At 64.9% G+C, this 115,343-nt stretch carries 75 protein-coding genes (1 of these 75 running past the window's edge); 34 read left to right on the top strand and 41 right to left on the bottom strand.

Annotated elements, in window-relative coordinates; translation table 11 throughout:
* The 10 genes from GEV01_RS27315 to tssF all read right to left on the bottom strand — a co-directional run.
* Positions 1-798, bottom strand: the 5' portion of a protein-coding gene (locus tag GEV01_RS27315) for a PD-(D/E)XK motif protein (RefSeq protein WP_217428512.1). Its footprint begins 162 nt before the window's first position; 798 of the gene's 960 nt are visible here — the first part of the coding sequence; its start codon is at positions 796-798; the stop codon falls past the left edge of the window.
* Positions 791-3,103 carry a Z1 domain-containing protein gene (locus tag GEV01_RS27310; protein ID WP_152809046.1) on the bottom strand — a complete coding sequence of 771 codons (2,313 nt, stop codon included), beginning with the start codon at positions 3,101-3,103 and terminating at the stop codon, positions 791-793. The genes GEV01_RS27315 and GEV01_RS27310 overlap by 8 nt, the downstream gene beginning before the upstream one ends.
* Entirely contained in the window at positions 3,096-5,018 is a 1,923-nt protein-coding gene (locus GEV01_RS27305; protein ID WP_152809044.1) for an ATP-binding protein, read from the bottom strand. Before GEV01_RS27305 ends, GEV01_RS27310 begins: the two co-directional genes overlap by 8 nt.
* Positions 5,019-5,059: 41 nt before the next feature.
* Positions 5,060-6,607 (bottom strand): DNA cytosine methyltransferase, encoded by a 1,548-nt coding sequence (locus GEV01_RS27300; protein ID WP_217428511.1) that lies wholly within the window; start codon positions 6,605-6,607, stop codon positions 5,060-5,062.
* A 623-nt stretch (positions 6,608-7,230) separates the two neighbouring features.
* A complete protein-coding gene (locus GEV01_RS27295; protein WP_152809042.1) occupies positions 7,231-7,497 on the bottom strand; it encodes a PAAR domain-containing protein in 267 nt (88 codons plus the stop codon).
* A gap of 10 nt (positions 7,498-7,507) precedes the next feature.
* Positions 7,508-8,575, bottom strand: coding sequence for a T6SS immunity protein Tli4 family protein (locus tag GEV01_RS27290; protein ID WP_152809040.1), 1,068 nt, complete (start codon positions 8,573-8,575; stop codon positions 7,508-7,510).
* Positions 8,572-10,269 carry an esterase/lipase family protein gene (locus tag GEV01_RS27285; protein WP_152809038.1) on the bottom strand — a complete coding sequence of 566 codons (1,698 nt, stop codon included), beginning with the start codon at positions 10,267-10,269 and terminating at the stop codon, positions 8,572-8,574. Before GEV01_RS27285 ends, GEV01_RS27290 begins: the two co-directional genes overlap by 4 nt.
* Entirely contained in the window at positions 10,232-12,991 is a 2,760-nt protein-coding gene (locus GEV01_RS27280) for a type VI secretion system Vgr family protein (protein ID WP_328595637.1), read from the bottom strand. Before GEV01_RS27280 ends, GEV01_RS27285 begins: the two co-directional genes overlap by 38 nt.
* Before the next feature lie 9 nt (positions 12,992-13,000).
* Positions 13,001-13,957, bottom strand: a complete 957-nt coding sequence (gene tssG, locus GEV01_RS27275; protein ID WP_152809036.1) for a type VI secretion system baseplate subunit TssG — start codon at positions 13,955-13,957, stop codon at positions 13,001-13,003.
* Complete coding sequence (gene tssF, locus GEV01_RS27270) at positions 13,921-15,759, bottom strand: type VI secretion system baseplate subunit TssF (RefSeq protein ID WP_152809034.1); 1,839 nt, start codon at positions 15,757-15,759, stop codon at positions 13,921-13,923. The genes tssG and tssF overlap by 37 nt, the downstream gene beginning before the upstream one ends.
* A gap of 151 nt (positions 15,760-15,910) precedes the next feature.
* On the opposite strand from tssF, the gene GEV01_RS27265 reads away from it, so the two are divergent.
* Positions 15,911-16,300, top strand: coding sequence for an HI0074 family nucleotidyltransferase substrate-binding subunit (locus GEV01_RS27265; RefSeq protein ID WP_152809032.1), 390 nt, complete (start codon positions 15,911-15,913; stop codon positions 16,298-16,300).
* Entirely contained in the window at positions 16,288-16,632 is a 345-nt protein-coding gene (locus tag GEV01_RS27260; protein ID WP_152809030.1) for a nucleotidyltransferase domain-containing protein, read from the top strand. Before GEV01_RS27265 ends, GEV01_RS27260 begins: the two co-directional genes overlap by 13 nt.
* 6 nt (positions 16,633-16,638) lie before the next feature.
* Here GEV01_RS27260 and GEV01_RS27255 read toward each other — a convergent pair whose 3' ends face one another.
* The gene (locus GEV01_RS27255; RefSeq protein WP_152809028.1) at positions 16,639-17,538 is read right to left on the bottom strand and encodes a hypothetical protein; all 900 of its coding nucleotides are present in this window, start codon (positions 17,536-17,538) and stop codon (positions 16,639-16,641) included.
* A 132-nt stretch (positions 17,539-17,670) separates the two neighbouring features.
* Here GEV01_RS27255 and GEV01_RS27250 point away from each other — a divergent pair, with 132 nt between their 5' ends.
* Positions 17,671-18,096 (top strand): hypothetical protein, encoded by a 426-nt coding sequence (locus tag GEV01_RS27250; RefSeq protein WP_152809026.1) that lies wholly within the window; start codon positions 17,671-17,673, stop codon positions 18,094-18,096.
* A gap of 21 nt (positions 18,097-18,117) precedes the next feature.
* On the opposite strand, the gene GEV01_RS27245 is transcribed toward GEV01_RS27250, so the two are convergent.
* Together GEV01_RS27245 and GEV01_RS27240 are read right to left on the bottom strand one after the other, a co-directional pair.
* Entirely contained in the window at positions 18,118-20,046 is a 1,929-nt protein-coding gene (locus GEV01_RS27245) for an SPFH domain-containing protein (protein WP_152809024.1), read from the bottom strand.
* Positions 20,047-20,311: 265 nt separating this feature from the next.
* The gene (locus tag GEV01_RS27240) at positions 20,312-23,710 is read right to left on the bottom strand and encodes a DUF4214 domain-containing protein (RefSeq protein WP_152809022.1); all 3,399 of its coding nucleotides are present in this window, start codon (positions 23,708-23,710) and stop codon (positions 20,312-20,314) included.
* A 135-nt stretch (positions 23,711-23,845) separates the two neighbouring features.
* Between GEV01_RS27240 and GEV01_RS27235 the strand changes: the two genes are divergently transcribed.
* Entirely contained in the window at positions 23,846-24,583 is a 738-nt protein-coding gene (locus tag GEV01_RS27235; RefSeq protein ID WP_152809019.1) for a substrate-binding periplasmic protein, read from the top strand.
* Between the two features lie 9 nt (positions 24,584-24,592).
* Positions 24,593-25,798, top strand: coding sequence for a DUF2252 domain-containing protein (locus tag GEV01_RS27230; RefSeq protein ID WP_152809017.1), 1,206 nt, complete (start codon positions 24,593-24,595; stop codon positions 25,796-25,798).
* Here the strand turns inward: GEV01_RS27230 and GEV01_RS27225 are convergent.
* Genes GEV01_RS27225 through bufA2 form a run of 3 tightly spaced genes read right to left on the bottom strand, consistent with a single transcriptional unit; the run spans position 25,792 to position 27,684 of the window.
* The gene (locus GEV01_RS27225) at positions 25,792-26,550 is read right to left on the bottom strand and encodes an HvfC/BufC N-terminal domain-containing protein (RefSeq protein ID WP_152809015.1); all 759 of its coding nucleotides are present in this window, start codon (positions 26,548-26,550) and stop codon (positions 25,792-25,794) included. The two genes, GEV01_RS27230 and GEV01_RS27225, sit on opposite strands and share 7 nt — an antisense overlap.
* Positions 26,547-27,398: an MNIO family bufferin maturase gene (gene bufB / locus GEV01_RS27220; protein ID WP_152809013.1), complete on the bottom strand. Its 852-nt coding sequence runs from the start codon at positions 27,396-27,398 to the stop codon at positions 26,547-26,549. Before bufB ends, GEV01_RS27225 begins: the two co-directional genes overlap by 4 nt.
* A gap of 19 nt (positions 27,399-27,417) precedes the next feature.
* Positions 27,418-27,684 (bottom strand): BufA2 family periplasmic bufferin-type metallophore, encoded by a 267-nt coding sequence (gene bufA2 / locus GEV01_RS27215; RefSeq protein WP_008453189.1) that lies wholly within the window; start codon positions 27,682-27,684, stop codon positions 27,418-27,420.
* Between the two features lie 176 nt (positions 27,685-27,860).
* Here bufA2 and GEV01_RS27210 point away from each other — a divergent pair, with 176 nt between their 5' ends.
* The gene (locus GEV01_RS27210; RefSeq protein WP_152809011.1) at positions 27,861-28,475 is read left to right on the top strand and encodes an OmpW/AlkL family protein; all 615 of its coding nucleotides are present in this window, start codon (positions 27,861-27,863) and stop codon (positions 28,473-28,475) included.
* Position 28,476: 1 nt separating this feature from the next.
* On the opposite strand, the gene GEV01_RS27205 is transcribed toward GEV01_RS27210, so the two are convergent.
* Complete coding sequence (locus GEV01_RS27205; RefSeq protein WP_152809009.1) at positions 28,477-29,400, bottom strand: LysR family transcriptional regulator; 924 nt, start codon at positions 29,398-29,400, stop codon at positions 28,477-28,479.
* 114 nt (positions 29,401-29,514) lie between these two features.
* On the opposite strand from GEV01_RS27205, the gene GEV01_RS27200 reads away from it, so the two are divergent.
* The 3 genes from GEV01_RS27200 (at position 29,515) to GEV01_RS27190 (ending at position 32,283) form a co-directional block, all read left to right on the top strand.
* Positions 29,515-30,114, top strand: coding sequence for an NADPH-dependent F420 reductase (locus GEV01_RS27200; RefSeq protein ID WP_152809007.1), 600 nt, complete (start codon positions 29,515-29,517; stop codon positions 30,112-30,114).
* A 121-nt stretch (positions 30,115-30,235) separates the two neighbouring features.
* Positions 30,236-31,816 carry a methyl-accepting chemotaxis protein gene (locus GEV01_RS27195; RefSeq protein WP_152809005.1) on the top strand — a complete coding sequence of 527 codons (1,581 nt, stop codon included), beginning with the start codon at positions 30,236-30,238 and terminating at the stop codon, positions 31,814-31,816.
* 29 nt (positions 31,817-31,845) lie between these two features.
* The gene (locus tag GEV01_RS27190; protein ID WP_152809003.1) at positions 31,846-32,283 is read left to right on the top strand and encodes a hypothetical protein; all 438 of its coding nucleotides are present in this window, start codon (positions 31,846-31,848) and stop codon (positions 32,281-32,283) included.
* 3 nt (positions 32,284-32,286) lie between these two features.
* On the opposite strand, the gene GEV01_RS27185 is transcribed toward GEV01_RS27190, so the two are convergent.
* The 3 genes from GEV01_RS27185 to GEV01_RS27175 form a co-directional block, all read right to left on the bottom strand.
* Positions 32,287-33,882 (bottom strand): methyl-accepting chemotaxis protein, encoded by a 1,596-nt coding sequence (locus GEV01_RS27185; protein WP_152809001.1) that lies wholly within the window; start codon positions 33,880-33,882, stop codon positions 32,287-32,289.
* Positions 33,883-34,028: 146 nt separating this feature from the next.
* Positions 34,029-34,325: a DUF4148 domain-containing protein gene (locus GEV01_RS27180; protein WP_152808999.1), complete on the bottom strand. Its 297-nt coding sequence runs from the start codon at positions 34,323-34,325 to the stop codon at positions 34,029-34,031.
* 142 nt (positions 34,326-34,467) lie between these two features.
* Positions 34,468-35,466, bottom strand: a complete 999-nt coding sequence (locus GEV01_RS27175; protein ID WP_152809137.1) for an aldo/keto reductase — start codon at positions 35,464-35,466, stop codon at positions 34,468-34,470.
* Between the two features lie 104 nt (positions 35,467-35,570).
* Here GEV01_RS27175 and GEV01_RS27170 point away from each other — a divergent pair, with 104 nt between their 5' ends.
* Both GEV01_RS27170 and GEV01_RS27165 read left to right on the top strand, forming a co-directional pair.
* Positions 35,571-36,479 carry a LysR family transcriptional regulator gene (locus GEV01_RS27170; RefSeq protein ID WP_152808997.1) on the top strand — a complete coding sequence of 303 codons (909 nt, stop codon included), beginning with the start codon at positions 35,571-35,573 and terminating at the stop codon, positions 36,477-36,479.
* 28 nt (positions 36,480-36,507) lie between these two features.
* Entirely contained in the window at positions 36,508-38,172 is a 1,665-nt protein-coding gene (locus GEV01_RS27165; protein ID WP_152808995.1) for a M20/M25/M40 family metallo-hydrolase, read from the top strand.
* Here the strand turns inward: GEV01_RS27165 and GEV01_RS27160 are convergent.
* The 3 genes from GEV01_RS27160 to nudC all read right to left on the bottom strand — a co-directional run bounded on the left by GEV01_RS27160 (position 38,162) and on the right by nudC (position 40,909).
* Positions 38,162-39,457 (bottom strand): thioredoxin family protein, encoded by a 1,296-nt coding sequence (locus GEV01_RS27160; protein WP_152808993.1) that lies wholly within the window; start codon positions 39,455-39,457, stop codon positions 38,162-38,164. The genes GEV01_RS27165 and GEV01_RS27160 overlap by 11 nt on opposite strands.
* Positions 39,458-39,462: 5 nt before the next feature.
* Positions 39,463-40,029, bottom strand: a complete 567-nt coding sequence (gene folE, locus GEV01_RS27155) for a GTP cyclohydrolase I FolE (RefSeq protein ID WP_008453206.1) — start codon at positions 40,027-40,029, stop codon at positions 39,463-39,465.
* A 61-nt stretch (positions 40,030-40,090) separates the two neighbouring features.
* On the bottom strand, positions 40,091-40,909 hold the full coding sequence (gene nudC, locus GEV01_RS27150) for an NAD(+) diphosphatase (protein ID WP_152808991.1): 819 nt from the start codon (positions 40,907-40,909) through the stop codon (positions 40,091-40,093).
* A 209-nt stretch (positions 40,910-41,118) separates the two neighbouring features.
* Here nudC and GEV01_RS27145 point away from each other — a divergent pair, with 209 nt between their 5' ends.
* The 19 genes from GEV01_RS27145 to GEV01_RS27055 all read left to right on the top strand — a co-directional run bounded on the left by GEV01_RS27145 (position 41,119) and on the right by GEV01_RS27055 (position 76,563).
* The gene (locus GEV01_RS27145) at positions 41,119-51,021 is read left to right on the top strand and encodes a beta strand repeat-containing protein (protein WP_152808988.1); all 9,903 of its coding nucleotides are present in this window, start codon (positions 41,119-41,121) and stop codon (positions 51,019-51,021) included.
* Positions 51,022-51,211: 190 nt separating this feature from the next.
* Positions 51,212-54,421 (top strand): O-linked N-acetylglucosamine transferase family protein, encoded by a 3,210-nt coding sequence (locus GEV01_RS27140; RefSeq protein WP_152808986.1) that lies wholly within the window; start codon positions 51,212-51,214, stop codon positions 54,419-54,421.
* Between the two features lie 19 nt (positions 54,422-54,440).
* On the top strand, positions 54,441-55,331 hold the full coding sequence (locus GEV01_RS27135) for a glycosyltransferase (protein WP_152808985.1): 891 nt from the start codon (positions 54,441-54,443) through the stop codon (positions 55,329-55,331).
* Positions 55,328-55,738 (top strand): sugar 3,4-ketoisomerase, encoded by a 411-nt coding sequence (locus GEV01_RS27130; protein ID WP_008453214.1) that lies wholly within the window; start codon positions 55,328-55,330, stop codon positions 55,736-55,738. Before GEV01_RS27135 ends, GEV01_RS27130 begins: the two co-directional genes overlap by 4 nt.
* A gap of 8 nt (positions 55,739-55,746) precedes the next feature.
* Positions 55,747-56,853: a DegT/DnrJ/EryC1/StrS family aminotransferase gene (locus tag GEV01_RS27125; protein ID WP_152808984.1), complete on the top strand. Its 1,107-nt coding sequence runs from the start codon at positions 55,747-55,749 to the stop codon at positions 56,851-56,853.
* Positions 56,854-56,869: 16 nt separating this feature from the next.
* Positions 56,870-57,610, top strand: coding sequence for an N-acetyltransferase (locus GEV01_RS27120; RefSeq protein WP_152808982.1), 741 nt, complete (start codon positions 56,870-56,872; stop codon positions 57,608-57,610).
* Complete coding sequence (locus GEV01_RS27115) at positions 57,607-60,795, top strand: O-linked N-acetylglucosamine transferase family protein (protein WP_152808980.1); 3,189 nt, start codon at positions 57,607-57,609, stop codon at positions 60,793-60,795. Before GEV01_RS27120 ends, GEV01_RS27115 begins: the two co-directional genes overlap by 4 nt.
* Positions 60,796-60,800: 5 nt before the next feature.
* Positions 60,801-61,898, top strand: a complete 1,098-nt coding sequence (locus GEV01_RS27110) for an SGNH/GDSL hydrolase family protein (protein WP_152808979.1) — start codon at positions 60,801-60,803, stop codon at positions 61,896-61,898.
* A gap of 31 nt (positions 61,899-61,929) precedes the next feature.
* The gene (locus tag GEV01_RS27105; protein ID WP_152808977.1) at positions 61,930-64,797 is read left to right on the top strand and encodes an O-linked N-acetylglucosamine transferase family protein; all 2,868 of its coding nucleotides are present in this window, start codon (positions 61,930-61,932) and stop codon (positions 64,795-64,797) included.
* Between the two features lie 118 nt (positions 64,798-64,915).
* Positions 64,916-65,689 (top strand): glucose-1-phosphate cytidylyltransferase, encoded by a 774-nt coding sequence (gene rfbF / locus GEV01_RS27100; protein WP_152808976.1) that lies wholly within the window; start codon positions 64,916-64,918, stop codon positions 65,687-65,689.
* Complete coding sequence (rfbG, locus tag GEV01_RS27095) at positions 65,686-66,768, top strand: CDP-glucose 4,6-dehydratase (RefSeq protein WP_175023250.1); 1,083 nt, start codon at positions 65,686-65,688, stop codon at positions 66,766-66,768. Before rfbF ends, rfbG begins: the two co-directional genes overlap by 4 nt.
* A 24-nt stretch (positions 66,769-66,792) precedes the next feature.
* A complete protein-coding gene (rfbH, locus tag GEV01_RS27090) occupies positions 66,793-68,118 on the top strand; it encodes a lipopolysaccharide biosynthesis protein RfbH (protein ID WP_152808972.1) in 1,326 nt (441 codons plus the stop codon).
* Positions 68,118-69,950, top strand: a complete 1,833-nt coding sequence (locus tag GEV01_RS27085) for a thiamine pyrophosphate-binding protein (RefSeq protein WP_152808971.1) — start codon at positions 68,118-68,120, stop codon at positions 69,948-69,950. Before rfbH ends, GEV01_RS27085 begins: the two co-directional genes overlap by 1 nt.
* 17 nt (positions 69,951-69,967) lie before the next feature.
* Positions 69,968-70,888 carry an acetaldehyde dehydrogenase (acetylating) gene (locus tag GEV01_RS27080; RefSeq protein WP_152808969.1) on the top strand — a complete coding sequence of 307 codons (921 nt, stop codon included), beginning with the start codon at positions 69,968-69,970 and terminating at the stop codon, positions 70,886-70,888.
* Positions 70,881-71,906: a 4-hydroxy-2-oxovalerate aldolase gene (gene dmpG, locus GEV01_RS27075; protein WP_152808967.1), complete on the top strand. Its 1,026-nt coding sequence runs from the start codon at positions 70,881-70,883 to the stop codon at positions 71,904-71,906. The genes GEV01_RS27080 and dmpG overlap by 8 nt, the downstream gene beginning before the upstream one ends.
* 3 nt (positions 71,907-71,909) lie before the next feature.
* Positions 71,910-72,965: an NAD-dependent epimerase/dehydratase family protein gene (locus GEV01_RS27070; protein WP_152808966.1), complete on the top strand. Its 1,056-nt coding sequence runs from the start codon at positions 71,910-71,912 to the stop codon at positions 72,963-72,965.
* Positions 72,965-74,026, top strand: coding sequence for an NAD-dependent epimerase/dehydratase family protein (locus GEV01_RS27065; protein ID WP_152808964.1), 1,062 nt, complete (start codon positions 72,965-72,967; stop codon positions 74,024-74,026). The genes GEV01_RS27070 and GEV01_RS27065 overlap by 1 nt, the downstream gene beginning before the upstream one ends.
* A 16-nt stretch (positions 74,027-74,042) precedes the next feature.
* A complete protein-coding gene (locus tag GEV01_RS27060) occupies positions 74,043-74,978 on the top strand; it encodes an FkbM family methyltransferase (RefSeq protein ID WP_152808962.1) in 936 nt (311 codons plus the stop codon).
* Positions 74,979-74,991: 13 nt separating this feature from the next.
* On the top strand, positions 74,992-76,563 hold the full coding sequence (locus GEV01_RS27055; protein WP_152808960.1) for a glycosyltransferase: 1,572 nt from the start codon (positions 74,992-74,994) through the stop codon (positions 76,561-76,563).
* Between the two features lies 1 nt (position 76,564).
* Here GEV01_RS27055 and GEV01_RS27050 read toward each other — a convergent pair whose 3' ends face one another.
* The 6 genes from GEV01_RS27050 to GEV01_RS27020 all read right to left on the bottom strand — a co-directional run bounded on the left by GEV01_RS27050 (position 76,565) and on the right by GEV01_RS27020 (position 96,680).
* Positions 76,565-77,347: a glycosyltransferase family 2 protein gene (locus GEV01_RS27050; protein ID WP_152808958.1), complete on the bottom strand. Its 783-nt coding sequence runs from the start codon at positions 77,345-77,347 to the stop codon at positions 76,565-76,567.
* A gap of 3 nt (positions 77,348-77,350) precedes the next feature.
* Entirely contained in the window at positions 77,351-78,025 is a 675-nt protein-coding gene (locus GEV01_RS27045) for an SGNH/GDSL hydrolase family protein (RefSeq protein WP_152808956.1), read from the bottom strand.
* A complete protein-coding gene (locus GEV01_RS27040; RefSeq protein ID WP_152808954.1) occupies positions 78,022-79,389 on the bottom strand; it encodes an HlyD family type I secretion periplasmic adaptor subunit in 1,368 nt (455 codons plus the stop codon). The genes GEV01_RS27045 and GEV01_RS27040 overlap by 4 nt, the downstream gene beginning before the upstream one ends.
* Positions 79,362-81,512, bottom strand: coding sequence for a peptidase domain-containing ABC transporter (locus GEV01_RS27035; RefSeq protein WP_152808952.1), 2,151 nt, complete (start codon positions 81,510-81,512; stop codon positions 79,362-79,364). The genes GEV01_RS27040 and GEV01_RS27035 overlap by 28 nt, the downstream gene beginning before the upstream one ends.
* 202 nt (positions 81,513-81,714) lie before the next feature.
* Positions 81,715-88,992, bottom strand: coding sequence for a beta strand repeat-containing protein (locus GEV01_RS30875; protein WP_175023248.1), 7,278 nt, complete (start codon positions 88,990-88,992; stop codon positions 81,715-81,717).
* A 443-nt stretch (positions 88,993-89,435) separates the two neighbouring features.
* Positions 89,436-96,680 carry a heme utilization protein gene (locus tag GEV01_RS27020; RefSeq protein ID WP_235914603.1) on the bottom strand — a complete coding sequence of 2,415 codons (7,245 nt, stop codon included), beginning with the start codon at positions 96,678-96,680 and terminating at the stop codon, positions 89,436-89,438.
* A 488-nt stretch (positions 96,681-97,168) separates the two neighbouring features.
* Here GEV01_RS27020 and GEV01_RS27015 point away from each other — a divergent pair, with 488 nt between their 5' ends.
* On the top strand, positions 97,169-97,900 hold the full coding sequence (locus GEV01_RS27015; RefSeq protein WP_152808951.1) for a class I SAM-dependent methyltransferase: 732 nt from the start codon (positions 97,169-97,171) through the stop codon (positions 97,898-97,900).
* Positions 97,897-98,793, top strand: a complete 897-nt coding sequence (locus GEV01_RS27010) for a retroviral-like aspartic protease family protein (RefSeq protein ID WP_152808949.1) — start codon at positions 97,897-97,899, stop codon at positions 98,791-98,793. Before GEV01_RS27015 ends, GEV01_RS27010 begins: the two co-directional genes overlap by 4 nt.
* Here GEV01_RS27010 and GEV01_RS27005 read toward each other — a convergent pair.
* Both GEV01_RS27005 and GEV01_RS27000 read right to left on the bottom strand, forming a co-directional pair.
* On the bottom strand, positions 98,760-99,164 hold the full coding sequence (locus GEV01_RS27005; RefSeq protein ID WP_152808947.1) for a hypothetical protein: 405 nt from the start codon (positions 99,162-99,164) through the stop codon (positions 98,760-98,762). The two genes, GEV01_RS27010 and GEV01_RS27005, sit on opposite strands and share 34 nt — an antisense overlap.
* Positions 99,165-99,187: 23 nt before the next feature.
* Positions 99,188-100,171, bottom strand: a complete 984-nt coding sequence (locus GEV01_RS27000; RefSeq protein ID WP_152808945.1) for a GlxA family transcriptional regulator — start codon at positions 100,169-100,171, stop codon at positions 99,188-99,190.
* Positions 100,172-100,252: 81 nt separating this feature from the next.
* Between GEV01_RS27000 and GEV01_RS26995 the strand changes: the two genes are divergently transcribed.
* Positions 100,253-100,855 carry a DJ-1/PfpI family protein gene (locus GEV01_RS26995; protein WP_152808942.1) on the top strand — a complete coding sequence of 201 codons (603 nt, stop codon included), beginning with the start codon at positions 100,253-100,255 and terminating at the stop codon, positions 100,853-100,855.
* Between the two features lie 21 nt (positions 100,856-100,876).
* On the opposite strand, the gene GEV01_RS26990 is transcribed toward GEV01_RS26995, so the two are convergent.
* From GEV01_RS26990 to GEV01_RS26980, 3 genes are read right to left on the bottom strand one after another with little or no spacing between them, the layout of a single operon-like run.
* Positions 100,877-101,191 (bottom strand): hypothetical protein, encoded by a 315-nt coding sequence (locus GEV01_RS26990; protein ID WP_152808940.1) that lies wholly within the window; start codon positions 101,189-101,191, stop codon positions 100,877-100,879.
* On the bottom strand, positions 101,188-103,848 hold the full coding sequence (locus GEV01_RS26985; protein ID WP_152808938.1) for a polysaccharide deacetylase family protein: 2,661 nt from the start codon (positions 103,846-103,848) through the stop codon (positions 101,188-101,190). The genes GEV01_RS26990 and GEV01_RS26985 overlap by 4 nt, the downstream gene beginning before the upstream one ends.
* 47 nt (positions 103,849-103,895) lie before the next feature.
* Entirely contained in the window at positions 103,896-105,131 is a 1,236-nt protein-coding gene (locus GEV01_RS26980; protein WP_152808936.1) for a cytochrome-c peroxidase, read from the bottom strand.
* 147 nt (positions 105,132-105,278) lie between these two features.
* Between GEV01_RS26980 and acpA the strand changes: the two genes are divergently transcribed.
* The gene (gene acpA / locus GEV01_RS26975) at positions 105,279-107,408 is read left to right on the top strand and encodes an acid phosphatase (RefSeq protein WP_152809131.1); all 2,130 of its coding nucleotides are present in this window, start codon (positions 105,279-105,281) and stop codon (positions 107,406-107,408) included.
* Between the two features lie 7 nt (positions 107,409-107,415).
* Here acpA and GEV01_RS26970 read toward each other — a convergent pair whose 3' ends face one another.
* From GEV01_RS26970 to GEV01_RS26945, 7 genes are all read right to left on the bottom strand, one after another.
* Positions 107,416-107,814, bottom strand: a complete 399-nt coding sequence (locus GEV01_RS26970; protein WP_152808934.1) for a VOC family protein — start codon at positions 107,812-107,814, stop codon at positions 107,416-107,418.
* A gap of 85 nt (positions 107,815-107,899) precedes the next feature.
* The gene (locus tag GEV01_RS26965; RefSeq protein ID WP_152808932.1) at positions 107,900-108,205 is read right to left on the bottom strand and encodes a hypothetical protein; all 306 of its coding nucleotides are present in this window, start codon (positions 108,203-108,205) and stop codon (positions 107,900-107,902) included.
* 393 nt (positions 108,206-108,598) lie between these two features.
* Positions 108,599-109,480: a helix-turn-helix domain-containing protein gene (locus tag GEV01_RS30870; RefSeq protein WP_175023246.1), complete on the bottom strand. Its 882-nt coding sequence runs from the start codon at positions 109,478-109,480 to the stop codon at positions 108,599-108,601.
* A gap of 41 nt (positions 109,481-109,521) precedes the next feature.
* Complete coding sequence (locus GEV01_RS30865; RefSeq protein ID WP_175023245.1) at positions 109,522-110,085, bottom strand: hypothetical protein; 564 nt, start codon at positions 110,083-110,085, stop codon at positions 109,522-109,524.
* 86 nt (positions 110,086-110,171) lie between these two features.
* On the bottom strand, positions 110,172-113,312 hold the full coding sequence (locus tag GEV01_RS26955; protein WP_152808927.1) for a CusA/CzcA family heavy metal efflux RND transporter: 3,141 nt from the start codon (positions 113,310-113,312) through the stop codon (positions 110,172-110,174).
* Positions 113,313-113,325: 13 nt separating this feature from the next.
* A complete protein-coding gene (locus tag GEV01_RS26950; protein WP_152808925.1) occupies positions 113,326-114,519 on the bottom strand; it encodes an efflux RND transporter periplasmic adaptor subunit in 1,194 nt (397 codons plus the stop codon).
* The coding region (locus GEV01_RS26945; RefSeq protein WP_152808923.1) for a TolC family protein at positions 114,512-115,343 on the bottom strand (832 nt) is incomplete at its 5' end. The genes GEV01_RS26950 and GEV01_RS26945, both read right to left, overlap by 8 nt.

Below are 115,343 nucleotides of genomic sequence, written 5' to 3'. Positions count from 1 at the left end.
ATTGAATCGCCGTAGCGCACCGGACTGACGCAAACCGTCATGCCAGCCCATTTTCGCCAAGCGCATCTCAAAAGCATCAACAGCTTTACCGTCCAAGCCAAGAGAAGCGGTTATTTCGTCGATAAGGTTTACCAGGGTCTTCTCCCCCCCTTCCGATCGCTCTAGCTGGATCGATGCCAACAGCAATTTTTTTCCCGCGGGCGCTCGCAACTGATCTATCCGCGAAATCTCATGTCGATCTTCGGACCTTGTAGTCGACTTTACTTCTATATGCACTGCCGCGCCCATGAAATCATGTCGTTCCGAGTCTGGACCACTCCACAGATAGCAAGCCCGTGGACCTATGCTAGGAATTAGGACATTTTGTAAAACCCAAAGCTCTCCAAATAAACCAATTTGCTCAGCAAGGCTAAGATCCGGTTTCAATGGCCTTAGTGCACCTCTGAATTCTTCAATGGTCTGAACTACTGCATCGATCGGCTTCCTCCCTTGCACGGCGACTCCAGCAAAAATCTGGTTTACGATTGGAGTGAATATCATTTCGTAGTGCGCCTTGGCGTACACGTCAAGATAATTGCCATTGGCGTCGATTACCTGAACGACTACGGCCTCTAGCTCCGGTGGTAGCTTGACCGCATCGTCACCGATAGCAATCATCAAATGAAGATGTCCATCTTCATCAACGCCGATTAGACACTGAGGAATCAAAGGATCTACCGGCTCAGCAAGCATGCCAATCCCTTGAGACTGTTTTCTCAAACTTTGCCAACGTGAAGATGTGATAGTCAGACTACTCACGATTGACTCCACGATTTACGACAAAGGACTGTGACTCATCTGATGTCTTAGGAAAGGATAACGCGATACCAATCACAGTACGCACTTGTGCCTGTAACGGTTGGGGATCCAGGGGGTAAATCATCAAAAGTCCATGAGAAGACGGACGGGTCTGACGCATCGCCCTCGCATTGTAATTTTGTCCTGTGCGATAAAAGTCAGGTCCACCATGAAGGTCAACGCCTTCATGTCGAGGGTCAATCAATATGCCAATGGATTCCGCACCGGTTAGCGAGCGATGAACCAAACCGAAAGAGCGAGTACCGAGTAATACTTGACGGTCTCGACTAGGGTTTGCCACGAAAATCGTCCAACTGGTGAGCTCTCCAACAGTCGTCCGCTCAGATATCCAATCTGCAATCAGGTCCCCACGAAATGCGAGTGTGTCATCATGCACAATAAAGGATCTTAGAAACTCCTCAATTCGCACGGCAGGGACGTCATGCACCAAGCTGCCACCGTATGCCTCCTGGGTAGGTGTGTGGGCCGTCAGCAGCGCAGCCGTCAGACCTGTATTGTGTTCGAGAATATCCGGCCGTCGCAGCGGGAAAAGAATGGTCTGAGGGTTTTCACCGGACCAGGAGCGACTGCTGACTTCAAGCATCTTGCTCTTATTTTTACTTGTCAATAGCAGATCCGAGTGGGAGCGCATCTTGATTGCCATTTCATCGGGGCGGCGCCCAGCCCGGTTCATCGCAGTTATGGAATCTCTCAGAGACTCTTCGACAAGTGCCAGCTCAACAAACCATTGGGCAATTCCTTCGGTCGTCCAGATACGAATCAAATCATCGTATCCAGCTCTGAAACCATACCAGCGTGCCATTTGTAGCAGAGAGTCCGCCATGGTCGTTGTGCGCAGGAAGTAAGCTACGGTCAGTCCTTCCAGAGTTAATCCACGAGACAAGCGATTTCCGCCCACGGCGATCAATTGGCAACCCGGCTTCTCATCGTAGCCTAGCTCCTCGCCAGTAAGACTATTCAATACGACAACCTGAACGCGAGAGAGATTTATCATTGCCTCATCCAACACGATATCGCGCACGGCCGGCAAATCGACCATGCCGAGATCGGTCAGCGCCGAACTCAGCATTTGACGTAAACTGCCTGGAACGACACGTTCATGGTCACGCCATCCCTTTATGTGCTGCTGTATCGCCGAGCCGATACGGATCTGATCGACTTGCTTGTGCGAGACGTGAACCAGCATCGTGTGAGGCATCTTTGTTTGGTTGCGAAGTAAGCGAATCGCGCCGATAACAACAAACATAAGCACAGCGTCACATAGCGATTGGGGTAGTCCCTCTTCGCTATCTATTACCAGCGGCGCACCTTTTTTCTTTCGCTTAGTCTTCAGACTTCGTACGTCATTTTCTGCAACGGCGCGCATAACATCTCGCCCCACTGCAGCCACACCAAACAGTTCTTCAGTTCCTATATAGCCTTCTGGGCGAGGCAACTGAACTACAAAATCCTTGGGAAATAGGTCCGCGCCAACAGCCCGGTCAACCGCGTCTGGATCGATCAGAATATTTGCAAATGGTGTAGCCGTGTAGGCGATGTAGGTTGCCCTAGGAATCCTCTGCAGCGTATCCCTGATCAGTGAATTCGTAATCGACGGATCACGGCTGTCGACCTCAGGCTCATCATCGACGCTCGGATCTTTGCGATTACCTTTAGTATTTATGGAAGCCTGATCAGCTTCGTCATCGATCAAAAGAACCGGAATATTTTCGAGCTGCCCTTCCAGATCAATAATCCACTGATTGATTCGACGGAGGATTGGTACGGTCTTCTTTGCGACGACCAAGACTGTTCCAGCACCGTCGAAGCCATTGGCAATCGCCGGAGTCTGGAAGTCTTCGCTCTCGCTTGTTAAAGTCGTCCAATTAACCCCGACGCTCACAAGTTCTCTGTTCAATCGCTTTTGCGTCTGGTTTCTCAACGAATCATGGATGCCTGAAAGGACAACAATAAGTCGATAGCCAACATCAGCAGCGCGGGCTGCTACAGCAGTAAAGTTGGCCGTCTTTCCACTTTGCACGTATCCGACGACTAAGCCTCTACACTGAAATTCGAGGCGCTGAATTGGCTTTGTTTTACAAATTATTCGTAAGGACTCTTCGGCTACAGAGTCCACCTGATGAGGTTTCCATTTCGACTGCGCGCGCAAAAATTCCTCATGCCGCTTCCAATTGATCCACTGTGCGCCATCGGTCCAATTTGGAATTTTAGGCTTTATACTGAACCTTGGAATCTGCTCAGTCATGGGTCAGCATCTTCAAGATGTCTGCTTGCTCCAGCGCTAGCAGAAACTGGGACAATGCAATCTTAGCTTTCGGGTCCCCATCGACCGCAAGCACAAGATTAACGAGTGCAGGCATCTGTGGCGTAACTTCAATATGCTCGCCGGTGAAATTCTTTTTTCGTACCCATGGTGCAGCACCTGAGTCCACAAGTCTGATTGCTCCACCTACGACCTTCGCTGACTTCGGTTTACCACTAGAAGTCGGTGCCCCTATTGGCTCGCCCGTAACCGGTGAGCTAGAACTGCCACCATTAGTGCTCGACGCTGAGCCTGAAGACTCGCCCTTCCCAGTTTTTCTATAACGGCTGCGAGCTTCGGTACGGGGCTCTTTCAAGATATCCTTCATATTGCTGCTCATGTTCACCGGCAGCTTGATCTCCTGCTTGGAAATGTTAACTTTCAACGGATCATCAGCTTGGCGGTCAAAATCCACTGCGACGCGAAGCAATTTGGTCTTTTCATCAACCGCAAACATTTGCTCCCAACCGCCCCATTTTATGAGGCGATTCAGGCGATAGAAATAAAGACCTTGTGTTTCATTCCAACGACCACTCAGCGAAATACGCTCACGAGCTCTACGTACCGCTTCAGGTCCTTGAGCGCAGTGGTATTTTTCTAATTCATCTTCATTCGGAGTGATGAAAGCACGTACAGCAACGATCGCCTTTTTTTCGGGATCCGACTCGTTGAGCATTAACGTTCGAGGATCATACGACTTAGTCAGCGGGTGTCCCATCGGATTATTGCCCTCCAACGGTTCGCCGTTAATGTAAATATCTACCTTGCTTCGCCCCGGTACTGCGCCCTCCAGGTAGCGATGGAACACTAGTTCCAAATGCTCTCTGACGGACGTCACTTCGACCGTATAAGGATCAACATTCTTTACCGTGGCCATTTCCGCTGGGGGCCGCATCCTCGTCAATAAAACTACGGTCCCAGTAGCAGCGATTTCAGACTCCGCCTCATATTTTTCTTCGACCGACTGCTCCAGGACATCCCACGCTCCTGTCTTCGCAAGGTGATCTTTGTCCCAGGTCATCGTGGATTTTATTCCATTCTGCGCCTTAGTAACCACCGTCAAACAATCCGACTGAGACCATGATGCACCTTTTAATCCGTAGCCAAATTTGCCAAGATCACCGCCGTCATAAAGACGACGATTACCAACACGCATCGCTTTTCGTAAATCGTCGTAAGTCATGCCACGACCGTTATCGCGGATGGACATCCAACGACCGCCATCATTTGGATTGGGGAATGTGATTTCTATTTTTGACGCCCCGGCAGAGATGCTGTTATCCACTAAATCAGCAACGGCGCTTGGAAGCCGATGTCCTGCACTGGCTAAAATCTCAAACAAGCCGACTGGATCGGGGGCCATGCTGTCCTGCTCAATGGAATTAGGCATCGAAAGCTCCGTCTTCTGAAAAAGAGTATGGAAGTGTTCACCAAGAACATGTGTCGAGTATGCGCCATCGTTTCCGAATAATGCGATCATTCCAGATCGATCCAGCCGTGCGCTCTCACCATGGTTAACAATGGCCTCATGCGCTGGATGGGTTTTCGGAATCACTACCCACGTCGCGGTTGCAGGAGATGTTGAAGCATCCACAACCATGGCAAATAGCACACCGGGTTCTACGAACTTAAAAAAGGAACTCTTCGGGCAGTTTCCTTCAAATCGCCAATTTTTCCCTTGCCTTTTTAGCCATTGCGCCTTTTCAACGATCGTCGTTTCATCATCAAGACAACGGCACTGAATAAGAATTTTGTCAGAGTCTTTAGCAGATGGAAAAACCCGATCCACAACATCTCCATCAAAGTTAATCGCTCGTTGTTTGGAGCCCTCACGGCCGTCCCGATAGGCATGAAACATGCCAAGCTCGCTATGTGTCAAGAGTCGCAAAATTGTGAATCTCACGCTATCCCCTCTGTTCGTCCAATCACGGCTCCATCCAGTCCCAAAAGCTGAACGCGCATATCGTTGATCGGCGGCGCACCTAAATTACTTCTGACCGACATTGCAATAGCGTAGGCAAAGAGCGCCGGCACCGCATTCCCAATTTGCTTCAATGCGGGATTCATAGAACCCTTGAAGATAAAGCCATCCGGGAAGGACTGTAATCGTGCAGCCTCCCTGACCGAAATAGTACGCGCCTGATCAGAATCGTAGTGAATGTGTGAATATGAATCTTTGCCCAAATGTGCAAGCAATGTGCGCACCGGTTTTTGGGAATCTAACTTCCACCACTTGTTCGAGAATTTTGAAGGATCATAGGGGATACGCCACAACTTAATAAAGTCACGAACCTCAGCTGTTCTTGCATCAGTCGACAGCCCCCGACGCTTTCGTGATTTGAGCCAGCCAGCAATTTTTTCCTCAACATACTGATGAATTTGCGGGTACTCCCATCCCTCAGAAATCTCTGCAAATATCTTGAAATCGCGAGGCAAGTAACGAATCACATGCCCTGTAGTCGATTCCTTGGTCACAAAACCATGCCACTCACGCATAATCCGCGAATAAGGAGTTGATGGATTTTTGTTCGTGTAACGCACCACCTCCATCGGGTTTTTCGCGCCGCGACGCAACTCACCCCGATTGAACATCTCCAGTGCATAGATAGGAGGTAGATCAGCCAGTGCCTCACGTGCAGTGGTAGCGGGCGGCAGCGAAATTTCAGGATCAGCGACGAACCGATGATGCTCAGACCCCTGCTCTTTGATCACCTGCCTGGCTGTATTCTTTGTACCTTGATAGCCTTGAGGCAGATTGACATGATGGGTCGGTTTAGGGAACGACGGCCGAATACCAGTGTCCCGATGGAAGCCAATTAGAATCATGCGTTCACGCGTTTGAGGCACTCCGTACCAGGACGCGTTAAGCAGTGTGTACGCAACCTCATAGCCTTCCGCGGATAAACTTTTAGCTACGAGCTCCGCAACATTCTTCCCTCCATGATTCAATATGTCTGGAACATTTTCCATGAGCAACGCTACTGGCTTGGTCATCCGAATGTAATGCACATAGCGTTGCCAAAGGTCAACTCGACCATCGACGAGAAATGCGAAGTTGGCCGTGTCTTCCGATCGACGATGTGCCTGCTCCCTAAGTTTTGCACGCCCAACGCGGGCGAACGCTTGGCATGGCGGCCCACCAACTAGGACATCAACCTGATCATCGACTGGGCCATTAAGACCTAGTTCGGCAAAAATTGTCGAAGGGTCCTCTGCAGTAACATCACGGGCCACATGATGAGAAGGTTGATCACCGCCCAACGAATGGGTTCCGAAATTGGCGCCATGCGACTGCGCAGCATGTGGATCAATTTCTACTGATGCTACAGGCCGAAAACCGGCAGTTAGAAACCCGAGAGAGATTCCACCGCAACCGGCAAACAAATCCATATAACGGGGAGCATTACCAGCTTGAATGCGGCGGAGTTTGTCAGCGATAAGGGTCATGTTACAAATTACGATAGTCGATTTAAAGAAAAAACGGGCTCTGAATGCCAGTGAGACACCTAACTCCGGTCTCTGCACAAGCAAGATATTCAGGACGTCATCCTACAGTACCCAACTGGCCCTGGGGCAATTAACCATTCGATATATCTGCAAACACTGGCATTCCGCAGCGCGTCCTCGGCCGTATTAGTTGCCATTTCAAACGAAGCACTGATTGGTGAGCAGCAACCACAGAAAAAGAGGCCACTCACGAACATGAGCGGAGACCAAGCGGCACCAACGCAAACGGAGAGAGCCAGTTCGCGTGAGCCGGAGGCAAGTCATGACACAGCATAGGGCCGTCGTGCGAACTCTCGCTCGACCAGTTCGAGGGAATGCGCCACGCTGCCTGACAGATGGTGCTGAAAGTGTATTCGTCCACGGGTACCCTGTGCGGTGCATATCCGGGCACAGTATGCTACTAGGCGAATTCCGATGGCAACTTGAGCCAGGACATGTGCACCCGCTTCTGCTGATTGTACGCAAGGTAAAAATGCTGCCGAGCCCTACAGCGATCTCGAGGTAATGTGCCCTGCCCACTTCGGTTTTGACTAGCAGGATCATCGCTTGATGGGGAACAAATTCTATTCTGAGGAGAAAGTGCCGATCGTAGAAATTAACGTTGCACCGCAACTGGTTTTGTCGCCATCGTATGCCACCGCTTTGCCGTTGACCGTGTGCTTGGCGTTGCCGCTCACGATCGAGCAATTTTGATGTCCATAGATTGGACACACACATTTATCACCTATCAGCGCTACAGGCTTGCCGCTCACTGTGAAATGGGGTGCACCGCTTTCTATGACCTGCCCACCGTGCGAGGTAGGATCACCTAACCGAATGACATTGGGCATTTGATGCTCCTTATAGTGAAGCACCCGAAGGCGTTGCCGCGCCTTCGGGCCGCCGGCGCAGGCTGGAGGAAATCTTGTCCCATAACGCAAGAGCTTCCGCATCCGATAAACTGGAGTTAATAGGCTTCCCCGGCTTGCCCATACCAGTATCAAGCTCCAAACTTAGACTGGGTAGGTAAACATCGATCTTGTCTCCTCGTGATTGCCACATAAAACCATGCACCTTGACTCCGTTGAGTTCATCCACACGCTGAAGCACTTCCTCCCCAGGGATACCATTTAACGAGCGCACACCAACGCGCAGACGATGAAATTGCGATGAGTGTTCCTTCTGCACTTCGCTATCCGCATCTCGCTGAAGCAACGTTCGGCCGCCATCAATCCCAGCGGATGTGCTTAAGGAAATTGCCAGGTCTGGATGCTCCCTTATACCGAAGAAGATGGATGCATGTTCATTTTCCTCAGCCGTCAGCGGATCACGAATGAAACCCCTATCAAAGCAAAAACCGGTCCCTTCCGGGATATGTGCATCGGGAACAGCATGCAGCTGATGGAGTATTTTCTTCAGTTGGTCGATCTGAGTAGGACGCCTGAAATTTGCCTTAAATTCATAGCTGATGCCGTTTGACCTAACCAACGCGTCAATTGCGACAATCTCCGAAACGACTTCCTTACCAGCTCTCATAAGTGCAATCCATCTTCGATCAAACAAAAATATTTTCCCTTTGACGTCATCGTTTTTCACCTCCTGTACGACCTCAAGCGCCACTCCGCCGCGCTCGTTCCGGTGGGTTGCTAGCAAGTCTGCTTTTTGTTGAACCCGCAGACCAAAGTCGGCATCAGTTTCTTGGATAGTTGAAATATCCCAACCAGCTAGCGAGGCTGGACGATAAGTGACCACTGCGTGCTCAGGAACATCCACGATAAACCGTCCGACACATACTGACTTCGTCGGCATTGATCCAATTCTTTCGTCCATTTTTTGTACCTTCACTCGATGATTGACCCACAAGCTAGCCACCGCCGCGCACAGACCGAGCATGGTGACGCAGGCGATTTTTACGTGAAGAGTTCTCATATAACCTTCTGGAGAAGTTTTACGATGAGATGCTGAGTCAACGCCAACATGGCTTTGTTTTTGTATGCTCCCTGATGGTCATAGCCAACGGTCCGGAATGTGTGCAGAACCCTTCCCGTCGGTGCTTGACCTGAGCTGGTCGGCACAGTTCCGTCGCCGGCGGCATCCTGAACACTGGGCTCAAAAAACAGCATGGGGCCTTTGGCTATCGAAACGTTTCGGCCACCGCCAAAAGCGTAGCTAGTGACAGTACCGGTTTGTAGGTAAGGCGGGGCAACTGCCTTGGAAGAAGTCGCGATCCATTGATAACTGCCAAACGAGAGCTGCTGAGGATCGGCGCAATAGAAGGCCGCCGTATTGGGATGATAATAAGTGTCAAGCAGTCTGGTATGAAATTTCTCAGCTTGGCTGACTGAACCAACGACCTTCTCTTCCGCGACTCCTTTGAATTTCCCCGCAGGGTCAGCCAAGGCGAGGTTAATGGCGCGATACCAGCATTCAAAGTCTTTATAGAATTTGTAAGGATTTTTACCAGGAAAATTTAGCTCCACTGAATATGGATCTTTTGGCAGCTTTATCTGAGCAAAGAGCCATGTGGGATGAAGATGGGTTGGTAAAAGTTCCAGCGGCCCAGGAGACAGAGCCAAGACGGGCGTCGTTTCGTCGGCGGTTGCTCCCGCGATTTCTGCGAATTTCCCCATTGCATACACATCCAGCTTTCCCTTTCCCGGGCTGCTAGATTCAGTTCCGCAAGCCAGACGCCTGTAGCACGCCGGCGCTCCCAGCGCAGGCATCACTCCATGAACGACTCCAGCTATTTTCTCTGGGATTTGCTTTGCGCAAGCACGGGCAACAATTCCCCCCATGGAATGGGTGACTAACATCACTTTGGCGCACTGATGTTTTGTCCCTACCCAAGAAGCGACGATCGATTCAATTCGCTCTCTTAAACGCGCCGCTGACACTTCGTTCGACTGCAGCCAGTTGTAGCCAAAGGCGTACACCGGATAGTGGTAAGCAGCGAATTTTTTCAACTCATCTACAGTTATGGCGGCACCTATGCCGCCAGAAGAAGTGCCCCAAGCTGCTCGATCATGTTCATTTATATCCTCCCAAGCAGATTCCATCTCAACGCTGCCCGAAGAAACTGCAAAGGTGCGATTGAGATTCTCCTCCAAGGTAAAAAGTAGACCGCCATAACTGTCGGCGTGAATCTCCCCCCACCCACGGGCTCTGCAAGTGTCCTCATTGGAACGCTTGGGAATCTTTTGGATTTCGCCGCTGGGGTCAACCTCAAGTGTGTCTGCATCTAGAATTTTTTGACGAATATCGGGCGTACGTTTGCTCCATTTACTCGCCTCGTTGAGACCCGCTATCTTCCCATTGGGCGGACGCCACGCTGCCTCGCCAGGCTTTAGCTCCTGGTTCTTTGTCGCCCCAGAAGAACTGGCCCTCAAATTACTACCCATGATGCCGGCAATCACAATCACAGGAATGATTTTGCTCGGAGGGACAGCTATGCTTGCTCTTGTGGTGTTAATTTTCGGCGAGAGGGCAGTACGAGCATGTAAATTGCCATCTTTATCAATCGCCGTAACCGGCACTGGGCGGGTAGATTCGGAAGCACCATTCTTGGCCATAATATTTGACTCCAAATCACTTGGCGTCTTCGGGGAAAATCGTGACCTTGACATCGCCCATTTCCTTACCTGTCGCAAGGTTAGTCCTACCTTGTCCGTCAGTGACTCCGTCCATAGTGCTGCCATCAGGGAGGTCCAAACGATAGCGGCGCCCAACCACAGGCTCACCGGTCTGAGAGTGAAACAGGATTACACGCTCATCAGTTTCAATTTCGGTGCTAGGGAACTTGATTTCAGCAACGTCGCCACCGCCACCTGTCGTGTGAACGAATTTTGAAGACTTGATCGTATGTGTATTTTTGCTCTGTTGAGTGATCTCACCATTACCTAAATTAACTTGGGCCCCTTGAGCTGCAATTTTCACTTCTGGTGACATCAGCTCAATTCCCTTGCCTGCGCTGATTCTGATCCGACCAGTTGCAGTTAGATCGATATCTCCGTTGTGAGCCTGAACCAGCACATTGCCGCTGGCCGCTATTAGTTTCATTCCCAAGCCGTGAGCGAACATGCTTATGCTCTTCAGCGCTCGAACAAAAATATTCTTTCCAGCCGAAAGTTGGAGGTATTGAGCACAGACCAAATCCAAGTTGGTCTGTGCTCCGATTGCGATATTCTTTTCGCTCCCCAAGAGCAGTCCATCAGGCGCACTGCCAGCAATAACTCCGAGCTTCGTTCCCGTATTCCAGCTTCGCACGCGAGAAATCAAATCCGATAGTTGGGGACTCACGTCTTCGTCTGAAGCGTGAGTTTTTGCAAGGGAAGCGAGTTGATCTGCAATGCTGTTCAGCAGTTCTGAGGTAGCGATCAATTCCGTTCTGGCCAATTGGGCGCCAGAATCATCAAGCTTTGCCGCTAGCAAAATCCCGTTTCCGGCTCGGACCGATATGGATTCTGCTGTAATAAGTTCGGCACCTTCACCTCGGGCGGAGTCAGCACCATTTTTCCGAGTACCCGTAAGAAAACCTAAATTCAATTGCGAACCAGCATGATCGCTTGATAATTGCGCGCTAATTTTCCCCTTAGTATCATCCAACCGCAATTGGTTAGCCCGGCTGCCGTGCACTTCACGACTCTTGATTCCAGATAAGTAGCGATTTTCCGGCAGATCGCCAGCGTTGTTTAGCGCAGGTGGCTGCGCTTGCTGATTGTAGAGTTGGCCTACGATGACGGGTTTGTCCGGATCGCCTCCGAGGAAGTTGATCAGCACTTCAGTACCGATACGTGGCAGACCGATGGTGCCGCATTGTTGAAGGCTGCCGGGGCCGTTGCCGGCCCAGTTTGAGGCTACGCGTACCCAGGCGGAGTCGGTCTCTGTATCCGATGCGTCGGCATTCGCGGCTTCCTCATGATCAACTGCGCGCGTGCAGGGGAAGCGGATCTTTACGCGGCCCATCTGGTCACAATGGACTTCTTCTCCTTCCGGTCCGACCACGATCGCGCTTTGCATCAGTGCCTGCGGCAAGTCCGTCCGCGAATCATAAGCCGGCACGATGACCACACCACGCCGCACGGCAGTGAACTGGATATGCATCCGCAGCGGGCCCGATGCTACCTTGTCCGCCACATCCCTTTGCATCTGCAGTTCCTGCGCGCCCTGCATCCAGCGGCTGCGGGCGAACAGTCGTTCCACGCGGGCCGCCAACGCCTTGGGCAGGTTGTTCTGCGCGTTCACCTGCAGGGCCGTGACGACAAAGTCCCGCTCCTCGGCCGGATGTCCATCCACTTCCGGATGCTCGGCCAGCGTGAAGTACTCCCCTGCGCACAGATCGCGTACGCTGCCTTCGCCGTGGAAGCACTTCGTTTCGTAATCGTGTCGCTGCATGCGTAGTTTACCGAGGCGGCACAGGTCTTCATTGTCATCACCCGCATGCGGCGCCAGGATCTGATAATCGTCCAGGCTCGCAGCCAGATCGTTGCCGCTCACGCCCTGGTCCACGCCGCTGCTGGCATCCGCCATCATGAAGTCGCGGCCTTGCGAATTGCGATAGTCCCAGCTATGCCTTGTCACCACTCCCGGTTGCAGGCTGCGCACCGCACTCCAGGAAGTAATCGTGTCACGCTCCTCGGTCGCTGCATCGCGGTGATAGCGGATGGTGCCGGCGGCGTTCTGGCGTAGGCTGTCGGCGTTGTTGAACAGTACCAGCGTGTGCATTGGATACTCGCCTCCTTCCGCGCGCACGTACCAGCCGATCCCGCGTCGTTTCAACAAGCGCCGGATGAACGCCGCATCCGATTCGTTGTGCTGCATGGTGAATTCGCGTTGCGGATACTCGCGTTGATTGAAGAATTCATCCACCTCGTGCTTGAAGCATACGCCCAGGATGGAACTCTTGTGCCGCCATTCATTCAGGATGCGTTGGACAATCTCCACCTCGTCCATGTTGCGGAACACGCGAGTATTGATGCGCTTCTCCAGTATCGACAGCGCATCGCGCAGCACCAGCTGGTAGCTGGCCAGGCCACCATCGCTATCGCCCGAGCTGGCCTCGGTGACGATGCCGCAGACGCTGCGCAAGTCTCCCCTATCCGTCACGAACTCCAGCGCGGCCGGCACGGCGATCATTTCCTTCAGCGGCAGGCTGGCATTGGCCGACACGCACAGCACTCGATACTCAATCCCACCGCACAAGGCCTCCGTTCCGAACACCCGCTGCGGCAGCAGCATGTCGTCATTGACGCCGCCCGGTAAATCCAGCCGCAGGCGCAAAGGCCGGTTTCTGGTGACAAGTTCCTTGGCCAGGCCCATGAAGCTGAAGAAGTCATTATCGCTTTCCACAATCGCTCCTCAGGTATGCAACAGGTACATCAGCTCTTCGCGGTCCTGCGCCTGCTGTCCATCGACCAGGCATGTGTTGACGCCCAACCGGCAACCGCCATCCAGGCCGGGAGCGCGCACATCGTCCGACCGCTGGATCAGATACACCTCATACGTCATGCCCACGCCGCAGTGCAGGCCCAGCATCGACTCAAGCCGTATCGCAGCGCTGCGGCCAGGCAAAAATTCTTCGTAGGCCTCACGCCCCAGCGGACCGATACGCAGCCGCACACGCGCATCGCAGCCGTAGATGCGCTCACCCAGCATCACGCCCGCGCCAAGGTCAACGTGCGCCTTGCCCAGCCGCGCCTGGTCCGCGTCGGCCAGCGGCAGCCACTGGCCAACCAACTGCTCCACCACAAAGCGCACGTTGAAGTATTCCGAGTAGATCCCCGCCATCATCGGCGCCGACACGCTGCGGCTCCTGATCTGCATTGCGTAACGCGCCAAAGTCTCGCGACCGACCGATCCATCGGGATGCGCACCGGACAATGCAAGCAGCATCGCGAGAAAACCATCATCGCCAGCCTGCGTCACCATGCATTCCGGCCTGTGCTTGGCCCACGCCAGATAGAACATGCCCAACGACCGATGCGACAGCATGTCCAGGAACGCGCGCGGGCCGCCGTCGTTATGGGCCCGCTCGTAACGGTTGATACGCTCCGAGTAGTGCAGCGGCAGCACGCCATGGCTGCCGAGCAGTCCCATGAACGCAGGCGTGAGACGAATCACATCCTCTCCATCGACACTGACGTTCTCGATCTGATTCGGCGGAAACGCCAGCGACAGCCGGTTGCGGTAACGCAGCCTGCGCGGCGGCTTCGCCTGCTCGACCAGACGCACCGCCTGGAAGAATTCGAAGCCCTGCGGCTCCGCCAGCAGTTCGCCGATCAGGCCAGCGTCAGTGCGCCGTTGCGAGGCAGGCATCGCAGCAACTCCTTTCCGCTGGCATGGGACAGCACGACCAGTCGCGTAAAACTGTTCAAATGCACGTGCAGGCCGAACAGGTGATCGAGCAATTGCGCGAAGGCGTGCAGGCCGGTGCCTGCATAGGCCTCCTCGTCCAGCGACACCCGCACCTCCACACCGCGCAGATATGCACTTCCCCGCGCCTGCCGCACCCACGCGGTAGCCGGCTGGTGCGAGAGCGCCATGATGCCGTCGATCTGCCGCTGCGAGACGGCGCTGTCCTGCTGCGCGTAAAGGCGCAGCATGGCGGTCAGCGCAAGCAGCCCCTCCTGCGTCAGCGAGCGGTGATTGAGGGCCAATTGCGCGATCAGTCCCCATTGATTGCCGCCGCTCCCCTGCCGATACGACAGCGTAGGCCTGCGCAGCAGGCGGATCGGCAGGCTGCCGGCGGCCGTCTCGGTACTGAGATCGCCGGTCGCGCGGCCGTACTGCAGGCCGTACGGCAGGTTGCGGTTGGTGCAGGTGACGCGCACCGATGCCGTACCTTCATCCAGCTTCAACGGCGAAAACTCGCGGTCCACCAGCGTGAGCGAATACTCATGGCCTGCCGCCGCATCGGCCAACTCCTCGTCGCGATGGGCCAGCCAGTAGTGCCCCTTGCGGCTGGCCTCCTCGCCGTGGCGCAGCGAATAGTAGGGAAAGAACTCGGTGATCGAACTGCCCTGCGGCGTCTTGCGCAGCAGCTGCACCGTATCGATGCTGTAGATGTCGCAGGCACTGCCCGGCATCTCATCCACCATCAGAGGATAGCTGCTGCGGCGATGGTCAACGCGTATCGGCGTGGCCGATTGCGTGTACAGGTTGATGACGGGCGTACAGCCCAGCACCAGGTTGTCCTCCGACAGCGTGCGCAGGATGCGTGCGGACGGCGCATCGGGCCGCAAGTCTGCCAGGGCAATGCGCAGCGTCAACCGTGCACAATCGGCAGGACTGGCGGCAAGCAATGCGCTCAGGTCGATATCGAAAAAGTCGAACTTCTCCGGAAAGGCGAAGTACTCGCTCAACAGCCGATAGGCACTGTGCTCCGAGGGCGCAGCGGGCAGCAAGGCGTCCTCCGCTGCGAAGCCGGCCGGTGCGATCGGCAGGCGCTCCAGCATGCGCCACTGGCCGTCCGCCTCCACGCAGGCGCAGGCTGCGCGCATGAAGAGCATGTCGCGCAGGTTCGCCCGCAGCGACGCCTCGCCGTCGATGAACACGCGCAGCATGGGCAAGTCGAGCGAGGCCAATCCCCGCGCAGCGGCCGTACTTTCGATAGTGATGCAGATCGCCGAGCCGGCCTCCCCCGGCAGCGGCAAGGTCGATGGCGCCTGGATGTAGGGCTCAAACCACGCGGCGCTGATCGTCACCGGCGCCACCGTTGCATCGTAGACGGTGCGAAAGCGGCATGTCACCGCGCTGCGTCCCAGCGACTTCATCGCCGTGCCGCGCGGCAGCGTGGTGACGCTGCTGATTTCATTGGCCTTGGCGCCGCTGTAGTCGATACGGGCGATGGAGCAGGAGGGAATCGGCCGCAGGTAATGCGGGTACAACATGCCCAGCAGCGCTTCGGTGAAGGTGGAATAGCCGTCGTCCAGCAACTTGGCGACGCGGGCATTGAGAAATGCCGAAGCCTGGATCAAGCGCTCGACGTGGGGATCGGTGCAGGTTTCGCCGCTCATTTGCAAACTGCCTGCCAGCTTGGGGTAGCGACTTGCAAACTCGGAGCCGGTGCGCCGCAGCATGCTCAATTCGCGTTCGAAGTAAGGCAGCAGTTTTTCCATCGTGGCATCCGTCGCAGATTGGTACCGCACAGGTTGCCGATGATGTCATTCTCGGGCAGTCGTCTATTTGATGTGCAGCAACGCCGAGCCAAGTTCGTACGCTTTTGTACTCCGGCTATAATACAAACGATAAGTCCCCCTCACGAATGCGATGAACAAGCGTCTAGTCGAGCGAAGCAACGACTTCCTTTCCGCCGTCCGGCGGCTGGAAGAAGCGCTTGCGCAACCCGAAAATTCGTTTCTCCGAGACGCAACTATTCAGCGTTTCGAATTCACGTATGAGCTGGCCTGGAAAGCTATCAAACTCTGGCTGGAGACAAAGGACATCGTAGTGCTCAACGCCAAGGACACCTTGCAAGCAGCGCTTGACCAAGGTGTCCTCGCCGATGGCAACGGCTGGAGTCAGCTACATCGAATGCGCAATCTGACCAGCCACACCTACGACGAGGCGCAAGCCATCGTCATATATCGATTTATCAAAGACGAAGGTGTACAGCTGTTCGCTCAGTTGGCCGAAACGGTGCGCGCATGGACGAGTTAGCGCCACACACATATCGATTTGGGTTAAGCGAAACCATATTGAATTCGCTATGCGAATTGTTTGCCCAATACTCGGAAATCGACAGCGTCAAAATCTACGGATCGCGTGCCGCAGGGAATTATCGTCCGCAGTCCGATATCGACCTGGCCGTGTTCGCGCCTGCCATGAAAGACCGCGACTTCTCCAGCCTTTGGGGTGAACTGGATGACCTGCCTATCTTGTTCAGGTTGGATGTGATTCATTGGGACCAAGTCACGAACCCTTCTCTCAAGCAGGACGCCCAACGCCATGGCGCTCTGCTTTATGAACGGTCCGTGTACAGTGAGAATTAATAGCGCCTACTTCGTCACCCGCTCCCACCCCGCGCGCACCGCATCCTTGAACTTCTCCCAGCTCGATTGCGCGTGTTTGCTTTCCCAATCGCTGCGCAACTCAGGCTCCACGTGTTCCCACGGCTTGTCCTTGTAGCCGGGATTGCCCGCCATCGATTCGCCATAGCGGTACGCGGGATCGAACTCCTGATAGGTGTTGCCGCCATAGGACATGGTCTTCTCCCAATGCGTGCGGAAGTAGACCGCGTCATCATCGGTCTCGTCGCCACGAAGGATGTTCAGGCTGTCCTGGTTGGGTGTGCCCGTATCGCGCGGGTAGATGCGCATGCCGCTGCGCTGCACCGTGCTCTGCTCCGAGATCGGCACGTTCACGGCGGCGACCGGGGTTGCTGCCGTCTCGCCGCGCTGCATCGAGCCCGGCGTCTGCAAGCCCTGCTCGGAGCGCGCGAAGTCCACCGCCTCCTCACGCGGACGTATGCCATGCTGCACCGGCGCGCTCTGCTGCGCGCCCAGGCTGGTTTGCGGCGTGCCGGCGCCACTCCATCCACTAGCGCGCCACATGGCCTCATGCTCGTCGATATCGATCGGATTGAAATCTTCGACGATGTCCGCCGCGCGATCGGCCGCTTCCATGCTGGTGGTCTGGATGGTCAGCACCACGTGGCCGCGGTTCAGCGCTTCCGCATAGATATGGCGGTCGGCATGCTCGCGCCCCAGCAGGCCGCTGAACATCTGCTTGATCGAGCTGAGTATGGACTCGTCGTCGTTGATGCGCGGCGTACCAGCCACGCTGCCGGAATCGGTCACGGTGATGCTCTCGGCGGCATAGCCGCTGTGGATCAATTCGTCCTTGGCTCGATTGGCCTCGGCACGGGTTTCAAATACGGCTGCCAATGTATGTGTCATGATGGGCTCCTGGTTGAAGAGTTCCATTCCAGTCTACGTACTATGCCGCGAGGGTAGCGCCCGTTTGCCAGCAGGAAATCTGAAACACATGCCAAGATGAAAGATAAAAAACTAAAACATGCAGCAGCAGGGTTGACGACTTTTTTCGTCGGCCGCAACAATGATCTGGGAGGTTACTGGGCGCTGGGCCTGCTGTATCGCGACGCGCCAACGGACCTGGTCGTGCAACTGCGGCTGGCGGACGATACGGCCTCGCCATCGACACCGGCGACGATGGCCGCCACCCGGAACTACGCGGCCTTCCTGCGCCGCGCCTTGCTCAAAAAGGGTATCGCGTGGGACGAGCTGGCCGAGGCCAATGTGGAGATACGCTTCGCCGCCCTGCCAGAACAGCACTTCCGCGGCGATCTCTTCACCTGCACCGTGACGCTGGCATCGCACACCGGCAGGCATGCCATCGCCACAATTCAGGGCCATTGCCAGCGTTACGAAGCGGGCCGCTTCACGGCCAGGGGAAACAGCGATCCATCCGTGATCGCCGCCCTGACCGCGTCATAACAAACAGCGGGCTGCCGAAGATCAGCCCTTGTTTTCGATAGCCTGCGTCAACTCTCCAGCCTTCATCGCGCTCATCAGGCCCATCAGCGTGCCGAAGGCGTTGCTATCGCCGCCGCCCATTTGCACTTGCGGTACCAGCGGCACCTTGGCCGTTTCAAACGCTTCGGCCAGACGCAGCATCACGGTCTGCATCAGCTGCTTGTCCGCGCCTTCGCCCTGCATCGCCTCGGACTTGGCCTGGATCGCCGCCGCCTCCGCCTCACCCACCGAGCGGATCGCCGATGCGCGGCCCGCGCCTTCCATCTCCTGACGGAACTTGTCGGCCTGCGCCAGCGCTTCGATTTCCTGGCGGCGTTTCTCGGCGGCTTTCACGCTGGCCGAACCCTGGTTCTCCTTGATCGAAATATCCACCAGCGAACCGGTCAGCTCTTTCTGCTTGGCGGCGCGCTGCTCGGCCTCGTTCAGCTCGCGCTGCTTGTCGGCCGCGATCTGCTTCTGCGCGAAGGTTTCCACCTGCTCGCGGGCGATCTGGCGATCACGCAGCTGCGCCATGATGTCCTCGATCTTGTTATCGCCGGGCTGAGGTTTCGGCGTGCCGATCAACACTTCCTGGAACTCCAGCGAATACGCCTGGAAGCGCTGCTTCATATCGCTCGACGCATTGTTCTGCAACTCGCTGCGCGACTGGATCAGGTCGATGAAGGTCTTGGTCTGCGATACGTTTTTGAAGTACGACGACACCATCGGATCCAGCGTCTGCTCGACCAGCTGCGCCACGTTGCCGAAGCGCTGCACCACCATCGGCGCCTTGCGATAGTCGATGTGCACCACCACCGACAGCGGCAGCTGCGGCTCGAACGCGTCCTTGGTAATCAAGGTGATCTCGCGCAGATTCTTGTCGAAGCTGGAGCCGCTCTCGCCGGACTTCCACATCAGCACGAAGTTAGTGGTCGGCACCAGTTCGATCTTGCCGGCATAGGTGTTGAACGCGTACTTGCCCGGCATCAGCGCATCGCGCCACACGCCGCGGCAACCGGTTTCCACCAGCTCGCCGTGCGAGTAATCGTTGCCCGACAAGTCCGCGCCGGTACGGCCCGTGTACGACACCACCACGCCGACAAAGCCGACCGGGATGATGGTCTTCTTGATGAACTCCACCGTCGCGAACAGGCGGTTGATGAAGTAGGTCCCCTCCACCAGCACGCGCTCCTGGCGGCCGCGGCGGCCACCGGCGGCGAGGAATTTCTCCGGCTCCTGGAAAGCGTTGTGGCTGTCGCCGACATCGGGCGCCAGCAACTCGCCCGTCAGCAGGCCAGGGCCGTCCTGCACCGTCACCACGGCCAGCTGGTCGGAGTCATGCGAACCGGTCACTTCCTTGATGACCACCGGCTTGAAGCCGCCGCGCTCGTCGAGCACGCCACGCATTTGCTGGTAGTAGGCTTTTTCCAGCGCGTCCAGCGACATCGAGTACGTCGTCTCTTCCGTCATCACGACGAACAGCGCGGGATTGATGATGTGGGTACCTTCGCGCAGCACCATGCGCTGCGGGCCTTTCTGGCCGCCGTCGCGCAGGAAGTCGCGGACGTTGCGGAAGTCGACGATGCGCGAGTTATCCGCCAGCGTCTGGCCGGCCGGCAGGTCCAGGCCGTCGCGGGCAAACACGTAGGCGATCGTGCCCTGCGTGACCGACACCATGGAATGGATGTGCACCCGGTACTGGAACGGGGCGAAGAAATGGAAGCCACCACGGCGCAATTCAGGCTGCAGGCCGGCCTCGCCATTCAAGGCCAGCAGGCCGTTCTGTACCGATCCGGACGAGCTCCATAGTTTTTCGATGACCCCGACACGGTCGTTGGGGATGTACTTGATGGCCCCGGAGAGCTTGATCAAGACGGCGATCACAATCAATAAGACGACAACGGTCACTTCACTGCCAAGCAGGGTAAACATACAAACCTTTCGGTTGTGGAAAAAGCTGTGGATGCAGATGTAGCGTGTGCGGTCTGACGCAGCTAGCGCGGCGGGCTGGCAAAGATCAGGCGGGCGTGTGGGGGAGTTGCTGCGGTTGCCGCGAGGGCACTGACGAGTGGGGTGAACACGATGTTTTTGTTATTACCGTTCAATGAGTTCGTGCTGATCATTCTTGCACAATGCCGTCAAAGGTAAAGGTGCTGCGCCGCGATTAGAGCGCCGGCTCTAATCGCGGCGGAAGCCTTTAACCGTAAGGGATGTACTCGAAACCCTTGCCGATCAGCGGCAGCAGCGCGGCCTGGTTTTCCACGCTCTCGCTGAAGCTGAGCAGCAGCTGGGCGCGTTCCACGCCATTGTGCAGATCATTCATCCAGTAGTCGTAGCCGGCCTGGTCCGGCGCGCGATGCAGCACGTTGCTGTACAGGCTGGTGACGAAGTCCTTGTCGCTCGGCGCGGCGCCGTATTTGGTCTTGAATTCCGCGCTGTCGAGGAAGTTCTGCGCCACGCCCTTCAAGCCGTAGCCGGCGTCGAGCGCGCGTATCCAGAAGCCCAGGCCCACGCTGTCGGGCGCGCGGTTGAAGGCAGCCTGGTACAGGCGATAAGCCTGGCCGCCGGCGCCGTCGACATCGAGCGCCATCACGCGGTCGCTGAACATCAGGCGTTCGATGCCGGTCAGCGTATCGCCCGTCGCCGCGCCGGAATCCTTGACGTTCACGCTGCCGTCCGCATTGCGCGTGATCTGGGTCTGGTAGACGCTCTGCGAGTAGTAGGCGGTGTCGAGGCCGGCGCCGCCATCGAGCTTCAGGCCGGCGCCCGTGCCCAGCAGATAGTCGTTGCCGGCCGTGCCAACCGCCACCGGCTGCACCGTGGTGAAGGTGTAGCTCTGCGCGCCGGTGTAATGATTGCCGGCCAGGTCGAGCACGCTGCCGTCCGGCAGGTTCAAGGTGTAGGTGCCGCCCGGCTTGAGGTACTGGTGCGGATCGATGACCAGCGTGTGTCCCACCGCCGACGCCAGCGTGCTGCCGTACGGCGCCAGCACCACGCGGCCGGCGCTGTCCGTCAGCGTGATGCCGCTGCCCAGCATGATGGTCTCGTTGAACGCCAGCGTGATGTGCGGCGCCAGCGGCACATCGACGGCTCCCGATGCCATCGACGCCGACAGCAGCAGCGGCGCGGCCAGGTCGCCGCTGGTCTGGGTGGCTTCCACCGTGTAGGTGCCGGTATGGTCGCTGCTGCCGCGCACGTCCAGATAAAAATCGCCGGTGCTGGCGGCGATGTAGGAAATCCGCTGCTCGCCGCCGATGCTGACGCCGTACGCCAGGCTGCCGCCGTTGTTGTTGAGCAGCGTCATGCCGGCATACGAGGTGCCGGTATCCAGGCTGCCGCCGCCGCTGGCCTTGCCGTGCAGGTCGAACACATAGGTGCGGCCCGCTTCCAGGTGCACCTTGATCCAGTCGTGGTCGTCGAACACGCCGATATTGCCGCTGAACGTAGCGCCGGGCGCCACGGCGGCCGTGGTCTGCGCCGAGGCCGCGTAATCGTCGCGCCCCATGTCGGTGGCGATCAGCTTGTAGCCGCCTGGCAGGCCGCCGCCGCCCACCGACGTTCCCACCGTCAGGTAGTAGTCGCCCGACTTGCTGGCCTCGAACAGTTGATAGATCTTGTTGTTGTTCGAGTATTGTCCACGCGTGGACACATAGCCGGCGCTGCCATCGGCAACGCCGAGCGTCGTGTAAAAGTTCCAGTTGACGACATTGGCATCGGTCGGCGTCAGCTCCAGCGCATAGGTTTCGCCGGCGACCACGCTCAGCTTGAAGACATCGCGGTCGGTCGGCAACTCCAGCCTGCCCGTCAGCGGGATGCCCGCCTGGACCACGCCGGCGTGGGCGGCATCGTTGCCGTAGTCGTCCGTCTGGCCCAGCTGGGCCGCCACCGTGTACGTGCCGGACATCTGCGGCGCCGATACTTCGAGGTAGTACGTGCCTTTGACGGCGGGCGTAAACGGCATGGTCGCCGCGGTGGCGGTGTAGCCGGAGCTGTCGGCCGTGGCCACCACCTTGCCGGCGCCATCGATCAGCTTGTACACCGCGCGGCCGTAGCTGCCATCCAGCGTGCCGGCGCCCTCCTTGAGCGCCTTCAGCGTGAACCAGTAAGTCTGCCCGGCGTCGAGCGCGACGGCGAACCAGTCGCGGTCGCCGCCGCCGGCTTCCAGCTCGCCCTGGATCGAACTGCCGATCGCCAGCTTGCCGGCGGTGGCGGCGCTGGCGCCGTAGTCGTCCACCGTCTTGCTGAAGCTGATGCTGTAGGAATTGTTGTAGGGCGAAGCACTGCTGTAGCCGGAGGCCTGCAGATAGTAAGCGCCGCCCTTGGCCGGTGTGTAGCTGAAGCTGCTGCCGGAGTCGTAACGCGGGAAGTACAGCACGCCGCCGTTTCCGTCCACCAGTTGCAGTTGCTGCGTGCCTTTGGGCAGCGAGGTGTCCGCGTCCATGTTGAACGTATAGGTGATGCCGGCGGCCAGTTCGACCTTGAACATATCGACGTCGTCCGGCGATTGCACCCGGCCGCTGACCGGCACATCCAGTTCCAGCGGCTGCGCGGTGGCGCGCGTGTTGCTGTAGTCGTCGGACTCCGGATAATCCAGGCGCACCGTGTACTGCAGGGCGCTGTTCATATCGGCAGAGCCGTCGATGCGCAGCGTGTAGGTATCGGCCTTGTCCGCCAGGAAGCGTATCACCATCTGGTTGTTGACCATCTGGCCGCCGTAGGAATGCGGATAGCCCGTGCTGTCGGTCAGGTAGGCGGAAATGCTGCGGTTGTCGCCCGGTTGCGTGCTCAGGGTCAGCGTGTAGACCTGCCCGGCCTCGACGTCCATGGTGAAGGCGTCGGTGTCGCCGGTGTAATCCAGCGCGCCGTTCAGCACGCCGCCGTTGGCGAGCTTGCCGGGACTGCCGGACGGGAAATCGTCGGTCAGCACGCGCATGGTCTGGGTGTAGCTGCCGACATAGCCTTTGCTGGCAACGGCCAGGTAGTAGTCGCCGCTGGCGGTGATCTTGACCGGGTAGTTCGACGCATAGCTGACATAGCGGCCGTTCGCATCGTACACCGAGGTGTCGGCAGGCATGGCGCCGGCGCCGCCGGCACTGAAGCCCAGCAGCTGCCCGGCCTCGGCGTGGAACTTGAACCAGTCGACATCGTTGCTGCGCTCGAACACGCCGCTGACGCTGTCGCCGCCGGCGAAGTTGCCGCTGCTGCCGGTATCGGCCCGGAAATCGTCCGGCGCCGGCAGCGACGCCGTCACGGTATAGCTGCTGCCGGCGGCGTTGTAGCTGCTATTGGCCGCCAGGAAGTAGGTGCCGGTGGTGGCGGCCGTGAAGGTCAGCGCCGGTCCGACATTGGTCGTCCCGCCCTGGTTCATCATCCATTGCCCCTGGGCGCCGTACAGCGTCAGCGAAGTCGCGCTGAAATCGGCCAGCGTGCCGCCACCCTGCGCCGCGCCGTTCAGCGTGAACACATAGGTCGTCCCCGCCGACAGCTGCATGCGGAACCAATCGTTGTCGTAGCCTGTCTCAAAGTTAGCGCTCGTGCCAGAGCCTACGGCCAGGCGGCCGGTGGTGTTGATGTCGTTGCTGAAATCGTCGCTCATGGGGAGGTCAATGAAAATGGACGGGGGTGATATCCTATCAATGTTTCATAGGGGACAAACTATTCAATTGTCACCCGCGGCGGCGTTGCGCGCAGAGTCTATAATTGGTTTCCACGCCAGAAATGGAAAGTGCACATGCCCAAGCTCCTCACGTCCTTGTCAGCGATCCTGCTGTCGGCCCTGCCGCTGGCGGCTGGGGACGCACCAGGCGCACCGGGAGAGCTGGTGATGCTGGCGCCGCTGGACCAGACCATGCCCATCGTCCGCTTCAGCAACGGCGTGCTCGCCGGCGGCATCATCAAGGATGTCGGCGACGCCCTCGCCCAGCGGCTGGGCCGGCGCGCCGTGTATGTCAATGTCGACGTCGCCGGCGTCACCCCGGCCCTGACCAGCGGCCGCGCCGACGCCATGTGCTACGTGCTGCCGTTCTGGATAGACGGCGACTACGACTGGAGCATGCCGCTGCTGCCCGATACCGAAATGGTGGTCGCGCGCGCCGATGCGCCGCGCCTGCGCTCGCTCAAGGATCTCAAGGACACGCCGATCGGCACCGTCGCCGGCTACCGCTATCCGCGCGTCGAGCAGGTGCTGGGCAAGCAATTCGCCCGCACCGACGCGGCCAGCATGGACCTCAACGTCCAGCAGATGATCTCCGGCAAGGTGCAATACACGCTGGCCAGCGAGAGCACGCTGTTCTACCTGCAACGCATCCATCCCCAACTGAAGCTGCGCCCCGAACTGGTATTCTCCTCGTACAAGGCGCACTGCGCGTTCTCGCGCAAATCGCAAGTCCCCTTCAACGACGCCAATCGCGCGATCGACGCCTTGCTCAAGGAAGGCGTGATCGACCAGATCCTGGCGCGCTACCGTTAGGAGTCCATGATGTCCGCTGCTGCACTGATCACCGCCCTGCAAGTCCACAACGCCGGCCGCGAGCCGGAACTGCTGCGCCAGAAGTACCACAAGATGGCGCAGAACGCCTTCCTGTTCCTGCGCGGAGCCGACCACCTGTTCTACGACGCCCTGCCCGACCACCCGCTGTTCCGCGCAGCGCCGCTGGCCTGGAGCTGCGGCGATCTGCACGTGGAAAACTTCGGCAGCTACAAGGGCGACAACCGCCAGGTGTATTTCGATATAAACGATTTCGACGAAGCGGCGCTGGCGCCGGCCAGCTGGGATCTGGTGCGCCTGCTGGCCAGCATCCAGTGCGGCGCCGAAGCGCTGCGCGTCACGGCTGCCGACGCCGTCAAGCTGAGCCGCCGCTGCCTCGACGCCTACCGCGCCGCGCTGGCCGAAGGCAAGCCGCGCTGGGTCGAACGCGAGACCAGCGTGGGCCTGATCAACGCATTGCTGTGCGACCTGCAAGACCGCAAGCGCACCGACTTCCTCGACAAGCGCACCACGCGCAAGAACGGGCACCGCAGCCTGAAGCTCGACGGCGAGAAAGCACTGCCGCTGCTGCCCGGCCAGCGCGAACTGCTGGCCGATTTCATGCCCCGCTTCGCCGCCACGCAGGACAAGCCGGGCTTCTACACCATGCTGGACGCGGCCCGCCGCATCGCCGGCACCGGCAGCCTGGGGTTGATGCGCTTCGTGGTGCTGGTCGAAGGCAAGGGCTCGCCGGACGGGAACTACCTGCTCGACATCAAGGAATGCAAGCCGTCGGCGCTGGCGCCGCACCTGGCCGCGTGGAAGATCGAGCAGCCGGCCTGGCCGGACCAGGCCAGCCGCGTCGTGGCGGTGCAGAAGCGCATGCAGGCTGTCGATCACGCCTTCCTGCACGCGGTCGCGCTGGACGGCCGCTCGTGCGTGCTGCGCGGCCTGCAACCGTCGGAGGACCGCGTGGCGCTGGACGCATGGGGCAAGAAGCTGGAACGGCTGGAAGAAGTGATCGCCACCATGGGCTGCAACCTGGCCTGGGACCAGCTGCGCGCCTCGGGCCGCGCCGGCGCCGCCGGTGCCGACGCGCTGATCGCCCACGGCCAGGACGACAGCTGGCGCAGCGCCATGATCGAAGCCGCCGCCGACATGAACGCGAAAACACGCGACCAGTGGCAAGCCTGCGCGAAGTGGCTGGCCGCTCAGTAGCGGGTCAGCACGCCCTGCGCCAGCCAATGCTGTAGATAGCCCGCCAGCGCCAGCATCGCTTCCTCGCCGGCCGCCGCGCACACTTCGCCGAAGCTCGCCCCTTCGGCGATGCGGTACAGCGCGTCGGCTTCGATTGCCGGCAGCGAGCGGAAATGCGGCTGCTCGTCCTGCCGCCACACCAGCCAGTGCTGGACCACGTCCGCCTCCACCGCTTCCGGCGGATCGGCCTCCACGGCCAATGCCTGCCACAGCGCGACGGCATTCCAGCGCAGGTCCAGGATGTGCACCGACGGATGCAGGTGGAATTGCAGATCGCCCCACAGCTCGGGTGCGATGGCCTGCATGTCGGCGGCCGTGAGCGGCGCGGCATCCTCCGCATCGAAGGCCAGGCCGAGCGCCCATTCCAGGCTCGCCAGCTCGGCGATGAAAGGATAGTCGTCCAGCGCCAGCGCCGCATGCGCGGCCAGGCCGCCGCCGAACCAGCGCAGGTTGGCGTGCTGCGACGGATGCGCGGCGATGTAGCTGTTGGCCAGGTCGGCGAACATATCGTCGCCGATGAAGGTCCAGGTCTTGTCGTAGGCCTCGCACAGCGCCTGCCGCAGGCGGCTGCGGTAAGCGCGGTGATAAATCGCCAGCCGCGCTTCGGCACTCAGGCCGTATTGTTCGCGCACGGCGGCGTGGATCGCGGACGGCGCTTCGTCCGCCAGGATGTAGTGCTGGAAGTCGCGTTGCAGATGATCGAGCGCGCTCATAACGCCTCCGCAAAGGCGCGCGCGCGCCGCAGCTCGGCCGACAGCTCGGACAGCGGCGGGATATTGTCGTCGCGTTCTATCATCGTCGCGACCTTGCCGAAGCGGCGCAAGGCCTGTGCGTACAAGGCCCACACCGGATCGGCCACCGCCTGGTCATGGGTGTCGATGATGCAGCCTTCCTGCACGCTGTGCCCGGCCAGGTGAATCTGCTGCACGCGCCGCGCAGGCAGCGCATCCAGATAAGTGATCGGATTGAATCCGTGATTGACGCTGCTGACGTAGACGTTGTTCACGTCCAGCAGTATCAGGCTGTCGGATTCCTCGGCCACGGCGGCGACGAAATCCCATTCCTGGAAAGTGTCCGAATCGAAGGACAGGTAGCTGGACACATTCTCCAGCAACAGCGGGCGTTCCAGGTAATCCTGCACGCGCCGCACATTGCGCACCACGGTGGCCACGGCCTCCTCGGTGTACGGCAGCGGGAACAGGTCGTGCATATTGGCGCCGTGCGTGCCGGTCCAGCACAGATGGTCCGATACCCACAGCGGCTCCACGCGCCGCATCAGTTTTTTCAGTTCGCGCAGATAGTCGTCGGACGGCCCTTGCGGCGTACCGATGGACATCGACACGCCATGCATCACCACCGGATAGTCACGGCGTATGCGGTCCAGCATCGCCAGCGGTTTGCCGCCGGGGACCATGTAGTTCTCGGACAGGATCTCGAACCAGTCGATGCCCGACGCCGCAGGCGGCGTGGCGATGATGTCGTTGTAGTGCGCGGGACGCAGGCCGAGCCCGAAGCCCGGCGATAGCAGTGTAGTGGTCATGGTGTGCATGGCGCCGGACATGCCGGCGCCGCATCGAAGATTACTTGTCCAGGTCGACGATCTTGCCTTTTTTGGCGAAGCAGGCGCCGGCCTTGGTGGCCAGGAAGCCGTGGCCCTTGCAGGAGTTCTGGCCTTTGCACGCGTTTTCCGCGGTGGCGCAATCGCTGGTGCCCTTGCAGCTGTTGATGCCTGCGCAGTGTACGGTGTCGTCGGCGCTGATGGTGGTGGTGGCGGCGATGGCCGATGCCGACATGGCCATGGTTGCGACGGTTGCTGCCATTGCTGCGATACGGGTGATGTGGTTCATGTGATTCTCCAAAAAAGGTAAGTTAGGTTGGTGCTGCATGACTCTGTCGCGGCCACTTCCCGATTACTTACACACTTTTTAAAAATATTTTGTCTTTTGACTTGGATCAAAGTTTTTACTGCGCTGCATCAATAGACTTCACTCCGTTACTTAACGACGACAAAAGAGGAAGTGAAATGAGCAAGTCTTTAGCAGCAGCAGTGTTGGCCACCCTGAGCCTGGTAGCAGGCAGCAACGCAATGGCGGAAGAAAGCCCATGGCTGGTGCGCGTGCGCGCGGTGCATCTGGACCCGGCCGACAAATCCGACCAGGTAGGCGGCACCGGCGCGTCCGACCGTCTGACCATCAGCAGCAAGACCATCCCGGAATTCGACGTTTCCTACTTCTTCACGCCCAACATCGCGGCGGAACTGATCCTGACCTACCCGCAACGCCACGACGTGATGCTGGACGGCGCAAAAATCGGCAGCTTCAAGCACCTGCCGCCTACGCTGCTGCTGCAATATCACTTCGTGAACGACTCGCCGTTCAAGCCTTACCTCGGCGCGGGCGTGAACTACACCACCATGTCCAAGGTCGACATCCTGGGCGGCAAGGGCGGCCTGGAACATGACAGCTTCGGCCTGGCGCTGCAAGCGGGCGTCGATTACGCCATCGATAAAAAATGGTCGGTCAACTTCGATGTGAAGAAAGTGCAGATCCGTAGCGACGTCTTCATCGCCGGTGCAAAAGTCAGCCGCGTCAAGGTCGATCCGCTGATGGTCGGCGTCGGCGTCGGCTACCGCTTCTGAGTCACACCGCCGAATAGCGTTTCGCCAGCCCCCGCTGGCGGAACGCGCCGGTGACGAAATCCACAAAGGCCCGCGTCTTCGCGGGCAGCAGTTTCTGGCTCGTGAAGTACAGCGAGATCGGGCCGGCATCCTCATACCAATCCGGCAGCACGCGTTTGAGCGCGCCGCTTTCCAGGTGCTCCACCACATCGGCCACCACCAGCGTGGCGATCCCCATGCCCATCAAGGCCGCGCTGCAGATCGCATCCGGATCGTTGATGAACACGCGCGGCCGCAGCTGCGCCGCCATTTCCTCGCCGTGACGGTTGCGCATCTTGCGCACCTTGACCTTGCCGCTCTCCGGCGAGCGCATCGCGATCGCATCGAGCTGCGCCAGGTCGGCCGGCGTGGCTGGCCGCTTGCGGCCTTTCAGATACGAGGGCGCGGCCACCACCACCATGTGCGCGGGCACCAGCTCGCGCGCCACCACGCCGGGCGTCAGCTCGAAGCCGCCGCCTATCGCCGCATCGTAGCCGCCGGCGATCAGGTCGGCCGGGCGGTTGTCGAAGCTCAGGTCCAGCGTCACGCCCGGATAGCGCGCCAGGAAGGCCGGCATCAACGGCAGCACCTGCTTGCGGCCGAAGCGCGGCGCCACGCTCAGTTTCAGCACGCCGGCCGGCTCGCCCGCCTTGGTCGTCACGTCGGCGATGGCGCCCTGGATGCTGTCCAGCCCCGCGCCCACCGCGTGCAGGAAGCGTACACCCGCCTCGGTCAGCGTCAGGCCGCGCGTGCTGCGCTGGAACAGGCGCACGCCCAGGTTGCGCTCCAGCTGCGCCACGTTGCGGCTGACCGCCGCCGGCGTCAGCGCCAGCCGCCGCGCGGCGGCGGAAAAGCTGGCCGCTTCCGCGCTGCGCACAAACGATTCGAGATTCGACAGGGTTTCCATGGTGTGTTGCCTTCAACGTTTGCTTGAAAGTGATGTTACCCGGCTGATACTACCCCTATCGGATGCCAGTGACCATACTTGGTTCATCTCAACCACATCCGAGTGATCTACATCATGAACATCTCCATCATCGGCGCAGGCGCCATCGGTTCCGCTATCGCCCGTTTGCTGTCCCGTGCCGGCATCGCCGCCTCCATCGCCAACAGCCGCGGCCCGGCTTCGCTGGCGGCGCTGACCGCGGAACTTGGCCCGCACATCACCGCCGTCAGCGTCGAAGAAGCGGCCAAGGCCGACGTGGTCTTCCTCGCCGTCCAGTGGGGGCGCATTGCCGACGCGGTGCGCGGCCTGCCAGCCTGGAACGGCCGCATCGTCATCGACGCCAACAACGCCATCGAGGCGCCGTCGTTCCAGGCGGTCGACCTGGCCGGCCGGGCTTCGAGTACCGTCGTTGCTGGGCTGCTGCCGGGGGCGCGCGTGGTCAAGGCCTTCAATCACCTGGTCGCCGCGCTGTTGGCCACCGATCCGCAGGCGGAGGGCGGGCGCCGCGTGCTGTTCTATTCGGGCGACGATGCCGACGCCAAGCAAACCGTCGCCAAGCTGATCGAACAACTGGGCTACGCCGGCATCGACCTGGGCACGCTGGACGGCGGCGGACGGCTGGCGCAATTCCCCGGCGGGCCACTGCCGGTGCTGAACCTCGTGCGCCACGCTTAACGTTGAATCAACGTTGCAGCACCGCGACAGACCCAGCATTCCAGTGACACGGACGGGTGTTTGAGGAACAATCGAGTTCCTTGAGCACCCGTTTTTTGCTATCCACGGAAGGAATACCGCCATGTCGTTCGACCACGTAAAAATCGGAACCCGCCTAGGCGTCGGATTCGCCATTGTCCTGGCGCTGCTGGTCGCGGTGATCGTGCTGGGGCTCAGCTCCATGAGCCGCATCGGCAACCGCACGCACGACATCATCGACGACAAGAACGTCAAGATGGAGGCCGCCAACCGCATGGTGGACAACGTGCGCAACATCACGCTGTCGCTGACCAACATCGTGGTCGTGCCCAGCACGGCGGAAGTCCACGCGGAGCTGGAGAAGATCGGCGAGTCGCGCAAGAAGTATGGCGAAGCGAAGAAGATCCTGACGGAGCACATCGCCGACGACAAGGAAAAAGCCATGCTGGCCACGCTGGACGGCCTGCTGAAGGAAGGCGCGGCCAAGAACAACAAGGTGATCGAGCTGCGCAAGGAGGGCGAGATCCAGGACGCCACGTCCTACCTGACCCAGGTCGCGGCGCCCAGCCTGAAGGGCGTGCTGAAGGCGCTCGACGACATCCTCGTCTACGAAACCGCACAGGCCAGGCAGGCTGGCGATGAAGTCGAGGCAGTGCTGCGCAACGCCCAACTGGTGCAGCTGGGCCTGGGCGCGATGGCGATGGCGCTGGGCTGCGGCGTGGCCTGGTTCATCACGCGCTCGATCACGGTGCCGCTGAACGCGGCGGTGGACGTGGCCGAGACGGTGGCGTCGGGCGACCTGTCCTCGCACATCGACGCCAGTGCCACCGATGAAACGGGCCGCCTGCTCAGCGCCCTCAAGTCGATGAACGACAGCCTGCTCACCGTGGTCGGCAAAGTACGGCAAGGTACGGACACCATCGCCACCGCATCCAATGAAATCGCCGCCGGCAACCTGGACCTGTCCTCGCGCACCGAGGAGCAAGCCAGCTCGCTGGAGGAAACCGCATCGTCGATGGAGCAGCTGACTTCCACCGTCAAACAGAACGCCGACAACGCGCGCCAGGCCAACACGCTGGCGCGCAGCGCGTCGGAAGTGGCGACCAAGGGCGGCGCCATCGTCGCGCAGGTGGTGGACACCATGGGCAGCATCAACGCCTCGTCGCGCAAGATCGTCGACATCATCGCCGTCATCGACGGCATCGCCTTCCAGACCAATATCCTGGCCCTGAATGCGGCCGTGGAAGCGGCGCGCGCGGGCGAGCAGGGACGCGGCTTTGCGGTGGTGGCGTCCGAGGTGCGCAACCTGGCGCAGCGCAGCGCGGCGGCGGCCAAGGAGATCAAGGAGCTGATCTCGGCCTCGGTAGCCAATGTGGACGACGGCTCGCGGCTGGTCGGCGAGGCGGGCCAGACCATGGGCGACATCGTCGACAGCATCCGGCGCGTGACCGACATCATGGGCGAGATCACCTCGGCCAGCCAGGAGCAGACCATGGGCATCGAGCAGATCAACATGGCGATCACGCAGATGGACGAGGTGACGCAGCAGAACGCGGCGCTGGTGGAGCAGGCGGCGGCGGCTTCGCAGAGCATGCAGGAGCAGGCGGCGACGCTGGCGCAGGTGGTGGGCTTCTTCAAAACCGGCGCGGCGCCGGGGACCGCTATAATGTTACGCAATCGATAGCATTCATCACCAACGGAAAGCCCCGGCCCATGCGCAAGATCCTGATAGTCCTGACCTCCCTGCTGCTGACGGCTTGCGTCGACGACACGGCCTCGTACTATGCGGACGGCAGCACCGGCAATCACGCCCTGACGCTGCACCGCGCGCAAAAGCACTTCTGGAGCAAGAACAGCAGCGTCGAGCTGATCATGCAGCGGCTGCCGGAATGCCTGCGCCGCATCGAGTTGACCGACATGCCGGCCGATGAAGTGGAGATCGAACTGCTGTCCGGCGGCGACAACGTCTGGACGCTACGCGCCGGCAAGGAGATGTGGCAGGTTGAAACCCAGAGCTGCACGCAATATCCGGACGTCAAGGGCGACGGCGGCGAGTTGATCGGCGTGTTCCGGGTGGATGGCAACAAGCTGGTATTCGAAGCGGCGGTGCTGGAACCGGCCGGCTCCGACACTACCGCCCCCAGCAAATAATTTTTAACGCAAGGCCAGGCGGCTGGAGCGCTTGCCGCTGGCGGCCTGGTCGCCGCTCAGCCTGAACCGGCTGACCAGCTCGGCCAGATTGCCCGCCTGCTCCTGCATGCTGCCGGCGGCCGCCGCAGCCTCTTCCACCAGCGCGGCATTCTGCTGCGTCACCGAATCCATCTCCGTGATCGCCATGTTGACGTGGCCGATACCCGTGCTCTGCTCGCTCGACGCCTCGGTGATCGCCGACATGATCTGCGTCACCCGCGACACGCTGGCCACCACCTGATCCATCGTCGTGCCGGCCTCCGCCACCAGCGCGCTGCCGGCGTTGATGCTCTCCACCGACGCGTTGATCAGCTCCTTGATTTCCTTGGCCGCGCCGGCCGACCGCTGGGCCAGGTTGCGCACCTCGGACGCCACCACCGCGAACCCGCGTCCCTGCTCGCCCGCGCGCGCCGCTTCCACCGCCGCGTTCAAGGCCAGGATGTTGGTCTGGAAGGCGATGCCGTCGATCACGCTGATGATGTCCACAATGCGCGTGGCCGAAGCATTGATGGTGTCCATGGTCTGCACCACCTGCGACACCACGCGGCCGCCCTTCTCCGCCACCGACGAAGCCGACAGCACCAGCTGGTTGGCCTGCACCGCGTTGTCGGCGTTCTGGTTCACGGTCGAGGTCAGCTCTTCCATCGAAGCGGCCGTCTCTTCCAGCGAGCTGGCCTGCGATTCGGTGCGCGCCGACAAATCCATATTGCCCGAGGCGATCTCGCCCGACGCGGTGGCGATGGTGTCCGCGCTGCGGCGGATCTCGCCGATGGTGTCGGCCAGCCGCGCCTGCATGGACTTCATGCCGTACAGGATGCTGGCGCGGTCCGATTCATGGGTCTTGATGCTGGCGCTGAGGTCGCCGCCGGCGATCTGCTGGGCGATCTCGCTGACATACTCGGGATCGCCGCCGATGGTGTGGCGCAAGCTCTTGTTGACCATGCTGACGATCGCCCACAGCACCAGGCACACCAGCGCCAGCACGCCGGCCGATTTGTACAGCGACTGGTAGAAGGCGGTGTCGATGTCGTCGATGTAGGCGCCCGTGACCAGGTCCCAGTCCCACTGCGCGAAGTGGACCACGCGGCTCATCTTCGGCACCGGGTCCTTGGTGTTCGGCCGGGTCCAGGAATAGCGCACGAAGCCGCCACCCTCCGGCTTGGCGCCGGCGGCGGCGATGTCGCGGTACAGATAGACGCCGTTCGGGTCCTTGAAATCGGCCATGTCCTTGCCGTCGTTTTCCGCCTTGAACGGATTCATCAGCGAGCGCGTGCCCTGCGTGATGGTGATGTAGCCGTCCTTGCCGAAGCGCAGGCCCTTGATGACAGCCATGGCCTGTTTCTGCGCGTCTTCCTTGCTCAGGGCGCCGGAGGTGGCCTTGTCGCCGTACAGCTTGAGGACGCTGAGGCCGGCATCGTCCAGGTTCATCAGGTCGATCTGGCGTTCTTCGATGCGCACGTCGCGCATCTGCAGGGTTTGATAGATGAAGATGGCGGTGATGCAGAGCAGGCTGCAAATCAACGGTACCCAGAGCTTCTGTTGGAAGGACAACTTATTCATGGTACAGAGTCTCCGTATTGTCTTGTGGAAACCAGAATACCCGAATTGTGACGCCGGGACTGTCGTTTATTTGCAAATTCAGCATCAAAAAATGCCAAGGGGCGCCGCGATCTGCATCGCGGCGCCCCTGTTTGCAACAGCCTGATTTATTGCGCGCTATTGCCTTTGACGGCCTTGGCGGCCAGTTGCGCGTCGACATACGGCGTCTTGGCGCGTGGGGCCTGGTAGGCGATGTCGGCGGTGGCTTCATTCTGCTCCAGCGCGCCGGCCTTGATGGCGGCCAGGGTCTCGGACTTGACCTGGGCGCGGGTGACGGTGCTCGGGGCCGGGTTGATGTAGGCGATGTCGGCGGTGGCCTCGTTCTGTTCAACAGGGCCCTGGGCGTTGGCTGCGCCCACGGCCAGCAGCAGGGAAACCGATGCGATGATGGATTTGGCGTTCATTTGATGCTCCTTGTCAGATTAAGTGTGGCGCCCAGTTCTGAGTGCCAACCGGCTTTGCGTCGTCGATGGAGTCATATTAGGATTAATTTTTCAGATATAAAAGCGCAAATATCCGCACAAATTCATCCGCTTATCCGATATATCAGCCGCGTTCGCTGTCCAGGGACGAGGCCGAATGCGCGCCGTAACGGTCGCCCGCCGCCGCGCCAACCGGCACGGCCTGCTCCAGCCGGGCCAGGTCGGCGGCCGACAGTTGCAGCCTGGTCGAGGCTAGCGCCTCCTCCAACCGCACGCGGGTGCGGGCGCCGACCAGCGGCACGATGTCCTCGCCCTGCGCCGCCACCCAGGCGATGGCCACCTGCGCCACCGACACGTTCAGCTCGCCGGCGATGGCGCGCAGCTTCTCCACCAGCGCCAGGTTGCGGTCCAGGTTCTCGCCCTGGAAGCGCGGGCTGGCCAGGCCGCGGAAGTCGGCTTCGCCTTCGCGCTGCTTGCTCCAGTGGCCGCTGATCAGGCCGCGCGACAGCACGCCGTAGGCGGTGATGCCGATGCCCAGCTCGCGGCAGGTTTGCAGGATGCCGTTCTCGATGCCGCGCGAAATCATCGAATATTCGATCTGCAGGTCGGCGATCGGATGCACGGCGTGAGCGCGGCGCAGCGTCTCGCTACCTACTTCGGACAGGCCGATGTGCTTGACCTTGCCGGCCTGGATCAGCTCGGCGATGGCGCCGACGGTGTCCTCGATCGGCACGTTCGGGTCCAGGCGGGCCGGGCGGTAGATGTCGATGTGCTCGACGCCCAGGCGCTTCAGCGAATACGCGGCGAAGTTCTTCACCGCCGCCGGGCGGGTGTCGATGCCGATCCAGTTGCCGGACGGATCGCGCATGGCGCCGAACTTGACGCTGATCTGCACCTGGTCGCGGCCGCCGGCGGCCAGTGCTTCATTGAGCAGCAATTCGTTATGGCCCATGCCGTAGAAATCGCCGGTGTCGAGCAGGGTGACGCCGGCATCCATGGCGGCGCGGATGGTGGCCAGGCTTTCGCGGCGGTCGGCGGGGCCGTACAGATCAGACATGCCCATCAGGCCCAGGCCCAGTTGAGCGACTTGCGGGCCGGTGCGGCCGAGTTTGCGGGTTTGCATCATGAATCTCCAAGGTGGTGAACGAGTGGATTCAGTATGCTATTATCGATTGCAACAATAAATACCGTAAAACCTATTACTTTATTCGAACATAGCTAACAATCATGGACCAGTTCAAGGCCATGCAGATCTTCCGGGCGGTGGCCGACTGCAAAAGTTTTACGCAGGCCGCCGAGCAGCTGGACCTGCCCAAACCCACCGTCACCAACGCCGTGCAAGCCATCGAGCAGCAGCTGGGCGTGCGCCTGCTCCAGCGCACCACGCGCAAGGTCAGCCTGACAGTGGAAGGCGCGCAATACCTGGAGCGCTGCACCGCCCTGCTCAACGACCTGGAGAACCTGAACGGCCTGTTCGCCGGCGACGGCCGGCTGCTCAGCGGCGCGGTGCGGGTCGACCTGCCGGAGCGGCTGGCGCACCTGTACGTGATCCCGGCGCTGCCGGACTTTTTCCAGCGCCACCCGCAGATCCAGGTGCGGCTGGGCTCGAACGACCGCTTCGTCGACCTGGTCGGCGAAGGCATCGATTGCGCGGTGCGCGGCGGCACGCTGCGCGATTCCACGCTGGTGGCCAGGCGCATCGATGCGATGGAGCAGATCAACGTCGCCTCGCCCGCCTACCTGGCCCGCCACGGCCGGCCGCAGACGCTGGACGACTTGCGCCAGCACACGGCGGTCAACTTTTTCTCCAGCCAGAGCGGGCGCGACCTCGATTGGGAATATGTCGACGCCGACGGCATCGCCCGCACCCTACCCATGCGCAGCCAGGTGTCGGTCAGCGGCACCGAGGCTTATCTGGCCGCCTGCCTGGCCGGACTGGGCCTGATCCAGATGCCGCGCCGGGGCCTGGGCACGCTGCTGGCCACCGGCCAGCTGGAAGAAGTCCTGCCCGCATGGCGGCCCGCGCCGCTACCGCTGAGTATCATTTATGCCCACAACCGCCACCTGTCGCCACGGGTGCGGGTGTTTGTCGACTGGCTTGCTAGTGTTCTTGAGCAACAAAGTGTGTCAGAATGAGGCATTCCTTCTTAACAATCATTTCCACATGAAATTCCTACTGTCGATGGCGCTGCTGGCGTTAAGCAGCGGCCATGCCCACGCCGCCCCACCCAAGACCGGCAAGCCGGCCGAGGCAGCGATGGCCAGCATCGACGGAGAACGTCTGCTGGAACACATCACCATGCTGGCCTCCGACGAGTTCGAAGGCCGGGCGCCGGGCACGCGCGGCGAAACCGTCACCCTGGACTACCTGCAACAGCAGTTCAAGAAACTGGGACTGGAACCGGGCAACCCGGACGGCACCTATTTGCAGGCGGTGCCGCTGGTGGCCATTTCCAGCCATCCGACGCTGAGCTACGTCAAGGACGGCCAGACCAAGCAGCTGACCTTCGGCGACGATTACGTCGCCTGGACCGCGCGCACCGAGAAAAAAATCGAGGTCGCCAATTCGGAGCTGGTGTTTGTCGGCTACGGCGTGCAGGCGCCGGAATTCCAGTGGGACGACTACAAGGGCGTCGACCTCAAGGGCAAGACGCTGGTCATGCTGATCAACGATCCGCAGGTGGCCGATCCCAAGCGCCCGAAGCAGCTGGACCCGGCCATGTTCGGCGGCAACGCGATCACCCGTTACGGCCGCTGGAACTACAAGTTCGAGATGGCGGCCAAGCTGGGCGCGGCCGGCGCGCTGATCGTGCATGAGACCAAGCCGGCCACCTACCCGTACGACGTGGTGCGCAACAGCTGGGGCCGCGAGAATTTCGCCATCAAGAGCAAGACGCCGGACCCGGCCTTCCCAGCCATCCCCGGCTGGCTGCAGGGCGACCGCGCGCGCGAGCTGTTCAAGGCGGCCGGCCAGGATTTCGACGCGCTCAAGCAGCAGGCGCTGCAGCGCAACTTCCATCCGGTGCCGCTGGGCGTCAAGCTCAACGTCACCGCGCTCAATGCCTGGCGCGAAGTCGCCTCGCACAACGTGGTGGCCAAGATACCGGGTTCCGATCCGCTGCTGAAGAATGAAGTGGTCGTCTACACCGCGCACTGGGACCATTTCGGCATCGATGAAAGCCTGCCGGGACCGCGCACGCAGCAGATCTTCCACGGCGCGATGGACAACGCCACCGGCGTCGCCGCGCTGCTGGAAATCGCGCGCGCCTACAAGGCGCTGCCGGTCGCGCCCAAGCGCACCATCGTCTTCGTGCTGACCACGGCCGAGGAACGCGGCCTGCTCGGTGCGCAATACTACGCGCGCAATCCGCTCTACCCGCTGAACAAGACGCTGCTGAACATCAACGTCGACGGCTTGAACATGTGGGGCCGCACCCGCGATGTCGAGCTGAGCGGCATGGGCAAATCCAGCGCCGACGACATCGTCGCCGGCATCGCGCGCAGCCAGGGCCGGAGCGTGCGGCCGGACAGCAATGCCGACTACGGCAGCTTCTACCGTGGCGACCAGTTCGAATTTGCGCGGGGCGGCGTGCCGGTGGTGTATCTGCGCAGCAGTTCCAACTTTGTCGGCAAGGCGGCCGGCTACGGCCGTGAAAAGCTGTTGAACTACAGCGCCCACCAGTACCACACCGTCAACGACACGGTGCAAGCCAAGTGGGACACCAGCGGCGCGGTGGAAGACATCGAACTGCTGTTCAAAGCCGGCTACCAGACCGCCCAGGGCAAGGACCGCCCGCAGTGGAAAGACAACGCCGAATTCAAGCGTTAAAAACCGCCGGCAGTTTTTGTAGCTGGGCCTGGTTGCGCTGTTGGTGGGCGTCGTCGCCGGCGATTTCGATGTCGGCGCGCAGGCCCTGTCGGGCTTGCTCGATGCGGGCGCTGTCTTGCGGCGCCAGTTCCAGCAGGCTGCTCAGATAGGTGACGCCCCATTGCAGGCGCGTCGCCGGGCCTACGGCCGCTTGCCATGCCTTGCCATACCAGTCCAGCACAGCTGCCGCATCGCCGCGCCGCTTGGCGCTGGAGGCCAGACTCAGCATGAAGTAGTACGGTGCATGCGAACGCGGCAATTCTGCCAGCAGCACTTGCTCGGCCTGCGCCGACAGGCCTGCGTCGTTCAGCGCGCTCACCGCCGTGTTGACCAGCGTGTGGCGTTCATACGGATCGGTCGATGCGGCCAGCGCTTCTTCCACCCGCAGCCGCACCTGCTCCTGCAAGCCCTGCGTCGGCGTCAGCAGGCGGCCCAGGCGCATTTGCAGACGCACCGCCGTCAAGCGGTCCGGCGCGCTCAGCCAGAAATCGTCGGCCCATTGCGCGGCCGCGCTGCCCAGCGCCGCCACCAATTCTTCGCGCCGCGTGGCGTACTTGATCAGGTTGATGCCGCTGTTGCCGAGGATGTCCATGTTCGACCGCGCCAGGCGCGCATCGCCAAACACCTTCAGCAGCAAGGCGGCGTTGACCGCCGTGTCGATATCCTTGCCGGCCGTGGCCAGCTGCGCGTGCAGTTGCAGGCGCACCGATGCATCGGCATCATCGCAGGCATGCACCAGCGCCAGCAGCGTCGGCGCCAGCGCGCGCGTGCCCAGCAGGCGGCCTTCGTCGGTATCCCAGGAATAATGGCTCAGCAGCGACCACTCGCCGGCGCTGAGCTTGCGTTCGCCGGACAGGGCCGCCGCCAGCGCCGCCGCAGCCGACGATCCGGCCGCATGCACGGCCAGCGCCGCGTCGAAGGCGGCCACGAACAGCTCACCATCCAGCTCGCACGGCAGGCGCGTGATTTCGCTGCCGTCCGGCGCGTACAGCACCAGCGTCGGATAGCTGCGCAAGCCGTACTGCGCAGCCAGCGCCTGCGCGCCCGCGCTGTCGCCGTCGAGGTGGTAGCACACCACCTCCGCCGAGCGCTGCACGAACTCGTCGCGCGCAAAAATATCGGATTTGACCCGGTTGCAGGGCGGGCACCAGACCGCGCCCCAGTACAGGAACAGCGGCCGCTGCTGCTGGGCCGCCAGTGCGAAAGCGGCGTCGAGGCCGCCGTGCTGCCATGCGATCGCCGCCATGCCACTTAGTTCTCGCGCGCCAGGGCCAGGAACTCGGTACGCATCGCCAGATTGGGCTGCAGCTCGCCAAGCATGGCCGAGGTGACGGTTTCTTCGCCCGGCGTGCGGATGCCGCGGCTTTCCATGCACAGGTGGCGGCACTTGACCACCACACCGACCGCTTTCGGCTCCAGCACTTCCATCAGCGCGTTGGCGATCTGCATGGTCATGCGTTCCTGCACCTGCAGGCGCTTGGCGAAGCAGTCCACCAGACGGGTCAGCTTGGACAGGCCGACGATCTTGCCGTTCGGGACGTAGCCGACCGTGGCCTTGCCGAAGAACGGCGCCAGGTGGTGTTCGCAATGGCTATAGACCGGGATGCCGCGCACCACGATCAATTCGTTGTACTGCTCGGCGCCGTCTTCGAAGGCTTTCAGCAGCTCGACCGGATCCTGGCCGTAGCCGGAGGTCCAGTGTTTCCATGCCTTGGTGACGCGGGCCGGCGTTTCCACCAGGCCCGGGCGGTCAGGATCTTCACCGAAACTGGCGATCAGGCGACGCCAGTCGCCTTCCGAGAATTCTTTTTGAGACATGATGAAACACCTTTTTTTTACGATTGCCGACAGTATATAGAAATCCGCGGCACCGCACCCGCTAGGCCCGCGGCCGGTAGGTCTTCAGTAGCTCGGCCGCGATCGACACCGTGGTGGTCATGTCCGGCCACTCGTCGTCCGGGCCGAACCAGCGCGCGTCGGCGATTTCGCTCGGATCGACGCGGATGTCGCCGTCCAGATACTCGGCCGTGTAGGCGATCATCAGCGAATGCGGGAACGGCCACGACTGGCTGCCGAAGTACTTCAAGTTGTGCACCCGCAGTCCGACCTCTTCGTACACCTCGCGGTGCACCGCCTCCTCGATCGACTCGCCCGCCTCCAGGAAACCAGCCAGCGCCGTGTAGCGCTTGTACGGCGCGTTGGCGTGCATGGCCAGCAGCACTTGCTCGCCCTTGCGTATCAACACCATCATGGCCGGCGAGATGCGCGGATAGGCGCTCATGCCGCAGTTGGGGCATTGCTGGCAGCGCTCGCCCTCCAGCTGCCGCATCGGCGTCGCGCACACGCCGCAGTAGCGATGCGTGCGCGCCCATTCGGCCAGCTGAAAAGCCCGCCCGGCCAGCGCCGCGAAACCTTCGTCGACCAGGCCGAACAGCGAACGCAGGCCGTGATAACCGTACTCCGGCCCCGGCACATCGGGCTGCTCGACCCACGCCAGCTGGTAGTAGCGGCCCTCCCACTCGCCCAGCGCATGGAAGCGCTCGGGCGGCAAATTCAGCGCGGCGACCGCCTGCGCGTCGGGCAAGCCCAGAATTTCGTTGCGCAAAAGCAACTCTCCGCGATGGAACACGAAAGTTAGCGGATGGTCATGATTTTGCGGACGGGTCAGCGGGGTAAATGTGGCGGGAGTCAGCAGCATGGCGGGGAAGCTCTGGTTTGATCGCAAAACATGATCTTACAGTGTTTCCTAAATGATTATTTTAGGCCGTGAGAATTGATGACAATTGGATGACGAAAAGCGCGCTAAGTCATTGTTTTCAGGCCAAGATTTAAACTACTTTTGCCTCTGTACTCTCCGTATGAGTTCGTTTGGCGGTACTATATATTTCCGTAAGGAGATTACTTAACATGCCATCTATCGTACCTGGTTTAAACACCGACCAAATCGCCAGCCTGCAGACCAATCAGATCGCGTTTCTGACGACTGCGGATATCGTGCTGCTCACCACTTTGCAAATGACCGCATGGAGCACCGCGCAGCTCAGCGCTTTTGGCACCAGCCAGTTACGAGCCCTGTCCACCCAGAACCTGCAGGCGCTCAACACGCAGCAGTTGGGCTATGGCTTCACCACCAAACAGATCGCCGCGCTGACCACGGGCCAGATCGTCAGCCTGAGCACCAACCAGCTGGTCAACGGCCTCACCACCGACCAGTTCGCCTCGCTGGCGACCGTGCAGCTGGCCGCGCTGGGCACCCAGCAATTGTCCATCGTCGGCACCGACGACATCGCCGCGCTGCGCAGCAGCCAGCTGGTGGCGCTGAGCACCGCGCAGCTGCGCTCGCTGACCACCGACCAGATCGTCTCCCTGAGCAGCAGCCAGGCCGCCTCGCTGCAAACCCGCCAGATCGCCGCGCTGAGCAGCAACCAGCTGGCCGCCATCGACACCGATGACATCGCCGCGCTTGGCACGCAGCAATTGAACGCGCTGGCCACCAGCCAGCTGGGCGCGCTGACCACGGCGCAGATGGCCGCGCTGCGCACCGCGCAAAGCAGCAACCTGTCGACCTTGCAGATCAGCGCCCTCGGCACCGACCAGCTGGCCGCGCTGGGCACCGACGGCTTCGCCTCGCTGAAGACCGCGCAGATCGCCGCGCTGACCACCAAGCAGTTCGCCGCCCTCAGCACCGACCAGATCGTCGCGCTGACCACCGCGCAAACCGCCGCCTTGACCACGCTGCAGCTGGGCCAGATGTCCAGCGCCCAGCTGGCCGCGATGGAAACCCAGGACTTCGCCGCGCTCAAAAGCCAGCAGTTGAACGCCCTGAGCACCGCCACCACCGCCGTGCTCAGCACCGACCAGGTCGCCGCACTGACCACGGCCCAGATCGCCGCCATGCGCAGCAGCCAGCTGCGCGGCCTGTCCACCGACCAGATCGTCGCGCTGACCAGCGCGCAAGTGGCCGCCCTGGGCACGCAGCAAATCATCGTGCTGACCTCCGACCAGGTGGCAGCCATCGAAACCCGCGACCTGGCCGCGATGAAGACGGCCCAGGTGGCCGCCTTCACCACCGCCCAGATCAACGCGCTGGGCACGGCCCAGCTGGCCGGCCTGACGACCGCGCAAGCATCCGGCCTGGCCACGCAACAGCTGGCGGCCCTGAGCACCACGCTGCTGGCCGCGATGGAAACGCAAGACCTGGCCGCGCTGCGCACGCTGCAGATCGCCGCCCTGGCCACCAGCGGCATCGCCGCGCTCGGCACCGACCAGATCGTCGCGCTGACCTCGCTGCAAATGGGCGCGCTGAAGACCACGCAACTGGCCGCACTGGGCACCGACCAGATCGCCGCACTGAACACCGCCCACATCGCCGGCCTGGCCTCGCAACAAGTCGCCGCGCTGTCGACCACGCAGCTGAGCGCGCTGAGCACCGCCAACCTGGCCTCGCTGAAAACCCAGCAGCTGGCCGCCATGGGCACCGGCCAGATCGCCTCGCTCAGCACCGACCAGATCGTCGCGCTGAAGACCGCGCAAGCCAACGCGCTGAGCTCGCTGCAACTGTCGGCGCTGTCCAGCGACCAGTTGAACGCGATGAGCACGCAAGACCTGGCCGCATTGCGCACCCAGCAGCTGGCGGGCCTGAGCACCAGCAACGTCCGCAGCCTCACCACCGACCAGATCGCCGCGCTGACCACGGCCCAGGTGGCCGCGCTGAACACCCAGCAGATTGTTGCGCTCGACACCAACCAGATCGTCGCGCTGACCACCGGCCAGGCCACCTCGCTGACCACGCGCCAGATCGCCGCCCTGGGCAGCAACCAGGTCGCCGCATTGGAAACCCGCGACCTGGCCGCGCTGAAAACCGCGCAACTGGCGGCCTTCAGCACCGCCCAAGTCGCCGCGCTGGGCACCGACCAGATCGTCGGCCTGGGCTCGCAGCAAGTGGCCTCGCTGGCCACCCAGCTGATCGCCGTGCTCAGCACCGACCAGATCGCCGCGATGGAAACCCAGGACCTGGTCGCGCTGAAATCGCAGCAGGCCGCCGCGCTGAGCAGCAACGCCGTCGCCGCCCTGACCACGGCGCAGTTCGCGTCGCTGTCCAGCGTCCAGCTGAGCAACTTCACCACCGCCCAGGTCGCCGCACTGACCACCGACCAGATCGTCGCGCTGACCACCGCGCAAGCCGCCGCGCTGAGCACGCGTGAAATCGCCGCCCTGTCGACCAACCAGCTGAACGCGCTGGAAACGGCCGACTTCGCCGCACTGAAAACCGCGCAAATCGTCGCCCTGACCTCGGCCCAGGTGGCCGCGCTGAGCACCGACCTGATCGTCGCCCTGACCACCGCGCAAGCGGGCGCGCTGACGCCGGCCCAGCTGAACGCGCTGAGCACCGACCAGCTCAACGCCATGGAAACCCAGGACTTCGCCGCGCTGCAAACCAGCCAGCTGCTGGGCCTGGGCACCAAGGCCGTCGCCACGCTGACCGTCGGCCAGGTGGCCGCGCTGAAGACCGCGCAGATCGCGCAACTGACGTCCGACCAGATCCACGTGCTCAACTCCGCCCAGCTGGGCGCGCTGAACACCGCGCAAGTGAACGCCTTCAGCACCGCCCAGATCGGCTACCTGCTGACCGAACAGGTGGCCGTGCTGACCACCACCGACTGGGCTTCGCTGAAATCGACCCAGCTCAACGCGCTGGGCTCGAACCAGCTGGCCGCCGTCACCACCGACCAGATCGTCGCGCTGACCTCGCTGCAAGCGGGCGCGCTGGCGACCCAGCAGATCGCCCTGCTGTCCACCGACCAGATCGTCGCGTTGGAAACGGCCGACCTGTCGGCGCTGAAGACGCAGCAAGTGCTAGCCCTGGGCACGAACGCCGTGGCCGCCATCACCACCGCCCAGCTGCAAGCGATGAAGACCCAGCAGCTGGCCGCCTTGAGCAGCAAGCAGCTGGCCGCGCTGAGCACCGACCAGATCGTCGCGCTGACCACCGCCCAGGCCAGCAGCCTGGGCAGCCAGCAGATCGCCGCACTGTCCAGCGATCAATTGCTGGCCGTCGAAACCGACGACCTGGCCGCGCTGAAGACTGCGCAACTGGCCGCCCTCGGCACCAACCAGGTCAACCTGCTGAGCACCGACCAGATCGTCGCGCTGACCAGCGCGCAGTTCGCCAGCCTGAGCACGCGCCAGTTGCAGTCGCTGAGCACGGCCCAGATCGCGGCGATGGAAACCCGCGACCTGGCCGCGCTGCGCACCGCGCAGATCGCCGGCCTGAGCACCGACCATTTGAACGCGCTGAGCAGCACCCAGCTGCAAGCCATGACCACGGCCCAGTTGGCCGCACTGGCCAGCAGCCAGCTGGCCGCGCTGTCCACCGCCCAGATCGCCAACCTGAGCACCGTCCAGGTCTACAGCCTGGTGACGGCGCAAGTGGCCATGCTGAGCAGCGACCAGCTGGTCGCGCTGGGCACGCAAGGCTTGTCGCTGATGAAGACCGCGCAGATCGCCGCGCTGAAGACCTCGCAGATCGCCACGCTCAACAGCGACCAGATCGCCGCGCTGACCACCCTGCAAGTCGGCAACCTGGGCACGCAGCAAATCGCCGCCCTCAGCAGCGACCAGTTGAACGCGATGGAAAGCCAGGACTTCGCCGCCCTGAAGACGGCGCAGTTCGCCGCGCTGGGCACCGACGTCATCGCCAGCCTCACCACCACCCAGATCGCCGCGCTGACCACCACGCAAGTGGCCAGCCTGAGCACGCGCCAGCTGACCGCGCTCGGCACCGCGCAATTGCAGGTGTTCTCCAGCGCCGACATCGCCGCGCTGCGCACCGGGCAAATCCTGGCCCTGACCACCGACCAGCTCGACGCGCTGGGCAGCGACCAGTTCCGCGCCCTGAGCATCGCGCAATTGGCGGCCTTGAGCAGCGCCCAGTTCCAATCGCTGACCACCGACCAGATCGTCGCGCTGAGCACGCAGCAGGCCGCCAACCTCGGCACCGCCCAGGTGCGCGCACTGAGCGCCACCCAGCTGGCCGCGCTGGAAACGCAAGACCTGGCCGCCTTCAAGACGCTGCAGGTCGCCGCGCTCAGCACCAGCCAGTTCATCCTGCTCAACAGCGACCAGATCGCCGGCCTCAGCGTCACGCAAGTGGCCAACCTGACTTCGCAGCAATTGACGGCGCTGGCCACCGACCAGGTGCGCGCGCTGGAAACGCAAGACCTGGCCGCGCTGCGCACCGTGCAGCTGCAATCGCTGAGCACCGACCAGCTCGACGCCATCAGCACCGACCAGCTGCAAGCGATGACGGCGGCCCAATTGGCCTCGCTGAGCACCGCGCAATTCCAGGGCTTGCAGACCTCACAGATCACCTCGCTGACCACGGCGCAAGTGGCGGGGCTGGCCACCGGCCAGGTCTCCAGCCTGACCGCCGGCCAGCTGGCCGCGCTCAACACCGATGAAATCGCCGCGCTGAAGACGGCGCAGATCAACGCCCTGCGCACCGCGCAGATCACGCTGCTGAGCACCGACCAGATCATGGCGCTGACCAGCAGCCAGGTCGGCTCGATGACCACCGGCCAGCTGTCCTCGCTGTCCTCCGACCAGATCGCCGCGCTGAGCACCGCCGACTTCGCCGCACTGAGCGCCGCCCAGCTGGCCGCCCTGGGCGCGCTGAGCAACCTGAGCACCGACCAGATCCAGGCGCTGACGCTGAACCAGATCGCCGGCCTGACCACCGACCAGATTGCAGCCTTCACCACCAACCAGATCGTCGCGCTGACCACCAAACAGATCGCCAGCGTCAGCACCGCCGGCATCGGCGTGCTGAGCAGCGACCAGCTGCGCGCGCTGGAACTGCAAGACCTGGCCGCGATGAAGACCTCGCAGATCGCCGCGTTCAAGACGCTGCAGATCACCCAGCTGACCACCGACCAGGTGCAGGCGCTGACCACCGCGCAGGCGGCCGGCCTGTCCACCGGCCAGGTCGCCGCCCTGACCACCGACCAGGTGCAGGCGCTGAGCAGCGATGAACTGTCCGCGCTGAAGACCGCGCAGATCGCCGCCCTCAACAGCGACCAGATCGCCGCACTGGCGCTGGCCCAGGTGCAGGGCCTGGGCGCGACCCAGTTGAACGCCTTCAGCAGCGCCCAGGTCCAGTCGCTGAGCTCGGACCAGATCGTCGCGCTGACCACGCAGCAATTCCAGGCGCTGGGCACGGCCCAGGTGGCCGCGCTGAGCACGCAGCAGCTGGGCGCGATTGAAACCGAAGACCTGGCCGCGCTGAAGACCGCGCAGATCGCCGCCCTCGGCACCGGCCAGGTGCAGGCGCTGGCGGCCGACCGCATCGCCGCGCTGACCACCGCGCAGGCGCAGGCGCTGACCACCAACCAGTTGCTGGCGCTGAGCTCGGCACAGATCCAGGCCTTGAACACCGACGACCTGGGCGCGCTGAAAGCCGCGCAGATCGCCGCCCTCGGCAGCGACCAGCTCAACGCGCTGATCGTCGACCAGTGGCAGAGCCTGGGTTCGGCCCAGCTCAACGCGCTGACCACGGCGCAATTCCGCGCGCTGAGCACCACGCAGATCGCGCAGCTGACCACGCAGCAATACACGCAACTGGGCACGGCGCAACTGGCCGCCCTCAGCTCCGACCAGCTGGCCACGATGGAACTGGAAGACCTGGCCGCGCTGCTGTCCAACCAGATCCTGGCGCTGGGCACCTTGCAGATCACCCAGCTGGACCTGGCCCACATCGCCTCGCTGACCACGCTGCAGGTGGCCGCGCTGAGCAGCAACCAGCTGCTGGCGCTGTCGACCGACCAGCTGCAATCCATCACCACCGACGACCTGCAAGCGCTGAAAACCGCGCAAGTGCAGGCGCTGAGCACCAACCAGCTGATCTCGCTGACGATGGACCAGCTGCAAAACCTGACCACGGCGCAGATGGACGCGCTGACCTCGGCCCAGGCCGCCTCGCTGACCACCGCGCAGATCGCCGCGCTGACCACGCTGCAAGTGGACAACCTGGCGACCCGCCAGCTGGGCGCGCTGGGCAGCAACCAGATCGCCGCCATCAGCACCGACAACTTCGCCACGCTGTCGAGCACGCAGATCGGCGCGCTCAACGCCGCCCAGTTCGGCGCCATCACCACCGACCAGATGGTGGCCCTGAGCAGCATGCAAGCCGCCTCGCTGAGCACCGCGCAAGTGGCCGCCCTCAGCAGCGACCAGCTCGATGCGCTGGAAACGGCCGACTTCGCCGCGCTGAAATCGTCGCAGATCGCCGCCATCGGCAGCGCCAACATCGCCGCCCTGACCACCGGCCTGGTCAGCGCCCTGACCACCGCGCAGATCGTCGGCCTGGGCAGCGGCCAGATCGCCGCGCTGAGCACCGACCACATCGCCGTGCTGGGCACCGCCCAGGTCGGCACGCTGAGCACCGCGCAGATCACAGCCCTCAGCACCAACCAGATCGTTGCCCTCAGCACCATGGACTTCGTGGCGCTGCGCAGCAACCAGCTGGCCGCGTTCAGCACGGCGCAGTTCGCCGCGCTGACCAGCGACCAGTTGAACGCCCTGTCGACCAGCGCCTTCACCGGCCTGACCACGCAGATGCTGGCCTCGCTGACGGCCGCGCAATTCGGCCAGCTGAGCACCACGCAGGTCGCCGCGCTGACCTCGCTGCAAGCACCGTCGCTGAGCACCGACCAGCTGGGCGCGCTCACCACCGACCAGTTCGCCGCGCTGGGCACCAGCGCCGTCAGCCACCTGCTGGCCGCGCAGTTCAGCAGCCTGGGCACCGACCAGATCGTCGCGCTGAGCACGGCGCAAGTCCGCTCGCTGAGCAGCGTGCAACTGACCGCGCTGACCAGCAACCAGGTCGGCGCGCTGGAAACGGCCGACCTGGCCGCGCTGAGCACCGCGCAAATCACCACGCTGGGCAGCGACCAGTTGCTGGCCCTGCTGACCGACCAGTTCGCCTCGCTGAGCACCAGCCAGGTCGCGGCCCTGACGACCGACCAGGTCGCCGGTGGCTTGAACACCGACCAGATCGTCGCCCTGACCACGGCGCAAGCCACGTCGCTGGCCACGCGCCAGGTGGCCGCGCTCACCACGGCGCAGATCGTCGCACTGGAAACGGCCGACCTGTCGTCCTTCACCACGCGCCAGATGGTGGCCCTGGGCAGCGACCAGATCGCCGCGCTGGGCAGCGACCAGTTGAACGCGCTGACCACGGCCGAACTGGGCGCGCTGACCACCAGCCAGCTCAGCAACGGCCTGCGCACGGCCCAGCTGGCCGCGCTGGACAGCGCCCACATCGCCGCGCTGGGCACGGCGCAGCTGGCCTACGGCTTGAGCAGCGACAGCATCGCTGCGCTGACCACCGACCAGATCGTTGCGCTGCGCACCGCGCAGACCGTCGCGCTAGCCACCAGCCAGGTGCAGGCGCTGACGACCGACCAGATCGTCGCGCTGAGCACCGCGCAAGCCTCGACGCTGAGCACGCAGCAAATCGCCTCGCTCACCACCGACCAGATCGTCGCGCTGGAAACCGTGGACTTGAACGCCATGGGCACGCGCCAGATCGCCGCCTTCAGCTCGGTCCAGATCGCCGAACTGGGCAGCGCCCAGCTCAACGCGCTGAGCCTGGCGCAACTGGCCGCCTTCAGCACCGCCCAGCTGGCCAACGGCCTGCAGACCAAGCAGGTGGCGGCGCTGGACACCGACCACATCGCCGCGCTGAGCACCGCGCAGCTGGCCTACGGCCTGACCATCGCCAACCTGCAAGCGCTGGGCAGCGACCAGATCCGCGCGCTGAAAACCGCGCAGCTCGCCGCGCTGACCACCGCCCAGGCCAGCAGCCTGTCCACCGACCAGATCGTCGCCTTGCAGACGGCCCAGATCACCGGCCTGTCCACCGCGCAAATGCCGACGCTGACCGCCGACCAGCTGGCCGCGCTGAGCACCGCGCAAGTGGCCGCGCTGGACACGCAAGACCTGGCCGCGCTGACCGCCAGCCAGTTCATCGGCCTGTCCACCGACCAGACCGTCGCGCTGACGACGGCGCAGATCCGCGGCCTGAAAACCGCGCAGATCGCCGCCATCGACGTACCGCAAGTCAACGTCCTCAGCACCGACCAGATCGCCGCGCTGAGCACCGCGCAAGCGGCCTCGCTGAGCATCAACGCCATCGTCGCGCTGTCGACCAACCAGATCGGCGCCTTGCAGACGGCCGACGTGGCCGCGCTGGGCACCCTGCAGGTGAGCAGCCTGGACGTCAGCCAACTGGCCGGCCTCAACACCGCACAGATCCAGGCGCTGACCAGCCTGCAACTGGGCGCGATGACGGCCGACCAGATGTTCGCGCTGAGCACCAGCCAGATCGCCGCGCTGCGCACCGCGCAGATCGGCTACCTGAACACCACGCAACTGGCCGCGCTGTCGAACACGCAGATCCAGGCGCTGACCACGGCGCAAGTCGCCAGCATCAAGCTCAGCCAGATCACCGCGCTGACGGTGGACCAGATGGCCGCGTTCAACACCGACCAGCTGCAAGCCGTGACCACCTCGCAGATCCAGACGCTGACCAGCACCCAGCTCAACGCGCTGACCGGCACCCAGGCCGCGGCGCTGACCACCACGCAGATGGCGGCGCTGAAAAACGCCCAGATCGCCGCGCTGACCATCGACCAGATCAACGCCTTCACCACCACGCAACTGGGCGCCTGGACCACCAGCCAGCTCGGTTCGCTGACGGCGACGCAGATCGGCTACCTGTCGACCACGCAGATCGCCGGCCTGACCAATGCCCAAGTGGCCGGCCTGAAAACCAGCCAGCTGATCGTCTTCACCACCGACCAGATCGCCGCGTTCACGGCCGGTCAGGTGCCGTCGCTGACCACGGCCGGACTGGCCGCGCTCAGCGTCACCCAGGCCAACGCCTTCACCGGCGGCCAGGTCGGCGCGATGTCGGTCACGCAGACCATGGCGCTGAACGCTTCGTCGAGCAACTATGCCACGCCGCTGGTGCTGGACCTGGACGGCAACGGCGTGCAGACGCTGGGCATCGCGGCCGGCGTGCAGTTCGACATCCGCGCCGAAGGCAAGAAGGTCAACACCGGCTGGGTCGACGCCCACGACGGCTTGCTGGCCCTGGACCGCAACGGCGACGGCGTCATCAACGACGGCGGCGAGCTGTTCGGCAGCGCCACCACGCTGGCGGACGGCAGCAAAGCGGCCGACGGCTACGCCGCGCTGAAATCGCTCGACAGCAACGGCGACGGCCAGATCACCAGCGCCGACAGCGCCTTCGGCGCGCTGCGGGTCTGGGTGGACGCCAACTCCGACGGCATCAGCCAGGCGGACGAGCTGAAGACGCTGGACCAGCTGGGCATCGCTGCCATCGGCACCGACGCCCAGCACACGCTGACGCTACAGAACGGCAACGCCATCGGCCTGACATCGAGCTACACCGGCACCGACGGCAGCACCCACGCCAGCGCCGACGTCTGGTTCCTGGCGCAGAAGACCGCGACCACCGCCGCAGCCACGCTGCAGCAACAGGTGAGCGGCCTGAGCAACGCGATGGCGACGTATGCCAGCGCGGCATCTGCGGCGCCTGCGCCACAGGCGGCGCTGACCAAGCCGAGCGATGCGGCAACAAGCGATGCCAATGCACAAGCACTGGCCGACGCCATGCAGCACTACCGCAGCCGCCAGGCGCTGCAAGGCGCGGCAACCGCGCTGAGCAACCAGCACGAAGACGCCGCGCGCAACGCCGGCAACTGGTTCAGCGTCCCCAACCGCTAACCCCGCAAGGCCACGGCCAGGGGTCGGACCCGAACGGGTCCGACCCCGACTCCCGGGATGGGGGTTGCCTATCTGTTGAGCAGGTGGGGTTTTACAGTCTTGCTCCTGTGCCAAAAGTTGCCCCTTACCCTGCGACAAAAAGGTATGATAGTGCGTACCTTTTATGGCTCATCCCATCCTAAGCCTAGCTATGACCGCACAAGTACCTGCCACACCCGCTCCCATCGATAACAGCCCGCTGGGCACCGTTATGGCACTGGCCGTCAAGGGCGCGCTGTCCATCGGCGACCTGTTCGGCGCCGCCGCCGTGTTGCAGGAAAGCGGGCAACTGCCCGCCGCCATCGCCCTGTACCGCGCCTGGATCGACCACACGCCGTCGCCGCTGGTCTACGCCGCCTGCTTCAACCTGGCCGTCGTGCTGTCCAATTCCGGCGACGATGTCGGCGCCGAAGCCGTGCTGCGCAAGGCCATCGCCCAGAACCCCGGCTTCGTCGAAGCCCGCCTCAATCTCGGCACGCTGCTGGAACGCACCGGCCGCCCGGAAGACGCGCTGGCGATGTGGAAGACCATCCTCACCGATGAAGTGCAGCCGGATATCAAGACCAATCCGACGCTGTACGTGCAAACCCTGAACAACCTCGGCCGCCTGCTGGAAATCCGCAAGCGCTATCCCGAGGCCGAAGCCATGCTGGCGCTGAGCCTGCGCGTCGATCCGCAACAGGCCAACGTCATGACCCACTGGGTCCACCTGCGCCAGAAACAGTGCGAATGGCCGGTCTACAGCGGCCTCGAACACATCTCGGTCGCTACCATGATGGATGGCACCTCGGCGCTGGCCATGCTCAGCGCCTCGGCCGACCCGGCCCAGCAGCTGGCCGCCGCGCGCCGCTTCGTCAACGAGAAAGTCAACGCCGCCGTCGCGCCGCTGACCGGCCAGCACGGCTACGGCCACGGCCGCCTGCGCATCGGCTACCTGTCGTCGGACTTTTGCTCGCACGCGGTCTCCATCCTGACCGCCGAGCTGTACGAGCTGCACGACCGCAGCAAGTTCGAGGTCTACGCCTTCAGCTGGAGCCGCGAAGACGGTTCGCCGATCCGCGCCCGCGTGGTCAAGGCCATGGACCACTACATCCGCATCGACAAGCTCTCCGACGAGCAGGCCGCGCGCACCATCCGCGCCCACGAAATCGACATCCTGGTCGACCTGCACGGCCTGACCTTGGGTGCGCGCCCGAACATCCTGGCCTACCGCCCGGCGCCGGTGCAGCTGACCTACCTCGGCTTCCCCGGCAGCACCGGCCTGCCCGGCGTCGATTACGTGATCGCCGACGAATTCCTGATCACGCCGGAAATGACCAAGGACTTCACCGAGAAGCCGCTGTACCTGCCGGACACCTTCCAGATCAACGACCGCCAGCGCCTGATCGCCGCCAAGCCGACCCGCGCCAGCGTCAACCTGCCGGAAGACGCCTTCGTCTTCGTCTCGTTCAACAACAACTTCAAGTTCACGCCCGACCTGTTCACCGTGTGGATGAACATCCTGCGCCGCGTGCCGAACAGCGTGCTGTGGCTGGTGGCCGATTACCCTGAAGTGCGCGAGAACCTGTACCGCTACGCCGAGGAAGCCGGCATAGCCCGCGAACGCCTGATCTTCAACAGCCGCGCCGTGCCGGCCGAATACCTGGCGCGCTACCAGCTGGCCGACCTGTTCCTCGACACCTTCCCGTTCAACGCCGGCACCACCGCCAGCGACGCCCTGTGGGCCGGCCTGCCGCTGCTGACCTGCGCCGGCCAGACCTTCTCGTCGCGCATGGCGGGCAGCCTGCTGCGCGCGGTCGACCTGCCGCAGCTGATCACCTACAACTTCGCCGACTACGAAGAAAAGGCCGTGGCGTTGGCCAACGACCCGGCCCGCATCGCCTCGATGAAGCGCCAGCTGGCCGCCAACCGCCTGACCTGCCCGCTGTTCGACAGCCCGCGCTTCGTGCGCAACCTGGAAGCGGCGCTGCAGAAGGTCGCCAAGCCGGCCGCGCCGCGCCTGGCCGCGCCGGAACACGCGGTGCGTCCGCAGGAACCGTCGGAGCACCCCCTGGCCGAACCGGTGCGCATCGCCGACATCCCCATCGTCACCGTGTCCTACAACGCGCCGGACCTGATCGAAGCGCTGCTGCGCACGCTGCGCCAGTTCTACGGCAACCGCGTGTACGTGATCGACGGTTCGAATCCCGATGTCGCCGAAAAAATCCGCGCCATCACCGACGGCTACGACAACGTCGAGTTCATCCCCTTCGGCTACAACATCCACCACGGCCCCGGCATGGCCTGGGCGCTCAACCACCTGGGCCTGTCGGGCGAGGTGCTGTTCCTCGATTCCGACGTCGAAATCCTCAAGGCCGGCTTCCTGGAATCGCTGCACAGCCAGCTGCGCCCGGAAATGTATGGCGTCGGCAACGTCCAGTGGGTCAACGAAGTGGGCCACAGCCGCGGCGCCGACGGCATCCCCTACCTGCACCCGGCCTGCATGCTGGTGAACGCCGAAGTGATGCGCCAGTGGCCGCTGCCGATCAAGCACGGCGCCCCGCTGCTGCCGGCCATGCTGGCGATGCACCAGGCCGGCAAGAGCAGCCTGATGCACAGCGTCGACTGGGTGCGCGACGACTTCGCCCGCGAACCGACCCGCAACTACATCAAGCACGACTGGCAGGGCACGGTGATCCGCACCGGCGGCTACCACTACGACCTGCCTAGCGCCAACACCGTCGTCAATACCGACCTGCTGACCTTCATGCCGCCGACGGCGGTCAAGGTGGTGGAGCTGGGCTGCGGCGACGGCGCCTTCGCCAAGGCTTACCGCACCCGCAACCCGCTGGCCAACTACACCGGCATCGAAGCCGATCCGGCGCCGGCCCAGGCCGCGCGTCCGCATTGCGACTTCGTGTTCAACCTCGACATCGAACACGCCGGCGCCGACCTGTGGGACCACGTGCGCGGCGCCGACTGCTGGGTCATGGACGAGGCGCTGGAAGCGACCGACGACCCGTGGACGCTGCTGCAGAAAGTCCGCACCAGCATCGCGCCGGGCGGCCGCATCGTCGCCACCATCCGCAACTTCCAGCACTGGAGCATGCAGGCGCGGCTGAACGTCGGCGATATGCGCTACGGTCCTGGCGGCATTGAAAAATCGCGCAAGCGCATCTTCACCCGCGGCGCCATGCTGGAGCTGTTCCAGCAGGCCGGCTTCCAGATCGCCGGCGGCAGCGCCCGCATCATCGACGAACCGGCGCGCGAAAAATACCTGCCGGCGATCCGCATGATGGCCGGCGCCAGCGGCCTCGATCCGGTGGTGGCGGTGGAAGACGCGCTGCCTTGGCAATACATCGTGGTGGCCGTCGCCGCCTAAGCCTGGAGCCTGACATTTTATGAGTTTGCCATTAGTTAGCATCGTTATCCCGTCGTACAAGCCGGGCCACTTCGAGGCCTGCCTGAAGTCGGCGCTGGGCCAGAGCTATCCCAACATCGAGATCCTGGTCAGCGACAATTGCCCGACCGAGACCATCAAGGACATGTGCGCCAAGTACAGCGGCCACCTGATCTACCAGCGCAACTCGGCGCTGCGCGAGCAGAACGTGCTGACCGCGCTGTTCGCCGCCAAGGGCCAGCTGATCAAGCCGCTGTTCGACGACGACGTGCTGCATCCGTTCTGCGTCGAGCGCATGGTGGCGACGATGAATATGGACCCGGACATCCAGCTGGTGTTCTCGTCCTCGCAAGTGATCAACGTCGACAACGAACGCACCGAGCTGCGCCGTCCCTACCAGGCCAGCGGCAGCATGACGGCGCGCGACATGCAGCGCAGCATGGTGCTGGGCATGCGCAACTTCGTCGGCGAGTTCAGCACCATCATGTTCCGCCGCGAGCGCCTGTGGGAAATCGGCCGCCACCTGTTCCGCTACCACAAGCACGACTGCACGCTGGGCCTGGCCGACGTGGCCGCCTACTTCAACCTGGCGCGCGACGGCAAGGTGTTCTACATCGACGAAGAGCTGTCCTACTTCCGCCACGACCAGCGGCTGGAATCGAACAGCAACGTCAACAGCAATCCGAATTTCGGCTACTGCTTCTCCGACTACATCGACCTGCTGATCGAATCGTGCGACATCGGCCTGGTCGCGCCGGAAGAGCTGGTGGTGATGCAGCCGACGGTGGACGACGTGGCCGCCCGCCTGAGCGGCATCTTCCCCATGGTCGGCCGTTCGCAGCAGCGCTTCCACGACGTGCTGGCGGCGCAACGCGCGGGAGCCGCATCATGATGGACCAGTGCCGGCTGATCGAACTGCCGCCGCACCACGACGTGCGCGGCAACCTGTCGGTGATCGAGGGCGGCGTGCACATCCCCTTCGACATCAAACGCGTCTACTACCTGTACGACGTGCCGGGCGGCTCGGCGCGCGCCGGCCACGGCCACATCGAACTGCAGCAGCTGTTCGTCGCCATGTCGGGCAGCTTCGACGTCATCGTCGACGACGGCTACGAGCGCAAGAAGTTCCAGCTCAACCGCTCCTACTACGGCCTGTACGTGCCGGGCATGATGTGGCGCGAAGTGGAAAACTTCTCGTCCGGCGCGGTCTGCGTGGTGCTGGCCTCGACGCTGTACGACCCCAAAGACTACTACCACGACTACGACGAATTCGTGGCCGCGGCACACCAACCTAAGTGAGTTTTGCCATGAGCGTTCCCTTCCTCGACCTGAAAGCCATCAACCTGTCGCAAGCCGACGAACTGGAAGCCGCCTTCAAGCGCGTGCTGCATTCGGGCTGGTACATCCTCGGCGGCGAGACCAGCGCCTTCGAAGCCAGCTTCGCCACGTATTGCAAGAGCAAGCACGGCATCGGCGTGGCCAACGGCCTGGACGCGATCTTCATGATCCTCAAGGCCTACGGCATCGGCCCCGGCGACGAAGTGATCGTGCCGTCCAACACCTTCATCGCCACCTGGCTGGCGGTCAGCGACTGCGGCGCCACGCCGATCCCGGTCGAGCCGACCGCCGACGGCTTCAACATCGACCCGGCCCGCGTGGAAGCGGCCATCACGCCGCGCACCAAGGCCATCATGCCGGTCCACCTGTACGGCCAGACCGCCGACATGGACCCGCTGATCGCGCTGGCCGCCAAGCACGGCCTGAAGCTGATCGAGGATGCGGCCCAGGCCCACGGCGCGCTGTACCGCGGCCGCGTGGCGGGCCAGCTGGGCGACGCGGCGGCATTCAGCTTCTATCCGGGCAAGAACCTGGGCGCGCTGGGCGACGGCGGCGCCGTCACCACCGGCGACGACGAGCTGGCCGACAAGATCCGCACGCTGCGCAACTACGGTTCCAAGGTCAAGTACTACAACGAAGTGCCGGGCTATAACTCGCGCCTGGACGAAGTGCAGTCGGCGCTGCTGAGCGTCAAGCTGCCCAAGCTGGACGGCGACAACGCCAAGCGCCGCGCCATCGCCGCCATCTACCAGCGCGAGCTGGCCGGCATCGCGGGCCTGGCGCTGCCGCACGTGCCGGAGTGGGCCCAGCCGGTATGGCACGTCTACGTGATCCGCCACGCCCAGCGCGACGCGCTGGCCAAGGCCCTGGCCGAACAGGGCATAGGCACCATCGTCCACTATCCGGTGCCGCCGCATCTGCAACCGGCCTACGCCCACCTGGGCTACAAGCAGGGCGACTTCCCGCTGGCCGAAGCCATCCACAAAGAAGTGCTGAGCCTGCCGATGGGCCCGACCATGACGGCCGAACAGGCGATGGAAGTGGTGGCGGCGGTGCGCAAGTTCTGCGCGGCATAAAATTACAGGAAACGACATGATTCATCCGAGCGCCATCGTCTCGCCCAAGGCCAAGCTGGGGGACGGCGTCAGCGTCGGCCCGTTCACCATCATCCATGACAACGTGGAGATCGGCGCCGGCTCGGTCATCGACAGTTACTGCGAGATCGGCTATCCGACTCCGCTGGCCGACGGCCAGCCGCTGGTGATCGGCGCCGGCGCGCGCATCCGCTCGCATTCGGTGTTCTACGAAGGCTCGCGCTTCGGCGACAAGCTCGTCACCGGCCACCGCGTGGTGGTGCGCGAGAAAACCGTGGCCGGCGTCGCCTTGCAGATCGGCACCATGAACGATATCCAGGGCGACTGCGTCATCGGCGACTACGTGCGCTGCCAGTCCAACGTCTTCATCGGCAAGATGTCCAAGGTCGGCAACTTCGTCTGGCTGCTGCCGTATGTGGTGCTGACCAACGATCCCCATCCGCCGAGCAATGTGCTGGTCGGCGCCACCATCGGCGACTACGCCGCCATCGCCGCGATGTCGGTGATACTGCCGGGCGTGACCGTGGGCGAGCGCGCGCTGGTGGCCGCGCACAGCAAGGTGCACCGCGATGTCGCGCCGCACACGGTGGTGGCCGGCAATCCGGCGCAATTCCTGTGCGACGCCAGCAAGATCAAACTGAAGGACGGCAGCGGCGATCCGGCCTATCCGTGGACCACGCATTTCAAGCGCGGCTATCCGGCCGACATCACCGCCGGCTGGGACGCGGCGCAACCATGAGCGGCGCCGGCACACCCTACGCCCAGTGGATGAAGCAGGCGGGACGCGGCAACATGACGATCCCGCAGCTGTTCGACGCCGCCGCCGCGCTGCAAAAGCAGGGCCAGCCGCAGCAGGCGATCGCCCTGTACCGCTGCTGGATCGAGCACGGCGCGCGCCAGCCGCTGGCGTACGCGGCCTGGTTCAACCTCGGCGCGCTGCTGGCCGCCGACTCCGACGATGCCGGCGCCGAAGCGGCCTACCGCAAGTGCATCGCCCTGCATCCGCGCTTCGTCGAGGGCCGGCTCAATCTCGGCACGCTGCTGGAACGCCAGGGCCAGCCCGAGGAAGCGCTGGCGATGTGGCGCACCATCCTCGGCCCGGCCGTCAAGATCGACCAGAAAGCCAGCCGCACGCAGTACCTGCAAACGCTGAACAATCTCGGCCGCCTGCTGGAAATCCAGAAGCAGTATCCCGAAGCGGAAGCCATGCTGGCGCAAAGCCTGACCGTGGAACCGGACCAGCCCCACGTGATGACGCACTGGGTGCACCTGCGCCAGAAGCAATGCCACTGGCCGACCTGGGCCGGCCTGCCGCACATCAGCCGCAAGCAGATGGAAGACGGCGCCTCGGCGCTGGCGATGCTGAGCCTGACCGACGACCCGGCGCTGCAAGCCGCCGCCGCCGCCCGCTTCGTGGCCGAAAAGATCGACACCAGCGTGGCGTCGCTGACCGGGCCCGCAGGCCAGGGCTCCAGCTACGGCCACGAGCGCCTGCGTGTGGGCTATCTGTCGTCGGACCTGTGCTCGCACGCCGTGTCCATCCTGACCGCCGAGCTGTACGGCCTGCACGACCGCAGCCAGTTCGAGGTCTATGCCTTCAGCTGGAGCCGCGAAGACGGCTCGCCGCTGCGCGCCCGCGTCAAGGCCGGCATGGACCACTACATTCCGATACACGCGCTGAGCGACCAGCAGGCCGCGCAGCTGATCCGCTCGCACGAGATCGACATCCTGGTCGACCTGCACGGCCTGACCTCCGGCGCGCGTCCGCAGATCCTGGCCTACCGCCCGGCGCCGGTGCAGATGACGTGGCTGGGCTTCCCCGGCACGACCGGCCTGCCCGGCATCGACTACGTGATCGCCGACGAATTCCTGATCACTCCGGAAATGCAGAAGGACTTCACCGAGCAACCGCTGCACCTGCCGGACACCTTCCAGATCAACGACCGCCAGCGCCTGATCGGCAACAAGCCGACCCGCGCCAGCGTCAAGCTGCCGGAAGACGCCTTCGTCTTCTGCTCGTTCAACAACAGCTACAAGCTCAAGCCCGAGCTGTTCGCGCACTGGATGAACATCCTGCGCCGCGTGCCGGGCAGCGTGCTGTGGCTGGTGGCCGACACGCCGCTGGTGGCCGACAACCTGAAACGCCACGCCGCCGAAGCGGGCATAGCTGCCGACCGGCTGATCTTCGCCGAACGCGCGCTGCCGGCCGACTACCTGGCGCGCTACCAGCTGGCCGACCTGTTCCTGGACACCTACCCGTTCAATGCAGGCACCACCGCGAGCGATGCGCTGTGGGCAGGCTTGCCGCTGCTGACCTGCGCCGGCCCGACCTTCGCGTCGCGCATGGCGGGCAGCCTGCTGCGCGCGGTCGACCTGCCGCAGCTGATCACCTACAACTTCGCCGACTACGAAGAGAAGGCGGTCGCGCTGGCCAACGACCCGGCCAGCATCGCCGCCATGAAGCGCCAGCTCATCGACAACCGCCTGGGCAGCGCCCTGTTCGACACCCCGCGCCTGGTGCGCAACCTGGAAGCGGCCATGCAGCGCGTGGCGCGGCCAGCCGCAATGCAGGCCGCCACGCAGAACGCCGCGCCAACCAACACCACGAAAGCAGCCATGAATATCGACCAGATTCCGATGATCGCGGTGTCCTACAACGCACCCGACCTGATCGCCTCGCTGCTGAGCACTTTCCGCCAGTTCTACCCGCACAACCCGATCACCATCATCGACGGTTCGGCGCCGGAGATCGCCCAGCAGATCGCGCCGATCGCCGCCCAGTACCAGGGCGTGCGCTTCATCCCCTTCGGCTACAACATCCACCACGGCCCCGGCATGGCGTGGGCGATCGAGAACCTGGAGCTGTCGGGCCGCGTGCTGTTCCTCGATTCCGACGTCGAGATCCTCAAGCGCGGCTTCCTCGAATCGATGGTGGAGAACCTGGAACCGCATATGTACGGCGTCGGCAACGTCACGCCCGTCAACGCGGAAGGCCAACCCTACGGTGAAGGCAGCATGCCGTATCTGCATCCGGCCTGCATGCTGACCAACATCGAGGTGGTGCGCCAGTGGCCGCTGCCGGTCAAGCACGGCGCACCGATGCTGCCGTCCATGGTGGCGATGGCGCAAGCAGGCAAGAGCGACCAGCTGATGCGCAACATCGCGTGGGTCAACAACGATTTCAGCGACCAGCCGGCTCAGCGCATCTTCATCCGCCACGACTGGCAGGGCACGGTGCGCCGCACCGGCGGCTACCACTACGACAAGCCGGCGGCCACGGTGCAGATCAACCAGCAGCTGCTGGACTTCATGCCGGCCGCCGTCAAGGTGGTGCAGCTGGGCTGCGGCGACGGCGCCTTCGCCAAGGCTTACAAGCAGCGCCACCCGCTGTGCAACTACACCGGCATCGAGCGCGACGCCATCGCCGCCGAGCAGGCGCGCGCGCACTGCGACTTCGTCTACAGCCAGGACATCGAAACCCCGGACCCGCAGCGCGAACGCCAGCTGGCGCAGGCCGACTGCTGGGTGCTGGACGGCGCGCTGGAACGCGTGCGCGATCCGTGGGCGCTGCTCAAGTCCATCCGCGCCAGCATGGCGCCGGGCGGCACGCTGGTGCTGTCGGTGCGCAACCTGCAGCACTGGAGCACGCAGGTGCGGCTGAATATGGGCGACTTCCGCTACCGCGCCGACGGCGTGCTGCAACCGGACGAACTGCACGCCTTCACCCGCGGCTCGCTGCTGGAACTGCTGCAGCAGAGCGGCTTCAGCCTCAGCGGCGGCATCCCGGTGGTGTTCAACGAGCCTGGCAGCGCGGTGTTCCTGCCCATCCTGCGCCAGCTGGCCCAGGCCAGCGGCAGCGATCCCGAGCTGGCCATGCAGGATGCGCTGGCGCAGCGCTACATCGTCACCGCCGTGCCGGCCTGATCGCCATGAGAATACTGATCATCGGCGGTTCCAACTCGCTGCTCAAGGACGGCTACGTCACCCATCTGGCGCAGTCGCTGCAAGGTTATGCGGAGGCCGAGATCATCCAGATTTCGGTCGGCGCCACCACCTCGCTGTCGGCCATCGGCCGGCTGTACGAAACCTATGCCGGCACGCCGGTGGACGTGGTGCTGTACGAGTACTCGATCAACGACACCGGCCACTTCGCGCCCCGCCCCGGCGGCGCCGACTCGTGGCTGTTCTGCTTCCACCTGCTGCTCAAGGCCGCAGCCCAGCTGTATCCGACCGCCACCTTCGTGCCGCTGGTGCTGGCGCAGCAGCAGCATTTCTCGTCGGCCGCGCCGCATCCGATCTACGATGCGCAGATCCGCGCCTTCCAGGAACTGGCCCTGCCGGTGATCGACGTGCGCGCCGCGCTGTCGGGGCTGTTCCTGGGCCGCGCGCCGGCCTGGCTGTACCGCGACCCGGCCCACTACGACACGCCGCACGCCACCTCCATCGTCGGCGCCATCGTCGCGCAGCGGCTGCTGACGCTGAAGGCGCAGAACGCCGAGCCGCTGACGGCCACGGTGGCGCGCCTGCAAACCGTGTCGCCGTTCACGCGCTTGCAGGCGATGTACCTGCCCGGCGTCAACCTGGAGCAGTTCACCAGCGGGCCGGTGCAGCGCGCCCATACCGGCAACCGCCTGATGCAGCTGGACTACCTGCGCATGCTGCCGGGCAGCCGGCTGGAACTGAACAGCGAGATGTTCCCGCTGGCGCTGTTCCTGAAATCCGATCCGCAGCACGATGCGCTGCAACTGGAGTTGAGCAGCGACGACGGCCTTGTCTTCAACTCGCGCGTCGCCACCCGCCACGCCGATACCGAGACGCTGCCCTTCGTCTACTCCAGCATCCCGCTGCCGCTGCTGTGGAGCCACAGCCTGCTGCGGCGCTACGGCGCCAGCCGGCTGGCGGTGTCGGTGCCGGAGCAGGCCGGCGGCGCCCAGACCGGCTTCGACTGCTATGCCGGCGGCCGGCCGGATGCGCCGGAACGCCACCTCGACCTGGTCGGCGTGCTGATGCTGGTCGAGCAGCCTTAACCTCCCCCTCTCCGCCGCCAGGAGCCCGCCCATGTCCCAGCAACTGCACAAAGCCATGGCCGCCGGCAACCTGGCCGAAGCCGGAACGCTGGCGCTGGCGCTGGCGCAGCTGGGCGAGCTGGCCATCATCGACCTGATCGGCCTGGCCAGCCTGCTGTCGGCGCAGGGCAAGACCGAGCAAACCATCTCGCTGTACCAGCTGTGGCTGGAGCATTGCGATTCGCCGCTGGAATACGTGGCCTGGTACAACCTGGCCGTGCTGCTGCAACAAACGGACGACGAAGCCGGCGCCGAACGCGGCTACCGCCAATCGCTGAAACTGCATCCGGGCTTCACCGAAAGCCAGCTGGGCCTGGGCGGCCTGCTGGAACGCCGCCGCCAGCCGGAGGCGGCGCTGGCGCAGTGGCGCGCAGCGCTCGACGATCTCGACAACGCCTCGGCCGCCTCGCCAGCCTTGCAGATACGGCTGTACAACAACATCGGCAGGCTGGCCGAAGCGCTGGGCGACCTGCCGCAGGCCGAGCAGGCGCTGCTGCACAGCCTGCAACTCGACCCCAGGCAAACCCTGATCGCGCCACTGTGGCTGAACCTGCGGCTGAAGCTGTGCGCGTGGCCGGTGTATGGCTTCGTGCCCGGCCTGAGCGAGAGCGCGCTGCGCCACGCCACCTCGGCGCTGGCGATGCTGAGTTTGAGCGACGATCCGGCCCGGCAACTGGCGGCGGCGCAGCGCGAAGTGCGCGCCACGCAGCCGCCGGCCCCGTCGCCGCTGGCCGACGGCGACGGCTACACCCACCGCAAGCTGCGTATCGGCTACCTGTCCAACGGCTTCGGCGCGCAACCCATCGGCCGCATGCTGGCGGAGCTGTTCGAGCTGCACAACCGCGAGCAGATCGAAGTCTACGGTTTCTGCTGGACGCCGGAGGACGGCTCGGCCCTGCGCCAGCGCCTGCTGCGCGGCATGGACTTGCACGTGCCGATCGCCACGCTCAGCGACGCCCAGGCGGCGCAGGCGATACGCGCGCACGAGATCGACATCCTGGTCGACCTGCACGGCCGCCTGCCCGGCGCGCGGCCCGGCATCCTGTTGCAACGGCCGGCGCCGGTGCAGATCGCCTGGCTGGGCCAGCCCGGCACCAGCGCCATGGCCGCCACCGACTACGTGCTGGCCGACGCCGTCACGCTGCCGCCGGAACTGGCGCCGCACTACACGGAACAGCCGCTGTACCTGCCGCATTGCTACCAGCCGCAGGACCGCCAGCGCCCGCTGCCGCCCGCATCCACATCCGGTGCGCGCGCCGCGTACGGCCTGCCGGAGCCGGGCTTCGTCTACTGCTGCTTCAGCGCGCCGGAGCAGATCACGCCGGAACGCTACGCCACCTGGATGCGCATCCTGCACCAGGTGCCGGACAGCGTGCTGTGGCTGCAAGCGGCCGGCGAGCAGGTGCGCGACAACCTGCGGGTGGCGGCCATGCAGCGCGGCATACCCAGCGAGCGGCTGTGCTTTGCCGATCCGGCCGCGCCGGAGCAGCAGATGGCCCGCTACCAGGCCGCCGACCTGTTCCTCGACACCGCGCCTTATGCGGCGGGCGCCATGGCCGGCGACGTGCTGTGGGCCGGCCTGCCGCTGCTGACCAGCACCGGCCATTGCAGCGCCAGCCGCACCAGCGCCAGCCTGCTGCATGCGGCCGGACTGCCGGAGCTGGTGACGGCCAGCGAGAAAAAATACGAAACACGCGCGGTGCGTTTGGCGGAACGGCCCAAGGAACTGGCGCGGCTGCGCAACCGACTGCGCAAGCACCGCGACACGGTGCCGCTGTTCGACACGCCGCAACTGGTGTGCGACCTGGAACAGCTGTACCTGCGGATCGCCAAGGGTGCCACCCCCGTCGTTCCCGCGCAGGCGGGAATCCATACGTCGCGTCCCGGCCAGCGCAGCATGGACCGCAGCGGCGGACCGTCCCGCCTGCGCGGGAACGACGACGCGCCGGCGCCGCTGGTCAGCATCCTGATCGCCGCCGACGATCCGCTGCCGCTGGAAACCACCCTGCTCAGCGCCCTGGCGCAAACCTGGGCCAACTGCGAAATCATCGTCAGCGACAGCAGCCCCGACGGCGCCTGCCGCGCCCTGCTCAAGCCCCACCTGAAAACCCACCGCCGCCTGCGCTACGCCCACGCGCCCGGCCTGGCCCCGTTGGACAACCTCAACCACTGCCTGGCGCTGGCCCTGGGCGCCTACATCGCCGTCGCCCCGTCCGGCGACACGCTGGCGCCCGACAAGATCGCCGTCATGCTGCCCTACTTCCTCGACCACCCGCAGGTGAGCCTGGTGGCCAGCTGGCGCCAGCCGCGCGCGCCGGACGGCCAGGCGCTGCCGGTGGCGCCGCTGTTCGCCACCGAGATCGTGGTCGGCGGCGGCTCGCTGGCCAACCTGCTGCTGAGCGGCGACAGCGGCGGCGCCGCCACCGTCTGCTCCCCCGGCGCCCTGCTGTTCAAGCGCGCCAGCATCGGCATGGCCTTCGGTCACTATCATGAACGCCCCTACACCGACCGCGCCAACGTCGCCACCGCATTGACCGCGCTGGCCGGCGGCGACTACGTCTACCTGCCGCAGCCGCTGTCGAGCTACCGCGCCGCGCCCGCCGTGCCGGCCACGCCGCTGGCCCAGCTGGAGGCCGGCATCGAAGCGCTGGAGCTGCTGTACCAGGCCCACGCCCACGGCCACCGCTTCGAACCGGACGGCCGCTTCCAGCAGCTGTTGTCCGCTCGTCTAGCCGAATTGAACACACTCGTTTCCACCCATCACACACAACTGGCCGCCAGCGCCGTCCACCGGCCGCAGCTGGTCGACGCGCTGCAGCGCACCATGCGAATTGGCTATCAGCTCCTGCTGGCGCAATAACTGTGGTAAATCGCCATCGCCCAGTCTGCGGCACCAAATACCCCCTGCTTTTCGTTTAAAATAGCCCGGGCGCAATAGATAATGTAGCCTGCGTCAACTCAAAATAATCGGGGATAGCATGAAAGCAGTCATACTGGCTGGTGGACTGGGCACACGGCTCAGCGAAGAGACCACGGTCAAGCCTAAGCCGATGGTGGAAGTCGGCGGCAAGCCTATCCTGTGGCACATCCTGAAGAGCTACTCCGCTCACGGCATCAACGACTTCGTCATCTGCTGCGGCTACCGCGGCTACGTGATCAAGGAGTTCTTCGCCAACTACTTCCTGCACACTTCGGACGTCACCTTTGACCTGCAAAAGAACAGCATGGAAGTGCACGAGCGCCACGCCGAACCCTGGAAAGTCACGCTGATCGACACCGGCTCCGACACCCTGACCGGCGGCCGCCTCAAGCGCGTGCGCCAGTACGTCGAGAACGACGAAGCCTTCTGCTTCACCTACGGCGACGGCGTGTCCGACATCGACATCACCGCCTCGATCGCCTTCCACAAACAGCACGGCAAGCTGGCCACGATGACGGCCGTGCAGCCGCCGGGCCGCTTCGGCGCCATCGACATCGACGGCCAGCGCATCGTCAGCTTCAAGGAAAAACCGCAGGGCGACGGCGCCTGGATCAACGGCGGCTACTTCGTGCTGTCGCCGAAAGTGATCGACTACATCGCCGACGACAGCACCACCTGGGAAAAAGAGCCGATGGAAAAACTGGCCAAGGAAGGCCAGATGGACGCCTTCCACCACCACGGTTTCTGGCAGCCGATGGACACGCTGCGCGACAAGATCCTGTTGGAAGACCTGTGGGAAAGCGGCAAGGCCCCTTGGAAGCGATGGCCATGAATCCATCCTTCTGGCACGGCAAGCGTGTATTCCTGACCGGGCACACCGGTTTCAAGGGGAGCTGGCTGAGCCTGTGGTTGCAGCAACTGGGTGCCCATGTCACCGGCTACGCCCTCGAAGCACCGAGCAAACCCAGCCTGTTCGAAACGGCGCAAGTCGGCGCCGGCATGACCTCCATCATCGGCGACATCCGCGACGGCGCGGCCCTGCGCGAGGCGATGACGAAGGCGCAGCCCGAGATCGTCATCCACATGGCGGCGCAAGCGCTGGTGCGCTATTCGTACGCCAATCCGGTGGAGACCTACGCCACCAACGTCATGGGCCTGGTGAATTTCTTCGAAGCGGTGCGCAACACGCCCGGCATCAAGGCCGTGGTCAACGTCACCAGCGACAAGTGCTACGAGAACAAGGAATGGGCCTGGGGCTATCGCGAGAACGAAGCCTTCGGCGGCTACGACCCTTACAGCAACAGCAAGGCCTGCGCCGAACTGGTGACGGCCGGCTACCGCTCCTCCTTCTTCAATCCTGAAAAATACGCCGAGCATGGCGTCGGCCTGGGCTCCGGCCGCGCCGGCAATGTGATCGGCGGCGGCGACTGGGCCGAGGACCGCCTGATCCCCGACATGGTGCGCGCCATCGCCGCCGGCAAGCCGGTGCGCATCCGCAGCCCGCACGCGATCCGCCCTTGGCAGCATGTGCTGGAGCCGCTGTCGGGCTACCTGGCGCTGGCAGAACACCTGTACCTGCAAGGCGCGGATTTCGCCGAGGGCTTCAACTTCGGCCCGCACGACATCGACGCCCGCCCGGTCGAATGGATCATCTCGCGCCTGTGCGAAAGCTGGGGCGACGGCGCCGGCTGGGAACTGGACCCGCAGGCCGGCCAGCAGCCGCATGAGGCGCACTACCTGAAGCTCGATTGCTCCAAGGCCCGCAGCCGCCTGCACTGGCAGCCGCGCTGGCACCTGGGCCACACCATCGACATGATCGTCGCCTGGCACCAGGCCCACGCCCGGGGCGCCGACATGCGCGCGCTGACGCTGGCGCAAATCGACACGTATCAAAACACCGCACATCTTTAAGCGACCATCTTTAAGGCAGCAATCATGAGTGAAGCACAAAGCAAAGAACAACTCCGCGAACAGATCATCAAGCTGGTGGGCGAATACGGCGCGCTGGCCAGCGTGCCCAAGGCCTTCGAACCCGGCGTGACGGTGATCCCGCCGGCCGGCAAGGTGGTCGGCGCGCCGGAAATGGAACTGATGGTCGAAGCCTCGCTCGACGCCTGGCTGACCACCGGCCGCTTCAACGACCAGTTCGAAGCCAGGCTGGCCAAGATGATAGGCGTGGACTTCCTGATCACCGTGAACTCCGGCTCCTCGGCCAACCTGGTCGCGTTCAACACGCTGACCTCGCCGAAGCTGGGCGCGCGCGCGATCCAGCAGGGCGATGAAGTGATCGGCGTGGCGGCGGGCTTCCCGACCACCGTCAACCCGATCATCCAGTTCGGCGCGATCCCGGTGTTCGTCGACGTCGAGCTGGGCACCTACAACATCGATGTGACCAAGCTGGAAGCGGCGATCTCGCCGAAGACCAAGGCCATCATGCTGGCCCACACGCTGGGCAATCCGTACAACCTGGACGTGATCACCGCGATCTGCAAGAAGCACAATCTGTGGCTGATCGAAGACTGCTGCGACGCGCTGGGCTCCACCTACCACGGCAAGATGGTCGGCACCTTCGGCGACATCGGCACCATGTCCTTCTACCCCGCCCACCACATCACGATGGGCGAAGGCGGTGCGGTGTTCACCAACAACGCCGAACTGAAGATGATCGCCGAATCGTTCCGCGACTGGGGCCGCGACTGCTACTGCGCGCCGGGCAAGGACAACACCTGCGGCAAGCGCTTCTGCCAGTGCCTGGGTACGCTGCCGATGGGCTACGACCACAAGTACACCTACAGCCACCTGGGCTACAACCTGAAGATCACCGACATGCAGGCCGCCTGCGGCCTGGCGCAGATCGACCGCGCACCGGGCTTCATCCAGGCCCGCAAGGACAACTTCGCGTATTTAACAGAGCGGCTGCAATCGTGCACCGACTTCCTGATCCTGCCGGAAGCGACCGAGCATTCCGATCCGTCGTGGTTCGGTTTCCCGATGACGCTCAAGCCTGAAGCGAACGTCTCGCGCGTCGACCTGCTGACCTACCTGGACCAGCACAAGATCGGCACCCGCCTGCTGTTCGCCGGTAACCTGACGCGCCAGCCTTACATGGTCGGCCGCAACTACCGCGTCTCCGGCGAACTGACCAACACCGACCGCGTGATGAACGACACCTTCTGGATCGGCGTCTTCCCCGGCCTGACCCGTGAAATGCTGGACTTCACGGTCGACAAACTCGAAGCCTTCTTTGGTGTGAACTTCTAATGCAAGACAATAAAGTCAAGGTCGCCGAACTGGTGGCCGAAGCCCTGGAAAACCTGGGCATCCAGCACGCCTTCGGCATCATCGGCGCCGGCAATGTGCACCTGTTCGAAGCCATCGCCCGCCGCGGCTACACCGAGATCGTCTGCGTCCACCACGAGCAGGCAGCGTGCATGGCGGTGCAGACCTACTACCGCACCAACGGCCGCATCGCTGCCGCGCTGCTGACCACCGGCGCCGGTTCGACCAACGGCGTGACCGGCGTGGTGTCGGCGTGGGCCGACTCGATCCCGTGCATCGTCATCGCCGGCAACGAGAACTCCAAGTTCACCTTCCCGGAAAACCCGCTGCGCATGTGGGGCGTGCAGGGCTACGATTCCTGCCAGATGGTGGAACGCGTCAGCAAGTACCAGATGCGCGTGACGAAGATGGAACGCGCCGTCTACGAACTGGAAAAAGGCGTGCACCTGGCGCTGGAAGGCCGTCCGGGTCCGACCTGGATCGAGATCCCGATGGACATCCAGGCCGGCCGCATCGACCCGGCCACGCTGGAACACTACGTCGCGCCGCCGGCGCCCGACTACCTGACGCCGGCCGTGGCCGCGCAGGTGGACAGCGTGCTGGCCGCCTTGGCCAAGGCCGAGCGCCCGGTGCTCTGGCTGGGCAACGGCATCCGCCTGGCCGGCGGCGAGCGCTTGCTCAAGCCGCTGCTGGAAAAACTCGGTTCGCCGGCGCTGGTGTCGTGGGCCGGCATCGACATGCTCGACTCCAGCCACCCGCTGGTGTTCGGCCGCGCCGGCGTCTACGGCCAGCGCGCCGCCAACTTCATCTTGCAGAACAGCGACTACGTGCTGGCCATCGGCACCCGCCTGGCGATCCCGCAGGTCGGCTACGACCTCAATGAACTGGCCCGCCTGGCGCGCATCGACGTGGTCGACATCGACAGCGACGAAGCGGCCAAGCACGCCAAGCGCACGCAGGAAGCCATCGTCTGCGACGCCCGCATCTTCATCGAGGCGCTGCTGGCCCGCCTGAACGCCGCCACCGCGCCGGCCATCGCCTCGAAGGCCGACTGGGTCGCCAAGTGCCGCGCCTACGAGGAGCAGTTCCCGTGGGTGGGCGCCGAGCACGCGGACCCGGAAGGCTTCATCAACTCCTACCGCTTCATGGAGCGCCTGAACGGCTTCTTCAAGGACGACCAGGTCGTCGTGACCGACATGGGCACGGCGCTGCTGAGCGGCCACCAGGTGCTGCGCTTCAAGGAAGGCCAGCGCTTCATGACCTCCACCGGCCTGGGCGAGATGGGCTACGGCCTGCCGGCCGCGCTGGGCGTGTCGTTCGCCAACGACCGCGGCGAGGTGATGTGCCTGAACTGCGACGGCGGCATGATGATGAATCTGCAGGAGCTGCAGACCATGGTGCACCACAACCTGCCGATCAAGCTGTTCATCTTCAACAACGACGGCTACCTGATGATCAAGCACACGCAGAAGTCGCTGTTCAAGTCGGACTACGTCGGCACCGACCGCAAGTCCGGCGTGTCCTGCCCCGACTTCTCCAAGCTGGCCGCCGCCTTCGACATCCCCGCCTACCAGATCCGCGGCTGGGACGAGTGCGACGCCACCTTGGCCAAGGTGCAGGCCCACACCGGCCCGGTGATCTGCGAAGTGTTCATGCATCCGCAGCAGCTGTTCTCGCCGAAGCTGGGCGTGGTCTCGCGCGCCGACGGCACGCTGGTGTCGCCGCCGCTGGAAGACCTGTCGCCGCTGATCCCGCGCGATGTGCTGGAGCAGGCCATGATAGGCGGCATGCACGAGAAGTCCAAAACGCTGTAATGAAATAGGTGAAGCTGATGAAACCATCCGAGCAACTGAAGATCGCCATCATCGGGTCCGGCAATATCGGGACGGACCTGATGATCAAAGTGATGCGCTCCAAACATCTGGTATGCACCTTGTTCGCCGGCCGCAATTTCAACTCGGCCGGCATGAAGCGCGCCAGCCAGCTGGGCGTGACCATCTCCGACCGCGGCATCGAAGCCATCCTCGCCGATCCCGCCATCTGCGACCTGGTGTTCGACGCCACCTCGGCCCAGGCCCACATCGGCCACTGGGCCGCGCTGGACAAGCTGGGCAAGACCGTGATCGACATGACCCCGGCCAAGCTGGGCGAGTTCTGCATCCCCGCCATCAACGCCCAGGCCTGCCTGGACACCGGCAGCCGCAACATCAACATGATCACCTGCGGCGGCCAGTCGTCGATCCCGATCGCGGCCGCCATCGGCCAGGTGCACGCCGACATCGAATACGTCGAAGTGGCGTCCAGCATCGCCTCGCGCAGCGCCGGCCCGGCCACCCGCGCCAACCTGGACGAATACATCGAGACCACCGAGGAAGCCTTGCAGCGCTTCTCCGGCGCCAAGCGCGCCAAGGCCATCCTGATCCTGAACCCGGCCAACCCGCCGATCGACATGCAGACCACGATCTACGCCAAGATCGCCAACCCGGACCTGCCGGCGATCCGCGCCTCGGTCGACGCCATGGTGGCGCAACTGAAGACCTATGTGCCCGGCTACCAGCTGATCGTGCCGCCGACCATCGAGGGCGGCAAGGTCGTCACCACCATCAAGGTGATGGGCGCCGGCGACTACCTGCCGCAGTACGCGGGCAACCTGGACATCATCAACTGCGCCGCCATCGCCATGGCTGAAATGGTCGCAGTCGCCAAGCACGGCCAGCACGCCAAACACAACGAGGAGCGCAAGCATGGCTAAGAAAATCCTGATCAGCGATCCGACCCTGCGCGACGGCAACCACGCGGTGCGCCACCAGTTGAGCCGCGAAGCCTTCATCGCCTACTGCCAGGCGGCCGAGGCGGCGCGCGTGCCCATCGTCGAAGTCGGCCACGGCAACGGCCTGGGCGCATCGTCGATGCTGGTCGGCGAATGCCGGCTGAGCGACGACGAGATCCTGACCGTCTCGCGCCAGCACCTGCACAACTCGCGCCTGGGCATCCACGTGATCCCCGGCTTCTGCACCATCAAGAAAGACCTGGTGCGCGCCATCGAGCTGGGCGTGGACGTGTTCCGCATCGCCTCGCACTGCACCGAGGCCGACGTCACCGACCGCCACATCCACTACGTGCGCCAGGCCGGCAAGGAAGCCTGGGGCGTGCTGATGATGAGCCACATGGCCTCGCCGGCGCAGCTGCTGGAGGAAGCCCGCAAGATGGAATCCTACGGCGCCGAAGCGATCGTCATCATGGATTCGGCCGGCGCCTACTTCCCGGACGACGTCAAGGAACGCATCGCCACCCTGGTCGACGGCCTGAACATCCCGGTCGGCTTCCACGGCCATAACAACCTGGGCATGGCGGTGATCAATTCCGTCACCGCCGTCAACGAGGGCGCCACCATCATCGACGGCACCATCCGCGGCTTCGGCGCCGGCGCCGGCAACACCCAGCTCGAAGTGCTGGTGGCGGTGTTCGAACGCCTGGGCTTCGACACCGGCATCGACCTGTACAAGATCCTCGACGCCGCCGACATCGCCGAGAAGGAATTCAATCCGGTGGCGCCGTCGATTTCGCCGCTGTCCATCGTCTCCGGCCTGGCCGGCGTGTTTTCCGGCTTCGCCAAGCCGGTGGCGCGCGCCGCCGAGGACTACAAGGTCGACCCGCGCGACATCTTCTTCGGCCTCGGCAAGCGCAACGCGGTGGCCGGGCAGGAAAGCCTGATCATCGAGGTGGCGCGCGACCTGGCCGAGAAAAATTCAGCAGCACAGAAAGGTTAAACCATGAGCGACCCACGCTACGCCGAAATGCGCCAGGACGCCCTGGCCGCCTGCGCCGACCAGCCCGACGTGCGCGCCGCGCTGGCGCGCCAGCACATCGCCGTCACCGGCGGCACCGGCTTCCTCGGCACCTGGATCGCCGAACTGGTGGCCGCGCTGAACGACCAGTACCAGCTGGCCATCACGCTCGACCTGTACGCCCGCAACGTCAGCGAATGGCCGCAGAAGTATCCGCACCTGGCGGGCCGCGCCGACATCCGCCTGCGCTCGCAGGACGTGCGCTCCTCGTTTGAATTCGCCAAGAACACCACCTATGTGATCCACGCGGCCGGCATCCCCAACAACCGCGTGCACGCCTCCGATCCGCTGCGGGTGTTCCAGACCACCGTGTCGGGCATCGCCAACGCGCTGGAGGCGGCCTCGCAGCTGGACGGCCTGCGCCGCTTCGTCAACGTCAGCTCCTGCATGGTGGCCGGCACGCCGCAGCGCCCCGGCGCGCTGACCGAGAACGATTACTTCCCGCTGGTCTCGGGCCAGCTCAACACCGTGTACGCCGACGCCAAGCGCGCCGCCGAGATGACGGCGGCGATCTACCGCAGCCAGTACCGGCTGCCGGTATCGACGGTGCGGCCGTTCACGCTGACCGGCGCCTACCAGGAGCTGGACCGTCCGTGGGCGATCAACAACTTCCTGCGCGACGTGCTGACCGGCGGCGAAATCCGCATCCACGGCGACGGCAGCGCGCGCCGCAGCTATCTGTACGGCAGCGACGCCGCCTGGTGGACGCTGTGCGCGCTGGTGCACGGCGCCGACGGCGAAGTCTACAACCTGGGCAGCGCCACGCCGGTCAGCCACAACGAACTGGTGGCGCTGATCGGCGAGCGCGTCTCGCCCAAGCCGCGGGTGGCGCTCAACACCGCGCCCGGCCGCCCGCGCAAGGACGACGACCTGTTCCCGGACGTCAGCTTCACCGCGCGCCGCCTGGGCGTGAAGGAAAGCTCGCCGCTGCAGCAAACCATCGACAAGACCTACCGCTGGCTGGCGGGGGCGCGCGGCTGATGGCGCTGGAAGCGAACGCCGTCATCGCGGCCGACCTGGCGCGCATCGCCGCCGCCGATCTGCCATGGCAGTCGCTGCGCGGCCGCACCGTGCTGGTGACGGGCGGCGCCGGCTTCCTGGGCGCCTACCTGGTCAAGGCGCTGCTGGCGGCCAGCCAGGCGCACGCGCTGGAGCTGCGCGTGGTGTGCGTGGCGCGCAAGGCCGCCAGCGCCGCGCTGCGCCTGTCCGGCTGCCTGCAACTGCCCAATTTCAGCGTGGTCGAGCATGACATCGGCCTGCCGCTGCCGGCCGGCTTTCCGCGCGCCGACGTCATCGTCCACGCGGCCAGCCAGGCCAGCCCCAAATACTACGGCGTCGACCCGGTCGGCACGCTGCTGGCCAATTCGGCCGGCACCCAGTACCTGCTGGAGCACGCGCGCCAGACCGGCGCCGAGCGCTTCCTGTTCTTCAGCAGCGGCGAGGTGTACGGCGTGCCGCGCGACCCGCAGCAGGCGGTGGCCGAAACCGACTACGGCTACCTGGACCCGATGAATGTGCGCGCCTGCTACGGCGAGAGCAAGCGCATGGGCGAAGCCATGTGCACCGCCTGGGCCGCGCAGCACGGCCTGCACGCCACCGTGGTGCGGCCCTTCCACACCTACGGCCCCGGCATGGCGCTCGACGACGGCCGCGTGTTCGCCGACTTCGTCGCCGACGTGGTGGCCAGGCGCGACATCGTCCTCAACAGCGACGGCGCCGCGCTGCGGCCGTTCTGCTACCTGGCCGACGCCACCATCGGCTTCCTGACCGTGCTGCTCAAGGGCGAGCGCGGTGCCGCCTACAACGTCGGCAACCCGCATGCCGAAGTCGCCATCCGCGACCTTGCCACGCTGCTGGCCGGCCTGTATCCGGAACGCGGCATCGCCACCCGCTTCGCCGTGCCGGTGGACGGCAACGCCTACCTGAAAAGCCAGATCGCCCGCTCCTGCCCGTCGATCGACAAGATCGCCGCGCTGGGCTGGGCGCCGCAAACCGGCCTGGCGGACGGCTTCCGCCGCACCATCGATTCCTTCCTAATCTAACCACGAGTACGCCAAGATGATCAAACTGAACGCAACCCTGGACCAATTCCAAGCGGGCGCCATCGACAAGGCGAGCTATATCCGCACCATGTTCGAGGAACACCACGCCAAGCTGTTCGACTATTCCTCCTACCTGGCGCAGACCAACGTCAAGAAGATCGAGATCGAGGACGGCCGCGTGATCATGACCTCGCGCGACCGCGGCGTACGCATCGCCTGCAGCCCGGTGGACTTCCGCATCGCCCCGGTCGAGACGCTGAACTTCTTCGACTACGAAAAAGAAGAATCGACGATGATGGAGAACCTGGTCGCCGACGGCGACAACTTCTTCGACATCGGCGCCAACATCGGCTGGTACTCGATCAACATCGCCGCCTCGCGCCGCAAGACGCGGGTGTACGCCTTCGAGCCCATCCCGACCACGTATGCCTCGCTGAGCGTGAACCTGTCGCTCAACGCCACCGCCAACGTCAAGGCGCACAACTTCGGCCTGTCCAACCAGGCCGGCGAGTTCACCTACTACTACTACCCCGAGGGCTCGGGCAACGCCTCGGCCGTCAACCTGACCGGCCGCGAAGACATCGCCACCGCCCAGTGCAAGGTGCGCACGCTGGACGACTACACCGCCGAAACCGGCATCCGCGCCGACTTCATCAAATGCGACGTCGAAGGCGCCGAGCTGCTGGTGTTCCAGGGCGGCCGCGACACCATCGCCCGCGACAAGCCGGCCGTGCTGGCCGAGATCCTGCGCAAGTGGTCGGCCAAGTTCAACTACGATCCGAACGAGATCTTCACGCTGTTCCGCGGCCTGGGCTACCAGTCCTTCACCGCCCAGGGCGGCCGCCTGGTGCCGTTCGGCACGATGGACGAGCACACCGTGCCGAACAACTTCTTCTTCCTGCACCCTGAACGCCACGCGGAACTGATGCGCCGCTACGTGCAACCGGCTTAATTGAAAGAGTACGATGGAACCATCCGGCATCCTGCTGTCTATTTGCATCCCGACTTACAACCGCGCCGAGCTGCTGCGCGAAACCCTGGCGACGATCACCAGCCAGGCCGTGTTCTCGCAGGAAAACGAGATCGAGATCATCGTCTCGGACAATGCCTCGGCCGACCACACGACCGAGGTGGTGGCCGGCTTCCTGGCCGCCTTCCCGGGCAAGATACGCTACCACCGCCACCCGGTGACGATCTTGCCCGACCTGAATTTCGAGGCGGCGCTGAAGATGGCCAGCGGCAAGTTCCTCAAGCTGCACAACGATAACCTGGAAGTGCTGGACGGCACGCTGGCGGAAATCCTCAAGGTGATACGCGCCACCGCCGCCGAGCGTCCCATCATCGTCTTCACCAACGGCAACCAGAACCAGGGCAATCCGATCGAAGTGCTGACCAGCATGGACGAGTACGTCACGCGGATCTCCTTCTTCTCGACCTGGATGGGCGGCTTCGGCATCTGGCGCGAGGAATTCGAGGCGATGGACAACTTCGTCCGCTACCCCGAGCTCAAGCTGATCCACACCGACGTGCTGTTCCGCCTGCTGGCCAAGGGCAAGCGCGTGATCGCGCTGTTCGGCATCTACTTCACCGGCAAGCCGGTGCACAAGAAGGGCGGCTACAACATCGCCGAGGTGTTCGGCCGCAACTACCTGGGCCTGCTGCGCGAGTATGTCAGCGCGGGCATGCTCAGCGACGCCGTGTTCCAGCAGGAAAAGCGGCTGATCCTGACGCGCCACATCATCCCCTACTACTTCGACCACAACAACGCCTTCGACAAGACCGGCTTCTTCGAATACATGCAGGACTACCTGCACGACGATTACTTCTACGAAGCTCTGAAGGGCTTGCCGCACGACGTGCCGGCGCGGCCGGTGCCCGCTCCCGCCCCTGCACCCGCTCCGGCCGCGGCGCCCGAGCAGTCGCTGGAACAGCAGAAGCGCGCCTACTGGCGCGCGCTCAACCCGCACAACCAGACCGACCTGCTGATGTCGGCCGGCGCCTTCGACTTCGGCAAGGTATCGGTGGGCCGCATGACGTACGGCGAGCTCAACATCATGGCCTATGGCCGCGACGCCGAGCGCCTGAGCATCGGCAGCTTCGTCTCCATCGCCAGCGAAGTGAAGTTCATGCTGGGCGGGAACCACCCGTACGAAGGCGTGTCCACCTATCCGTTCCGGGTCAAGTATTTCGGCGAGGGGCTGGAATCGTCGACCAAGGGCGCGATCGTGGTGGGCGACGATGTGTGGATAGGCTACCAGACGCTGGTGATGTCGGGCGTGACCATCGGCCAGGGCGCGATCGTCGCGGCGGGCAGCGTGGTCACCAAGAACGTGGCGCCGTACACCATCGTCGGCGGCAATCCGGCCAGGTTCATCAAGCACCGCTTCGACCCGGCCATCGTCGAGAAGATGCAGCGCCTCGATTATTCCAGGGTCAGCGACGCCGCCATCCTGCAAAGCCGCGAGACGCTGTATGAAGCGCTGACGCTGGACAATGTGGACGCCATCATCGACCGGCTGATGGGCGTGGCCGGCTAAGTCAGAAGTAGGCCAGGTCCAGCACCACGCCGGCGCTGGCCAGCAGCGCCTGGCGGGCCTGGCGGGTCGCCATGTTCGGCGCCGGATGCTTGCGGTACAGCTGCAGCATCACTTCGACGATCTTGTCGTCCTGCGAATTACCGCGCCGCATATTCTCGGGCGCGGTGGCCTGGCTCTTGTGGATCACCACGCCGTCGGTGGCCAGGTGGTGCAGCTTGCGGCCGTGCATCGCGGCCAGCAGGAAATCCCAATCCTCGTACAAAATCAGATCGGCCTCGTTGCGCACGCCGGCCAGCACGTCGCGCCGGTAGGCCACGCAGCTGTTCGGTATGCGGTTGCGCACGTAGATGCTGTCGAAGCTGACGTCGGCGATCGAGATCGACTGCGTCGACAAGGCGGTCGGCGGATAGGCGGTGCGGTCTTCGTTTTGCACCTGGAAGTCGCAGAACAGCAGCTCCGGCTTGTCGCGCAGCAGGCGCGCTTTCAGCGCCGCCAGGTGGCCGGGCCGGTAGGTGTCATCATCGTCGAGGAACAGGATGTACTCGCCCTCGGCGAAGGCCAGCCCGAGGTTGCGGCTGGCGGCCGGGCCGTTCTTGCCGCTGCGCCGTATCACGTAGTCGAACCGGCCGTCGAGCTGGGTCAGCTCCTGGTAGGGCGGCAGGTAGCCGGCCGTGTCCGACACGATGATGACGTTGAAGTCCTGGCAGGTCTGGGCGATCAGCGATTCCAGCGTGCGCTTGAGCAGCAGCGGACGGTCGTGGGTGGCGATGATGATGGTGAACATGGCTCAGGCTCCGGTGGGCGTCATGCCGAGCAGGCGGCCCAGGATGGCGCGGAACAGGCGTTCGGCAATCTGCGCCATGCCCCAGTCCTTGGGATGGGCCTCGACGCCGCCGTGGGCATAGGTGGGCTGCACGCGGTCGAGGTTGTCGGGACTGCCGAACAGGTCGCCGATGTGGACATAGTGGGCGCCGTAGATCTCGCACACCTTCTCGATCACATAATCCTTGGGCGGCGATTGCCACCAGGTCGACACGCAGAACACGTTCGGGCTGGCGGCGCAGGCGGCGTGCACCAACAGCTGCAGGTTGTGGGCGAAGCTGTTGAGCTGCTCCTGGGTGCCGATGTTGTCGCCCAGCTGGATCACGATCAGCGGCGGCCGCCGCGCCAGCACGTCCTGCAGCGACTGCATGTGGCTGGCCGCGATCGCGGTGTCCGACTCGAAGGGATAGAAGTTGCGCACATAGGCCTGGGCCGGCGTCAGCCGCAGCAGCTGCAGCAGCTGGTGCGCATAGTCGTTGCCGGTCTGGCTGGCGGCCATGCCGTGGTTGTGCGGCCAGCCGATCTCGGCGCTGGGCGCATGCAGGGTCAGGCTGTTGCCGATGAAGGCGATCTTCAGATCTTGCTGCAGTTCGGGCAGCGCATGCAGCTCGAACTTGTTGTCGGCATAGTAGGGGATCATGGCTCGCGTATCGATTCGTCCATCGCCCGCGTCAGCGGATACAGCAGGTAGGACATCACGGTGCGGTGGCCCACCACCACTTCGGCCGACACCGTCATGCCCGGCAGCAGCTGGGCGCCGTCGGTCATCTTCTTCAGCTTGCCGGTGTAGGGAATGCGGCTCAGGTAGTAGGCGTCGAGGCCGCCGCCATTCTTGTCGGCCGCCTCGCGCTTGAAGGAATCCTGGCTGATGGTGCGCACTTTACCCTCCAGCATGCCGTGCTGCTGGAACGAGAAGGCGTCGACCTTGATGTGGGCTACCGCGCCCTGCTTGATGTAGCCGATGTCGAGCGAATCGATCTGCACTTCGGCCTCCAGCTGCGCGCCCAGCGGCACCAGCGTGAACAGCGGCTCGGCTTCGCGCACGATGGAACCCACCGACAGCTTGCCGATCTCCAGCACCACGCCGTCGGCCGGCGCCACCATGCGGATCGCCTTGGCGCGCTTGTCGGCCTTGGCCAGCTGCTCGTTGATGCCGTCGCGGTCGCGGGTGGCGCTCAGCAAGTCTTCCATGGCCTTCTGGCGCCAGCTCTTGTCGAAGGCCGAGCGCTCGGACTGCGCCGCGGCCAGCTCGCTGGCCATCTCGATCGCCTTGTTGCGCTGCAAGTCCATATCGCGCTCGACTTCGAGGCGGCGGTCGCGCGCTTCCAGCAGGTGCATCTTGGCGCCGAACTGCTCGGCCATCAGCTGCTCCTGCATGGCTTCCACTTCGCGCAGCGACTTGACGCGCTGGGCCAGGATGGACTGGTCGTGCTTGTTGGTTTCCAGGCCGTGCTGCAGGCGCGCGATGTTCTGGTCCATCTTGTTTTTCTGCGCTTCGAAGTTGGCCTTGCGCTCGGTCGACAGCTGGGCTTGCAGCAGCGCGTCCGGCGTCGAGCCGCTGCTCGTGACGGCGCCCGGCTGGCCGGCCAGCTCGGCGCGCAGGCCGGCGGCCTGGGTGTTCAGGCTGTTCAGGCGCACGCGCAGCTGCTGCTCGTCGGCGGTGGTGAAGGTCGGGTCCAGCGTGGCCAGCACCTGGCCTTTTTTCACCACCTGGCCGACGCGCACGTCGATGCTGGCGATGATGGACGTGTCCAGCGGCTGCACCACGATGTTGGGCAGCGGATTGACCAGGCGGCCGTGGGCCACGACGATCTTCTCCACCGGCGAGACGCTGGCCCAGATGATGAAGAAGGCGAACGCCCCCAGCAGCACGTGCAGCGTGATGCGCACGAAGCGCGGCAGCGGGCCGCGCTCGATGGCGTCTGCGTCGGGCAGAAACTCGATTTCGGTTTCGTCCTTGCGGCGGCGCTTGAAGCTTAGAGGTGACTTGTTTGCTGGTTCCATAAGTGCTGGTAAGTGTCGCTACGGGTGAGCAGTTCTTCGTGGCGGCCGGCATCCATCAGCCGGCCCTGTTGCATGACCATGATCTTGTCGGCGTTGACCAGCGTCGACAGGCGGTGCGAGATCATCACCACCGTGCGGCCCACCGCGATGCGCGACAGGTTGCTGATGAAGATGGCTTCCGATTCCGGGTCCAGCGCCGAGGCCGCTTCGTCCAGGATCAGGATGCGCGGCTTGGCCACCAAGGTGCGGGCGATCGACAGCCGCTGCTTCTGGCCGCCGGACAGGTTGGACGCGTTCTCTTCGAGCACGGTGTCGTAGCCCATCGGCAGGCGTTCGATGAATTCGTCGGCGCCGGCCGCGGCCGCCGCTTCGACCAGCTCTTCAAACGTGGCGTCCGGCTTGGTGACGGACAGGTTTTCGCGCACCGTGCCGCGGAACAGGAAGTTCTCCTGCAACACGACGCCGATCTGGCGCCGCAGGTGCGACAGCTCGATCTCGCGGGCATCGATGCCGTCGAAGCGGACGATGCCTTCCTGCACCGGGTACAGGCCCTGGATCAGTTTGGTCAGGGTGGTCTTGCCGGAGCCGGAGCGGCCGACGATGCCGACCACCGTGCCCGGCTCGATGGTGAAGCGGGCCTTGTCCAGCGCCATCGCCTGCGCGCCCGGGTAGCGGAAGGTGACGTCGTCGAAGCGGATCTCGCCCTGCAGGATAGGACGCAGGCCGTTGGCGCCGGCGCGGCCTTCGGGCGCGCGGTTCATCACCTCGCCCAGCATGCGCACCGACAGCGCGGTTTCCTGGTATTCGTTGACCAGGCCGACGATGGAGATCAGCGGCTGCGTGACGCGGCCGGACAGCATCTGGAAGGCGATCAGCGCGCCCACCGACAGCGTGCTGTCGAACACGTCGGCGGCGCCGACCACGATCAGCGTGACCGGCAGCAGCTTGCCGAGGAAATCGGTGACGGCGTTGCCGGCGATGGAAATCTGGCCGACGCGGAAGTGCATGGTGATGGCTTCGGCCGAGCGCTGGTCCCAGATGCGGCGCTGCGACGGCTCGATCGCCAGCGCCTTGACGGTACGCATGCCGTGGATGGTTTCCACCAGCATGCCCTGGCGCTGGCCCTCGGCCGAATACAGCGCGTTCAAGCGGCGCTGGAAGGTCGGCACCATGGCCATCACCACCGCCGCGATCATGCCGGCGAACAGCAGCACGATCATGGCCAGCTTGAACGAGTAACTGAACAGTATCGGCACGAACACCAGCAGCGCGATCAGGTCGAGCGCGGTGAAGAACAGGCGGCCGGTCAGGAAGCTGCGGATTTTTTCCAGCTGCTGCATGTGGCGCGTGACCACGCCGGCGCTGGTGGTTTCAAAAAAGTCGATCGGCAGCGACAGCAGGTGGCTGAACACGCGGCGCGTCAGGCGCATGTCGATCTTGTTGGAGGCGGCCAGCGTCAGCGTCTGGCGCAGGAAGCCGAAGGTGGCGTCGAACACCAGCGCGGCGACGATGCCCACCGCCAGCACCTGCAAGGTGGTGACGCTCTGGTGCGTCAGCACCTTGTCGATCACCAGCTGGAAGAAGATCGGCGAGGCCAGCGCCAGCAGCTGCATGGCGATGGCGGCGATGAAGATGTCGCGGAACGCCGATTTTTGTTTCAGGATTTCCGGGATGAACCAGCGCAGGCCGAACGGCTGGTTGGGGTCGTTCAACTTGTGCTGGCGTTTGATGAACAGCACGTCGCCGCCCCAGCGCTTTTCGAAGTCGGCGCGGCCGACCATGACCACGGCGGCATTGGCGTTGGCGGGGTTGAGCACGGCCACCTGGTCTTCGGCGCCGTTGTCACCCGGCTTGACGCCGACCGCGATCACCATATTGCCGTCGACCAGGCGCGCCATCAGCGGGAACACGCCGCCCTGCGCCATCAGGCGCGACCACGTCAGCTTGTCGGCCTTGGCCTTGAGGCCGATGTCCGAGGCGATGCGCAGCAAGGCCCCGGTGCCCGGTTCCTCGGCGCGCAGCGCGTAGTCGTCGATCAGTCGCTCGGGATTGATTTGCAGACCATGATGCTGCGCGATGGCAGTCAGACACTGGATCGCGGTGTGGGGGAATTTATCGTGCATAGGCCTGGTTAATGAAAAAAGCTTGCATTAGCGCACTATCGTGCCAGCCTTCGGATTCTAACCCAGTGGGGTACTTCCCGGAGCTTTTTGTGTTGTAGAAACACAGCCCGGTTTACCAACCTGTTCGGGGCATAAAAAAAAGCGGCAAGGCCCGCAGGCCTTGCCGCTCTTACTTCCGTTCAGGAAGCGGCTAGCTGAGTGCTTACTTGGTAGCCAGGAAGCCCTGGTGGTTGCCGCCCTGCAGCGCTTTGAGTCGCAGCGTTTCCTCGCTGGCAGCCTGGCTGGTCGTCGCGGTCAGCTTGTTGTCGTAGCTGCTGATCGCATCGGCCATCGCCGCCACCGCGGTGTTGACGCTGTTCGGCACTTCCAGCTTGGTCGCGCCGGTGGTCGCTGCCGCCGCCGCATCGAAGCTCGACATCGCCGAGGCCAGGCCGCTGACCGAGGAGGTCAGGCTGGTGGTCGCCGCGCCGGTCTGGAACCAGACGTCCGCTGCCGCGTGGCTGGCGCCGTCGGCGGTCTCGTAGGTCGAGGTGATGCCGACGATGTTGCCGTTGTTGAGCGAGGCGTTTTCCTTGGCGTCCAGGTTCAGCTTGGTGATGCCCAGATCCTTCAGCGACTTCAGCTCGTCGGCCTGGCTGACACCGTCGGCGTTGCCGTCGACCCAGACACGCAGGTCGGCGTAGGCGCTGTCCTTGGCGTCGATGACACCGTCGTGGTTGGTGTCGAGCTCAGCCAGTGCGCTGTAGCCGTTGGTCGCTTTCTGACCGTTGGCCAGCGTGGTGCCCGAACCGAACAACTCGCCGCCGTCGTTGATGACGCCGTCATGGTTGCGGTCCAGGGCCAGCAGGCCGTCGCCGCCGCCCACCCAGCCGGTGTTGACCTTGGTGCCGGTGGCATTCAGATCGAAGTTCACGCCAGCCGACAGGCCCAGGGTGTTGATGCCGTTGTTGTTCAGGTCCAGCACGATCGGCGTACCCAGTGGCGAAGGCAGCGCGGCGATCTGGTCGGTCGACAGGCCAGGCACCTGGGCGCTGGTGATCGAGCAGACTTGCTGCGTGGTCAGCGCGTGGATCTGGTCGGTCGTCAGGGCGCGGATCTGCGAAGTGCTCAGCGCGGCAATCGCGCCGGACTTCATGCCCACCAGGTCGGCCGTTTCGATGGCGGCGATCTGGTTGGTCGACAGGGCCTTGACCTGGTTCGAGCTCAGCACAGCAACCTGCTGGCTCGACAGCGCGACGATCTGGTCGGTCGTCAGCGCGGCCACCTGGGCGGTCTGCAGACCCGACAGCACCGAGGTGCGCAGCACGGTGATGTCTTCCGTGCCCAGCGCCGCGATGGCGTTGGTGGTCAGCGAGCTCAGTTGAGCCGAGCTCAGTACCGCGACCTGGGTCGTGGTCAGCGCCACGGCCTGGTCGGTGCTGAGCGCCGACGACAGGTTGGCGGTGCTCAGGGCGGCGATCTGGCCGGTGCTCAGTACCGAGATCTGGTCGGTGGTCAGTGCGGCGACCTGGGCCGAACGCAGGGTCGAGATGACCGAGGTTTTCAGCGCACCGATGTCGGCCGTTTCGATGGCGGCGATATCGTTGGTGGTCAGCGCGTTGACCTGTGCGGTGCTCAGCACGGCCAGCTGGCTGGACGTCAGCGCCACCACTTGATCCGTGGTCAGGCCGGAAGCCAGGTTGGCGGTGGTCATCGCGGCGAGCTGGGCGGTGCTCAGCGCGCCGATCTGGTCGGTCGTCAGGCCGGCCACCTGCTGCGTGCTCAGGGCGGCGATGACGGCGGTTTTCAGCGCGCCGATGTCGGCCGTTTCAATCGCGGCGACCTGGGTGCTGGTCATGGAACCGATCTGCAGGCTGGTCAGCGCGCCGATCTGTGCCGAACCCAGCGCGACGATCTGGTCGGTGGTCAGGGCCTTGGCCTGGCCGGTCGACAGTGCGCCGATGGCCGAGGTTTTCAGCGCGCCGATGTCGGCCGTTTCGATGGTGGCGACGTCCAGCGTGCTCAGGGCGGCCACTTGAGCCGAGCTCAGGGTGCCGATTTGCAGCGAGCTCAGCGCGACGACCTGGTCGGTGGTCAGGGCCTGGATGTTGGCCGTGGTGATGGCGGCGATCTGGCCGGTGGTCAGGTTGGACAGCTGGTCGGTGGTCAGCGCCGCCAGTTGGCCGGTCTTCAGCGCGGCGATGATAGCGGTTTTCAAGCCCACGATGTCGGCCGTTTCGATCGCGGCGATGTCGGTGGTCGACAGCGCGCCGAACTGGTTGGAGTTCAGGGCGCCGAACTGCACCGAGCTCATCGCGACGATCTGGTCGGTGGTCAGGCCCGAGGCCAGGTTGGCGGTGGTCATCGCGGCGAACTGCGCGGTGCTCATGGCGCCGATCTGGTCGGTGGTCAGCGCGGCGGTCTGCTGCGTGGTGAAGGCGGCGATGGCGGCGGTTTTCAGCGCGCCGATGTCGGCCGTTTCAATCGCGGCGATCTGGGTGCTGGTCATGGAACCGATCTGCAGGCTGGTCAGCGCGCCGATCTGGCCCGAACCCAGCGCAACGATCTGGTCGGTGGTCAGGGCCTTGGCCTGGCCGGTCGACAGTGCGCCGATGGCCGAGGTTTTCAGCGCGCCGATGTCGGCCGTTTCGATGGTGGCGATGTTCAGCGTGCTCAGGGCGGCCACTTGAGCCGAGCTCAGCGCGCCTACCTGTTGCGACGCCAGGGCGACGATCTGGTCGGTGGTCAGGGCCTGGATGTTGGCCGTGGTGATGGCGGCGATCTGGCCGGTGGTCAGGTTGGACAGCTGGTCGGTGGTCAGCGCCGCCAGTTGGCCGGTCTTCAGCGAAGCGATGATAGCGGTTTTCAGGCCCACGATATCGGCCGTTTCGATGGCGGCGATGTCCAGCGTCGACAGCGCGCCGAACTGGTTGGAGCTCAGGGCGCCGAACTGGGCCGAGCTCATCGCGACGATCTGGTCGGTGGTCAGACCCGAAGCCAGGTTGGCGGTGGTCATCGCGGCGAACTGGCCGGTGCTCAGGGCGGTGATCTGGTCGGTGGTCAGCGCGGCGGTCTGCTGCGTGCTCAGGGCGGCGATGACGGCGGTTTTCAGCGCGCCGATGTCGGCCGTTTCAATCGCGGCGACCTGGGTGCTGGTCATCGAGCCGATCTGCAGGCTGTTCAGCGCGCCGATCTGTGCCGAACCCAGCGCGACGATCTGGTCGGTGGTCAGGGCCTTGGCCTGGCCGGTCGACAGTGCGCCGATGGCCGAGGTTTTCAGCGCGCCGATGTCGGCCGTTTCGATGGTGGCGATGTTCAGCGTGCTCAGGGCGGCCACTTGAGCCGAGCTCAGCGCGCCTACCTGTTGCGACGACAGTGCGACGACCTGGTCGGTGGTCAGGGCCTGGATGTTGGCCGTGGTGATCGCGGCGATCTGCGCGGTGGTCAGGTTGGACAGCTGGTCGGTGGTCAGCGCCGCCAGTTGGCCGGTCTTCAGCGAAGCGATGATAGCGGTTTTCAAGCCCACGATATCGGCCGTTTCGATGGCGGCGATGTCGGTGGTCGACAGCGCGCCGAACTGGTTGGAGTTCAGGGCGCCGAACTGCGCCGAGCTCATCGCGACGATCTGGTCGGTGGTCAGACCCGAGGCCAGGTTGGCGGTGGTCATCGCGGCGAATTGCGCGGTGCTCAGCACGGTGATCTGGTCGGTGGTCAGCGCGGCGGTCTGCTGCGTGGTGAAGGCGGCGATGGCGGCGGTCTTCAGCGCGCCGAGGTCGGCCGTTTCAATCGCGGCGATCTGGGTGCTGCTCATCGCGCCGACCTGGGCGCTGGTGAGCGCGCCGATCTGGCCCGAGCCCAGTGCGACGATCTGGTCGGTGGTCAAGGCCTTGGCCTGGTTGGTCGACAGCGCGGCGATGGCGGCGGTTTTCAGCGAACCGATGTCGGCCGTTTCGATGGTGGCGATGTCCAGCGTGCTCATGGCCGCTACCTGGGCCGAGCTCAGCGCGCCGACTTGCAGCGACGACAGTGCGACGACCTGGTCGGTGGTCAGGGCCTGGATATTGGCCGTGGTGATCGCGGAAATCTGCGACGTGGTCAGGTTGGACAGCTGGTCGGTGGTCAGCGCCGCCAGTTGGCCGGTCTTCAGCGCGGCGATGATCGAGGTCTTCAGGCCCACGATGTCGGCCGTTTCGATGGCGGCGATGTCGGTGGTCGACAGCGCGCTGAATTGCGCGGTGTTGAGGGCGCCGAACTGGTTGGAGTTCATCGCGACGATCTGGTCGGTCGTCAAGCCCGAGGCCAGGTTGGCGGTGGTCATCGCGGCGAATTGCGCGGTGCCCAGGGCGGTGATCTGGTCGGTGGTCAGCGCGGCGGTCTGCTGCGTGGTGAAGGCGGCGATGGCGGCGGTTTTCAGCGCGCCGATGTCGGCCGTTTCAATCGCGGCGATCTGGGTGCTGCTCATCGCGCCGACCTGGGCGCTGGTGAGCGCGCCGATCTGGGCCGAACCCAGCGCGACGATCTGGTCGGTCGTCAAGGCCTTGGCCTGGCCGGTCGACAGGCCGGCGATGGCGGCGGTTTTCAGCGAACCGATGTCGGCCGTTTCGATGGTGGCGATGTCCAGCGTGCTCATGGCCGCGACCTGGGCCGAGCTCAGCGCGCCGACTTGCAGCGACGACAGCGCGACGACCTGGTCGGTGGTCAGGGCCTGGATATTGGCCGTGGTGATCGCGGAAATCTGCGCCGTGGTCAGGTTGGACAGCTGGTCGGTGGTCAGCGCCGCCAGTTGGCCGGTTTTCAGCGCGGCGATGATCGACGTCTTCAGGCCGATGATGTCGGCCGTTTCAATGGCGGCGATGTCGGTGGTCGACAGCGCGCTGAATTGCGCGGTGTTGAGGGCGCCGAACTGGTTCGAGCTCATCGCGACGATCTGGTCGGTGGTCAGGCCGGACGCCAGGTTGGCGGTGGTCATCGCGGCGAACTGCGCGGTGCCCATCACGGTGATCTGGTCGGTGGTCAGCGCGGCGGTCTGCTGCGTGGTGAAGGCGGCGATGGCGGCGGTTTTCAGCGCGCCGATATCGGCCGTTTCAATCGCGGCGATCTGGGTGCTGGTCATCGCGCCGACCTGGGTGCTGGTGAGCGCGCCGATCTGGCCCGAGCCCAGTGCGACGATCTGGTCGGTGGTCAGGGCCTTGGCCTGGTTGGTCGACAGCGCGGCGATGGCGGCGGTTTTCAGCGAACCGATGTCGGCCGTTTCGATGGTGGCGATGTCCAGCGTGCTCATGGCGGCGACCTGGGCCGAGCTCAGCGTGCCGATCTGCAGCGACGACAGCGCGACGACCTGGTCGGTGGTCAGGGCCTGGATGTTGGCCGTGGTGATCGCGGAAATCTGCGACGTGGTCAGGTTGGACAGCTGGTCGGTGGTCAGCGCCGCCAGTTGGCCGGTCTTCAGCGCGGCGATGATCGAGGTCTTCAGGCCGACGATGTCGGCCGTTTCGATGGCGGCGATGTCGGTGGTCGACAGCGCGCTGAACTGGGCGGTGTTGAAGGCGCCGAACTGGTTCGAGGTCATGGCCACGATCTGGTCGGTGGTCAGGCCGGACGCCAGGTTGGCGGTGGTCATCGCGGCGAACTGCGCGGTGCCCATGGCGCTGATCTGGTCGGTGGTCAGCGCGGCGGTCTGCTGCGTGGTGAAGGCGGCGACGGCGGCGGTCTTCAGCGCGCCGATGTCGGCCGTTTCAATCGCGGCGATCTGGGTGCTGCTCATCGCGGCGACCTGGGCGCTGGTCAGCGAACCGATCTGGGCCGAACCCAGCGCGACGATCTGGTCGGTGGTCAGGGCCTTGGCCTGGTTGACGCTCAGCGCGGCGATGGCGGCGGTTTTCAGCGCGCCGATGTCGGCCGTTTCGATGGTGGCGATGTCCAGCGTGCTCATGGCGGCCACTTGAGCCGAGCTCAGCGTGCCGACCTGTTGCGACGACAGTGCGACGACCTGGTCGGTGGTCAAGGCCTGGATATTGGCCGTGGTGATGGCGGCGATCTGCGCGGTGGTCAGGTTGGACAGCTGGTCGGTGGTCAGCGCCGCCAGTTGGCCGGTCTTCAGCGCGGCGATGATCGAGGTCTTCAGGCCGACGATGTCGGCCGTTTCGATGGCGGCGATGTCGGTGGTCGTCAGCGCGCCGAACTGGGCGGTGCTGAAGGCGCCGAACTGGTTCGAAGTCATCGCGACGATCTGGTCGGTGGTCAAGCCCGAGGTCAGGTTGGCCAGGGTCATCGCGGCGAATTGCGCGGTGCTCATCGCGCCGATCTGGTCGGTGGTCAGCGCGGCGGTCTGCTGCGTGGTGAAGGCGGCGATGGCGGCGGTCTTCAGCGAACCGATGTCGGCCGTTTCAATCGCGGCGATCTGGGTGCTGCTCATCGCGGCGACCTGGGCGCTGGTCAGCGAGCCGATCTGGGCCGAACCCAGCGCGACGATCTGGTCGGTGGTCAGGGCCTTGGCCTGGTTGACGCTCAGCGCGGCGATGGCGGAGGTTTTCAGCGAACCGATGTCGGCCGTTTCGATGGTGGCGATGTTCAGCGTGCTCATGGCGGCCACTTGGGCCGAGCTCAGCGTGCCGACTTGCTGCGACGACAGCGCGACCACCTGGTCGGTGGTCAGCGCCTGCATATTGGCGGTGCTGATCGATGCGATCTGGGCGGTGGTCAGGTTGGACAGCTGGTCGGTGGTCAGCGACGCCAGTTGCGCGGTCTTCAGCGAGGCGATGATGCTGGTCTTGATCGCGACCAGGTCGTTGGTCTCGATGGCGGCGACGGCGGTGGTGGTCAGCGCGCCGAACTGGTTGCTGCTCAGCAGCGACAGCTGGGCCGAGCTCATCGCGACGATCTGGTTGGTGGTCAGGCCGGACGCCAGGTCGGCGGTGCTCAGCGCGCTCACTTGCGCGGTGGTCAGGTTGGTGATCTGGTCGGTGGTCAGCGAGGTGAACTGCGCGGTGGTCAGCGCGGCGATCGCCGCCGTCTTCAGCGCGATCAGGTCGGCCGATTCCAGCGCCACGACGGCGTTGGTGCTCAAGCCCATGACCTGGGTGCTGGTCAGCGCGGCCGCCTGCGCGGTGGTCAGCGCGACGATCTGGTCGGTCGTGACGACCGACATCTGGGCGGTGGTGATGCCGGCGATGGTGGCGGTGCGCAGCGCGGCGAAGTCGGCCGTTTCCAGGGCGACGATGGACTCGGTCGCCAGCGCGTTGAACTGAGCCGAGCTCAGCACGCCTACCTGGTTCGACGTCAGCGCCACGATCTGGTCGGTGGTCAAGCCGTTCGACAATTGTTTGGTGGTCAGTGCGGTGATCTGCGAGGTCGTCAGCGCAGCGGTCTGATCCGTGGTCAGTGCCCGGGTCTGTGCCGAATTGAGCGCAACAATATCAGAAGTCGCGAGAGCAGCAATTGTTTGGGTCGACAGAGCTGCAATCTGGTCGGTACTCATGCTTGTTACGAGGCTCATTTCCATTCTCCTTGGGGCACTGCACAGTTCTAGACAGACAAATATCGGAGCCGGCAGGGACTTTTCCCCTAGGCTCCAACGTCAAATTGGGTATTACCAGCGATTTTATTTCTGAAATGCCTGAGCTAAACGCGAGAAAAGCGTCGCACTTTAGTTCTTAACGTCAATATCGAAGCCAACTTTAGATCCCAGCGCCAAGATTTTGCCCCCCGTTAACATTTATATGGCCTTGAGGCATCACATAGTTTCGTTTAATCGGGAGCAAAATTTAGCGCCGGCAGCCGCCCTGATCGTACAAAGCGACTTTTTTGCTTACCGCATTAAGTCTTTTTATTTACTGAGTGCAATGCAAAAAACGGGCCAACTTTTCCAGATTGCATCATAAAACCCGGGCCCGGAGGGTAAAACGGCAGGGCTTGCGCCCTGCCGTTGATCACTGCTATGTCGTATTACTTGCCCGGTGAAGCCAGGAAGCCGTGGCCGCCTTGCGCTTGCAGCGCTTTGAGGCGCAGCTCGCTGTCGGTGGCCGCCTGGTTTTCCGCGCCCAGCGGCTTGTCGCTGAACTGCTTGATCGCCCCGGCCAGCTGCGCCACGTTGCCGCTGACGCCGCTACCCGGCTGTTCCAGCTTGGCCGCCGCCGGCGTTGCCGCGGCGTTGCCGGCAAAGCTGGACAGCGCCTGGGCCAGGCCGCTGACGTTGCCGCTCAGGTTGCTGGTCGGCGTGGTGGCGAACCACACGTCGGCCGCCGCGTGGGTGGCGCCGTCGGCCGTCTCGAAGGTCGAGCTCAAGCCGAGGATGTTGCCGTTGTTGACGGCGCCATCCTTCTTGACATCCAGGTTCAGCTTGGTGATGCCCAGGTCCTTCAGCGATTTGAGCTCGTCGGCCTGGCTGACGCCGTCGGCGTTGCCGTCGACCCAGACGCGCAGGTCGGCGAAGGCGCTGTCCTTGGCGTCGATCACGCCGTCGCCGTTGGTGTCCAGTTCGGCCATCGCTTCGTAGCCGGTGGCCGCCTTCTGGCCGTTGGCCAGCGTGGTGCCCGAACCGAACAACTCGCTACCGTCGTTGATGATGCCGTCGTGGTTGCGGTCCAGCGCCAGCAAGCCGTCGCCGCCGGCGGTCCAGCCGGTGTTGACCTTGTTGCCGTTGGCCAGCAGGTCGAACTGCACGCCCTGGCCCAGTGCGGTGGTCTGCACGCCGTTGCCGTTCAAGTCCAGCACGATCGGGGTCAGGTAGGACAGCGCATGGGTCTGGTCGGTGCTCATCGCGTGGATCTGGTCGCTGGTCATCGCGTGCAGCTGCATCGAGGTCAGCGCGTGCACCTGGTTGGTGGTCAGCGCGGCGATTTCCGCGGTGCGCAGGCTGGCGATCTGACGGGTGCTCAGCGCGGCGACCGCGTTGGTGCCCAGCGCCACCAGGTCGGCCGTTTCCAGCGCCGCCAGGGCGGTGGTCGACAGGCCCACCACTTGGGCGGCGGTCAGCGCGGCCACCTGGGCCGAGGTCAGCGCCACGCCCTGGTCGGAGCTCAGCGCGCCCAGCTGGACGGTGGTCAGCGCGCCGATCTCGGCGGTCGAGAAGGCGGCGATGCTGGCGGTGGCCAGCGCGGCGACGTTCCGGGTCGACAGCGCGGTCACTTGCGCGGCGCTCAGCGATACGGCCTGGGCGGTGGTCAGGGCGGCGATTTGCGCGGTGCTCAGGCCGGCCGAGAAGGCCGAGGTGGCCAGCGCGGCGATCTGGGCGGTGCTCAGCACGCTGACCTGGGTGGTGGACAGGCCGGCCAGCTGGGCGGTGCGCAGCGCGGCGACGTCGGCGGTCGACAGGCCGGCCAGGTCGGCCGTCTCGATCGCGCCGATGCTGGCGGTGCTCAGCGCCACCACTTGCGCGGTGCTCAGCGCGGCCACCTGGGCCGACGTCAGCGCCACCACCTGGTTGGTCGACAGCGCGGCGATGCCGGCCGTGCTCAGCGCCGCCAGCGAGGCGGTGGCCAGGGTGTTGACCTGGGTGGTCGTCAGTGCGGCGACCTGGGCGGTGGTCAGGGCGGCGATGGCGGCCGTCTTGATCGCCGACAGGTCGGCCGTTTCCAGCGCGGCGATGGCGTTGGCGGTCAGCGCCACCACCTGGGCGGTGCCCAGCGCGGCGGCTTCGCCGGTGGTCAGGGCGACGACCTGGTTGGTGGTCAGCGCCTTGAGCTGGCTGGCGCTCAGCGCGGCGATGGCGTTGGTCGACAGCGCGGCGAAGTCGGCGGTTTCCAGCGCGGCGATGCCGTTGCTGGTCAGGCCGGCCACTTGCGCGGCGGTCAGCACGCTGGCCTGGGTGGTGGACAGCGCGACGATCTGGTTGGTGGACAGCGCGGCCAGCGCGGCCGACGACAGCGCCAGGATCTGGCCGGTCGACAGCGCGCCCACCTGGTCGGTGGTCAGGCCGGCCAGCTGGGCGGTGCGCAGCGCGGCGATGTGGCCGGTGGACAGGCCGGCCAGGTCGGCGGTCTGGATCGCGCCGATGGCGTTGGACGACAGCGCGGCCACTTGCGCGGTGCCCAGGCTGGCGATCTGCGCCGAACCGAGCGCGACCACCTGGTTGGTGGACAGCACGGCGATGCCGGCGGTGTTCAGCGCGGCGATGGCGGCGGTCGCCAGCGCGCTGACCTGGCCGGTGGTCAGGGCCATGACCTGGCCGGTGCTCAGCACGTTAATGGCGGCGGTCTTGATCGCGGCCAGGTCGGCCGTTTCCAGCGCGGCGATGGCGTTGCTGGTCAGCGCCGCCACTTGCGCGGTGCTCAGCGCGGCCGCTTCGGTGGTGCTCAGCGCCACCACCTGGTTGGTGGTCAGGGCCTTGACCTGGTTGGCGCTCAGCGCGGCGACGGCGTTGGTCGACAAGGCGGCGAAGTCGGCGGTTTCCAGCGCGGCGATGCCGTTGCTGGTCAGGCCGGCCACCTGGGCGGTGGTCATCACGCTGGCCTGGGTGGTGGTCAGGGCGACGATCTGGTTGGTCGACAGCGCGGCGACCTGGGCGCTGGTCAGCGCGGCGAACTGGGCGGTCGACAGTGCGGCCACCTGGTCGGTGGACAGGCCGGCCAGCTGGGCGGTGCGCAGCGCGGCGATGTCGTTGCTGCTCAGGCCGGCCAGGTCGGCGGTCTCGATGGCGCCGACGCCGTTGGCGCTGAGCGCGGCGATTTGCGCGGTGCTCATGCTGGCGATCTGGGCCGAGGTCAGCGCCACCACCTGGTTGGTCGACAGCGCGGCGATGCCGGCCGTGCTCAGCGCGGCGACCGAGGCGGTGGCCAGGGTGTTGACCTGGGTGGTGGTCAGCGCGGCGACCTGGGCCGAGCCCAGCACGGCGATGGCGGCGGTCTTGATGGCCGACAGGTCGGCCGTTTCCAGCGCGGCGATGGCGTTGGTCGACAGCGCGGCCACTTGCGCGGTGCTCAGCGCGGCGGCTTCGCCGGTGGTCAGGGCGACGACCTGGTTGGTGGTCAGGGCCTTGACCTGGTTGACGCTCAGCGCGGCGATGGCGTCCGAACGCAGCGCGGCGAAGTCGGCGGTCTCCAGCGCGGCGATGGCGTTGGTGGTCAGCGCCGCCACTTGCGCGGTGGACAGCACGCTGGCCTGGGTGGTGGTCAGCGCGACGATCTGCGCGGTGGTCAGGCCGGCGACGGCGGCGGTGGTCAGCGCGACGATCTGGTTGGTCGACAGCACGCCCACCTGGTCGGTGGTCAGGCCGGCCAGCTGGCTGCTGCGCAGCGCGGCGATGTCATTGGTCGACAGGCCGGCCAGGTCGGCGGTCTGGATGGCGCCGATGGCGTTGGACGACAGCGCGGCCACTTGCGCGGTGCCCAGGCTGTTGATCTGGGCCGAGCTCAGCGCGGCAACCTGGTTGGTGCTCAAGACGGCGATGCCGGCCGTGCTCAGCGCGGCGATGGCGGCGGTGCCCAGGCTGCTCACCTGGCCGGTGGTCAGCGCCATGACCTGGCCGGTGCCCAGCACGGCGATGGCGGCGGTCTTGATCGCGGCCAGGTCGGCCGTTTCCAGCGCGGCGATGGCGTTGCTGGTCAGCGCCGCCACTTGGGCGGTGCCCAGCGCGGCCGCTTCATTGGTGCTCAGCGCAACGATCTGGTTGGTGGTCAGCGCCTTGACCTGGTTGGCGCTCAGCGCGGCGATGGCGTTGGTCGACAAGGCGGCGAAGTCGGCGGTCTCCAGCGCGGCGATGCCGTTGCTGGTCAGGCCGGCCGCTTGCGCGGCGCTCAGCACGCTGGCCTGGGTGGTGGTCAGCGCGACGATCTGGTTGGTCGACAGGCCGGCCACCTGGGCGCTGCTCAGCGCGGCGAACTGGGCGGTCGACAGTGCGGCCACCTGGTCGGTGGACAGGCCGGCCAATTGGGCAGTGCGCAGCGCGGCGATGTCGTTGCTGCTCAGGCCGGCCAGGTCGGCGGTCTCGATGGCGCCGATGCTGTTGGCGCTGAGCGCGGCGATTTGCGCAGTGCTCATGCTGGCGACCTGGGCCGAAGTGAGGGCGACCACCTGGTTGGTGGACAGCGCGGCGATGCCGGCGGTGGAGAGCGCGGCGACCGAGGCGGTGGCCAGGGTGTTGACCTGGGTGGTGGTCAGCGCGGCGATCTGGGCCGAACCCAGCGCGGCGATGGCGGCGGTCTTGATGGCCGACAGGTCGGCCGTTTCCAGCGCGGCGATGGCGTTGGTCGACAGCGCGGCCACTTGCGCGGTGCTCAGCGCGGCGGCTTCGCCGGTGGTCAGCGCGACGACCTGGTTGGTGGTCAGGGCCTTGACCTGGTTAACGGTCAGCGCGGCGATGGCGTCCGAACGCAGCGCGGCGAAGTCGGCGGTCTCCAGCGCGGCAATGGCGTTGGTGGTCAGCGCCGCCACTTGCGCGGTGGACAGCACGCTGGCCTGGGTCGTGGTCAGGGCGACGATTTGCGCGGTGGTCAGGCCGGCGACGGCGGCGGTGGTCAGCGCGACGATCTGGTTGGTCGACAGCACGCCCACCTGGTCGGTGGTCAGGCCGGCCAGCTGGCTGCTGCGCAGCGCGGCGATGTCGTTGGTCGACAGGCCGGCCAGGTCGGCGGTCTGGATCGCGCCGATGGCGTTGGACGACAGCGCGGCCACTTGCGCGGTGCCCAGGCTGTTGATCTGGGCCGAGCTCAGCGCGGCAACCTGGTTGGTGCTCAAGACGGCGATGCCGGCGGTGCTCAGCGCGGCGATGGCGGCGGTGCCCAGGCTGCTCACCTGGCCGGTGGTCAGCGCGACGACCTGGGCGGTGCCCAGCGCGGCGATGGCGGCGGTCTTGATGGCCGACAGGTCGGCCGTTTCCAGCGCGGCGATCGCGTTGGTCGTCAGCGCGGCCACTTGCGCGGTGCTCAGCGCGGCGGCTTCGCCGGTGGTCAGGGCGACGACCTGGTTGGTGGTCAGCGCCTTGACCTGGTTGACGGTCAGCGCGGCGATGGCGTCCGAACGCAGTGCGGCGAAGTCGGCGGTCTCCAGCGCGGCGATGGCGTTGGTCGACAGGCCGGCCACTTGCGCGGTGGACAGCACGCTGGCCTGGGTGGTGGTCAGCGCGACGATCTGGTTGGTGGTCAGGCCGGCCACGGCGGCGGTGCTCAGCGCGGCGATCTGGTTGGTCGACAGCGCGCCCACCTGGTCGGTGGTCAGGCCGGCCAGCTGGCTGCTGCGCAGCGCGGCGATGCTGTTGGTCGACAGGCCGGCCAGGTCGGCGGTCTCGATGGCGCCGATGGCTTTGCTGCTCAGCGCGGCCACCTGGCCGGTGGAGAGCGTGCCGATCTGCGCCGAGGTCAGCGCGACCACTTGTTCGGTGTCCAGCGCGGCGATGCCGGCGGTGCTGAGGGCGGCGATGGCGGCGGTCGACAGCGAATTCACCTGGCCGGTGGTCAGCGCGGCCACCTGGGCCGAACCGAGCGCGGCGATGGCGGCGGTCTTGATCGCGGCCAGGTCGGCCGTTTCCAGCGCGGCGATGGCGTTGGTCGACAGCGAGGCCACCTGGGCGGTGCTCAGCGAGGCCGCTTCATTGGTGGTCAGCGCGACGACCTGGTTGGTGGTCAGGGCCTTGACCTGGGCCGTGCTCAGCGAGGCGACCGCGTTGGTCGACAGCGCGGCGAAGTCGGCGGTCTCCAGCGCGGCGATGGCGTTGGTCGACAGGCCGGCCACCTGGGTGGTGGAGAGCACGCTGGCCTGGGCGGTGGTCAGGGCGACGATCTGGTTGGTGGTCAGGCCGGCGATGGCGGCGCTGCTCAGCGCCGACACCTGGTTGGTCGACAGCGCGCCCACCTGGTCGGTGGTCAGGCCGACCAGCTGCGCGCTGCGCAGCGCGGCGATGCTGTTGGTCGACAGGCCGGCCAGGTCGGCGGTCTGGATCGCGCCGATGGCCTTGCTGGTCAGGGCGGCCACTTGCGCGGTGCCCAGGCTGCTCAGCTGGGCCGAGGTCAGCGCCACCACCTGGTCGGTGGACAGCACGGCGATGCCGGCAGTGGAAAGCGCGGCGACGGCGGCGGTCGCCAGCGAGTTCAGCTGGCCGGTGGTCAGCGCCGCCACCTGGGCGGTGGTCAGGGCGGCGATGGCGGCGGTCTTGATGGCCGACAGGTCGGCCGTTTCCAGCGCGGCCACGGCGGCGGTCGACAGCGCGGCGACCTGGATGGCGCTCAGCGCGGCCGCTTCATTGGTGGTCAGCGCGACGATCTGGTCGCTGCCCAGGGCCTTGATCTGGGCCGAGCTCAGCGCGGCGATGGCGTTGGTCGACAGCGCGGCGAAGTCGGCGGTCTCGAGCGCGGCGACGGCGTTCGACGACAGCGCGGCCACTTGCGCCGTGCCCAGCACGCTGGCCTGGGCGGTGGTCAGGGCGACGATCTGGTTGGTCGACAGCGCGCCGACGCCGGCCGCGCTCAGCGCGGCGATCTGGTTGGTCGACAGCGCGGCCACCTGGCCGGTCGACAGGCCGACCAGCTGGGCGGTGCGCAGCGCGGCGATATCGTTGGTCGACAGCGCGGCGATGTCGGCGGTCTCGATGGCGCCCAGCGCCTTGCTCGACAGCGCGGCCACCTGGGCCGTGCTCAAGGCGGCGATGGCCGACGACGTCAGCGCGACGGCCTGGTCGGTGCTGAGGGCGGCGATGCCGGCCGTGCTCAGCGCGGCGACGGCGCCGGTCGACAGCGAGGTGATCTGGGCGGTGCTCAGCGCCGCCACCTGGGCCGTGCTCAGCAGGGCGATGGACGCGGTCTTGATCGCGGCCAGGTCGCCGGTTTCCAGCGCGCCGATGGCGTTGGTGCTCAGCGCGGCGACCTGGGTCGAGGTCAGCTGCGCGGCCTGGTTGCTGGTCAGCGCGACGACCTGGTTGGTGGTCAGCGCCTTGACCTGGCTGGCGCTGATGCCGCCGATGGCCGAGGTCGACAGCGCGGCGATGTCATTGGTCGACAGCAGGGCGAAGCTGGCGGTCTGCAGCGCGCCGATCTGGCTCGAGGTCAGCACGCTCATCTGCAGCGTGGTCAGGTAGGCGGCCTGGGTGGTGGTGATGCCGCCGGCCAGCTGGGCGGTGGTGAAGACCGGGATTTGCGAGGTCGTGAACGCGCCCAACTGGTCCGAATTGAACGCCGCGATGTCGGCAGTCGCCAGGGTCAGAATCTGGGAAGTGCTGAGGGTGGCAAGTTGTTCGGTGGTAAAGGTGGTCACGAAACTCATACTATTTCTCCTGGAGGTACTACGCTGTCAGCTCGAAAAGCAAGCCGGACAGTCAGCTTGTGCCTGACATCCGACCCCTGTAATGGATAATGTTGCTATTTTAAAAACTTTTTAATGATGCCGCCGGGAAAAATCCGGCTTGTACTGTACATAACGACGGAATTTTGAATTTCATTAAGTAAACTTTTTTTCCACCATCAAGTTTCGCTGCGGCGGCTGGAAAAAGGAGCTTGAACGGAATTTCAGAAGGGCGATTATATCGCACTAAATTTCCCAAAAGAATTTTTTTCAGTGTTGTCGCGGCCGCGCAACCTGCCCGGAAAGGAATATTTATCTTATAAAAAAGTTGTTTTAATGTGTAAGCAAGGCGCCAAGCCGGCTAGCGAAAATGTATCCACACGGATATTTTGCATCGGCTGTGTGACCGGACGATGACCGGTGCATAATGCTGTTTCGCCCCCCCCACCCGACGCTGGAGATCCGCCGCCATGAAATTGCCACTGCTATTGTTGTTGCTCTGCCTGGGCAGCGCCCACGCCGCCGGCCAGGCGCCGCTGGCCGCCGCCGCCGTGGCCGACGCCACCCGCCCCGACGCCGACCGCGCGCGCGACGCCGACCGCAAGCCGGCCGAGATGCTGGCCTTCGCCAAGGTGCAGCCGGGGCAGACGGTGGTCGATTACTTCGCCGGCCGCGGCTACTTCACCCGGCTGTTCAGCACGGCCGTCGGCCCGCAGGGCGCGGTGTACGCGGTGACGCCGCAATTGCTGCTCGACCGCCTGCAGGGCAAGCCGCTGCCGCCGCCGGTGTCGGCCGAGCCGGGCCGGGCCAACGTCCATGAAACCGTGGGCGCGGCCTCGCTCAACGTGCCGGTCAAGGCCGACCTGGTGTGGACGTCGCAGAATTACCACGACATCCGCATCTGGGGCGGCGCCGCCGGCACGGCCGAGCTGAACAAGGCGGCGTTCGCGGCGCTCAAGCCGGGCGGCTACTATATAGTGCTGGACCATGCCGGCGTGGCGGGGCTGGACGAGGCCGGCATGGCCGGGCTGCACCGCATCGACGAGGCGCTGGTCAAACAGGAAGTGCTGGCGGCCGGCTTCGTGCTGGACGGCGAATTGCAGGCGCTGCGCAATCCGCAGGACGCGCGCACGGCCCGGGTGTTCGAGACCGGCATCCGCGCCCACACCGACCAATTCATCCTGCGCTTCCGCAAGCCATGACCGCCATCTCCGCCCCGCGCCGCCTGGGCGCCGGCCTGACGTGGGCCGCCCTGGCCGCCCTGTCGTCGCTGGCGCCCGCCGCCCAGGCCTGCCGCTACACCGAGCTGGCGGCGCTGGAGCTCAACATCCAGGCCGCCTCCGGCATGCCCTACATCGACGGCCAGGTCAACGGCAGGACGGTGCGCATGCTGGTCGACACCGGCTCCGCCAGGACGCTGCTGACCCGCGCCGAGATGGACCGCCAGCAGTTGCCGCTGACCCGCACGCTGAACCGCGTGCGCGGCATGGGCGGCGACAGCGCGCAGTACGCGGCCCAGCCGGAGGAAGTGGTGATCGGGCCGTCGCGCGTGGCGCGCGCCTGGTTCCCGGTGGTCGACGGCGCCGACTATCCGGGCTACGGCGGCATGGTGGGCGCCGACTACCTGCTGCAGTCGGACCTGGAAATCGCGCTGGCCGAGCGCAAGCTGAAGTTCTTCCGCGACGAGGGGTGCGGCGCCAAATCGCTGGCCTACTGGGATGCGCAGGCGCTGGACGTGCCGCTGGAGTTGAGCGACCGCCACAGCGCCGCCTATGTGCAGGTGCAGCTGAACGGCCGCGCCGTGCGCGCGCTGATCGATACCGGCGCCGAGCAGTCGGTGGTCGATGTCGGCACGGCGGCGGCGCTGGGCGTGGCCGCCGGCGCGGCCTTCGACAGCTTCGTCCTCGGCGAGGAGCGCATCGGCAACCCGCGCATCGCGCTGGCCGACATCCCCAACACCCAGCAGTTCGGCATCAAGCATGTCGACATGCTGCTGGGCCGCGACTTCCTGCGCGCCCACCGGGTGCTGCTGTCGGCCAGCCAGCAGCGCTTTTACTACAGCTATCTGGGCGGCCAGGTCTTCGGCGCGCGGTAGCGCCACGCCAGCACGGCGGCGGTGGCGGCCAGCAGCGCCAGCGCCACCAGGTTGAGCACCACCACGCCGCTGTGGAAGCGCAGCACCAGGCCGATGCTGACGCCGGCCTTGACCGCGAACTGCCAGCCGCCGGCGAACGGGTAGACGCTGACCAGCTGCAGCGCGTAATACAGCGCGCCGCCCCACAGGCCCAGCTTCCAGCGCTTGAGCGACAGCACGGCCGACAGGAAGCCCAGCATGGCCGCGCCGTACAGCAGCGGCAGCGCGTCGGCCGGCTGCGGCTCGCCCAGCAGCCCCAGGCTCACGCCCAGCGCCAGCGCGCTGTTGAGCAGCAGCACGCGCGCCACCCACTTCTCGAATTCCTGCATCATCTGTATGGTCCGGTTGTCGGGCTTCAGCCGAAGCGCTGCTGGTAGGCGCTGGGCACCACGCCCAGCTGCGCGGAAAACGCGCGCCGCAGATTGTACTCGTTGCCGAAGCCGCTCTGGCTGGCGGCCCGCTTGACGCTCATGCCGGGCCGCTCCAGCAGCCCGCAGGCCGCCTCCATCCGCAGCCGCAGCAGCAGCTGGGCCGGCGACACGCCCGCCTCCTGCTGCAGCCGCCGGTGCAGGGTGCGCACCGAGACGGCGAACGCCGCCGCCATCTGCTCGACGTCGATCTGCCGCTTCAGGCGCGGCCGCAGCCAGTCGGTCAGCTGGCCGTGCAAGCCCTGCGGGTCGGCCTGGGCCAGCAGCTCGGAGCTGAACTGGCGCTGGCCGCCGGGGCGCTTGAAGAACACCACCAGCCGCTTGGCCGTGTCGAGCGCCGCGCCGCGGCCCTGGTCTTCCTCGACCAGGCTCAATGCCAGGTCCATGCCGGCGGCGATGCCGGCCGACGTGTAGTAAGGGCCATCCTTGACGTAGATCGCGTCGTCCAGCACCTGCAGCTCCGGATACTGCGCCTGCAGCTGGGCGGCATCCATCCAGTGCGTGACGGCGCTGCGGCCTTGCAGCAGGCCGGCCTGCGCCAGCACGAAGGCGCCGGTGCACACCGCGCAGCAACGGCGCACGCCGCTTGCGCCCAACGCCGCGCGCCGCACCCAGCGCACATTGGCCGGCTCCAGCGCCGCACTGTCGCCCCGTTCGAGGCCGCGGCCGCCGGCCACGATCAGGGTCGATCCTGCCAGGCTGCGCCGGGGCAGCGGCTCCGTCATCACGCTGACGCCGGCGGTGGACGCCACCAGCCCGCCGCCGGACGCGATCATGCGGATGCGATAGGGCTCGGGCAGGCCGGCGTCGCGCGCCTCGTCGTTGGCGCTGGCGAACACCTGCGCCGGGCCGGTGGCGTCCAGCAGCACGAAGCCGGGGTAGACCAGCAGCCAGATGTCGATGGGTTTCATATGGCAGATATTCAACCATGAATGTCATTTGTGTCAACCGCCGCGCGGGCATGATGGATGCATCTATTCAAGGGAGCTACCATGACACGCACCATCGGCATCTATGTCTTCGACGACGTTGAAGTGCTCGACTTCGCCGGACCCTACGAAGTGTTCACCTGCGCCACCCGGGTGGCGGCCAAGCTGGCGCCGGGATCGGCAGCGCCGTTCCGCGTGCGCACCATCGGCCAGCGCAGCGCCATGCTGCGCGCGCGCGCCGGCCTGAGCGTGTTCCCGGAGGCGGACTTCGGCAACGCCGGCCCGCTCGACGTGCTGATCGTGCCGGGCGGCGTGGTCGCGGCCGAGCAGGACAAGCAGGAAGTGATACGCTGGATCGCCGCGACCGCGCCCGCCTGCGAGCTGGTGGCGTCGGTGTGCACCGGCGCCTTCCTGCTGGCCCAGGCCGGGCTGCTGGACGGGCACGAAGTGACCACGCACTGGGAAGACATCGCCGACCTGCGCGCCGCCTTCCCGCGCCTGACGGTGGCCGGCGAACGGCGCTGGATCGACAACGGCCGCATCGTCACCAGCGGCGGCATCTCGGCCGGCATGGACATGTCGCTGCATCTGGTCGAGCGGCTGGCCGGCCGCGAGCTGGCCGCCCGCACCGCGCTGCAGATGGAATACGACTGGAACGAAGCCTGAAGCCCCGGGCCGCGGGCCGGCCTAGCCGCGCGCCACGAACACCAGCAGCAGCCAGCCGCAGATGAACACCGCCGGCAGGCCGTTGAGGAACAGGCCCAGCCAGCCGTACCAGGAGCGCCAGCGCGCCAGGATCAGCCCCATGACGGCGGTGACGAAGCCGGCCAGCGTGCCGAGCACCAGCACGATCATGGCGTTGCCCAGGCAGGTGAAGCCGAAGTCGCCGCACTGCGAGGCCCCGCCCGACAGGCTGCCCGACATCGCCAGCGCCGCCAGCACGAAGGTGGCGAGCGCGATGCCTATGCTGATCACGTCCAGGTCGGCCTTGGATTTTTTCATAGCTTTTTCAGCTGCTCTTTGGCGTAGCCGGCGTTGGCGTGGTTGGGCGCCAGCTCGAGGAAGCTGGCGTAGGCTTTCTTCGCCTTGTCGCTGTCGCCCAGGTGCATGCGGGCGTCGCCCAGGTTCAGGTAGGCGATCGCGCGCGAAGTGTCGATCTGCAGCGTGTTTTCAAACCAGCGCGCCGCCTCGGCGTACTTCTCTTGCTTGTAGTAGACGAAGCCCAGGTTGTTGGCCGCCAGGCCGAAGTCGGGACGGTACTTCAGCGCTTCGGTGAACGCCGCTTCCGCCTGCGCGTACTGCTTCTCCTTGTACAGCTGCAAGCCCTTGTCGTTGGCGCGCTGCGCCAGCTGGCGGCTCGACGCGTCGACCGGCTTGGGCGCGGCGATCTTCTGTTCCTCGCCCTGCAGGTTCTTGACCAGCACTGTGTTGCCGTCGGCCTTCTGGTCGCGCCCCTTGTCCAGCTTGCTGTTCAGGGCGATCGCGTCCGCCGACAGCTGCGCCGACTGCGCGCTGAGGAACTCCGCCTCGGCCGGCAGCTGGAACACGAACTCGCCGCCCTCGGAACCGGGCAGGCTGCCGAACGCCGGCGTCTGCTGCGACACGCTGGCCACGGCCGGCGCCACATAGGCCGCCAGCTCGGTGGCGGTGATCAGGCCGTCGCCGTTCAGATCGGCCTTGCCGTTCAAGGCTTGCAGCAAGGTCCAGGTGAACACCGAGTGGCCGTTCGGGCCGCCGTCGGCCACCATCTGGTCGGCGCCGCCGGCGGTCAGCATCTGCCGCCCCAGGCGGCGCGCGTTGTCGCGCAGGAAGGCGCTGTTGCCGCCGCCGCGCGTCAGCCCCAGGCCGCTGTAGCAGGCGTCCATGACGAACAGCACGTGCTTGGCGTTCAGGCTTTCGGCGATGTTCTGCAAGTCGGTCATCGGGATGGCGTCGACGCTGACCTGCTGCGGGTCGGAATCGACCGGGATGATGTAGCCGAGGTTGCGGCCCGAGCTGAGCTGGCGCGTGGCGCCGTGGCCGGCGAAGAACACGAAGATGCGGTCGTCCTTCTTCAGCTGGGCGTCGGCCAGCTTGTCGTGGAACAGCGCCAGGATGTTGTTGCGCGTGGCTTCGCCGTTGGACAGCGTGAACACCCGCTCGCCGGCGAAGCCGAAGCGGTTGACCAGCGTGTCGCGGATCGCCTTCGCATCCTGCACCGCGTACTGCAGCTTGGGCCACTTCTGGTAATCGTTGATGCCGATGACCACCGCGTAGCTGTTGGCGTAGCCGGTGCTGACGGCGATCTTTTCCGGCTCCGGCCGGCCGCCGTGCGCCACCTTGAATTCGTGGCCGTCCCAGGCGGCGAAGCTGTAGCCGTCGGCGATCAATTTATCGAGCACCAGCGGCAGCGCCTTGACGCTGCGCTCGTGGATGTCGTGGAACAGGATGATGCCGCGCTGCTCCTTGCTCAAGGTGGTCAGCACGCGGTTGGCGATCGAGCTCGGCACCGGGTCGGCCCAGTCCAGCGAATCGATATTCCACATCACCGAGCGCAGGCCCAGCTTGGACAGGATGCTCAGCCCTTCGGCATTGTGGGCGCCGTAGGGGAAGCGGAACAGGTCCGAGCGGCGCGCGTCGGTGGCCTTCAACAGCTGGTCGGCGTTGGCGATCTCGCCGTACAGCTGCTGGCCCTGCTGCTTGGACAGCAGCGCGTGGCTGAAGCTGTGGTTGCCCACGGTATGGCCGGCGTCGATCAGGCGCCGGCTCTCGGCGGCGTTGGCGCTCAAGGTCTGCTTGCCCTGCGCGTCGAGCTTGCCCAGGTTCTGGCCGACCTGGAAGAACACGCCCGGCACGTTGTACTGCTTGAGGATGGCCGCCACTTCCTCGGTGTAGCTCTTGTGCGGGCCATCGTCGAAGGTCAGCACCACGGTCTTGGGCGGCAGCGCGTTGCCGAAGATTTCCTTGGCCTGCACTTCCTGCTCCGCCGACTTCGGCGGCTCCGGGTACGGCACGATGACGCCGTAATCCTTCATGATCTGCTCGCGGCCGTACAGCTTGCGCAGGTGGGCCACGTAGTCGTCCCAGCGTTCGCGCTTGGGCGTGATGGCGCGCGTGTCGAAGCGCGAGAAGATGTCGTTGATTTCCTTGTCGTACTGCTTCTCGATATCCTCCAGCGCCGCCAGGTCTTCGCTGACGCGCTTGTGCAGCTTGATCGCGGGCAGCGTCTGGTCGGCGGCCGCCAGCTTTTGCAGCGACAGCAGCACTTCGCGGAAGGCCAGGCGGTCGGCGTCGTACAGGTCGGCGGCCGATTCGATGTACGACAGCAGACCATCGTCGGCGGCGTCGCGCTGCGCCGGCGGCAGCGCCTGGGTGCGCGCCAGCATGGCTTGCACCTTGCTCAGGCGCTCCAGGTTTTCGTGGAACAGCGATTGCCCGACCTGGCCGGCGGCCTTGCGGTCGGACTCGGACAGCGTCTTTTCGTCGGCCAGCAGCACGATGATCTTGCGGTAGGCCGCAAGCATGGCGTGCAGCTCCGGCATCAGTTCGGGCGTGGCGCCGGCCACCGCGGCGGCGGCGGGCGCGGCGGCCGGCGGTGTGCCGCGCAGCGCGACGAAGGCGCCGCCGCCGGCGATGGCCAGCACCACGGCGGCGATGCTCAACTGCTTGGTATATGTCATGTACGGGTTTCTGTAAAAAACGGATCCCGCATTCTATGACACTTTTACTAAGGTTTGTAACCGTCCGTCAGTGTCTTCAGGAATGCGACCACGTCGGCGATCTCGCGCTCGTTCAGCGCCGGCCTGCCGCCGGGCCTGCCGCCGAACGGCGCTTCCATGTTGACGTTGCCGTCCAGGCCGGCCGGCTGGTCGTCGAACTTGCGGACGCTGCCGCCGGCGCCGCGCGGATACCATTTCTGCGGCGCGGTGTCGCGCTGCGCGTAGAAGCGCACCACCTGCTCCAGGCTGTCGAAGCTGCCGTTGTGGAAGTACACCTGGCGCAGCGCGACGTTGCGCAGCGACGGCGTGCGGAAGCGGCCGCAGTACTCGCGGTGCTCGCGCAGGTCGCTGCGGTCCGGGCCGCACAGGCCGAGGTCGAAATACTGCGGGTCGGCGTTGACCGCCAGCTTGCCGTTGCGCGGCACGCCCAGGTTGATCAGGCCGTAGTCGGTGAACTGCGGGAAGCCGCCGCCCTGGGCGATACGGCTGATGTGGCAGGACGCGCAATTGCCCTTGCCCTCGTCGTTGAACAGCGCCAGCCCGCGCGCTTCCTGCGGCGTCAGCGTGGTCTGCTTGCGCAGGTAGGCGTCGTACTTGCTGGTGTACGGGTAGAACTCGGCCGGGCTTTCCTGAAACACTTCCAGCGCCATCAGCGCGGCGCGCATGGCGGCGTCGTCATGGTCGAAGATGTCGTCGCCGAAGGTGGTGCGGAACTGCGGCGCCAGCGGGCCGACGCGCAGCCGCGCCACCACGGCGGCGTCGTCGCGGTTGCCCATCTCGCGCGCCGACAGCAGCGGCCCGCGCGCCTGTTCGTGCGCCGAGCGCGCCCGCCCGTCCCAGTTGTAGCCGCCGGTGGGGCCGGCGTCGACGCTGTCGTCGCCATCGTCGTCGTGGTAGTGCTCGGTGAACGGCGGCACCGTCTGCAGATACTTCAGCGATGGCGCGGCCCGCGTGCCCGGCGTGGCGCCGTCGCCGCCTCCCAGCTGCACCGCCAGCCGGTTGGGCGGGCTGTAGGCGTGCTCGGGGCTGTGGCAGCTGGCGCAGCTGAGGCGACCGCTGGCCGACAGGCTGGGCTCGTGAAACATGGCGCGCCCCAGCGCGGTCAGCTCCGCCACGCCGGGCTGGCGCTTCAGGCTGGGGGCGTAGGCGGCGGGGACGGTGGCGGGGGCGGCAGGGGCGGCGGGCGGCTGCTTCTGGCAGGCGGCCAGCAGCGCGGCGGCGAGAACTATATATATCGTTTTCATGCCGCCAGCCTAGCAGCATGACGTGACCATTGCGTGACCGCTACATGACGGATAGGAAAGGATACAAAGGGAAACATGAAAATTCATCATCCTGAAATATTTCAAACCTAGCATGAGGCGCTTTGATCCCACCCTCAAGGCAAGATGATGAAACTGAACCCGATGCGCCCGCTGCCCCTGATGTTGACGTCGATCGGCCTGGCCGCCGGCCTCGTCGCCTGCGGCAGTTCCTCCGACAGCGTGCCCACCCTCAAAGGCCAGGTGGTCGGCAGCTATTATGAAAACGCCGTGGTCTGCCTGGAAAGCGCCACCGTCAAACTGAGCTGCGACAGCGGCTCGTCGTCGGTGCGCACCGGCGCCGACGGCGCCTTCGCGCTGACCGGCACCGACAAGGGCGCGCTGCTGGTGACGGTCGGCACCGACGCCATCCGCCACGATGCCGTCGGCGACGCCGGCAGCAAGGTCGCGCAAAAACTGATCTTCCGCGCGCCGGACGGCCACACCGCCATCGTCAGCGCCATCACCACCGAACTGGCCAGCATCATGGATGGCAACGGCGGCGACTTCGCGGCCGCCAGCAGCAAGCTGGCCGCCAAGCTGGGCGTGGCCGAGGCCAGCCTGCTGGCCGACGTCAACAAGCTGTCCGGCGACGACCAGGCCAAGCTGAAAGCCGAGAGCGCCGGCGTCACCGACGTCATCGCCGCCGCCAGCACGCTGGCCGCGCCGGCCGACATCGCCGCCACGCTGGCCTCGGGCCTGGCGCTCAACAACATCAAGAACATCGTCGTCATCTACGCGGAAAACCGCGGCTTCGACAATCTGTACGGCCTGTTCCCCGGCGCCAACGGCGTGCCGGGCGTGAACCCGAGCGCCACCAGCGCCTACGTGGCGCAAAAGGACTACGACAACAGCACGCTGCCGGCGCTGCCGCCGACCTGGAGCGGCATGACGGCCGCCGGCCAGAGCGTGGTCATCACGCAGGCGCAGACGGTGGGCATGGCCAACAAGCCGTTCCAGATCGACGACGTCAACAGCCCGCTGTACATGGCGCAATCGGTCATCACGCGCGACCTGGTGCACCGCTTCTACAACAACCAGATGCAGATCAACGGCGGCGCCAACGACAAGTTCGCGGCCTATTCCGACGCCGGCGGCCTGACCATGGGCTATTACGACGGCAGCAAGATGAAGATGTGGGACATCGCCAAACAGTACGCGCTGGCCGACAACCTGTTCATCGGCGCCTTCGGCGGTTCCTTCCTGACCCACCAGTACCTGATCTGCGCCTGCGCGCCGCAGTACCCGAACGCCGACACCTCGGTGGCCAAGGGCGCGATCGCCAAGATCGATGTCGACGCCAAGGGCAACTTCGTGCGCCTGACGCCGTCGGCCACGGCGCCGTCCAGCGTGTTGAACGGCGCGCCGGCCTACGCCAACGACGGCGCCATCACGCCGGCCGACGCGACCGGCATGTTCTACGCGGTCAACACCATGCAGCCGCCGTACCAGCCGAGCAGCAACAGCTACGCCGCCGACGACAGCACCCATCTGTATGCCGACACGGCCAAGTCCAACACGCTGCCGCCGCAGACGCAAAAGAACATCGGCGACCTGCTGACCGGCAAGAGCATCGACTGGGCCTGGTACGCCGGCGCCTGGAAGGACACCACGGCCGCCACCACCGGCGCCACCCGCGGCACCATCGGCAACCCGCCCAACTTCCAGTTCCACCACCAGCCGTTCAATTACTTCGCCAATATGGATCCGGTCAAGTTCCCGGCCTACCGCGCGGCGCACCTGAAGGATTATGACAGCCAGTTCGTCGCCGACGCCGCCAACGGCACCCTGCCGCCGGTGGCCTTCTACAAGCCGCAGGGCAATCTGAACCAGCACGCCGGCTACGCCAGCGTGGCCGACGGCGACGCCCACATCGCCGACGTCATCGCCAAGCTGAAGAAGAGCCCGCAGTGGAAGAACATGCTGGTCATCGTCACCTACGACGAGAACGGCGGCTTCTACGACCACGCCAGCCCGCCGAAAGGCGACCGCTGGGGTCCGGGCACGCGCGTGCCGGCCATCATCGTCTCGCCCTATGTGAAGAAGGGTACGGTCGATCACACGCAGTACGATTCGGCCTCCATCCTGCGCGCCATCACCCGCCGCTTCAACCTGCCGCTGCTCGATGGCCTGAGCACCCGCGACAAGGCGCTGGCCGCCAACGGCGCCAAGCCGATGGGCGACTTCAGCGCGGCACTGGCGCTGACGCCGCAGGAGTAAGCGCTGGTCAGGCCTGCGCTTCCGTCCAGACCAGGTTCCACAGATGGCCATCGAGGTCTTCGAAGCCCTGGTCGTACATGAAGCCGTGGTCTTCGGGCGGGTGCGGGATGCGCGCGCCGGCGGCGCTGGCCTTGGCGATCAGGCTGTCCAGTTCTGCCCGGCTCTCGCAGCTCAGGCAGATGATCACCTCGTTGCCCTCGGTCGCCCGGATCACGGGCTTGTCGATGAAGGAGGCGAAGAAAGCCTCGGTCATCAGCATGGCGTGGATATGGCCGTCCACGATGTTCATGTATGCCGCGTTCTCGCCGCTGTATTGGGCGTTGAAGCTGAAACCGAGCGCGGCAAAAAAGGCCTTGGATTTGTCCAGGTTTTTGACCGGCAAGCTGAAGATGATTTGTTTGTTCATGACATCGCCTCGTTAAAAAATTAATGGGGACTCCATCCTGACGACGAACGATGCCACAGGAAATCGACACGCGCTCAAAAATTCTCTACGGCCGGCATCGGCGCGCCAGCTTCCATGTCGCATCGCCGGGAAATTTCAGCCAGACGTTGTGCCAGGCATTGCGCGTGCCGCAGCCGCGGGCATTGGCCAGCCGCGACGGCGTGGTCGGCTTTCCGTCGCAGAAGATGGCTTCGTCTTGTACTTTAGCGTAGCTGCTTCTGCCGCCGAAGGTGGCGCGCAGTTCGGTGCCGCTGGGCAGGAAAAGCTGCTTCCATTGATAGCCTTCGCCGGTGTGCTCCGTCAGGGCGTGGAATACATCGTCCGGCAGGTGGAGGGCTATGGGGTGGCTCATTTTTTTCTCCCACTCTAAAAGCTCTAAATCGTATAGATCGCTCTAATTCACTAGATTTCGCGCTAATTTTTCTAATTTCGGCTCTAAAAAATCTAAAATTCAGCGCGGCAGACGCTAATTCCTCTATTTTTTCTACGCCGGGCTTCATTTCTAGTGATTTAGAGCGTTTAGAGCTTTTAGAGCCCCTGAAAAATCTGGCACCCCATACATAGCGTGAGAATGGGCGCATTTTGAGCCCGCGTTGAAATGATATGCTCTGCGGCAATTAAGTAAATCCAAGATTGCGCCGCCGACATCAGCCTGCTGGGCAGCAATTTCCTCGACCGCTACAGCATGCGGCGCGAGCGGCAGGAAATGATCCTGACGCCGGGGTAAAAAACCGCGAAGACGGTATCAGCAGCGCAGGCGATATTCGGTGGGACTCATGCCCTCGGCACGCCGGAAGGCGGCGGCGAAGGCGGACGGGGTTTGGTAGCCGACGGCCAGCGCCACCTGGGTCAGCGGGATCGACGGATCGGCCATCAAGGCGCGGGCGCGCGCCATGCGCTGAGTCACCAGCCACTGGTGCGGCGTCAGGCCGGTGCTGCGGCGGAAGGCGGCGCAGAAGTAGAAGCGGGACAAGCCGGCCAGCTTCGCCAGATCATCCAGCCGCACATCTTCATCGAGCCGCTCCTGCAGATATTCCGTCACGCGGCGGACCTGCCAGTTCGCCAGACAGCCTTTGGCGACCTCGCCTTCGGGCCGGCAGGTGCTGGAGTGGCCGCGCACCAGCTGCATGCACAGCAGGTCGACCGCCTGCTCGACGAACAGGCCGTTGCCGGCGTCGTCGCGGCAGGCCTCGGAGGCCAGGATCTCCAGCAGGGCGCTGGCGGTGGGATCGGGCAGCGCCACCCGGTCCAGCAGCTGCACGGCGGGGCCGCGATGGCCGGTCGCGTCGGCGCAGGCTTGCAGGCGCGCGTCCGAAAAATACACATGCGAGACCTCGATGGCGCCGGCGATCATCCAGGCGGCCTCGTGTCCGCTGGGGATCAGCGTGATCGACTTCTGCCGCGTGACGCCTTGCTGATAGCGGCCGCCGTCGCGCCATTCCAGCCTTTGCGGCGCACCGTAATAAGTCATGACCACATGGTCCGCCATCGGTTCGACATGGGACGTGAAGCCGTTGTGCGCCCAGCGCTCGGTGATGCAGGCGCCGCTGCCGCAGACGTCGGGGCGCATGCGCGGCGCGACGTCGAGCACGCGGTTCATTTCCTGCATGGCGCTGCGGTCCAGCATGGCCGGGTATCTCCATTTGCAATGACCGCGTAAGGATAGCATTACCTGGCCCCGATCCAGCGCAAGCGCGATGCGGCGCACGGCTCCAGCAGCAGCAGCTCCGCGTGCGCGTCCAGCGCGGCCTCGGTCGCGCACAGGGCCGGATGCAGGGCGGCCAGCGCCTGCATGTCCTGCACGATGCCGACCCAGGCCACGCAAGCCGTATCGACCGCCTCCAGCAAGCCCGCCTCCACCACGCCGGCGCCGCGATAGCGCCCCACCAGATCGTCGACGTGCTCGAAGCGGGCGCCGTGCAACAGATGGACCAGCACCACGCCGCGCTGGCTGCGCGGTTCGCGCAGCGGATCGACCGGCGGCTGCCGGGGTAAGTCGTGCAGGCGGCTCGGCGCCCGCAACAGCATCGTGCGCTCGCCGGCCGGCGCCCTGGCCTGCGCCATGCGCGCGCCGGCCAGGGTCGGATAGGCGCGCAACGACAGATGGTTGCCGCGCCGCCCGGCCTCGCGGAAGCAGCCGACGGCGGCGCCGTTGTGACAGCATTGCAAACGCGGCGGACCACTGCGCAGCATGACCAGGCCGCCGGCGTTCAATCGGGTGTTCTGTTCCATGCCTGCTCCTGAAGTGGGGAAAAGTTAGCGCTGCGTGGGAATTCTCACGCAGGCCGGCCTTCCCCGCTGTTCGGGAGTTGCCGGGACTATTCCGAAATTGCCGCGCCGGCCGCCGCTCCCCTGCCCGCATACACCAGCCGGTACAGCAGCGGCAGCACCAGCAGCGTCAGCGCGGTGGACGACAGGATGCCGCCGATGACCACCGTCGCCAGCGGGCGCTGGACTTCGGCGCCGGTGCCGGTGGCGATCGCCATCGGGATGAAGCCCAGCGACGCCACCAGGGCCGTCATCAGCACCGGCCGCAGACGGCCCAGCGAACCTTCGCGTATCGCCTGCTCCACCGTGCGCCCCTCGTCGCGCAAGCTGCGGATGAAGGAGATCAGCACCAGCCCGTTCAACACCGCCACTCCCGACAGGGCGATGAAACCCACCGCCGCCGAGATCGACAACGGTATGCCGCGCAAGGCCAGCGCCGCGATGCCGCCGGTCAGCGCGAACGGGATGCCGCTGAACACCAGCAGACCATCCTTCAGATTGCCGAACATCGCGAACAGCAGCACGATCACCAGCAGCAGCGCCACCGGCACCACAATCTGCAAGCGCCGCGAGGCCGACTGCAGCTGCTCGAACTGCCCGCCCCAGCTGGTCCAGTAGCCGGCGGGTATCGCCACCTGCCGCAGGCGCTGCTCCGCTTCCGCCACGAAGGAGCCGATGTCGCGCCCGCGCACATTGGCGCTGACCACCACCCGCCGCTTGCCGTTCTCGCGGCTGATCTGGTTGGGCCCCGGCGCGATGCTGAAGGTCGCCACCTCGCCCAGCGGAATGAAGTTGGCCGCGCCGCCGCCCGCGCGCGGCAGCGGCACCGGCAGCCGCCGCATCACATCGAGGTCGCTGCGCAGCGCATCGGGCAGGCGCACCACGATGCCGAAGCGGCGGTCGCCTTCGAACATGGTGCCGGCCTCCCTGCCGCCGATGGCGGTGGCGATGGTCTCCTGCACATCGCCCACATTCAGGCCGTAGCGCGCGGTCTTGGCGCGGTCGATCTCCACGGTCAGCACCGGCAGGCCGCTGGTCTGCTCGATCTTGACCTCGGCCGCACCCTCCACCTTGCCCAGCGCGGCGGCGATGCGCCCCGCCGTCTCGTTCAATACCGCCATGTCGTCGCCGAACAGCTTGACGGCGACGTCGCTGCGCACGCCGGAAATCAGCTCGTTGAAGCGCAGCTGGATCGGTTGCGAGAACTCGAAGGCATTGCCCGGCAAACGCTCGGCCGCCGCCTGGATCGCCGCCCGCAATTCATCGCGGGTCTTCTTCGGCGCCGGCCACTGCGACTCCGGCTTGAGCATGATGTAACCGTCCGAGACATTGGGCGGCATCGGATCCGAGGCGATTTCCGCCGTGCCGGTGCGGGCGAAGATGCGTTCGATCTCGGGGAACTGGCGCGTCAACGCCAGCTCCACCTGCTTCTGCATCTCGACCGACTGCGTCAGGCTGGTGCCGGGGATGCGCAGCGCCTGGATGGCGATATCGCCCTCGTTCAGGCTGGGCACGAACTCGCTGCCCAGCCGCGTGGCCAGCAGCACCGACAGCGCCACCGCGATGCCGGCGAAGGCCAGCACCACCGGCGTATTCGCCAGCACGCGCTCCAGCAGCGCCGCATACCAGCGGCCGATGCGGCGCTGCTCCTTCTCCACCACATGGTCGCCGATGAACAGCGCCACGGCGGCCGGAATGAAGGTGACCGACAACAGCATCGCGCCCACCAGCGCCATCACCACCGTCAGCGCCATCGGATGGAACATGCGGCCCTCGACGCCGGTCAGCGCGAAGATCGGCAGGTAGACCACCATGATGATCAGCTGCCCGAACAGCAGCGGCCTGCGGGCTTCGCGCGCGGCGGCAAACACTTGCTCGTAGCGCTCGGCGCGCGTCAGCACGCGGCCGTGGCGGGCCTGCGCGTGCGCCAGCCGTCGCACGCAGTTCTCGACGATGACCACGGCGCCGTCGACGATGATGCCGAAGTCCAGCGCGCCCAGGCTGAGCAGATTGGCGCTGACCTTGTACGTCACCATGCCGGTGAAGGTGAACAGCATCGCCAGCGGGATCACCATGGCGGTGATCAGCGCCGCGCGCAGATTGCCGAGGAAGAGGAACAGCACCACGATCACCAGCACCGCGCCTTCCAGCAAATTCTTCTTGACGGTGGCGATGGCCTTGTCGACCAGCGTGGTGCGGTCGTACACGGTGACGGCCTGCACGCCGGGCGGCAGGCTGCGGTTGATGTCGACCATCTTGCGGTCGACCGCCTGCGACACCGCGCGGCTGTTCTGGCCGATCAGCATAAACACCGTGCCGAGCACCACCTCGCGGCCATTCTCGGTGGCGGCGCCGGTGCGCAGCTCGCGGCCGATGCCGACGTCCGCGACGTCGCGCACCCGCACCGGCACGCCGTCCACGTTGCCGAGGATGACGTTGCGGATGTCATCGAGCGACTGCACCTGCCCCGGCGCGCGCACCAGCAGCTGCTCGCCGCGCTTCTCGATGTAGCCGGCGCTGGCGTTGCCGTTGTTGCGGTCGAGCGCCGTCACCACGTCCTGCAGCGTCAGGCCGTAGGAGGCCAGGCGCTGCGGATTGGGAGCCACCTGGTATTCCTTGGCGTAGCCGCCGATGGCGTTGATCTCGGTCACGCCGGGCACGTTGCGCAGCTGTGGCTTGATGATCCAGTCCTCGATCTCGCGCAGGTCGGTCGGCGTGTAGGGCGTGCCGTCGGCCTTCTTCGCGCCCGGCCTGGCCTCCACCGTCCACAGGTAGATTTCGCCCAGGCCGGTCGACACCGGCCCCATGGCCGGCGTGACGCCGGCCGGCAGCTGGGCGCGCGCTTCCTGTATCCGTTCGCTGACCATCTGGCGGGCGAAGAAGATGTCGGTGCCGTCCTTGAAGATGACGGTGATCTGCGACAGCCCGTAGCGCGACAGCGAGCGGGTCTGCTCCAGGTTGGGCAGGCCGGACATCAGCGTCTCGATCGGGAAGGTGACGCGCTGCTCGGTTTCCAGCGGCGAGTAGCCGGGCGCCGTGGTGTTGATCTGCACCTGCACATTGGTGATGTCGGGCACGGCGTCGATCGGCAGCTTCTGGTAGTTGTACACGCCGAGGGCGGCCATGGCGGCCACCAGCAGCAGCACCAGCCAGCGCTGGGCGATGGCCTGTCGGATGATGCGTTCAAACATGGTGTCTCCCGTCTCAGTGCGCATGCTCGGCGCCGTCCTTGCCCAGTTCCGCCTTGAGCACGAAGCTGCCGGCGGCCGCGTACTGCGCGCCGGCCTGCAGGCCCTTGACGATCTCGGTCAGGCGGCCGTCGCTGCGGCCGGCCACCACCGGCTGGGCGCGGAAGCCGCCCGCCACCCTGACGAACACCACCGGCTTGTCGTCCACCGTCTGGATGGCGTCGGCCGCCACCGCCACCGCCGCCGCGGCGCGGCCGGACAGCACGTCGACGCTGACGAACAGGCCGGGGCGCCAGGCGCGGTCCGGGTTGGCCAGCGCCACGCGGGCCTTGGCGGTGCGGGTCTGCTCGCCGAGCAGCGAGCCGACGTAGGTGATCTTGCCGCTGGCCTGGGCGTCGAAGGCGGAGGCCTTGACCACCACCGTCTCGCCCACGCGCACCAGCGCCAGGTCCTTGGGCGGCACGGCGATTTCAGCCCAGACGTTGGACAGGTCGGAGATGGTGAACACGGCGGCATCTTCCTTGACCGCCTCGCCCAGCGCCAAGTGCTTCTCCATCACCACGCCGTCGAACGGCGCCCGCAGTTCCAGGCGGTTGAGCTGCGCGCCCGCCGCCGATGCCGCGCCCACGCCCGCGCCGATCGCGCTGAGCTTCTGGCGCGCGTTGCGCACCGCGATCTCGGCTTCGCTCAGGGCTTGCCTGGCTTGCAGGTAGTCCTGTTCGGCGGAGATCTTGTCCTGCCATAGCCGGTGCTCACGCTCGTAGGTGGTGCTGGCCAGCGCCAGCCGGCGCTCGGCCGACAGCAGCTCGCTGCGCTGCTCGGACAGGCCGCTGCTGGCGATCACCGCCAGCACCTGTCCCTGCTTGACGTTCTGCCCCAGCTCCGCCAGCACGCTGGTGACGACGCCGGCCAGCTTGGGCACGACGTGGGCGGTGCGGTCTTCGTTGAAGCGGATCTCGCCCGGCAGCGCGATGGCGACGCCGATGTCGGCCGGCGCGGCCAGGGCCAGCGTCACGCCGGCGGCCTTGATCTGGGCGTCGTCCAGCGTGACTTGTTCCGGCTGCGCCTCGCGGTGTTCGCCGTGTTCCGCCTCCGCCGCGGCCGGCGCCGAAGCGGGAGCGGCCGCGCGCTTGGGCAGCAGCATCCACGCCGCCAGCAGCAATCCGATGAGCGCCATGACGGCGATGATGATTTTCTGTTGCTTATTCATGCGTAGCTCCGAGTATGCGGTCGATGGCGGCCTGCGCGCGGTGCGCGTCCGCCAGGGCGTTCAGGTAGAGGGTTTGGGCCTGCAGCAAGGTGCGCTGGGCGTCGAGCACGTCGAGGAAGCCGAACTTGCCGTAATCGAAGCCGGTGCTGGCGGCGTCGTAGGCGCTTTGCGCGCCGGGCAGGATGTCCACGCGCAGGGAGAGCGCCTGCTGGCGCGCCAGCTCGAAGTCGGCGCCGGCCTGGGCCAGGTCGGACTCCAGCCGCAGCGTGGCGGCCGTCAGCTCGTCGCGCGCCTTGTCGACGCGGCGCGCCGATTCCAGCACGCCGCCCTGGTTGCGGTCGAACAGCGGCAGGGGCAGCGACAGGCCGAACACCGCCTGCGTGCGCCCCAGCTCCTCCGAGCGCTTGCCGCCGATATTGAAGGTGACATCCGGCGTGCGCTTGCCCAGCTCCAGCTGCGCCAGCGCCTGGTGCCGCGCCAGTTCCGCGCGCGCCAGCGCCAGCGCCGGGGATTGCTGCAAGCGGCCGCGCAGCACGGCGGCCGGCGGCAGTTCCGGCAGCTGCGACAGCGCCTCGATGGCGCCGTCCACGCGCTCGAAGCGCGGCGCCGGATTGCCCCACATGACGGCCAGCCGCTGGCGCGCGCCGGCCAGCGCGCTGCGCGCCCGCACCAGGTCCAGCTGCACGGTCGACGCGGCCACCTTCGCGCGCGTCTCCTCCACCGGCGACACCTTGCCGGCCACCACGCGGCGCGCGGTGGCGCCGGCCGCGCGCTGGGCCAGCTCGGCGGCCTGCTGCGCCAGCCGCACATGCTCCTGCGCCGCC

The sequence above is a fragment of the Rugamonas rivuli genome (assembly GCF_009380165.1).
Lineage (GTDB): Bacteria > Pseudomonadota > Gammaproteobacteria > Burkholderiales > Burkholderiaceae_D > Rugamonas > Rugamonas rivuli.
The sequence above is the reverse complement of the archived record's forward strand: the minus strand, read 5'-3'. Positions and strand labels throughout refer to the sequence as shown.

Excerpts from the sequence above, each read along its gene's own strand:
- GEV01_RS27065 (WP_152808964.1), top strand. The coding sequence starts at position 72,965 with ATGGCGCTGGAAGCGAACGCCGTCATCGCGGCCGACCTGGCGCGCATC.
- GEV01_RS27000 (WP_152808945.1), bottom strand. The coding sequence starts at position 100,171 with ATGAAACCCATCGACATCTGGCTGCTGGTCTACCCCGGCTTCGTGCTG.
- GEV01_RS27210 (WP_152809011.1), top strand. The coding sequence starts at position 27,861 with ATGAGCAAGTCTTTAGCAGCAGCAGTGTTGGCCACCCTGAGCCTGGTA.
- GEV01_RS27140 (WP_152808986.1), top strand. The coding sequence starts at position 51,212 with ATGACCGCACAAGTACCTGCCACACCCGCTCCCATCGATAACAGCCCG.
- GEV01_RS27015 (WP_152808951.1), top strand. The coding sequence starts at position 97,169 with ATGAAATTGCCACTGCTATTGTTGTTGCTCTGCCTGGGCAGCGCCCAC.
- GEV01_RS27070 (WP_152808966.1), top strand. The coding sequence starts at position 71,910 with ATGAGCGACCCACGCTACGCCGAAATGCGCCAGGACGCCCTGGCCGCC.
- GEV01_RS30865 (WP_175023245.1), bottom strand. The coding sequence starts at position 110,085 with ATGGAACAGAACACCCGATTGAACGCCGGCGGCCTGGTCATGCTGCGC.
- GEV01_RS27295 (WP_152809042.1), bottom strand. The coding sequence starts at position 7,497 with ATGCCCAATGTCATTCGGTTAGGTGATCCTACCTCGCACGGTGGGCAG.
- rfbH (WP_152808972.1), top strand. The coding sequence starts at position 66,793 with ATGAGTGAAGCACAAAGCAAAGAACAACTCCGCGAACAGATCATCAAG.
- GEV01_RS27310 (WP_152809046.1), bottom strand. The coding sequence starts at position 3,103 with ATGACTGAGCAGATTCCAAGGTTCAGTATAAAGCCTAAAATTCCAAAT.
- GEV01_RS27305 (WP_152809044.1), bottom strand. The coding sequence starts at position 5,018 with ATGTTTCATGCCTATCGGGACGGCCGTGAGGGCTCCAAACAACGAGCG.
- GEV01_RS27285 (WP_152809038.1), bottom strand. The coding sequence starts at position 10,269 with ATGTCAAGGTCACGATTTTCCCCGAAGACGCCAAGTGATTTGGAGTCA.
- GEV01_RS27260 (WP_152809030.1), top strand. The coding sequence starts at position 16,288 with ATGGACGAGTTAGCGCCACACACATATCGATTTGGGTTAAGCGAAACC.
- GEV01_RS27060 (WP_152808962.1), top strand. The coding sequence starts at position 74,043 with ATGATCAAACTGAACGCAACCCTGGACCAATTCCAAGCGGGCGCCATC.
- GEV01_RS27120 (WP_152808982.1), top strand. The coding sequence starts at position 56,870 with ATGATTCATCCGAGCGCCATCGTCTCGCCCAAGGCCAAGCTGGGGGAC.
- GEV01_RS27195 (WP_152809005.1), top strand. The coding sequence starts at position 30,236 with ATGTCGTTCGACCACGTAAAAATCGGAACCCGCCTAGGCGTCGGATTC.
- GEV01_RS27205 (WP_152809009.1), bottom strand. The coding sequence starts at position 29,400 with ATGGAAACCCTGTCGAATCTCGAATCGTTTGTGCGCAGCGCGGAAGCG.
- GEV01_RS27200 (WP_152809007.1), top strand. The coding sequence starts at position 29,515 with ATGAACATCTCCATCATCGGCGCAGGCGCCATCGGTTCCGCTATCGCC.
- GEV01_RS27165 (WP_152808995.1), top strand. The coding sequence starts at position 36,508 with ATGAAATTCCTACTGTCGATGGCGCTGCTGGCGTTAAGCAGCGGCCAT.
- GEV01_RS27190 (WP_152809003.1), top strand. The coding sequence starts at position 31,846 with ATGCGCAAGATCCTGATAGTCCTGACCTCCCTGCTGCTGACGGCTTGC.
- GEV01_RS30870 (WP_175023246.1), bottom strand. The coding sequence starts at position 109,480 with ATGCTGGACCGCAGCGCCATGCAGGAAATGAACCGCGTGCTCGACGTC.
- acpA (WP_152809131.1), top strand. The coding sequence starts at position 105,279 with ATGAAACTGAACCCGATGCGCCCGCTGCCCCTGATGTTGACGTCGATC.
- GEV01_RS27225 (WP_152809015.1), bottom strand. The coding sequence starts at position 26,550 with ATGAGCGCGCTCGATCATCTGCAACGCGACTTCCAGCACTACATCCTG.
- GEV01_RS27020 (WP_235914603.1), bottom strand. The coding sequence starts at position 96,680 with ATGAGTTTCGTGACCACCTTTACCACCGAACAACTTGCCACCCTCAGC.
- GEV01_RS27230 (WP_152809017.1), top strand. The coding sequence starts at position 24,593 with ATGTCCGCTGCTGCACTGATCACCGCCCTGCAAGTCCACAACGCCGGC.
- GEV01_RS27290 (WP_152809040.1), bottom strand. The coding sequence starts at position 8,575 with ATGAGAACTCTTCACGTAAAAATCGCCTGCGTCACCATGCTCGGTCTG.
- rfbG (WP_175023250.1), top strand. The coding sequence starts at position 65,686 with ATGAATCCATCCTTCTGGCACGGCAAGCGTGTATTCCTGACCGGGCAC.
- tssF (WP_152809034.1), bottom strand. The coding sequence starts at position 15,759 with ATGGAAAAACTGCTGCCTTACTTCGAACGCGAATTGAGCATGCTGCGG.
- GEV01_RS26995 (WP_152808942.1), top strand. The coding sequence starts at position 100,253 with ATGACACGCACCATCGGCATCTATGTCTTCGACGACGTTGAAGTGCTC.
- rfbF (WP_152808976.1), top strand. The coding sequence starts at position 64,916 with ATGAAAGCAGTCATACTGGCTGGTGGACTGGGCACACGGCTCAGCGAA.
- GEV01_RS26990 (WP_152808940.1), bottom strand. The coding sequence starts at position 101,191 with ATGAAAAAATCCAAGGCCGACCTGGACGTGATCAGCATAGGCATCGCG.
- GEV01_RS27110 (WP_152808979.1), top strand. The coding sequence starts at position 60,801 with ATGAGAATACTGATCATCGGCGGTTCCAACTCGCTGCTCAAGGACGGC.
- GEV01_RS27040 (WP_152808954.1), bottom strand. The coding sequence starts at position 79,389 with ATGGAACCAGCAAACAAGTCACCTCTAAGCTTCAAGCGCCGCCGCAAG.
- GEV01_RS27080 (WP_152808969.1), top strand. The coding sequence starts at position 69,968 with ATGAAACCATCCGAGCAACTGAAGATCGCCATCATCGGGTCCGGCAAT.
- tssG (WP_152809036.1), bottom strand. The coding sequence starts at position 13,957 with ATGCCTGCCTCGCAACGGCGCACTGACGCTGGCCTGATCGGCGAACTG.
- GEV01_RS27115 (WP_152808980.1), top strand. The coding sequence starts at position 57,607 with ATGAGCGGCGCCGGCACACCCTACGCCCAGTGGATGAAGCAGGCGGGA.
- GEV01_RS27010 (WP_152808949.1), top strand. The coding sequence starts at position 97,897 with ATGACCGCCATCTCCGCCCCGCGCCGCCTGGGCGCCGGCCTGACGTGG.
- dmpG (WP_152808967.1), top strand. The coding sequence starts at position 70,881 with ATGGCTAAGAAAATCCTGATCAGCGATCCGACCCTGCGCGACGGCAAC.
- GEV01_RS26985 (WP_152808938.1), bottom strand. The coding sequence starts at position 103,848 with ATGACATATACCAAGCAGTTGAGCATCGCCGCCGTGGTGCTGGCCATC.
- GEV01_RS27145 (WP_152808988.1), top strand. The coding sequence starts at position 41,119 with ATGCCATCTATCGTACCTGGTTTAAACACCGACCAAATCGCCAGCCTG.
- GEV01_RS27050 (WP_152808958.1), bottom strand. The coding sequence starts at position 77,347 with ATGTTCACCATCATCATCGCCACCCACGACCGTCCGCTGCTGCTCAAG.
- GEV01_RS27245 (WP_152809024.1), bottom strand. The coding sequence starts at position 20,046 with ATGTTTACCCTGCTTGGCAGTGAAGTGACCGTTGTCGTCTTATTGATT.
- GEV01_RS27180 (WP_152808999.1), bottom strand. The coding sequence starts at position 34,325 with ATGAACGCCAAATCCATCATCGCATCGGTTTCCCTGCTGCTGGCCGTG.
- GEV01_RS30875 (WP_175023248.1), bottom strand. The coding sequence starts at position 88,992 with ATGGAAATGAGCCTCGTAACAAGCATGAGTACCGACCAGATTGCAGCT.
- GEV01_RS27185 (WP_152809001.1), bottom strand. The coding sequence starts at position 33,882 with ATGAATAAGTTGTCCTTCCAACAGAAGCTCTGGGTACCGTTGATTTGC.
- GEV01_RS27160 (WP_152808993.1), bottom strand. The coding sequence starts at position 39,457 with ATGGCGGCGATCGCATGGCAGCACGGCGGCCTCGACGCCGCTTTCGCA.
- bufB (WP_152809013.1), bottom strand. The coding sequence starts at position 27,398 with ATGTCCGGCGCCATGCACACCATGACCACTACACTGCTATCGCCGGGC.
- GEV01_RS27105 (WP_152808977.1), top strand. The coding sequence starts at position 61,930 with ATGTCCCAGCAACTGCACAAAGCCATGGCCGCCGGCAACCTGGCCGAA.
- GEV01_RS27125 (WP_152808984.1), top strand. The coding sequence starts at position 55,747 with ATGAGCGTTCCCTTCCTCGACCTGAAAGCCATCAACCTGTCGCAAGCC.
- bufA2 (WP_008453189.1), bottom strand. The coding sequence starts at position 27,684 with ATGAACCACATCACCCGTATCGCAGCAATGGCAGCAACCGTCGCAACC.
- GEV01_RS27240 (WP_152809022.1), bottom strand. The coding sequence starts at position 23,710 with ATGAGCGACGATTTCAGCAACGACATCAACACCACCGGCCGCCTGGCC.
- GEV01_RS26950 (WP_152808925.1), bottom strand. The coding sequence starts at position 114,519 with ATGAATAAGCAACAGAAAATCATCATCGCCGTCATGGCGCTCATCGGA.
- GEV01_RS26955 (WP_152808927.1), bottom strand. The coding sequence starts at position 113,312 with ATGTTTGAACGCATCATCCGACAGGCCATCGCCCAGCGCTGGCTGGTG.
- GEV01_RS27265 (WP_152809032.1), top strand. The coding sequence starts at position 15,911 with ATGAACAAGCGTCTAGTCGAGCGAAGCAACGACTTCCTTTCCGCCGTC.
- GEV01_RS27255 (WP_152809028.1), bottom strand. The coding sequence starts at position 17,538 with ATGACACATACATTGGCAGCCGTATTTGAAACCCGTGCCGAGGCCAAT.
- GEV01_RS27235 (WP_152809019.1), top strand. The coding sequence starts at position 23,846 with ATGCCCAAGCTCCTCACGTCCTTGTCAGCGATCCTGCTGTCGGCCCTG.
- GEV01_RS27085 (WP_152808971.1), top strand. The coding sequence starts at position 68,118 with ATGCAAGACAATAAAGTCAAGGTCGCCGAACTGGTGGCCGAAGCCCTG.
- GEV01_RS27300 (WP_217428511.1), bottom strand. The coding sequence starts at position 6,607 with ATGACCCTTATCGCTGACAAACTCCGCCGCATTCAAGCTGGTAATGCT.
- GEV01_RS27175 (WP_152809137.1), bottom strand. The coding sequence starts at position 35,466 with ATGCAAACCCGCAAACTCGGCCGCACCGGCCCGCAAGTCGCTCAACTG.
- GEV01_RS26980 (WP_152808936.1), bottom strand. The coding sequence starts at position 105,131 with ATGAAAACGATATATATAGTTCTCGCCGCCGCGCTGCTGGCCGCCTGC.
- folE (WP_008453206.1), bottom strand. The coding sequence starts at position 40,029 with ATGTCTCAAAAAGAATTCTCGGAAGGCGACTGGCGTCGCCTGATCGCC.
- GEV01_RS27130 (WP_008453214.1), top strand. The coding sequence starts at position 55,328 with ATGATGGACCAGTGCCGGCTGATCGAACTGCCGCCGCACCACGACGTG.
- GEV01_RS27035 (WP_152808952.1), bottom strand. The coding sequence starts at position 81,512 with ATGCACGATAAATTCCCCCACACCGCGATCCAGTGTCTGACTGCCATC.
- GEV01_RS27055 (WP_152808960.1), top strand. The coding sequence starts at position 74,992 with ATGGAACCATCCGGCATCCTGCTGTCTATTTGCATCCCGACTTACAAC.
- GEV01_RS26965 (WP_152808932.1), bottom strand. The coding sequence starts at position 108,205 with ATGAGCCACCCCATAGCCCTCCACCTGCCGGACGATGTATTCCACGCC.
- GEV01_RS27005 (WP_152808947.1), bottom strand. The coding sequence starts at position 99,164 with ATGATGCAGGAATTCGAGAAGTGGGTGGCGCGCGTGCTGCTGCTCAAC.
- GEV01_RS27045 (WP_152808956.1), bottom strand. The coding sequence starts at position 78,025 with ATGATCCCCTACTATGCCGACAACAAGTTCGAGCTGCATGCGCTGCCC.
- GEV01_RS27135 (WP_152808985.1), top strand. The coding sequence starts at position 54,441 with ATGAGTTTGCCATTAGTTAGCATCGTTATCCCGTCGTACAAGCCGGGC.
- GEV01_RS26970 (WP_152808934.1), bottom strand. The coding sequence starts at position 107,814 with ATGAACAAACAAATCATCTTCAGCTTGCCGGTCAAAAACCTGGACAAA.
- GEV01_RS27170 (WP_152808997.1), top strand. The coding sequence starts at position 35,571 with ATGGACCAGTTCAAGGCCATGCAGATCTTCCGGGCGGTGGCCGACTGC.
- nudC (WP_152808991.1), bottom strand. The coding sequence starts at position 40,909 with ATGCTGCTGACTCCCGCCACATTTACCCCGCTGACCCGTCCGCAAAAT.